109 protein-coding genes and 3 tRNA genes (1 of these 112 only partly in view) are annotated in these 112,338 nt (G+C 71.2%); 66 read left to right on the plus strand and 46 right to left on the minus strand.

Annotated features, from left to right (window positions below):
- Both AB4Y76_RS09165 and AB4Y76_RS09170 read right to left on the minus strand, forming a co-directional pair.
- Positions 1-359: hypothetical protein (locus AB4Y76_RS09165; RefSeq protein WP_441924397.1), on the minus strand; the 359-nt coding region annotated here is incomplete at its 3' end.
- Positions 360-581: 222 nt separating this feature from the next.
- Positions 582-1,574: a hypothetical protein gene (locus AB4Y76_RS09170; protein ID WP_441924399.1), complete on the minus strand. Its 993-nt coding sequence runs from the start codon at positions 1,572-1,574 to the stop codon at positions 582-584.
- 31 nt (positions 1,575-1,605) lie between these two features.
- Between AB4Y76_RS09170 and AB4Y76_RS09175 the strand changes: the two genes are divergently transcribed.
- Positions 1,606-2,328 (plus strand): SDR family NAD(P)-dependent oxidoreductase, encoded by a 723-nt coding sequence (locus AB4Y76_RS09175; RefSeq protein ID WP_441924401.1) that lies wholly within the window; start codon positions 1,606-1,608, stop codon positions 2,326-2,328.
- Positions 2,329-2,422: 94 nt separating this feature from the next.
- Positions 2,423-2,782: a hypothetical protein gene (locus AB4Y76_RS09180; protein WP_441924403.1), complete on the plus strand. Its 360-nt coding sequence runs from the start codon at positions 2,423-2,425 to the stop codon at positions 2,780-2,782.
- Positions 2,783-2,792: 10 nt separating this feature from the next.
- Here AB4Y76_RS09180 and AB4Y76_RS09185 read toward each other — a convergent pair whose 3' ends face one another.
- Positions 2,793-4,211: an aminopeptidase P family protein gene (locus tag AB4Y76_RS09185; protein WP_441924405.1), complete on the minus strand. Its 1,419-nt coding sequence runs from the start codon at positions 4,209-4,211 to the stop codon at positions 2,793-2,795.
- Between the two features lie 96 nt (positions 4,212-4,307).
- On the opposite strand from AB4Y76_RS09185, the gene AB4Y76_RS09190 reads away from it, so the two are divergent.
- The 5 genes from AB4Y76_RS09190 to ettA all read left to right on the plus strand — a co-directional run bounded on the left by AB4Y76_RS09190 (position 4,308) and on the right by ettA (position 11,199).
- The gene (locus AB4Y76_RS09190) at positions 4,308-5,441 is read left to right on the plus strand and encodes a PrsW family intramembrane metalloprotease (RefSeq protein WP_441924407.1); all 1,134 of its coding nucleotides are present in this window, start codon (positions 4,308-4,310) and stop codon (positions 5,439-5,441) included.
- Entirely contained in the window at positions 5,438-7,168 is a 1,731-nt protein-coding gene (locus tag AB4Y76_RS09195; protein ID WP_441924409.1) for a dynamin family protein, read from the plus strand. The genes AB4Y76_RS09190 and AB4Y76_RS09195 overlap by 4 nt, the downstream gene beginning before the upstream one ends.
- A 66-nt stretch (positions 7,169-7,234) precedes the next feature.
- Positions 7,235-8,890, plus strand: a complete 1,656-nt coding sequence (locus AB4Y76_RS09200; RefSeq protein ID WP_441924411.1) for a GTPase — start codon at positions 7,235-7,237, stop codon at positions 8,888-8,890.
- 114 nt (positions 8,891-9,004) lie between these two features.
- Positions 9,005-9,472, plus strand: a complete 468-nt coding sequence (locus AB4Y76_RS09205) for a single-stranded DNA-binding protein (RefSeq protein WP_441924413.1) — start codon at positions 9,005-9,007, stop codon at positions 9,470-9,472.
- A 44-nt stretch (positions 9,473-9,516) separates the two neighbouring features.
- Positions 9,517-11,199, plus strand: coding sequence for an energy-dependent translational throttle protein EttA (gene ettA, locus AB4Y76_RS09210; RefSeq protein WP_441924415.1), 1,683 nt, complete (start codon positions 9,517-9,519; stop codon positions 11,197-11,199).
- 85 nt (positions 11,200-11,284) lie between these two features.
- Here ettA and AB4Y76_RS09215 read toward each other — a convergent pair whose 3' ends face one another.
- Entirely contained in the window at positions 11,285-11,782 is a 498-nt protein-coding gene (locus AB4Y76_RS09215; protein ID WP_441924417.1) for a MarR family winged helix-turn-helix transcriptional regulator, read from the minus strand.
- A 130-nt stretch (positions 11,783-11,912) separates the two neighbouring features.
- Between AB4Y76_RS09215 and AB4Y76_RS09220 the strand changes: the two genes are divergently transcribed.
- A complete protein-coding gene (locus AB4Y76_RS09220; RefSeq protein WP_441924419.1) occupies positions 11,913-12,452 on the plus strand; it encodes a YceI family protein in 540 nt (179 codons plus the stop codon).
- A 106-nt stretch (positions 12,453-12,558) separates the two neighbouring features.
- Here the strand turns inward: AB4Y76_RS09220 and AB4Y76_RS09225 are convergent, their stop codons facing one another.
- Positions 12,559-13,770 carry an acetyl-CoA C-acetyltransferase gene (locus AB4Y76_RS09225; protein ID WP_441924421.1) on the minus strand — a complete coding sequence of 404 codons (1,212 nt, stop codon included), beginning with the start codon at positions 13,768-13,770 and terminating at the stop codon, positions 12,559-12,561.
- Positions 13,771-13,874: 104 nt separating this feature from the next.
- Here AB4Y76_RS09225 and AB4Y76_RS09230 point away from each other — a divergent pair, with 104 nt between their 5' ends.
- Positions 13,875-14,747, plus strand: coding sequence for an acyl-CoA thioesterase (locus tag AB4Y76_RS09230; protein WP_441924423.1), 873 nt, complete (start codon positions 13,875-13,877; stop codon positions 14,745-14,747).
- 14 nt (positions 14,748-14,761) lie between these two features.
- Here the strand turns inward: AB4Y76_RS09230 and AB4Y76_RS09235 are convergent, their stop codons facing one another.
- From AB4Y76_RS09235 to AB4Y76_RS09245, 3 genes are all read right to left on the minus strand, one after another.
- Entirely contained in the window at positions 14,762-15,154 is a 393-nt protein-coding gene (locus AB4Y76_RS09235; RefSeq protein WP_441924425.1) for a globin, read from the minus strand.
- 23 nt (positions 15,155-15,177) lie between these two features.
- Positions 15,178-17,619 carry an SCO7613 C-terminal domain-containing membrane protein gene (locus AB4Y76_RS09240; protein ID WP_441924427.1) on the minus strand — a complete coding sequence of 814 codons (2,442 nt, stop codon included), beginning with the start codon at positions 17,617-17,619 and terminating at the stop codon, positions 15,178-15,180.
- An 82-nt stretch (positions 17,620-17,701) separates the two neighbouring features.
- Positions 17,702-18,700 (minus strand): mechanosensitive ion channel family protein, encoded by a 999-nt coding sequence (locus AB4Y76_RS09245; protein WP_441924429.1) that lies wholly within the window; start codon positions 18,698-18,700, stop codon positions 17,702-17,704.
- A gap of 74 nt (positions 18,701-18,774) precedes the next feature.
- Here AB4Y76_RS09245 and AB4Y76_RS09250 point away from each other — a divergent pair, with 74 nt between their 5' ends.
- A complete protein-coding gene (locus AB4Y76_RS09250) occupies positions 18,775-19,161 on the plus strand; it encodes a hypothetical protein (RefSeq protein WP_441924431.1) in 387 nt (128 codons plus the stop codon).
- Positions 19,148-19,528 (plus strand): DUF5130 family protein, encoded by a 381-nt coding sequence (locus AB4Y76_RS09255; RefSeq protein ID WP_441924433.1) that lies wholly within the window; start codon positions 19,148-19,150, stop codon positions 19,526-19,528. The genes AB4Y76_RS09250 and AB4Y76_RS09255 overlap by 14 nt, the downstream gene beginning before the upstream one ends.
- Positions 19,529-19,562: 34 nt before the next feature.
- Here the strand turns inward: AB4Y76_RS09255 and pepN are convergent, their stop codons facing one another.
- A complete protein-coding gene (gene pepN, locus AB4Y76_RS09260) occupies positions 19,563-22,133 on the minus strand; it encodes an aminopeptidase N (RefSeq protein ID WP_441924435.1) in 2,571 nt (856 codons plus the stop codon).
- A gap of 144 nt (positions 22,134-22,277) precedes the next feature.
- Here pepN and AB4Y76_RS09265 point away from each other — a divergent pair, with 144 nt between their 5' ends.
- The 3 genes from AB4Y76_RS09265 to metG all read left to right on the plus strand — a co-directional run bounded on the left by AB4Y76_RS09265 (position 22,278) and on the right by metG (position 26,406).
- Positions 22,278-23,867 (plus strand): CHAP domain-containing protein, encoded by a 1,590-nt coding sequence (locus tag AB4Y76_RS09265; RefSeq protein WP_441924437.1) that lies wholly within the window; start codon positions 22,278-22,280, stop codon positions 23,865-23,867.
- A gap of 63 nt (positions 23,868-23,930) precedes the next feature.
- Positions 23,931-24,539 carry a mycothiol-dependent nitroreductase Rv2466c family protein gene (locus AB4Y76_RS09270; RefSeq protein WP_441924439.1) on the plus strand — a complete coding sequence of 203 codons (609 nt, stop codon included), beginning with the start codon at positions 23,931-23,933 and terminating at the stop codon, positions 24,537-24,539.
- Positions 24,540-24,597: 58 nt separating this feature from the next.
- Positions 24,598-26,406: a methionine--tRNA ligase gene (gene metG, locus AB4Y76_RS09275; RefSeq protein WP_441924441.1), complete on the plus strand. Its 1,809-nt coding sequence runs from the start codon at positions 24,598-24,600 to the stop codon at positions 26,404-26,406.
- Positions 26,407-26,420: 14 nt separating this feature from the next.
- Here metG and AB4Y76_RS09280 read toward each other — a convergent pair whose 3' ends face one another.
- A complete protein-coding gene (locus AB4Y76_RS09280) occupies positions 26,421-26,762 on the minus strand; it encodes a DUF2568 domain-containing protein (RefSeq protein WP_441924443.1) in 342 nt (113 codons plus the stop codon).
- Positions 26,763-26,819: 57 nt separating this feature from the next.
- On the opposite strand from AB4Y76_RS09280, the gene AB4Y76_RS09285 reads away from it, so the two are divergent.
- Positions 26,820-27,413, plus strand: a complete 594-nt coding sequence (locus tag AB4Y76_RS09285; protein WP_441924729.1) for a hypothetical protein — start codon at positions 26,820-26,822, stop codon at positions 27,411-27,413.
- A 1-nt stretch (position 27,414) separates the two neighbouring features.
- Positions 27,415-28,317 (plus strand): alpha/beta hydrolase, encoded by a 903-nt coding sequence (locus AB4Y76_RS09290; protein WP_441924445.1) that lies wholly within the window; start codon positions 27,415-27,417, stop codon positions 28,315-28,317.
- Positions 28,318-28,328: 11 nt separating this feature from the next.
- Here AB4Y76_RS09290 and cls read toward each other — a convergent pair whose 3' ends face one another.
- Complete coding sequence (gene cls, locus AB4Y76_RS09295) at positions 28,329-29,807, minus strand: cardiolipin synthase (protein ID WP_441924447.1); 1,479 nt, start codon at positions 29,805-29,807, stop codon at positions 28,329-28,331.
- 136 nt (positions 29,808-29,943) lie between these two features.
- On the opposite strand from cls, the gene AB4Y76_RS09300 reads away from it, so the two are divergent.
- The 3 genes from AB4Y76_RS09300 to AB4Y76_RS09310 are packed head-to-tail and all read left to right on the plus strand — an operon-like array spanning position 29,944 to position 32,234.
- Positions 29,944-30,873 carry an RDD family protein gene (locus tag AB4Y76_RS09300; RefSeq protein ID WP_441924449.1) on the plus strand — a complete coding sequence of 310 codons (930 nt, stop codon included), beginning with the start codon at positions 29,944-29,946 and terminating at the stop codon, positions 30,871-30,873.
- Between the two features lie 25 nt (positions 30,874-30,898).
- Entirely contained in the window at positions 30,899-31,396 is a 498-nt protein-coding gene (locus tag AB4Y76_RS09305; RefSeq protein WP_441924451.1) for a ribose-5-phosphate isomerase, read from the plus strand.
- Positions 31,389-32,234, plus strand: a complete 846-nt coding sequence (locus AB4Y76_RS09310; RefSeq protein WP_441924453.1) for an Fpg/Nei family DNA glycosylase — start codon at positions 31,389-31,391, stop codon at positions 32,232-32,234. The genes AB4Y76_RS09305 and AB4Y76_RS09310 overlap by 8 nt, the downstream gene beginning before the upstream one ends.
- On the opposite strand, the gene AB4Y76_RS09315 is transcribed toward AB4Y76_RS09310, so the two are convergent.
- Positions 32,231-32,857: a serine O-acetyltransferase gene (locus AB4Y76_RS09315; protein ID WP_441924455.1), complete on the minus strand. Its 627-nt coding sequence runs from the start codon at positions 32,855-32,857 to the stop codon at positions 32,231-32,233. The genes AB4Y76_RS09310 and AB4Y76_RS09315 overlap by 4 nt on opposite strands.
- Before the next feature lie 165 nt (positions 32,858-33,022).
- Here AB4Y76_RS09315 and AB4Y76_RS09320 point away from each other — a divergent pair, with 165 nt between their 5' ends.
- Together AB4Y76_RS09320 and AB4Y76_RS09325 are read left to right on the plus strand one after the other, a co-directional pair.
- Positions 33,023-34,144: a PP2C family protein-serine/threonine phosphatase gene (locus AB4Y76_RS09320; protein WP_441924457.1), complete on the plus strand. Its 1,122-nt coding sequence runs from the start codon at positions 33,023-33,025 to the stop codon at positions 34,142-34,144.
- A gap of 83 nt (positions 34,145-34,227) precedes the next feature.
- Positions 34,228-34,410 carry a hypothetical protein gene (locus AB4Y76_RS09325; protein ID WP_441924459.1) on the plus strand — a complete coding sequence of 61 codons (183 nt, stop codon included), beginning with the start codon at positions 34,228-34,230 and terminating at the stop codon, positions 34,408-34,410.
- A 59-nt stretch (positions 34,411-34,469) separates the two neighbouring features.
- Here the strand turns inward: AB4Y76_RS09325 and AB4Y76_RS09330 are convergent.
- Positions 34,470-34,543, minus strand: a tRNA-Gly gene (locus tag AB4Y76_RS09330).
- A gap of 114 nt (positions 34,544-34,657) precedes the next feature.
- Here AB4Y76_RS09330 and AB4Y76_RS09335 point away from each other — a divergent pair.
- The 9 genes from AB4Y76_RS09335 (at position 34,658) to AB4Y76_RS09375 (ending at position 42,175) form a co-directional block, all read left to right on the plus strand.
- Positions 34,658-34,730, plus strand: a tRNA-Pro gene (locus tag AB4Y76_RS09335).
- Positions 34,731-34,754: 24 nt separating this feature from the next.
- On the plus strand, positions 34,755-35,117 hold the full coding sequence (locus AB4Y76_RS09340; protein WP_441924461.1) for a GntR family transcriptional regulator: 363 nt from the start codon (positions 34,755-34,757) through the stop codon (positions 35,115-35,117).
- A 135-nt stretch (positions 35,118-35,252) separates the two neighbouring features.
- Complete coding sequence (gene tig, locus AB4Y76_RS09345; RefSeq protein WP_441924463.1) at positions 35,253-36,659, plus strand: trigger factor; 1,407 nt, start codon at positions 35,253-35,255, stop codon at positions 36,657-36,659.
- 122 nt (positions 36,660-36,781) lie between these two features.
- On the plus strand, positions 36,782-37,984 hold the full coding sequence (locus tag AB4Y76_RS09350) for an esterase/lipase family protein (RefSeq protein ID WP_441924465.1): 1,203 nt from the start codon (positions 36,782-36,784) through the stop codon (positions 37,982-37,984).
- Between the two features lie 25 nt (positions 37,985-38,009).
- The gene (locus AB4Y76_RS09355; RefSeq protein ID WP_441924467.1) at positions 38,010-38,477 is read left to right on the plus strand and encodes an SRPBCC family protein; all 468 of its coding nucleotides are present in this window, start codon (positions 38,010-38,012) and stop codon (positions 38,475-38,477) included.
- A gap of 141 nt (positions 38,478-38,618) precedes the next feature.
- Positions 38,619-39,224: an ATP-dependent Clp protease proteolytic subunit gene (locus tag AB4Y76_RS09360; RefSeq protein WP_441924731.1), complete on the plus strand. Its 606-nt coding sequence runs from the start codon at positions 38,619-38,621 to the stop codon at positions 39,222-39,224.
- A gap of 2 nt (positions 39,225-39,226) precedes the next feature.
- Positions 39,227-39,832: an ATP-dependent Clp protease proteolytic subunit gene (locus AB4Y76_RS09365; protein ID WP_441924469.1), complete on the plus strand. Its 606-nt coding sequence runs from the start codon at positions 39,227-39,229 to the stop codon at positions 39,830-39,832.
- 112 nt (positions 39,833-39,944) lie between these two features.
- Entirely contained in the window at positions 39,945-41,225 is a 1,281-nt protein-coding gene (clpX, locus tag AB4Y76_RS09370) for an ATP-dependent Clp protease ATP-binding subunit ClpX (protein ID WP_441924471.1), read from the plus strand.
- A 215-nt stretch (positions 41,226-41,440) separates the two neighbouring features.
- Positions 41,441-42,175 carry a hypothetical protein gene (locus AB4Y76_RS09375; RefSeq protein ID WP_441924473.1) on the plus strand — a complete coding sequence of 245 codons (735 nt, stop codon included), beginning with the start codon at positions 41,441-41,443 and terminating at the stop codon, positions 42,173-42,175.
- A 10-nt stretch (positions 42,176-42,185) separates the two neighbouring features.
- Here AB4Y76_RS09375 and valS read toward each other — a convergent pair whose 3' ends face one another.
- A complete protein-coding gene (valS, locus tag AB4Y76_RS09380) occupies positions 42,186-44,828 on the minus strand; it encodes a valine--tRNA ligase (protein WP_441924475.1) in 2,643 nt (880 codons plus the stop codon).
- Positions 44,829-44,906: 78 nt separating this feature from the next.
- Here valS and AB4Y76_RS09385 point away from each other — a divergent pair, with 78 nt between their 5' ends.
- On the plus strand, positions 44,907-45,800 hold the full coding sequence (locus AB4Y76_RS09385; RefSeq protein WP_441924477.1) for a GNAT family N-acetyltransferase: 894 nt from the start codon (positions 44,907-44,909) through the stop codon (positions 45,798-45,800).
- A gap of 28 nt (positions 45,801-45,828) precedes the next feature.
- Here the strand turns inward: AB4Y76_RS09385 and AB4Y76_RS09390 are convergent, their stop codons facing one another.
- The 6 genes from AB4Y76_RS09390 to AB4Y76_RS09415 are packed head-to-tail and all read right to left on the minus strand — an operon-like array spanning position 45,829 to position 51,554.
- On the minus strand, positions 45,829-46,896 hold the full coding sequence (locus AB4Y76_RS09390) for an acyl-CoA dehydrogenase family protein (protein ID WP_441924479.1): 1,068 nt from the start codon (positions 46,894-46,896) through the stop codon (positions 45,829-45,831).
- An 11-nt stretch (positions 46,897-46,907) separates the two neighbouring features.
- Entirely contained in the window at positions 46,908-48,056 is a 1,149-nt protein-coding gene (locus AB4Y76_RS09395) for an acyl-CoA dehydrogenase family protein (RefSeq protein ID WP_441924481.1), read from the minus strand.
- 32 nt (positions 48,057-48,088) lie between these two features.
- Positions 48,089-49,177 carry an NAD(P)-dependent alcohol dehydrogenase gene (locus tag AB4Y76_RS09400; RefSeq protein ID WP_441924483.1) on the minus strand — a complete coding sequence of 363 codons (1,089 nt, stop codon included), beginning with the start codon at positions 49,175-49,177 and terminating at the stop codon, positions 48,089-48,091.
- Entirely contained in the window at positions 49,174-49,656 is a 483-nt protein-coding gene (locus AB4Y76_RS09405; protein ID WP_441924485.1) for a DUF4334 domain-containing protein, read from the minus strand. The genes AB4Y76_RS09400 and AB4Y76_RS09405 overlap by 4 nt, the downstream gene beginning before the upstream one ends.
- 4 nt (positions 49,657-49,660) lie before the next feature.
- Positions 49,661-50,326: a class I SAM-dependent methyltransferase gene (locus AB4Y76_RS09410; protein WP_441924487.1), complete on the minus strand. Its 666-nt coding sequence runs from the start codon at positions 50,324-50,326 to the stop codon at positions 49,661-49,663.
- A gap of 55 nt (positions 50,327-50,381) precedes the next feature.
- Positions 50,382-51,554, minus strand: coding sequence for a glycosyltransferase (locus AB4Y76_RS09415; RefSeq protein ID WP_441924489.1), 1,173 nt, complete (start codon positions 51,552-51,554; stop codon positions 50,382-50,384).
- Positions 51,555-51,736: 182 nt separating this feature from the next.
- Here AB4Y76_RS09415 and AB4Y76_RS09420 point away from each other — a divergent pair, with 182 nt between their 5' ends.
- The 10 genes from AB4Y76_RS09420 to rodA all read left to right on the plus strand — a co-directional run bounded on the left by AB4Y76_RS09420 (position 51,737) and on the right by rodA (position 62,596).
- Complete coding sequence (locus AB4Y76_RS09420; RefSeq protein ID WP_441924491.1) at positions 51,737-53,110, plus strand: bifunctional folylpolyglutamate synthase/dihydrofolate synthase; 1,374 nt, start codon at positions 51,737-51,739, stop codon at positions 53,108-53,110.
- Positions 53,110-53,472: a DUF4233 domain-containing protein gene (locus AB4Y76_RS09425; protein ID WP_441924733.1), complete on the plus strand. Its 363-nt coding sequence runs from the start codon at positions 53,110-53,112 to the stop codon at positions 53,470-53,472. Before AB4Y76_RS09420 ends, AB4Y76_RS09425 begins: the two co-directional genes overlap by 1 nt.
- Positions 53,473-53,642: 170 nt before the next feature.
- Entirely contained in the window at positions 53,643-55,262 is a 1,620-nt protein-coding gene (locus tag AB4Y76_RS09430) for an AMP-binding protein (protein WP_441924493.1), read from the plus strand.
- Between the two features lie 19 nt (positions 55,263-55,281).
- Complete coding sequence (ndk, locus tag AB4Y76_RS09435; protein WP_441924495.1) at positions 55,282-55,689, plus strand: nucleoside-diphosphate kinase; 408 nt, start codon at positions 55,282-55,284, stop codon at positions 55,687-55,689.
- A gap of 13 nt (positions 55,690-55,702) precedes the next feature.
- Positions 55,703-56,665, plus strand: a complete 963-nt coding sequence (locus AB4Y76_RS09440) for a hypothetical protein (RefSeq protein WP_441924497.1) — start codon at positions 55,703-55,705, stop codon at positions 56,663-56,665.
- 148 nt (positions 56,666-56,813) lie between these two features.
- Complete coding sequence (locus AB4Y76_RS09445; RefSeq protein WP_441924499.1) at positions 56,814-57,845, plus strand: rod shape-determining protein; 1,032 nt, start codon at positions 56,814-56,816, stop codon at positions 57,843-57,845.
- Positions 57,842-58,744 carry a rod shape-determining protein MreC gene (mreC, locus tag AB4Y76_RS09450; protein WP_441924501.1) on the plus strand — a complete coding sequence of 301 codons (903 nt, stop codon included), beginning with the start codon at positions 57,842-57,844 and terminating at the stop codon, positions 58,742-58,744. Before AB4Y76_RS09445 ends, mreC begins: the two co-directional genes overlap by 4 nt.
- Complete coding sequence (gene mreD, locus AB4Y76_RS09455) at positions 58,741-59,250, plus strand: rod shape-determining protein MreD (protein ID WP_441924503.1); 510 nt, start codon at positions 58,741-58,743, stop codon at positions 59,248-59,250. Before mreC ends, mreD begins: the two co-directional genes overlap by 4 nt.
- A gap of 2 nt (positions 59,251-59,252) precedes the next feature.
- Positions 59,253-61,400 (plus strand): penicillin-binding protein 2, encoded by a 2,148-nt coding sequence (gene mrdA, locus AB4Y76_RS09460; protein ID WP_441924505.1) that lies wholly within the window; start codon positions 59,253-59,255, stop codon positions 61,398-61,400.
- Entirely contained in the window at positions 61,397-62,596 is a 1,200-nt protein-coding gene (gene rodA / locus AB4Y76_RS09465; protein ID WP_441924507.1) for a rod shape-determining protein RodA, read from the plus strand. Before mrdA ends, rodA begins: the two co-directional genes overlap by 4 nt.
- Before the next feature lie 7 nt (positions 62,597-62,603).
- On the opposite strand, the gene AB4Y76_RS09470 is transcribed toward rodA, so the two are convergent.
- Positions 62,604-63,695, minus strand: coding sequence for a calcium:proton antiporter (locus AB4Y76_RS09470; protein ID WP_441924509.1), 1,092 nt, complete (start codon positions 63,693-63,695; stop codon positions 62,604-62,606).
- A 60-nt stretch (positions 63,696-63,755) separates the two neighbouring features.
- Here AB4Y76_RS09470 and AB4Y76_RS09475 point away from each other — a divergent pair, with 60 nt between their 5' ends.
- Both AB4Y76_RS09475 and AB4Y76_RS09480 read left to right on the plus strand, forming a co-directional pair.
- On the plus strand, positions 63,756-64,787 hold the full coding sequence (locus AB4Y76_RS09475; protein ID WP_441924511.1) for a nitronate monooxygenase: 1,032 nt from the start codon (positions 63,756-63,758) through the stop codon (positions 64,785-64,787).
- Between the two features lie 70 nt (positions 64,788-64,857).
- The gene (locus tag AB4Y76_RS09480; protein ID WP_441924513.1) at positions 64,858-66,831 is read left to right on the plus strand and encodes a TIGR03960 family B12-binding radical SAM protein; all 1,974 of its coding nucleotides are present in this window, start codon (positions 64,858-64,860) and stop codon (positions 66,829-66,831) included.
- 59 nt (positions 66,832-66,890) lie between these two features.
- On the opposite strand, the gene AB4Y76_RS09485 is transcribed toward AB4Y76_RS09480, so the two are convergent.
- The 3 genes from AB4Y76_RS09485 to AB4Y76_RS09495 form a co-directional block, all read right to left on the minus strand.
- Positions 66,891-68,504 (minus strand): MFS transporter, encoded by a 1,614-nt coding sequence (locus AB4Y76_RS09485; protein WP_441924515.1) that lies wholly within the window; start codon positions 68,502-68,504, stop codon positions 66,891-66,893.
- Between the two features lie 75 nt (positions 68,505-68,579).
- A complete protein-coding gene (locus AB4Y76_RS09490) occupies positions 68,580-69,947 on the minus strand; it encodes a wax ester/triacylglycerol synthase family O-acyltransferase (RefSeq protein ID WP_441924517.1) in 1,368 nt (455 codons plus the stop codon).
- Positions 69,944-71,395 (minus strand): wax ester/triacylglycerol synthase family O-acyltransferase, encoded by a 1,452-nt coding sequence (locus AB4Y76_RS09495; RefSeq protein ID WP_441924519.1) that lies wholly within the window; start codon positions 71,393-71,395, stop codon positions 69,944-69,946. Before AB4Y76_RS09495 ends, AB4Y76_RS09490 begins: the two co-directional genes overlap by 4 nt.
- Before the next feature lie 154 nt (positions 71,396-71,549).
- Between AB4Y76_RS09495 and AB4Y76_RS09500 the strand changes: the two genes are divergently transcribed.
- Positions 71,550-72,152, plus strand: coding sequence for a DUF1326 domain-containing protein (locus tag AB4Y76_RS09500; protein ID WP_441924521.1), 603 nt, complete (start codon positions 71,550-71,552; stop codon positions 72,150-72,152).
- Positions 72,153-72,179: 27 nt separating this feature from the next.
- Positions 72,180-72,986 carry a DUF2182 domain-containing protein gene (locus tag AB4Y76_RS09505; RefSeq protein ID WP_441924523.1) on the plus strand — a complete coding sequence of 269 codons (807 nt, stop codon included), beginning with the start codon at positions 72,180-72,182 and terminating at the stop codon, positions 72,984-72,986.
- 16 nt (positions 72,987-73,002) lie between these two features.
- Here the strand turns inward: AB4Y76_RS09505 and AB4Y76_RS09510 are convergent, their stop codons facing one another.
- The 8 genes from AB4Y76_RS09510 to AB4Y76_RS09545 all read right to left on the minus strand — a co-directional run bounded on the left by AB4Y76_RS09510 (position 73,003) and on the right by AB4Y76_RS09545 (position 79,733).
- Entirely contained in the window at positions 73,003-73,515 is a 513-nt protein-coding gene (locus tag AB4Y76_RS09510; RefSeq protein ID WP_441924525.1) for a hypothetical protein, read from the minus strand.
- A 56-nt stretch (positions 73,516-73,571) separates the two neighbouring features.
- On the minus strand, positions 73,572-74,783 hold the full coding sequence (locus tag AB4Y76_RS09515; RefSeq protein ID WP_441924526.1) for a hypothetical protein: 1,212 nt from the start codon (positions 74,781-74,783) through the stop codon (positions 73,572-73,574).
- Positions 74,783-75,481, minus strand: a complete 699-nt coding sequence (locus tag AB4Y76_RS09520) for an ABC transporter ATP-binding protein (protein ID WP_441924528.1) — start codon at positions 75,479-75,481, stop codon at positions 74,783-74,785. The genes AB4Y76_RS09515 and AB4Y76_RS09520 overlap by 1 nt, the downstream gene beginning before the upstream one ends.
- Before the next feature lie 56 nt (positions 75,482-75,537).
- Positions 75,538-75,960: a hypothetical protein gene (locus AB4Y76_RS09525; RefSeq protein WP_441924530.1), complete on the minus strand. Its 423-nt coding sequence runs from the start codon at positions 75,958-75,960 to the stop codon at positions 75,538-75,540.
- Positions 75,961-76,066: 106 nt separating this feature from the next.
- A complete protein-coding gene (locus AB4Y76_RS09530) occupies positions 76,067-76,657 on the minus strand; it encodes a TetR/AcrR family transcriptional regulator (protein WP_441924532.1) in 591 nt (196 codons plus the stop codon).
- Between the two features lie 2 nt (positions 76,658-76,659).
- A complete protein-coding gene (locus tag AB4Y76_RS09535) occupies positions 76,660-77,331 on the minus strand; it encodes an ABC transporter ATP-binding protein (RefSeq protein ID WP_441924534.1) in 672 nt (223 codons plus the stop codon).
- Positions 77,332-77,344: 13 nt separating this feature from the next.
- Complete coding sequence (locus tag AB4Y76_RS09540) at positions 77,345-78,445, minus strand: ABC transporter permease (RefSeq protein WP_441924536.1); 1,101 nt, start codon at positions 78,443-78,445, stop codon at positions 77,345-77,347.
- 73 nt (positions 78,446-78,518) lie between these two features.
- Positions 78,519-79,733, minus strand: coding sequence for a CynX/NimT family MFS transporter (locus tag AB4Y76_RS09545; RefSeq protein WP_441924538.1), 1,215 nt, complete (start codon positions 79,731-79,733; stop codon positions 78,519-78,521).
- A 245-nt stretch (positions 79,734-79,978) separates the two neighbouring features.
- Between AB4Y76_RS09545 and AB4Y76_RS09550 the strand changes: the two genes are divergently transcribed.
- Positions 79,979-80,101 (plus strand): hypothetical protein, encoded by a 123-nt coding sequence (locus AB4Y76_RS09550; protein WP_441924540.1) that lies wholly within the window; start codon positions 79,979-79,981, stop codon positions 80,099-80,101.
- Positions 80,102-80,105: 4 nt separating this feature from the next.
- Here the strand turns inward: AB4Y76_RS09550 and AB4Y76_RS09555 are convergent, their stop codons facing one another.
- The 8 genes from AB4Y76_RS09555 to AB4Y76_RS09590 form a co-directional block, all read right to left on the minus strand.
- Complete coding sequence (locus AB4Y76_RS09555) at positions 80,106-80,837, minus strand: prepilin peptidase (RefSeq protein ID WP_441924542.1); 732 nt, start codon at positions 80,835-80,837, stop codon at positions 80,106-80,108.
- Between the two features lie 53 nt (positions 80,838-80,890).
- Positions 80,891-82,993, minus strand: coding sequence for a hypothetical protein (locus AB4Y76_RS09560; RefSeq protein WP_441924544.1), 2,103 nt, complete (start codon positions 82,991-82,993; stop codon positions 80,891-80,893).
- Entirely contained in the window at positions 82,990-83,661 is a 672-nt protein-coding gene (locus AB4Y76_RS09565) for a type II secretion system protein (RefSeq protein ID WP_441924546.1), read from the minus strand. The genes AB4Y76_RS09560 and AB4Y76_RS09565 overlap by 4 nt, the downstream gene beginning before the upstream one ends.
- On the minus strand, positions 83,652-84,131 hold the full coding sequence (locus AB4Y76_RS09570) for a type II secretion system protein (protein WP_441924548.1): 480 nt from the start codon (positions 84,129-84,131) through the stop codon (positions 83,652-83,654). The genes AB4Y76_RS09565 and AB4Y76_RS09570 overlap by 10 nt, the downstream gene beginning before the upstream one ends.
- Positions 84,131-85,336, minus strand: a complete 1,206-nt coding sequence (locus AB4Y76_RS09575) for a type II secretion system F family protein (RefSeq protein WP_441924550.1) — start codon at positions 85,334-85,336, stop codon at positions 84,131-84,133. Before AB4Y76_RS09575 ends, AB4Y76_RS09570 begins: the two co-directional genes overlap by 1 nt.
- 1 nt (position 85,337) lies before the next feature.
- Complete coding sequence (locus tag AB4Y76_RS09580) at positions 85,338-87,074, minus strand: GspE/PulE family protein (protein WP_441924552.1); 1,737 nt, start codon at positions 87,072-87,074, stop codon at positions 85,338-85,340.
- Between the two features lie 30 nt (positions 87,075-87,104).
- The gene (locus AB4Y76_RS09585; protein WP_441924554.1) at positions 87,105-88,205 is read right to left on the minus strand and encodes a type IV pilus twitching motility protein PilT; all 1,101 of its coding nucleotides are present in this window, start codon (positions 88,203-88,205) and stop codon (positions 87,105-87,107) included.
- An 80-nt stretch (positions 88,206-88,285) separates the two neighbouring features.
- Complete coding sequence (locus tag AB4Y76_RS09590; RefSeq protein ID WP_441924556.1) at positions 88,286-88,642, minus strand: competence type IV pilus major pilin ComGC; 357 nt, start codon at positions 88,640-88,642, stop codon at positions 88,286-88,288.
- Between the two features lie 227 nt (positions 88,643-88,869).
- Here AB4Y76_RS09590 and AB4Y76_RS09595 point away from each other — a divergent pair, with 227 nt between their 5' ends.
- The 3 genes from AB4Y76_RS09595 (at position 88,870) to AB4Y76_RS09605 (ending at position 94,002) form a co-directional block, all read left to right on the plus strand.
- Entirely contained in the window at positions 88,870-90,036 is a 1,167-nt protein-coding gene (locus tag AB4Y76_RS09595; RefSeq protein WP_441924735.1) for a winged helix DNA-binding domain-containing protein, read from the plus strand.
- A gap of 46 nt (positions 90,037-90,082) precedes the next feature.
- Positions 90,083-90,835 (plus strand): TIGR03936 family radical SAM-associated protein, encoded by a 753-nt coding sequence (locus AB4Y76_RS09600; RefSeq protein ID WP_441924558.1) that lies wholly within the window; start codon positions 90,083-90,085, stop codon positions 90,833-90,835.
- Between the two features lie 185 nt (positions 90,836-91,020).
- Complete coding sequence (locus AB4Y76_RS09605) at positions 91,021-94,002, plus strand: Rne/Rng family ribonuclease (protein ID WP_441924560.1); 2,982 nt, start codon at positions 91,021-91,023, stop codon at positions 94,000-94,002.
- Between the two features lie 13 nt (positions 94,003-94,015).
- Here the strand turns inward: AB4Y76_RS09605 and AB4Y76_RS09610 are convergent, their stop codons facing one another.
- The 3 genes from AB4Y76_RS09610 to AB4Y76_RS09620 are packed head-to-tail and all read right to left on the minus strand — an operon-like array spanning position 94,016 to position 96,718.
- Positions 94,016-94,522, minus strand: coding sequence for a hypothetical protein (locus AB4Y76_RS09610; protein ID WP_441924561.1), 507 nt, complete (start codon positions 94,520-94,522; stop codon positions 94,016-94,018).
- 22 nt (positions 94,523-94,544) lie between these two features.
- Entirely contained in the window at positions 94,545-94,979 is a 435-nt protein-coding gene (locus AB4Y76_RS09615; protein WP_441924562.1) for a MarR family winged helix-turn-helix transcriptional regulator, read from the minus strand.
- On the minus strand, positions 94,976-96,718 hold the full coding sequence (locus AB4Y76_RS09620; protein WP_441924564.1) for an MFS transporter: 1,743 nt from the start codon (positions 96,716-96,718) through the stop codon (positions 94,976-94,978). The genes AB4Y76_RS09615 and AB4Y76_RS09620 overlap by 4 nt, the downstream gene beginning before the upstream one ends.
- Before the next feature lie 234 nt (positions 96,719-96,952).
- Here AB4Y76_RS09620 and rplU point away from each other — a divergent pair, with 234 nt between their 5' ends.
- The 15 genes from rplU (at position 96,953) to nemA (ending at position 108,835) form a co-directional block, all read left to right on the plus strand.
- Positions 96,953-97,255: a 50S ribosomal protein L21 gene (gene rplU, locus AB4Y76_RS09625; RefSeq protein WP_441924566.1), complete on the plus strand. Its 303-nt coding sequence runs from the start codon at positions 96,953-96,955 to the stop codon at positions 97,253-97,255.
- A gap of 45 nt (positions 97,256-97,300) precedes the next feature.
- Complete coding sequence (gene rpmA / locus AB4Y76_RS09630; RefSeq protein WP_441924568.1) at positions 97,301-97,555, plus strand: 50S ribosomal protein L27; 255 nt, start codon at positions 97,301-97,303, stop codon at positions 97,553-97,555.
- A gap of 137 nt (positions 97,556-97,692) precedes the next feature.
- A complete protein-coding gene (gene obgE, locus AB4Y76_RS09635) occupies positions 97,693-99,225 on the plus strand; it encodes a GTPase ObgE (RefSeq protein ID WP_441924570.1) in 1,533 nt (510 codons plus the stop codon).
- On the plus strand, positions 99,222-100,352 hold the full coding sequence (proB, locus tag AB4Y76_RS09640) for a glutamate 5-kinase (protein ID WP_441924572.1): 1,131 nt from the start codon (positions 99,222-99,224) through the stop codon (positions 100,350-100,352). The genes obgE and proB overlap by 4 nt, the downstream gene beginning before the upstream one ends.
- 95 nt (positions 100,353-100,447) lie before the next feature.
- Positions 100,448-100,804, plus strand: coding sequence for a hypothetical protein (locus AB4Y76_RS09645; protein WP_441924574.1), 357 nt, complete (start codon positions 100,448-100,450; stop codon positions 100,802-100,804).
- A 26-nt stretch (positions 100,805-100,830) separates the two neighbouring features.
- Positions 100,831-102,075, plus strand: coding sequence for a glutamate-5-semialdehyde dehydrogenase (locus tag AB4Y76_RS09650; protein WP_441924576.1), 1,245 nt, complete (start codon positions 100,831-100,833; stop codon positions 102,073-102,075).
- On the plus strand, positions 102,065-102,775 hold the full coding sequence (locus tag AB4Y76_RS09655) for a CDP-alcohol phosphatidyltransferase family protein (protein ID WP_441924578.1): 711 nt from the start codon (positions 102,065-102,067) through the stop codon (positions 102,773-102,775). The genes AB4Y76_RS09650 and AB4Y76_RS09655 overlap by 11 nt, the downstream gene beginning before the upstream one ends.
- A gap of 12 nt (positions 102,776-102,787) precedes the next feature.
- Positions 102,788-103,258 carry a VTT domain-containing protein gene (locus tag AB4Y76_RS09660; RefSeq protein ID WP_441924580.1) on the plus strand — a complete coding sequence of 157 codons (471 nt, stop codon included), beginning with the start codon at positions 102,788-102,790 and terminating at the stop codon, positions 103,256-103,258.
- Between the two features lie 78 nt (positions 103,259-103,336).
- On the plus strand, positions 103,337-103,495 hold the full coding sequence (locus AB4Y76_RS09665) for a hypothetical protein (protein WP_441924582.1): 159 nt from the start codon (positions 103,337-103,339) through the stop codon (positions 103,493-103,495).
- A gap of 14 nt (positions 103,496-103,509) precedes the next feature.
- Positions 103,510-104,145, plus strand: a complete 636-nt coding sequence (gene nadD / locus AB4Y76_RS09670) for a nicotinate-nucleotide adenylyltransferase (RefSeq protein ID WP_441924584.1) — start codon at positions 103,510-103,512, stop codon at positions 104,143-104,145.
- 19 nt (positions 104,146-104,164) lie between these two features.
- Positions 104,165-104,539, plus strand: coding sequence for a ribosome silencing factor (gene rsfS, locus AB4Y76_RS09675; protein ID WP_441924586.1), 375 nt, complete (start codon positions 104,165-104,167; stop codon positions 104,537-104,539).
- Entirely contained in the window at positions 104,536-105,189 is a 654-nt protein-coding gene (locus AB4Y76_RS09680; RefSeq protein WP_441924588.1) for a histidine phosphatase family protein, read from the plus strand. Before rsfS ends, AB4Y76_RS09680 begins: the two co-directional genes overlap by 4 nt.
- Before the next feature lie 53 nt (positions 105,190-105,242).
- Positions 105,243-105,315: transfer RNA gene (locus AB4Y76_RS09685), tRNA-Ala, on the plus strand.
- 89 nt (positions 105,316-105,404) lie between these two features.
- On the plus strand, positions 105,405-107,690 hold the full coding sequence (locus AB4Y76_RS09690) for an FdhF/YdeP family oxidoreductase (protein ID WP_441924590.1): 2,286 nt from the start codon (positions 105,405-105,407) through the stop codon (positions 107,688-107,690).
- A 53-nt stretch (positions 107,691-107,743) separates the two neighbouring features.
- Positions 107,744-108,835, plus strand: a complete 1,092-nt coding sequence (gene nemA, locus AB4Y76_RS09695; RefSeq protein ID WP_441924592.1) for an N-ethylmaleimide reductase — start codon at positions 107,744-107,746, stop codon at positions 108,833-108,835.
- Here nemA and AB4Y76_RS09700 read toward each other — a convergent pair.
- Positions 108,814-109,914 (minus strand): oxygenase MpaB family protein, encoded by a 1,101-nt coding sequence (locus AB4Y76_RS09700; RefSeq protein ID WP_441924594.1) that lies wholly within the window; start codon positions 109,912-109,914, stop codon positions 108,814-108,816. The genes nemA and AB4Y76_RS09700 overlap by 22 nt on opposite strands.
- Before the next feature lie 13 nt (positions 109,915-109,927).
- Positions 109,928-110,545 (minus strand): TetR/AcrR family transcriptional regulator, encoded by a 618-nt coding sequence (locus tag AB4Y76_RS09705; protein WP_441924596.1) that lies wholly within the window; start codon positions 110,543-110,545, stop codon positions 109,928-109,930.
- A 104-nt stretch (positions 110,546-110,649) separates the two neighbouring features.
- Between AB4Y76_RS09705 and AB4Y76_RS09710 the strand changes: the two genes are divergently transcribed.
- A complete protein-coding gene (locus AB4Y76_RS09710; protein WP_441924598.1) occupies positions 110,650-111,531 on the plus strand; it encodes a TIGR03619 family F420-dependent LLM class oxidoreductase in 882 nt (293 codons plus the stop codon).
- Entirely contained in the window at positions 111,528-111,905 is a 378-nt protein-coding gene (locus tag AB4Y76_RS09715; protein ID WP_441924600.1) for a DUF2834 domain-containing protein, read from the plus strand. The genes AB4Y76_RS09710 and AB4Y76_RS09715 overlap by 4 nt, the downstream gene beginning before the upstream one ends.
- Here the strand turns inward: AB4Y76_RS09715 and AB4Y76_RS09720 are convergent, their stop codons facing one another.
- Positions 111,906-112,338 carry the 3' portion of a sugar O-acetyltransferase gene (locus AB4Y76_RS09720; RefSeq protein ID WP_441924602.1) on the minus strand. The gene runs 143 nt beyond the window's last position, so the window shows 433 of its 576 coding nt (coding positions 144-576); its start codon lies beyond the right edge, outside the window; the stop codon is at positions 111,906-111,908.

Consider the following 112,338-nt stretch of genomic DNA (forward strand, 5'->3'; position numbering starts at 1 on the left):
AGGGCGTCGGGACGCATCCAGTACTCCGCGGTCAGCACGCCGGTGTTGTCGACCTCGAAGGCCTTGTTGTCGGAGAACTGGGCGTACTGGCCGTTGCCGTTGAAGGCCAGCGCCGGGTCGCCGTTGGGCAGCTTGGTCGCGGTCGAGCCGCCGACCACGGTGCCGTTGGTGGTGTTGCCGGTCACGTCGTTGAGACCCTGCAGGAATGCCGACGGGCTGTCCTTCAGAACCGCGGCGCTGTAGGCCGAGTTCGTCGGGGTGGCGGTGGTGGCGGCGGTGGCCGAGGTGGCCAGGGCGGGGACGAGGGCAGCGGCACCGACGGTGGTGGCGGCCAGGGCGAATGCGACAGAGCGGCGCATGGGACTCCTCAAGGTTTTGGAACCGCGTCCGGGGAATGGGGTGTGGTGCGGTTCCTGCTTGGGTCCCGCCAAGTGCCGACGGGACCGTGCCTGCCGAATCAGGACTTATGGCTGGAACAGTACATAAAGGTTTATAACAGGTCAAATCGGACATTTAGGACATGAGACGGCGAGGCGGATCGCCCGGGGAAACGTGTGCCGGGAAACGCCGAGCCGGCCGGCTCAGCCGTCAGCGAGGCAGCGGTAGACGGTCCGGACCCCGACCGACCTGTGCAGCTGCTTCATCAGCGACCCGAAGAACTGGGTCCGGTAGGTCTCGTCGCTCACGGCGTACACGGTGAAGTAGAGGCCGGAGAACGCCGCCAGGAAGGTGGAGACCCGGACCAGCTCGTGGGTCAGCGCGGGGACGGCGTCGAGGAACGGGTGCGGGGGAGTGCCGAGCCAGGCCGTGACCACCTCGGCGTTGATCGCGACGCAGCCGAAGACCACGAAGAACAGGAACATCGCCACGCTGAGCAGGAGCACCTGCAGGGCCTGGGAGATCAGCAGCACCAGCACGAGGTTCGCCTTCGCGAGTCCCGAGACCTGGGCACGCGCGATCAGGACGGCGTCGTCGTACCGCGCCGCGCACTCGACCGCGTCCTCGGCCAGCGGGGTGCCCGCGCAGGCGGCGATCAGGCCCTCGCCGGTCATCCCGTCGTCGACCCGGTCCAGCTCCTCGGGCAGGCGGACCAGCAGGAACGCCACCGCCACCAGGGCGAACAGCAGCACCGCGACCCAGAGCACGCCGTCGTCGAGCGAGGAGGCGACCTGCCACACCTCGGTGTTGATGAACAGGAAGGTGACGAAGAGCAGCAGCAGCGGGAGCGCCCGGGTCACCAGCGGGAGCAGCAGGCCGAGCGAGGAGAAGGTGCGACCGACGGCCCAGCGGGCGACCGGACCGGCGTACAGGGCCCGCAGCGCGTAGGCGACCAGCGGGACCACCGAGGCCAGCATCGCCGCGAGCACGGCCACGCTCAGGTCGTCGTTCCAGTACGCCGTCGCTCCGCCCGCGACCGCGGCGAACACGGCAGCGACCCCGCCGAGGACGACGAGGCGACGGTGCCCCAGCCGGGTGCGGACCGTCGCACGGGTGCTGTCGACGAAGTACGGCAGGCCGCGGCTGTCGAACCAGTTCTCGGCCGCGGTACGACGGGTCTGCGGATTCGTGGCCATGGCCCCAGCACGGTACGACATCATCGGCCCCATGACTCGTGATCAGCGCTTCGCCGGCCGCCGTGTCCTCGTCACCGGAGCCTCCGGCGGTGTCGGGGGCCAGGTCTGCGAGCTCTTCCGCGCCGAGGGCGCGACGGTGCTCGGCATGGACGTCGTCCCGTCCGACGGCGTGATCCAGGGCGACCTCTCCGACCCCGCGTCGATCGCGGCGGTGGTGGCGCAGGTGAGTGCCGAGCTGGGCGGTCTCGACGTGCTCTGCAACGTCGCCGGCGTGCAGACCTTCGCCAAGCTCGAGGACCTCGACGCCGACCTGCTCCGCCGCCACCTCGACGTCAACGTCGTCGGGCCGGTGCTGCTCACGAAGGGCTTCGCCGGGGCTCTGGCCGAGTCCGGCGGCAACGTCGTCACCGTCGCGTCGATCTCCGCCCTGATGGGCCAGCCCTACAACGCCGCCTACTGCGCCAGCAAGGCCGGCGTGCTGCTGGCGATGCGGGCGCTCGCGGTCGAGCTCGCCGGCCGCGGCATCCGGGTCAACTGCGTCTCCCCGGGCGGCATCGACACCCCGATGATCGAGGGCGCGGCGCACAGCCTGCCCGCCGACGTCGACTGGAACCTCATCGCCAAGAGCCAGAGCGTGATCCCGGGCTTCATGCCGCCCTCCGACGTGGCCGAGTCGATCCTCTTCCTCGCCTCGGACGCCGCCCGCTCGATCACCGGCGCGAACCTCGTCGTCGACCGCGGCGTCATCTGGTAGCCGTTCGGACGCACAGCCGGACCACAGCCGTCGCACACCGGCGGCCGAGGCTGGCGGCGCAGGCTCGGTTCCGACCACGAACGGGAGGAACCCAGTGACCGAGAACAACGAGCACACGCCACCGCTGCCGCCGGCGCAGCCCGAGATCCAGCCCCAGGTCCAGCCCCAGGCCGCCCGGCCGTCCTGGCTCACCCGGAGCCGGCTGATCGCCGCGGGCGTGATCTGCGGCGTCTTCCTCGGCGGCGGCGCCGTCGGGTACGCCGTCGGCAGCGCGGGCGTGGACGACGGCGGCGGCCACGGGCGCTTCGCCGGCCCCGGCGGTCCGCCGGGGGACGGCCAGGGTGACTTCCGGGGCGACTTCCGGGGTGGCTCCCCAGGTGGGGACCAGGACGGGCAGGGCTTCAGCGGTCAGGCCCCGAGCGGCGAGGACGTACCCGGGGCCACCACCAGCTGAACGGGCCGGATCAGCCGCGCAGCGCGGCCATCCACTCCTCGATCGCGTCCGGGTCGCGAGGCAGCGCCTCGGAGAGGTTCCGCGACCCGGACGCGGTGACGACGATGTCGTCCTCGATCCGGATCCCGACGCCGCGCAGCTCCTCGGGAACCAGCAGGTCGTCCTCCTGGAAGTACAGACCGGGCTCGACGGTCAGCACCATGCCCTCGGCGAGGGTGCCCTCGGCGTAGGTCCCGGGCGCCGCGACCGCGCAGTCGTGCACGTCCATGCCGAGCATGTGGCTGGTGCTGTGCAGCGTCCAGCGGGCGTAGACCCGGCTGTCCGGCGCGAGTGCCTCCTCCGCCGAGCAGGGGAGCAGCTTCATCGACTCCAGCGCGTGCACGATCACGTCCATCGCCGCGTGGTGCGGGTCCTTGAAGTGCACGCCCGGGCGGATCGCGTCGATGCCGGCCTGCTGCGCCTCGAGCACCACCTGGTAGAGCTCGCGCTGGATCCCGGTCCAGCGGCCGTCGACCGGGATGGTCCGGGTGACGTCGGCGGTGTAGAGCGACGACGCCTCGGCGCCCATGTCCAGCAGCACCAGCTCGCCCGGCGTGATCGGCCCGGAGTTGTCGATCCAGTGCAGCGTCGTCGCGTGCCGGCCTCCGCCGACGATCGAGTCGTAGCCGATGTCGTTGCCCATCGCCCGGGCCCGGCGGAAGAAGGTGCCCTCGATCCAGCGCTCGCCGAACTGCAGGACCCGGTCCCACTCGCGGACGCTGTCCTCGAAGCCGAGCGTGGTGATGTCGCAGGCCTGCTGGAGCTCGCCGACCTCCCACTCGTCCTTGACCAGCCGGAGCTCGGAGAGCACCCGGGCGAAGTCGTCGTCCCGGGCCGGGTCGCTGCCGACGAGCTTGTCGACCTGCGCGTCGACGCCGCGCAGGACCCGCGTCTTCGCGGTGCCCTCGAGCACGCCGGGCAGGTCGTCGATGTGCCGGGTGGCGATGCCGAGGGAGTCGGAGATCTCGCCGAGGGAGGGCCGGCGCCCGGCCCAGAGCTCGCCGTACCGGCGGTCGCGGAAGAACTCGTCGGTCTCCCGCGACGCCCGCGGCCGCGCGTACAGGGTGGCCTCGCCGCCCTCGATGACCAGCACGGCGTCGGAGGTCTGGTTGCCGGTCAGGTGGGTGTGCGCGGTGTCGGAGCGGAACCGGTAGTCGGTGTCGTTGGCGCGGACCTTGAAGCCGCCCGACGGGACCACCAGGCGCTCGCCCGGGAACAGCTCGGCCAGGCGTGCCCGGCGCGCGGCCGCCCACGGGGTCACCGGGTGCGCGGGCAGGTCGAGCTCGCGGTCGCCCCACCCGGTGCGCATGAACGTCGCGTACTTCTCGGGCACCGGCTGGTCGTGGCTCTCGGTGCGGGGCTGGGTCTCGGACTCGTTCTTCTCCTGCATGCCGCCCACTGTACGACGACATATCAGGACGCTTCGCCCCACTTTCGGCGCCGGTCCGGGGCCGTTCTTCCCGCGCCCGCCCACTAGGCTTCCCCCATGCATCGCCGCCGGTCCGACGTCGCCTTCACCACCTGGGTGGGCATCGTCATGCTCGCCGGCGCCGCCGTGATGGCGATGGTGCTCTTCCTCGCCGGCGCCCCGCAGGCGATCGCCTTCGGCGTCGTGCTGGCAGCGATCCCGGCGGCGGCGCTGATCGCCGTCTACCTGTGGCTGGACCGCTACGAGCCCGAACCGAAGCAGCTGCTGCTGCTCGGGCTCGGCTGGGGTGCTTTCGTGGCCACCAGCGCCGCGCTCTTCCTGCAGGCGTTCGACGCCTTCGCGCTCGGCTCCAGCGAGGCGGTGCAGTCGGTCCTGGTCGCGCCGCTGACCGAGGAAGCGGTCAAGGGCTTGTTCATCCTGCTGCTGCTGGTCTACCGGCGTGCCGAGCTCGACGGCATCCTGGACGGCATCGTGTACGCAGGCATGGTCGGCATCGGCTTCGCCTTCACCGAGAACATCCTGTACCTGAGCCAGGCCTACATCGGGACCGACGACCACGTCGGCGGCATCGAGGGCGCCGTCTTCCTGTTCGTCGTCCGCGGTGTGTTCAGCCCGTTCGCGCACCCGTTCTTCACCGCGTTCTTCGGCATCGGGATCGGCGTCGCCGTCGGCAGCCGGTCCCGCGTCGTCCGGGTGGTCGCCCCGGTGCTCGGCTACCTGGTCGCCGTCGGCGCGCACGCGCTCTGGAACGCCTCGATGCTGCTGAACGGCGGGGACGGCGCGCTCGGCGTCTACCTGCTGCTGATGGTCCCGGCGTTCCTGGCGTTCGTGGCCTTCGCGGTCTGGTCGCGCCGCCGCGAGGGCGTGCTGCTCGCGACCTCGCTCACCGACTGCGCCCGGCGCGGGTTCCTGGAGCCGGCCGAGGTGCCGTGGCTCAGCCGGATCCCTGCACGCCGGGCCTGCCGCCGGCACGCGCGCGAGGCCGGCGGTCCGGGCGCCCTGGAGGCGATGCGCGCCTACCAGGGCGAGGCGATCGAGCTCGGCTTCCTGCACCACCGCTACCTGCGCGGCACCGCGCCGGCCGGCTACCAAGAACTAGGAGAGGCGCACGTGCGTCGCATGATCGAGCTTCGCCCGCGCCTGATCTGGCCCGGCAGCAGCACCCCGTCGATGGCGGAGGCGGTCCGATGAGCGAGTCGGCACTGAGCGGGCAGAACGCGGCCCGGCTGGTGACCACCCTGGTCCGGGTGCGCGAAGCGCTCCAGGACGCGAACCTGCCGCTGGAGATCCCGGACGTCGAGTCCGCCCGCAAGGACCGCCTCGAGCTGATCGACCAGCTCGAGGACTACGTGCTGCCGCGGCTGATCCAGATCGACGCACCGCTGCTCACCGTCGTCGGCGGCTCGACCGGCGCCGGCAAGTCCACCCTGGTCAACTCCCTGGTGGGGGAGCGGGTCACCGAGCCGGGGGTGCTCCGGCCGACCACGCGCTCGCCCGTCCTGGTGCACAACCCGGCCGACGCCGACTGGTTCGACAAGGCCCGGATCCTGCCGGACCTGGAGCGCACCACGAGCGCCGCGAACCACACCGGCGCCCTCCAGCTGGTCTCCTCCGAGGCGATCCCGCGCGGGCTCGCGGTCCTGGACGCCCCCGACATCGACTCGGTCGAGGAGCAGAACCGCGTCCTGGCCGCCCAGCTGCTCGGCGCCGCGGACCTCTGGCTCTTCGTGACCTCGGCCGCCCGGTACGCCGACCAGGTCCCGTGGGAGTTCCTCAAGCAGGCGGCGGCTCGGAGCGCCTCCGTCGCGATCGTGCTCGACCGGACCCAGCCGGAGGCGATCGCCGAGGTCAGCGGCCACCTGGCTCGGATGCTCACCGCGCGCGGCCTGCGCGACTCCCCGCTCTTCATCGTGCCCGAGGGCCAGGTCGACGATCAGGGCCTGCTCCCGTCGCGGTCGGTCCGCGAGATCCGCGGCTGGCTCAGCTCCCTGGCCGCCGACTCGACCGCGCGCGACTCCGTCGTGCGCCAGACGCTCGAGGGCGTGATTCGGACGTTGTCGACGCGGACCTCGTCGATCGCGGACGCGTGCCACGACCAGGTCGACATCGGTGCCCGGCTCCGGCAGGACGCCTCGCTGGCCTACGCCGCGGCGATCGACGAGATCGACCGCGCGTCCGCGGACGGCTCGCTGCTGCGCGGCGAAGTGCTCTCCCGCTGGCAGGAGTTCGTCGGGACCGGCGAGCTGCTGCAGTCGCTGGAGTCCAAGGTCAGCTGGCTGCGGGACCGCGTCTCCAACGCGGTGAAGGGCCAGCCGCAGCAGGCCACCAAGGTCACGGTCGCCGTCGAGTCCGGGCTGCAGACGCTGGTGCTCGAGCACGCGGAGGCGGCGGCCGAGCGCGCCGACGCCGCCTGGCGGGCGCTCGCGGCCGGACGGCAGCTGCTCGACGGCCACGACGTCGACCTCTCGCGCGCCTCCCGCGACTTCCGCTTCCAGGCCGAGCGCGCCGTGCGCGAGTGGCAGGCCGCGGTCGTCGAGATGGTCCGCACCGAGGGGGCCGACAAGCGGTCCACCGCCCGCTACCTGGCCTTCGGCGTCAACGGCCTCGCCGTCGCCCTGATGATCGTCGTGTTCGCCTCCACCGGTGGCGTCACCGGCGCCGAGGTCGGCATCGCCGGCGGCTCCGCCGTGCTCGGTCAGAAGCTGCTCGAGGCGGTCTTCGGCGACCAGGCCGTACGCCGGCTCGCGGCCGAGGCCCGGTCCGACCTGAACCGGCGGATGGAGTCGCTGCTCGACGGCGAGGTAAGACGCTTCACCGACCTGGTCGATGCGCTCGGGATCTCGGACACGGCCGAGGAGGAGCTCCGCGCCGGCGCCCGCCGGATCGACGATCTCCGCTTCGCCGGCCACACCGGCTGAGATCGGTACGCTGAACCCTGCCGGGTCGTACCCGGCCCTAGTCCACTGCGTCTGTTTGAGGGAGCCATGACGTCCTTGATCGAGGGTGCCAAGAAGTTGGTCACCCGCGGGTCCGACATCTCCGACCGCGTCCTGGCGCTGGGGTCGGCGGTGACGGCGGCACGAGGACACCTCGACGACGCCGTGCTGGACCAGGCCGAGCAGGTCGTCACCAAGGCCGGCGAGCGCCTCCGGCTCTCCGCCGACCACACCGTGGTCGCGCTGGGCGGTGCCACCGGCTCCGGCAAGTCCTCCACGTTCAACGCGCTCGCCGGGCTCGACCTGGCCTCGGTCGGCGTACGGCGCCCGACGACGTCGTGGGCGACCGCCTGCACCTGGGGCTCGACCGGTGCCGAGGAGCTGCTCGACTGGCTGGGCATCCCGCCGCGGCACCAGGTGGTCCGGGACTCGATGCTCGACACCGGGCGGGAGAAGAAGGACCTGGAGGGCCTGGTCCTGCTGGACCTGCCGGACCACGACTCGACGGAGGTCGCGCACCACCTCGAGGTGGACCGGCTGGTGAAGCTCGCCGACCTGCTGGTCTGGGTCCTGGACCCGCAGAAGTACGCCGACGCGGCCGTCCACGACCGGTACCTCAAGCCGCTCGCGTCGCACAAGGACTACATGCTCATCGTCCTCAACCACATCGACGAGGTGGCCGAGGACCGTCGCGCCGGGATGGTCGCGGACCTGCGCCGGCTGCTGGACCTCGACGGGCTCGAGGGCGTCACGCTGATCCCGATCTCGGCCCGGGAGGGCATCGGCGTCGACGAGCTGCGCCGCACGATCGTGTCGCGGGTCGCGGACAAGGCGGCGACGCGGGCGCGGATCTCCACGAACATCACCGAGGCGGCCGACGCGATCGCCGCGTACAGCGGGCTGGAGAAGGCGCCGCAGCTGACCGACGCCGACCAGCAGGAGCTGCGCGAGGCGGTGGCCGACGCCGCGGGCGTCCCGGTCGTCGTGGCCGCGGTCGAGAAGGCGGCGCTGGTGCGCACCAAGCGGGCGACCGGGTGGCCGGTCACCTCCTGGCTCTCCCGGTTCCGGCCGGACCCGCTGCGCCGTCTCGACCTGGACGTGCGCGAGACCGGGCGCGACGTGGTCGCGAAGGCGCGGACCGCGCTCCCGGACGCGCACCAGGTCCAGATCGCCCGGGTCGACTCGGCGGTGCGCGGCCTCTCCGACCAGCTGGCCGAGCACCTGACGCGGCCGTGGTCGATGTCGCTGCGCCGTGCCTCGATCGCGCGGCTGCCCGAGCTGGAGGTCCGTCTCGACCAGGCCGTCGCGGCGACCGACCTCGGGGTCGCGAAGGTGCCGCTCTGGACGCGTGCGGTCCGCGGGCTGCAGTGGCTGCTGCTGCTCGCCGCCCTGGTCGGCGGGCTGTGGCTCCTCGCCCTGGCGCTCGGCGACTTCCTCCGTCTCCCGGACATCTCCAGCCCGGAGTACGCCGGCGTCGCGCTGCCCACGATCCTGCTGGTCGGTGGGATCGGGCTCGGGCTGCTGCTCGCGCTGGTGTGCCGTCTGCTGGTGCGTCGCAGCGCGAAGCGCCGGGCCCGGAAGGCCGAGCAGCGCCTGCACGGCGCGATCGACGAGGTCACCGACGAGCTGGTGCTCGCCCCGCTGAGCCGGGTGCTCGACGCCTACCGGACGACCGCCGACGGCCTGCGCACCGCGCGCGGCTGACCGTCCCCAGGCCGCCCTGGGACGGACTCGTCCACAGGGCTGTCGTCCGCTGCTGCGGAGGCGCCGCCGGCCCGCACATCCTGCTGTCCTGACCAACGGACCAGGAGGAGTGAGATGAACGAGTCGTACATCACGTTGCAGGGCTGGGTGGGCAACGACGTCGACGTGCGCGAGGTCGGGGACACCACGTGCGCGTCGTTCCGGGTGGGCTGCACGCCGCGGTTCCAGCGCGGAGGCGTGTGGGTCAACGGCGACACGTCGTGGTTCACGGTGAACTGCTGGCGGTCGATGGCGCGCAACGTCGCCGAGTCGGTCCGCCGGGGTGACGCGGTGGTCGTGCACGGCCGCGTGAAGGTCGACGTGTGGGAGCGCGAGGGGATGCCGCCGTCGGTGGCGTGGATCGTCGACGCGACCTTCGTCGGCCACGACCTGACCAAGGGCACCAGCTTCTTCACCAAGGCGCAGCGGACCGCCGCGTCCGATCCCGGGGAGGCCGAGGCCCTCAAGGAGGTCATCCACTCCTACGACCCGGTCGGCCCGCGGCTGGACGACGACGGCCAGCAGGTCGCACCTGCGGCCTGACCCGATTCCGCGGTCCGGGCCTGCGGCCCGTAGGCTTCGGCACCATGGGTGAGTACGTCTACACGTTGCGCAACGTCCGCAAGGCTCACGGCGACAAGGTCGTGCTCGACAACGTCACGTTGTCGTTCCTGCACGGCGCCAAGATCGGCGTCGTCGGCCCGAACGGCACCGGCAAGTCGACCCTGCTGAAGATCATGGCCGGCCTGGAGAAGGCCAACAACGGCGACGCGATCCTCGACCCCGGGGCGACCGTCGGCATGCTCCAGCAGGAGCCGCCCCTGACCGAGGGCAAGACGGTCCTGGAGAACGTCCAGGAGGCCGTCGGCGAGATCAAGGGCAAGCTCGACCGGTACAACGAGATCTCCGAGGAGATGGCGAACCCGGACGCGGACTTCGACACCCTGCTCGCCGAGATGGGCGACCTGCAGACGGACCTGGACCACACCAACGCCTGGGACCTGGACAGCCGGCTCGACCAGGCGATGGACGCGCTGCGCTGCCCGCCGCCGGAGGCGATCGTCGACAACCTCTCCGGTGGTGAGCGCCGCCGGGTCGCGCTGTGCAAGCTGCTGCTCCAGCAGCCAGACCTGCTGCTGCTCGACGAGCCCACCAACCACCTCGACGCCGAGTCGGTCCAGTGGCTCGAGGGCCACCTGAAGACCTACCCGGGCGCCGTCCTCGCGATCACCCACGACCGGTACTTCCTGGACAACGTCGCCGAGTGGATCCTCGAGCTCGACCGCGGCAAGACGCACCCCTACGAGGGCAACTACTCCACCTACCTGGAGACCAAGAAGGACCGGCTCAAGATCGAGGGTCAGAAGGACGCCAAGCGCGCCAAGATGCTCGAGAAGGAGCTGGAGTGGGTCCGCTCCAACGCCAAGGCCCGCCAGACCAAGAGCAAGTCCCGTCTGGCCCGGTACGAGGAGCTCGCGGCCGAAGCCGACAAGGCCCGCAAGATCGACACCGCCGAGATCAACATCCCGCCGGGTCCGCGGCTGGGTGACGTCGTGCTCGAGGCACACGACCTGACCAAGGGCTTCGAGGACCGGACGCTGTGGAACGACATCTCGTTCACGCTGCCGCGCGCCGGCATCGTCGGCATCGTCGGTCCGAACGGCGTCGGCAAGACGACGCTCTTCCGGATGATCACCGGCAACGAGACCCCGGACTCGGGCTCGCTGAACGTCGGCCAGACGGTCAAGATCTCCTACGTCGACCAGAGCCGCGGCGGCATCGACCCGAACAAGAACGTCTGGGAGGTCGTCTCCGACGGCCTGGACTTCATCAAGGTCGCGAACTTCGAGATGAACTCGCGCGCCTACGTGGCCTCGTTCGGCTTCAAGGGACCCGACCAGCAGAAGAAGGCCGGAGTCCTCTCCGGCGGTGAGCGCAACCGCCTCAACCTGGCCCTGACGCTCAAGCAGGGCGGCAACCTGCTGCTCCTCGACGAGCCGACCAACGACCTCGACGTGGAGACGCTGTCGTCGCTCGAGGACGCGCTGCTCGACTACCCGGGCTGCGCGGTGGTCACCTCGCACGACCGGTGGTTCCTGGACCGCATCGCCACGCACATCCTGGCCTGGGAGGGCACCGAGGAGAACGAGGGCCACTGGTTCTGGTTCGAGGGCAACTTCGCGTCGTACGAGGAGAACAAGATCGAGCGCCTCGGCGTCGAGGCGGCGCGACCGCACCGGGTCACGCACCGGCGGCTCACGCGCGACTGAGCGCGCGCAGCGCGCTCAGTCGCGCGTGAGCCTGCTCGTCGAGCCTGTCGAGACGGCGTGACCGAGGCAGGGCCGCGCAGCGCGCTCAGTGCCCCGGGCGGATGTCCTCGAAGGCGGGGTTCTCGGCGACCAGCTGGTCGCTGACCGCGTTCATCACCCGGCCGAGGGCGGCGAAGTCCGTCGCGGAGGCGAGGTCGACGAAGTGCTCGCGCACGCCTGTCACGTGGGTGTGCGCGGCCTCGACGAGCAGGTCCCAGCCGGCCTGGGTCATGGTGGCGTCGACACCGCGCTTGTCGTCGGGCGAGGCTGTCCGCTCGACGAGGCCGACCTTCTCCATCCGGCTCACGGTGTGGGTGACGCGGCTGCGGGAGTGCTGCATCGACTCCGCGATCTGTGCCATCCGCAGGGTGCGGTCCGGAGACTCCGAGAGCCGCACCAGGATCTCGTACTCGCCCAGGGAGATGCCGTGGGCCTGACGGAGCTCGCGGTCGAGCGTGTCCATCAGCAGCGTCGTACCGACGATGTAGGCCCTCCAGTCGGCCTGCTGGCCCGGGTCCAGCCACCGCGTCTTCGCTGTGCTCATCTTCCGGAGTGTAGGGGGAGCGCGTCCGGGAATAGCCGATCGACAGTGTTAGTTGAAATTTCTACAAAGGCTTGCTAGAGTTCCTAACAAGTTGAGAGTTCAACTAAAACCCCGAGGAAGAGGCAGACACATGACCACCACCGCCCCCACCGGCATCGTCACCGGCACCTGGACCATCGACCCGAGCCACTCCGAGGTCGGCTTCACGGTCCGCCACCTGATGACCAAGGTCCGCGGTCAGTTCGAGAAGTTCGAGGGCAAGGTCACGACCGGCGAGACGCTGGATGCGACCACCACCGAGGCCACCATCGACCTCAACTCGGTCAACACCCGCGACGCCCAGCGTGACGGCCACCTGCGCTCGAGCGACTTCTTCGACGTCGAGAACAGCGGCCCGATGACCTTCGTCTCGACCGGCTTCGACGGCAGCACCGCCAAGGGCAACCTGACCATCAAGGGCATCACCCGTGAGGTCGAGCTCGACGTCGAGTTCCTCGGCATCGAGAACGACGCCTACGGCAACACCCGGATCGGCTTCGAGGCCGAGACCGTGATCGACCGCAAGGACTTCGGCGTCGACTTCGACATCCCGCTCGACGGCGGCAAGCTCCTCGTCGGCAGCAAGGTGAACATCACCCTGAGCATCCAGGCCGTGCTCGACCAGGCCTGATCCCGCCGAACCGCTTCGGCAGCACGAAGGCCCCGGACCTCACGGTCCGGGGCCTTCGTCGTCCTGCGCTGGTCGAGGAGGGCGCTCGGCGCCCGTCTCGAAACCGTCAGATGCGCTCGAGGATGAGCGCCATGCCCTGGCCGCCGCCGACGCACATGGTGATGAGGCCGGTGGTCTTGTCGTGCCAGTCCAGCGAGTTCAGCATCGTGTTCTGCAGGCGGGCACCCGTCATGCCGAACGGGTGGCCGACCGCGATCGCGCCGCCGTTGACGTTGACCTTGTCGAGGTCCAGGCCCAGGTCCTGGTACGACGGCACGACCTGCGCCGCGAACGCCTCGTTGATCTCGGCGAGGTCGATGTCGCCGATGGTCATGCCGGCGTGCTTCAGCGCCTGCTTGGTCGCCTCGACCGGGCCGAGGCCCATGATCTCGGGCGAGAGGCCGGAGACACCGGTGGAGACGATCCGGGCCAGCGGCTTGAGGCCGAGGTCCTTGGCCTTCGTGTCCGACATGATCACGACCGCGGCGGCGCCGTCGTTCAGCGGGCAGCAGTTGCCGGCCGTCACGACGCCGTCGGGGCGGAACACCGGCTGCAGCTGCGAGACGGCCTCGTAGGTGACGCCCGCACGCGGCCCGTCGTCGGCGGAGACGACGGTGCCGTCGGCCAGGGTGACCGGGGTGATCTCGCGGGCCCAGAAGCCGTCGTTGATCGCCTTCTCCGCCAGGTTCTGGCTGCGCACGCCGAACTCGTCGAGCTCCTCGCGCTTCAGGCCGCGCATCCGGGCGACGTTCTCCGCGGTCTGGCCCATCGCGATGTAGACGTCCGGGAGCAGGCCGTCCTCGCGCGGGTCGTGCCAGTCCTTGCCGCCGGCCGCGTACTCCTCGGTGCGCTTCTGCGCGTCCTCGAACTTCGGGTTCTTGGTGTTCGGGATGTGGTCCGACGTGCCGAACTGGTAGCGCGACACCATCTCGACGCCGGCGGAGATGTAGACGTCGCCCTCGCCGGCCTTGATCGCGTGGAACGCCGACCGGGTGGTCTGCACCGACGACGCGCAGTAGCGGGTCAGCGTGGTGCCGGGGATCTCGTAGCCCATCAGCGTGGTCACGATCCGGGCCATGTTGTTGCCCGCCTCGCCACCCGGGAGACCGCAACCGAGGATGAGGTCGTTGACCTCGTTCGGGTCGAGGCCGGGGATCTTGTCCAGCGCGGCCTGGGTGATGAAGGCGGTGAGGTCGTCCGCACGGAAGTCCTTGAGGGACCCCTTGTTCGCGCGGCCGATGGGGGTGCGGGCCGCGGAAACGATCACTGCCTCAGGCATCGTGGATTCTCCGATCTTCGTCAGGGTGAGGGTGGCGCGCCGATGGGGTCCACCGGGCTGCCTCCGTGCAGTGTAGAACCCGTTCTGGTGGAAGGATCAGGGACGTGCGTCACACCACCGAGCTCCCGATGCGCTGGGCCGACATGGATCTGCTCCAGCACGTCAACAACGTCACCTACGTGGACTACCTCCAGGAGGCGCGGATCGACATGTTCGCCGCGCACCCCGAGTTCCGGGGAGGGGAGGAGCTCGCCGAGGGCGTGGTCGTGGTCCGCCACGAGCTGGAGTTCGCGGCTCCGCTGAAGTTCCGCAAGCGCCCGATCCTGGTCGACTCCTGGATCACCGAGGTCCGGGCGAGCCGCTTCACCGCGGCGTACGAGGTGTACGACACGGTGCTCGACGAGAACGGGGCCGAAGACCGGGTCGTCTACCTCCGGGCGTCGACGGAGATGGCGCCCTTCGTGTTCGCCACCGAGCTGCCCCGCCGGATCGCGCCCGAGGAACGCGCCGTCCTGGAGCGGTACGCCGAGCCCGCCGAGCGGCGCGAGCGCCTGACCGCCGCGGGCTCGTCGCGGCACGTCTACCCGCTGCGGGTCCGCTGGTCCGACGTCGACGCCTACCGGCACGTCAACAACGTCAAGTACATCGAGTACCTCCAGGAAGCCCGGATCGCCTACATGATGTCGGTCCACCAGGAGGGGGACGAGTTCGGCCAGTTCGTCGTCGCCCGCGTCGACGTCGACTACCGGCGACCGATCATGTTCCGGCTGGCGCCGTACCAGGTGCACTCCTGGATCAGCCACGTCGGCCGCACGTCGTTCGTCTGCTCCCACGAGATCCGCGACGGTGACGAGGTGCTCGCGAGCGCCCAGGTCGTCGCCGTCGGCTTCGACACCACCGCGCAGCGGGCGGCTCCGCTCCCGCCGACCCACCTGGCCCGGCTGACCGAGCAGCTGGAGCTGTCCGGCCTCGCGTGAGCCCGAGGTTCGCCTCAGCCCTCGGGCGTGTTCACCATGAACTGCGCCGCGTGGGTGACGTAGTCCCAGAACTGGGCGTCCTGCTCGGGGGTCAGCGCGACCGCGTCGAGCGCCGCCCGGAAGTGCCGCAGCCAGTGCTGGGCCGCCGTCGGGGTGACCGGGAACGGGGCGTGCCGCATCCGCAGCCGCGGGTGGCCGCGGGTCTCGGAGTACGTCGTCGGCCCGCCCCAGTACTGCGCCAGGAACAAGGTGAACCGCTCGGCGGCGGGAGCCAGGTCTGCTTCCGGGTACATCGGCCGGAGCAGCTCGTCGCCGGCCACGCCCTCGTAGAACCGGGCGACGATCGCGGAGACGGTCTCCATGCCGCCGATCTCGTCGTAGAAGGTGGCCGCCGGTTCGCTGGTCATGCCGCCATTGTGCCGACCCGGTGTCAGCGGAGCGCGGCGAGGTAGCGCTCGGCGGTGCGCAGCTCGCGGCGTCGCGACTCCCAGGTGACCGCGACGGCGAGCAGGACCACCCCGACCGTGCCCAGCGAGATCCACCGGGGGAGTCCTTCGACGACCGGCCCGAGCTGCCGGACCGCCAGCACCGCGAGCGTGCCGGAGCCGGCCAGGAAGGGCGCCGCCCAGTGCCGGCCGATCCCTGCCGCCAGCGCGGCGACGGCTGCGCAGCCGAGCAGGGCGGCGCGGACCGAGACGGGCTCGTCGAGGACGATCAGCAGCGAGGGGAGCAGCGCCAGGGTGAGGCCGCTGCCGAGTGCCCGGATGCTGCTGACCTCGGTGTCGGCGAGCATGCGGCGGACGCCGGCGACGAGGAGAAGTGCGGCCGCGGGTGCGGTCGCGAGCTCGGGGAGCGCCAGGTCGGCGTCGACCCGCAGGAGCGCCGCGAGTCCGAGGACGGCCGCGCCGAACCAGGCGATCTGGTCGCGGTCCCGCTCCAGCACCGCCACCAGGGCGACCGCCGTCCCGACGATGGTGAGTACCACGGTGACCGTGGCGTCGTGGACCGGGAAGGTCGCCGCGGCGAAGCCGGTGACCAGTGCGGTGAGCTCGACGGTGATCCGTTCGGCCGCACCCCGGCAGACCCGGGCCGCGAGGACGCCGGCGACTGCCGCGACCAGGGCGAGCGCGACACCGGCCGCATCGCCCTGGCCGCCGAGCGGGTAGACGGCGTGCGTCGCGGCGAAGCCCGCGGTGAGGACGACGCCGGCGCTGAGGACCGCCCGTTCGACGGCCCCGCGGGTGCGTGCGGTCGCGAGGGCGAGGCCGGCGGCGACGGCCGCGGCCAGGAGCGCGGCGAGCAGGTGGGAGGGGACGGCCAGGCGCAGCCCGACGACGACGAGGTAGCCCGCCAGGGCGATCGCGGCCGGCGCCCAGGCGCCGCGCACCGTGGCGGCACCGAGCCCGAGGACCGCGAGGACGATCGCCCAGGCGCCGACGGCGACCGCGAGGATCGGTCCCGTCTCGAGCAGGGCCGTGACCACGCCGAGTGCCAGGACCGCGGGTCCGAGCACGGTCGCGGTGCGGAGTGCGGTGAGCCGGGCGTCGGGGTCGGGGAGGAGCGAGCCGAGGGCCAGGCCCGCGACGACCACCACGGCGGCGACGAGGATCGCGGTCCACGACGACGGCCCGGTGATCAGCAGCTCGGGCAGCCGGTAGCCGAGGTTCGCCGCGTCCGCGGGCGCTGTCGTGGGCAGGTCGGAGAGCAGGCCGAGGGGACGCGCGAGCAGGTAGCCGGTGGCGGCGACGAACCCCAGGACGGTCAGCACGGTGGCGGGCAATGACCAGGTGCGGGCCAGCAGGACGGCAGCAGCGGCGAGCGCGGTCACCACTCCGGCGGCGACCAGCAGCTCGGTGTCGGCGTTCGAGCCCGGCCCCAGCACGAAGAGGACCAGGGTGACCTCGGCCGCGCCGGCGGCGACCAGCCGGCCGACGTCCGGGACACGGGGGATGACGGTCGCTGTGCCCGCGAGCGCCGCGGCGGCGAGAAGGGGCCAGCCGTGCAGGTCGCCGTACCAGGTGGCGGGGGTGGTGCCGTCGAGCCGGTCGAGGCCGAGCACCAGCAGGACCGCCCAGCCGAGGACGGCGACGGCGCCGACGGTGACGGTGGTCCGGCGCAGGCCGAGCGCCGCGGCGGTCCCGGTGAGAGCGGCGAGCGCGACGACCGAGATCGTGGTGGGAAGGGCGGGGGAGGAAGCCGTCCAGGCCTCGGCGGCGCTGACCAGCAGGGTGCCGGCAGCGGTGGTCAGCGCCGGGACGACCAGCTCGCCGAGCTCCGTACGACGCCCCCAGGACGCCACCCCGAGACCGAGCGCGACCAGCGACCCGCCGAGCACGGCGGCGGCGTGCCGGGACTCCAGGGCGTCGTACCCGAGCAGTCCGGCGTTGTAGGCCGCGGTGAGGTCGACGGTCACGAGCGCCGCGACCAGCGCCCAGAGCGTCTCGGCCGCGCCGCGCAGGCCGCGCCGGGTCAGCCGGACCGCGACCGCGCCGACGCCGAGCGTGACCGCGCTCAGGATCGCGGCGCGGGTGCCGAGCCCGAACGAGCTCCACGCCACCGCGACGAAGACGACCGCGGCGACGAACAGGCAGAGGCCGCCCACGGTGAAGAGCACGACCGGGACCGAGGCCGAGGGAAGCGTGCGGGCCCGGGGCGGCGTGGGTGGCAGCGGAGGTGCCTTCGGGAGGGCCGCGGCCGGCGCCGGCTCCTGGACCCGCAACCTCTCGACGAGGCCGTCGGCGGCCAGCATGGTCTGCCAGAGCTCGGCGGCGAGCGGTCCGGTCAGGCGCAGGTCGCAACCGGTGCAGGTGCCGGTGCCGTCGAGGGCGGCACGGCAGTCCGGGCAGATGCTGGGATCGGCGAGGCGGCTCATGGGTCCATGCTGGCGTCCCGGCCGGTGCGGCGGTATCGGTTCGCGCACCCGTCTCCCGTGGGTACGGGTACTCAGGGCCGCCTCAGGACTGGCTGGGGTCGTTCCACACGGTGCGCTGCGGCATCGGCATCGCGATGCCCTCCTCGTCGAAGCGGATCTTCACCCGCTCGCGCATCTCGCGGGCGACCAGCCACTGCTTCTGCGGCAGCGTCTTGAGGGTGACCCGGACGACCACCGAGTCCGGGCCGAGCGACTGCACGCCCCAGACCTCGGGCTCCTCGATGATCTTGTCCCGGAAGCTCTCGTCGGTCCACAGGTCGTGCGCGATCTCCTTGAGCAGCCGGCGGACCCGGACGACGTCCTCCTTGTAGGAGACCGCCACGTCGAGCACCGTCCGGGACCAGTTCTGGCTCTGGTTGCCGACCTTGAGGATCTCGCCGTTGCGGAGGTACCAGACGGTGCCGTCGACGTCGCGCAGCCGGGTCACCCGCAGGCTCACGTCCTCGATGGTGCCGGAGACGTCCCCGAAGGTGACCGAGTCGCCGACGCCGTACTGGTCCTCGAAGATCATGAAGATGCCGGAGAGGAAATCCTTCACCAGGCTCTGCGCGCCGAAGCCGAGCGCGACGCCGATGATGCCCGCGCTCGCGATCAGCGGCGCGATGTTCACGCCGACCTCGGCGAGCACCATCATCGCCACCACGGCCGCGATCACGCCGGTGGTGATGCTCTTCAGCAGCCCGCCCATCGTCTTCGCGCGCTGCGCCCGGCGGTGCACGGCGTTCTCGCCGGAGGACTCCCCGAAGGGGCCGCGGGCGAGCCGGTCCGGGAGCACCCCGGCGGACGCGCGGTCGACGAGCCGGTCGATCACCTTGACCAGAACCCAGCGGCCGACGACGCCGAAGACGATCAGCCAGAAGATGGTCAGCGGCTTGCCGATCACCCAGGCCGCCGCGTGCGCGAGGGCGGCGTTGTCGGTCCAGTCGTAGACCACCGCACACGTCCAGCTCTCGTCGCGGCCGCGGACGCAGGTCGGGGGCATCTCGAGCATGCTGGTCAGCAGGGGAGGAGCGGGGAGCATGTGACGGAGGCTACGCGAGGATCCCGGCTGCCGAGGTGCTCGACCACGCTCACCGTGAGTATCCTGCACGTGTGATGACTCACCCGGCCCCGCAGAAGTCCCGCGCCGTCGCCCGGCGTCTCGTCGCCGCACTCTCGGTCGGGATCCTGGCCTCGGTGCTGGTGCCTGCAGCTGCGATCGCGGACACCCCGGAGTCCTGGCCGATCGCCCCGCCCGTCTCGGGCCTGCAGTTCCTGGTCGTGCTCTTCCTGATCCCGGCCGCGCTGTTCATCGTGATCACGCTGCTCGCGTCGCTGCCGTCGATGATCAGCGACAAGGGTTACGAGCCGGGTCAGTCCTGGCGTTCGGAGGCCGAGTGGTTCGGCGGTCCGAGCAAGGGCGTCGAGGGAGCCGAGACGGCCACGCCGGCCGAGATCGAGGCCGCCGACGCCGAACGGGGTGGCACCAGTGGCACGTGGTGACGGGTTCTCCGACGACCAGCGCTACGAGATCGATCGCGCCATCCGCGCGGCGGAGACCGTGTGCCGCTACGAGTTCTCGGTCTACGTCGGCGCGTCCGACGGCGAGGGCGGCCCGTTCGCCCAGCGCCTGCACGCGTCGCTGATCGCGCCCTCGCGCAGCATCCTGATCATGGTCGACCCGGCCGCGCGGCTGCTCGAGATCGTCACCGGCTCCGTCGTACGACGCGAGCTCTCGGACGACTCGGTGCGCCTCGCCGCGGTCGCGATGCAGTCCGCCTTCGCCCAGGGCGACCTGCTCGGCGGCATCACCCGCGGCGTCGCCCAGCTCGCCGACGCGGCCCGCAAGCCCGTCACCCTGCACGCCTGAGCCTGGTCGTTCCGGGTCCCGGCCGCCGAGGCGATCAGCTGGCGCTGATCCCCTCGGCGTCCTTCGCCTGGCCCTTGAGGTACCGGGCGACGTCGGCGCGTCCCTCGGCGACGTAGCGCGTCGCGGCCGGGTTGGCCGAGGTGGTCTCCAGCCAGGCGTCGACCTGTGCGAGCAGTGCCTCGGAGGCGAGCGGCCGCGGGAACAGCCCGGCGAGCGCGGTGGCGGCCTTGTGCGTCCCGAGGTGCTCCCACATGTTCTCGGCGGCCTCGAGGTACTTGGCCACGTACGGCTCCAGCACCTCGTCCTGGCCGCCTGCCTGGAAGGCGAGCACGATCGAGCGGTGGGTCTCGTTCGGCGTGTCCGCGTTCACCACGGTGGCGTCCCACGCGGCCGCCTTCGCCTCGGCGGTCGGCTGTGCGGCACGGGCGGCGGCCGCGTGCTCCTGGCCCGAGATCGTGCTGTCCGAGACGAGCTCGCTCTCGATCCGGTCACCGACGCGGCCGCGGCGGGCGAGCGCGGTGATCAGCACCCAGCGCAGGTCCTGGTCCACCGCCAGTCCGTCGAAGGTCAGCCCGCCGTCGAGCAGCGCCTCGAGGTCGGCCAACGCGCTCTCGCTGCGCGCGGCACCGGCGAAGGACCGGGCGAAGGTGAGCTGCTGGTCGCTGCCGGGGGCGGCATCGGCGAGCAACGAGCGCAGGCCCTGCTCCCACTGCGCCTGGAGCGCCGGCCGGGTCGCGGGCGCGGAGAACGAGTTCACCGCCTGGGCCGCGTAGTCCGGGATCCGGCTGATGCCCCAGGGGTCGGTCTCGTTGCCGATGTTGGCGAGCACCAGGTGCACGAAGTCGGTGGCGCTCATCTCGGCGTCGCGGGTCATGTCCCAGGCCGCGCCCCAGAGCAGCGCACGGGTGAGCGAGTCGTCGAACAGGGAGAGGTCGGCGATCGCGGTGCCGAGCGAGCGCTCGTCGAGCCGGATCTTCGCGTAGGTCAGGTCGTCGTCGTTGAGCAGCAGCAGCTCGGGCTGCTTGGTCCCCACCAGCTCCGGGACCTCGGTGCGCTCACCGGCGACGTCGATCTCGATCGAGGAGCTGCGCATCAGGTGACCGCGCATGTCCTCGTCGGCGAACTCCTCGTACAGGCCGATCGCGATGCGGTGCCGGCGCAGCGTGGGCCACGCCGGGTCCGCGGTCTGCACGACCGCGAAGGAGGCGTAGTTGCCGTCGGCGTCCAGGGTGAATTCCGGCGTCAGGGTGTTGACGCCCGCGGTCTGCAGCCACTCCTTGGCCCAGCCGTCGAGCTCGCGGCCGGAGGCCTTCTCCAGCGCGACGAGCAGGTCGGAGAACTCCGAGTTCGCGTACGCGTGGTCCTTGAAGTACTGCCGCAGGCCGGCGAGGAACGGCTCCAGGCCGACCCAGGCGACGAGCTGCTTGAGCACCGAGGCGCCCTTGGCGTAGGTGATCATGTCGAAGTTGACCTCGACCGCCTGCAGGTCGTAGTTGTCCGCGGCGATCGGGTGCGTGCTCGGCATCTGGTCCTGCCGGTAGCCGGTCTGCTTGCGCGCGTTGGCGAAGCCGGTCCAGGAGTCGGTGTACTCGGTGGCCTCGACCTCGGCGTGGTAGCAGGCCCACTCGGCGAAGGACTCGTTGAGCCAGAGGTCGTCCCACCACTTCATGGTGACGAGGTCGCCGAACCACATGTGCGCCATCTCGTGCAGGATCACGCTGCAGCGGAACTCGTAGAACGAGCGCGGCTGGCGGCTGCGGGGGAGGTACTCGTCGCGCAGCGTCACGCAGCCGGCGTTCTCCATCGCGCCCATGTTGTACTCGGGGACGTAGAGCTGGTCGTACTTCTCGAACGGGTACGGGAAGTCGAAGGCCTCCTCGAAGAACTCGAAGCCCTGCTTGGTGAGCTTGACGAGCTCGTCGCGGTCGAGGAACTCCACCAGCGACTGACGGCAGTAGTGACCGAGCGGGATGGTGCCGTTCTTGCCCTCGTAGACGTCCTGGACCTCGTGGTACTCACCGGCGACGAGCGCGGTGATGTAGGTCGACATCTTCTTGGTCGTGGGGAATCGCCAGACGGCCGTGCCGGCGCCGAGCGCCTCGGGCTGCGGGGTCGGCGCGTTGGAGACGACCTTCCAGTGCTCCGGTGCGGTGACGTGGAAGGTGAAGACGCTCTTCAGGTCGGGCTGCTCGAAGGTGGTGTAGACGCGGCGGGCGTCCGGGACCTCGAACTGGCTGTAGAGGTAGACGCGGTCGTCGACCGGGTCGACGAAGCGGTGCAGGCCCTCGCCGCTGTGGCTGTAGGCGCAGTCGGCGCGGACGACGAGCACGTTCTCGGCCCGGAGGTCGTCGAGCTGGATCCGGCTGTCCGCGTACGCCGTCGCGGGGTCGAGCGCGACGCCGTTGAGCGTGATCTCGTGGATCTCGGCGCCGACCAGGTCGGCGAAAGTGCTCGCGCCGGGCTCGGTGCAGGTGAAGTCGATCGTCGTCGTGGAGGCAAAGGTCTTGTCGCTGGTCGTGAGGTCGAGCTCCACGGTGTAGGAGCGGACTTCGAGCAACCGGGCGCGGGTCTGCGCCTCTTCGCGAGTGAGATTGGTACCAGGCATGCGAGGATCATGTCACCCGCGCGGAAGTCCGTTTTCAGCGCATCGGCGCCGCCGGAAAACTACATCGTTGTAACGGCGTGTCGCACCGTTGTAGTTCGTGACTTCTGGTAGTCAGAGTGACAGGAGTTGCTCTAGCGTGCGGGTGTGCACACCCGTCGAACGACTCTGCCTGCGCTCTTCGTGGCGCTCCTGGCCGCCCTGTTCTCGGTGGTCGTGCACGTCCCGAGCGCCCAGGCGAGCTCGACGATCCTCTGCCGCGGGTTCACCGGGTGCGCGAACGCCGGCTACTCGAGCTTCGGCTACGCCCCGGTCTACCGGCAGATGTGGTGGCGGATGTACGCCGGCCACAACTGCACCAACTACGTCGCCTACCGGATGGTCAGCCGCGGGATGTCCGCGACCCGGCCCTGGTCCGGCAGCGGCGACGCCCGCAACTGGGGCGTGGTCTTCAGCTCCAAGGTCAGCCAGACCCCGGCGATCGGCTCGGTGGCCTGGTGGAGCTCGAACCACGTGGCCTACGTGCAGCAGATCATCGACGCGAACACGATCGTGATCTCCGAGGACCACTACGGCGGCGACTTCGACTGGCGCCGGATCACCCGCGCCGGCGGCGGCTGGCCGACCGGGTTCATCCACCTCAACGACGAGGTCCTGTCCGCCACGACCGCGCCCACCTGGGCCGCGGGCCTGGTCGGGGGCGCCCCGAAGGTCGGCCTGACGATGAAGGTCAACGCCGGCACGTGGGTGAAGGCCACCTCGGTGGCGGTGCAGTGGCTCGCCAACGGCGCCGCGATCCCCGCCGCGACCGCCCTCAGCTACGTCCCGACCGCGGACGTGCTCGGCAAGCAGATCGCGGTCCGGGTGACCGCGAGCGCGCCCGGCTACCAGGCCGGGACCGCGACCACGACGCTCACCAAGGCGACCAACCCGGGCACGTTCACCGCCGCGGCGCCGCCGGCGATCACCGGGATCGCGAAGGTCGCCGGGACGCTCTCGGCGTCGACCGGGAGCTTCGCGCCCGCCCCGGCGTCGTACACGTACTCGTGGGCGGCCGACGGTGTGGCCATCCCGGGCGCGACCGCCCCGACGCTGGTGCTGCCGGCGAGCGCCCTCGGCAAGACGATCACGGTCACGACGACCGCCCGGCGACCCGGCTACCTCGACCGTGCCGGTGTCTCCACCGCGACCGCGAAGGTCGGCCCCGAGAAGATCACGCTGGGCCGCGAGCCGCAGCTGACCGGCTCGGAGTTCGTCGGCCGTCGGCTGACGGTCAACCCCGGCGTGTCGACCCCGGCCGACGTCGCGGCCGGCTACGTGTGGATGCGCGACGGCGTGGTCGTGCCGGGGCAGGTGCAGAACAGCTACCCGCTCGGCTCCGCCGACGTCGGTGCCCGGATCTCGGCCCGGGTCACCTACGCCAAGCCCGGCTACACCACGGTCGTCCGGACGCTCGCCGCGCGCGGCCCGGTGCGGTCCTTCCCGCGGATCTCGGTGGTCTCGCGCGGCCACCGCAGCCTGACCGTGTCGGTCAAGGCGCTGGGCGTGGACACCGTCCGCGGCCAGGTGGTCGTCCGGACCCCGTCGGGATCCCGGCGGACGCTCACGCTCGTCCGGGGCACAGTGACCTTCACGGCCCCCTGGATCTACGCCGGTACCCGGGGCTTCGCCGTCGACTACCTCGGCTCCTACCTGGTGACGACGGGCACCGCGGCCAAGCAGGTCGTCGTCAGGTGAGCCGTTCCGGACTTTGGTCCGGTTCTGCGGAATAACCCGCCGGGGACGGTCGGTTCACCCTTCATGACTGCTTCCGGCACGGCCGATTTCTGGTTCGACCCGCTCTGCCCGTTCGCGTGGATCACCTCCCGCTGGATCCTGGAGGTCGAGCAGGTGCGCGACATCGACGTCCAGTGGCACGTGATGAGCCTGGCGTACCTGAACCAGGACAAGGACATCCCGGAGAGCTACCGCGAGCTGCTCGCGCCGGCCTGGGGCCCGGTCCGGGTGCTGATCGCCGCCTCGCAGCGCCACGGCGACGACGTCCTGTTCCCGATGTACAACGCCTTCGGCACCCGCATCCACCACGACAAGCGGGCCATCGACCGGGCGCTGGTCGAGGAGGTGCTCGCCGAGGTCGGGCTCGAGCCCGAGCTGGCCGACGCGATGGACGACAGCTCTTACGACGAGGACGTCGCCAAGTCGCACCACGCCGGCATGGACCGGGTCGGCGACGAGGTCGGCACCCCGACGATCGCGGTCAACGGCACCGCGTTCTTCGGCCCGGTGCTCACCCGGATCCCGCGCGGCGAGGAGGCCGGGAAGCTCTGGGACGCGGCCGTCACGCTCGCGGCGTACCCGCACTTCTTCGAGCTCAAGCGCAGCCGCACCGGCGACCTCAGCTTCGACTGAGACCCCGGTACCCGCCGCGGTGCGGGCCCGGCGCTCGCGCCTCACTAGGATTCCCGACATGACCCGAGTCCTCTCCGCCGTCGCCTGGCCCTACGCCAACGGTCCGCGCCACATCGGCCACGTCGCCGGTTTCGGCGTGCCCTCGGACGTGTTCAGCCGGTACATGCGGATGGCCGGCCACGATGTCCTGATGGTGTCGGGCACCGACGAGCACGGCACGCCGATCCTGATCGCCGCCGACGAGGCCGGCGTGACGCCGCAGGAGCTCGCCGACGAGAACCACCGGCTGATCGCCGAGGACCTGGCCGCGCTCGGGGTCTCCTACGACCTCTACACCCGCACCACGACCCGGAACCACACCGCGGTCGTGCAGGAGCTCTTCACCGGCGTCTTCAACAACGGCTACTTCCTCGAGCAGACCACGCACGGCGCCATCTCGCCGTCGACCGGCCGCACCCTGCCGGACCGCTACATCGAGGGCACCTGCCCGATCTGCGGGTACGACGGCGCGCGCGGCGACCAGTGCGACAACTGCGGCAACCAGCTCGACCCGGCCGACCTGAAGAACCCGCGCTCGAAGATCAACGGCGAGACCCCCGAGTTCATCGAGACCCAGCACTTCTTCCTCGACCTGCCGGCCCTGGCCGCGGCGCTCACCGTCTGGCTCGACGAGCGCGAGGCGAGCGGAACCTGGCGCCCGAACGTCATCAAGTTCAGCCAGAACATCCTCGAGGACATCCGTCCCCGGGCGATGACCCGCGACATCGACTGGGGCATCCCGATCCCGCTCGACGGGTGGCGGGAGAACCCCACCAAGCGGCTCTACGTCTGGTTCGACGCGGTGATCGGCTACCTGTCCGCGAGCATCGAGTGGGCCCGCCGCAGCGCCGCCTCCGGGGGCGACCCCGAGGCCTGGCGGCAGTGGTGGAACGACCCGGAGGCCCTGTCCTACTACTTCATGGGCAAGGACAACATCACCTTCCACAGCCAGATCTGGCCCGCCGAGCTGCTCGCGTACGCCGGCAAGGGCGACAAGGGCGGCGAGCCCGGCCCGTACGGCGTCCTGAACCTGCCGACCGAGGTCGTCTCCAGCGAGTTCCTGACCATGGAGGGGAAGAAGTTCTCCTCCTCCAAGCGCGTCGTGATCTACGTGCGCGACCTGCTCAGCCGCTACCAGCCGGACGCGTTCCGCTACTTCGTCGCGGCCGCGGGCCCGGAGAACCAGGACTCCGACTTCACCTGGGCCGAGTTCGTGCGCCGCACCAACGACGAGCTCGTCGCCGGCTGGGGCAACCTGGTCAACCGGACCGCGACCCTGATCAGCAAGAACTTCGAGGCGATCCCGCCCGCCGGCGACCTGACCGCCGAGGACCAGGCGCTCCTCGACGCGGTCGAGGCCGGCTTCGGCGCCGTCGGTGACCTGATCGCCAAGCACCGGCAGAAGGCGGCGATCGGCGAGGCGATGCGCCTGGTCGGCGAGGTCAACAAGTACGTCTCCGACACCGAGCCGTGGAAGCTCAAGGGCGAGGACCAGCGCGACCGGCTCGGCACCGTGCTGCACGTGGTAGCCCAGTGCGTCGCCGACCTCAACCTGATCCTGTCGCCGTTCCTGCCGTTCTCGGCGAACGCGGTGGACGCCGTCCTGGGCGGCTCGGGCGCGGTCCAGCCGATGCCCGGGATCGTCGAGGCCGACGACCTGGACGGCGGCGCGGGCTACCCGATCCTCACCGGCGACTACAGCGGTGTCCCGGCCTGGCAGCGCCACCCGGTCGTCGTCGGTACGCCGGTCGCCAAGCCGACCCCGGTGTTCACCAAGCTCGACCCGTCGGTGGTCGACGAGGAGCTCGACCGGCTGGGATCCCGGTAGGGGTCCCGACGGTCTCAGTAGTCGGTGACGAGCGCCTTGATCGACGGCAGCTGCGCGAGCGCGTTGACGGCCACCGAGAACGCGAAGTAGGCGACCGCCAGCGTCTCGTGGCCGCTGACCCAGAGGCCGGCCGAGGCGAGGGTGAAGACGAGCACCTTCACCACGGGCCGGACCCAGCGGCCGCCGTACCGGGCCTTGGGCGAGGCGAAGAGGAACCAGACCACCACCGTGACCAGCGCCGCCAGGACGGCGAGCCACGTCCCGCCCTTCCACTCGCCCCACGTCGCCGCCGCCGCGATGGCCAGCAGCTCGTCGACGAAGACGAGGAACAGCACGGCCCAACCGAAGATCGCCATGCCCAGACACTAGGGGTGTCCCCAGGGGCACGCACTAACCTTTCCCGGGTGTCCGCGATGCAGTTCCAGCCACCGATGCCGAAGCACGATCCGCCGATGCACCTGCCCGGCTTCTACGTGCGGCGCCGGTTCACGCTGTTCACCCACCGGTACGAGATCCGGGCCGTCGGCCCGGACGGCGGCCAGGGGGAGCTCATCGCGATCGGGCAGCGGAAGCGGCTCAGGCTCAAGGAGCAGGTGACGTTCTACGCCGACGAGGCGCGCACCCGGCGGGTGTTCTCGTTCAAGGCGCGCCAGGTGGTCGACGTGGCCGTCGGCTACGACGTCTTCGACGAGCGCGGTGACGCGATCGGCTACTTCCAGAAGGACTTCGGCCGGAGCCTGCTGCGCCCGACCTTCCGGTTGAGCGCGCCGTCCCTGAACGCGGTCGGCCAGGAGCGCAACGAGGTCGTCGCGCTGGCGCGCCGTTTCCTCTTCCTCCCGTTGGCCTACTTCATCGACTTCGGCGAGCGTGGCTTCCCCACGATGACCGTCGAACGCGAGTTCGCCCTGCTCGACCACTACACGGTCACCGTTCCGGACCGCCGCCTCGACTTCCGGGTCGCGGCCTCGATGACGGTGGCGCTGCGCCACCTGATGCGGTGGTGGTGACGTGGTGCTCCACCCGCAGGCGCGTGCCGCCGTCGCCGCTGCCGCCGACGACCTCCCGGTCACCGACCCGGCCTTCGACATCGCTGCCTCCCGCGCCGAGGCCCGGGCCGCGGCCGCCGCGGCCCCGCGCGAGGACGTCGCCGAGGTCCGCGACCTCGACGCCGGCGGCGTCCGCTGCCGGCTCTACCGCCCGGCCGGTGCGGACGCGCTGATCGTGCACCTGCACGGCGGCGGGTTCGTCTTCCACGACATCGACGTCCACGACGCCGCCGCCCGCCGGCTCGCCAACCGGTCCGGCCTGGCCGTGCTCAGCGTCGACTACCGCCGCCCGCCCGAGCACCGGTTCCCGGCGGCGCCGGACGACGTCGACACGGTGCTGGCGTGGCTCGCCGCCGAGGGTGCCGCGCACGACCTCGACCTGCCTCTCCTCGTCCACGGCGACAGCGCCGGCGGCAACCTGGCGCTGGTCGCGGCGCTGCGGAACCCGGGCCGGTTCGCCGGGGTCGCCCTGCTCTACCCGTTCCTCGACCCGGCGGCCGGGTTCGACTCCTACCGGACGGCCGCCGACGGCTTCGCCCCCGAGGAGGCGGCCTGGTACTGGGAGCAGTACGCCGCCCGCCCCGAGGACCTCACCGATCCCGACCTCGCACCACTGCTCAGCGACCGGCTCGGCACCCTGCCGCCGACGCTGGTGATGACCTCCGAGCACGACCCGCTGCGCGACGAGGGCGAGGAGCTGGCCCGGCTGCTCGCCGAGGCCGGCGTGACCGTGGTCGGCACCCGCTACCTCGGCCAGGTGCACGGCTTCTGGCGGCACCCGGACGTCTTCGACGCGGCCGAGCCGCTGACCCGGCAGGTGGCGGCCTTCTTCCAGCAGCACCGCCTGCGCCAGCGGCACGGCTGACCGGCCGGCGGCTACTGCAGTGCCGAGGTCAGCCGCATCACGTTGTCGACGTACCGGGTGCGGAACGGCCGCTGCTCCCACTCGGCCAGGGTCAGCTCGCGGGAGAGCTCCCGGTAGTGGTCCTCGACCGCGCGCATCCGCTCGACCACCGCGGTGCCGGTCATCATCATCGACACCTCGTAGTTGAGCGCGAAGGACCGCATGTCCATGTTGCTCGACCCGATCACCGCGACGTTGTCGTCGACGGTGAAGTGCTTGGAGTGCAGCACCAGCGGTGCCGGGTACATGTAGATCCGCACCCCGGCCTCCAGCAGCGCCCGGTAGTACGACGCCTGCGCGTGGCCGACCATGAACTGGTCGGACTCCTCGCTGACGAACAGCTCGATGTCGATCCCGCGCTGCGCGGCCGTGGTGACGGCGTACAGCAGCGACTCGTCGGGCACGAAGTACGGACTGGTGATCGAGACCCGCTCGTCGGCCGCGTAGATCAGCGTGTTGAACATCCGCAGGTTGTTCTCGGTGGAGAACCCGGGACCGCTCGGGACCACCTGGGCGCCGACGCCCGGCACCGGGTCCGGGAGCGGAGCCTCACCACCGGTGACCGGCTGCACGCCGAGCTGCTCGTCGGTCTCGAAGTACCAGTCCGAGGCGAAGGTGGCGTTGAGCTCGGCGACGACCGGTCCCTGCACCTCGACCATCAGCTCGACCCACTTCCGGCCGGCCTCGTGGTTCTTCGGCTTGTTGTAGCCGGGCTCGGTCATGTTCTGCGAGCCCATGAACGCGGTGCGCCCGTCGACGACCAGGATCTTGCGGTGGTTGCGCAGGTCGGGTCGCCGGAACCGGCGCTGCAGCGGCTTGATCGGCAGCATCGGGTGGAACTGGATCCTCGTGGCCTCCAGGCGCTTGACGAAGTCCTTGTAGCCGGGGATGCCGCGCGAGCCGAGGTGGTCGAAGAGGTAGCGGACCGCGACGCCGCGTTCGGTGGCCGCGACCAGCGAGCGGAACACGGGGTCGGTCATCTCGTCCCAGGCGCTGATGTAGAACTCGACGTTCACGTAGTCGGTCGCGGTGTCGATCGCCGCCGCCATCGCCCGCAGCGACTGCTCGTAGTCCTCGATCACCGCGACGGTGTTGTCCGACGTCATCGGCATCGTCCCGAGCTTCCGGTTCAGCACCGCGACGGTCCGCACCGACGGCGAGAGGCCGGCGAGGTCCTCGGGCATCGACTTCGTGGCCTCGGCGATCCGGTCGTTCACCGCCTGCTGCCGGGCGTGCCGCTTGCGGCCGACGGCGGTCGAGCCGAAGAAGAAGAAGAACACGATGCCGAGCAGCGGTGCCAGCAGGACCACCAGCAGCCACGCCATCCCGGAGGAGGGGCGCCGGTTGCCCGGGATGACACCGAGGGCGGCCACCTTCGCGGTGAAGCTGGCCAGGAGGATCAGCGCGCCCAGCAAGGTGAAGTCGGTGGTGGTGTCGCCGGTGATGCTCACGGGCTGCTGCCTTTCGCCGGCTCTCCGGAGGAGAGGTCCTGCGATCGTAGGGCGCGCCGTCCTCCGTAAGCGAGGGTCCACGCGGGTGGTGCTGCGATGATGGCCGGATCCGGCTAGTGCTGAGGAGGTGGGTCCGATGACGCGGGAACGCCACGGCATCGCCAAGATCACGGGCGTGGTGACCGAGAAGGTCATCGAGACGATCGACCCGGACACCATCCTCGAGCAGATCGACATCAACGCGCTCCTCGAACGCGTCGACATCAACGCGCTGCTCGACCGGATCGACGTCGACGACCTGCTCGGCCGGATCGACATCGACCAGCTGCTCGGCCGTGCCGACATCGAAGGCCTGGTCAAGCGCTCCGGCATCCCGGACATCGTCGCGGCGAGCACCGGCCGGTTCGCGGGGTCCGCGATCGACCTCGCCCGGCGCCAGCTCGTCGTGATCGACCTGCTGCTCGGGAAGGTCGTCGACGGCGTCTTCGGCCGGCACCCGCGGGTCTGGTCGCACGCCCCGGCGCGCTACCGCCACGAGGAGCCGTCGTTCTCCTCCGAGGGCCGGCTCCAGGTCACCGGCCGGTACGCCGGCCCGGTCAGCCGGCTCCTCGCCGTGGTCGTGGACGTCTGGCTGATGATCGCGGCGGCGACGGTCTTCCTGGCCGGGCTGGACTACCTGCTGAGCACCCTCTTCGACTACCACCTGAACGTCCAGGCGAGCAACCCGTGGTGGATCGCGCTGGGCGTGGTGAGCGCGTTCTCCTACGTCTTCCTCTGCGTCGAGATCGCCGGCCGCACGCCCGGCAAGGCGCTGGTCGGCCTCCGGGTGGTCTCCTGGGACGGCTCGCCGATCGGAATCCAGTCCGCGTTCTGGCGGACGCTGATCCTGCCGTTCAGCATCCTGCTGCTCGGGCTCGGCTGCCTGCTGATCATCGTGCAGAAGGACCGCCGCGCCCTGCACGACCTGATCGCCCGGACCGCGGTCGTCTACGACTGGCCGCCGCGGCAGGTCGACCTGCCGCCGGGGTTGTCCAAGTCGCTCGTCGAGGCCGCGTCCAAGCCGTAGGCCCAGCCTCGATATCCTCGGCGCCATGCGCGTCCACCTGGGTTCCGACCACGCCGGCCTCGAGCTGAAGGACCACCTCCTCGGGTGGCTCCGGGAGAACGGGCACGAGCCCGTCGACCACGGCCCGTTCGTCTACGACGCGCTCGACGACTACCCGGTGTTCTGCCTCCGGGCCGCCGAGGGCGTCGTGAAGGACCCCGGCAGCGCCGGCATCGTGATCGGTGGCTCCGGCAACGGCGAGCAGATGGCGGCCAACAAGGTCGCGGGCATCCGCGCCGCGCTCGTGTGGAGCAAGGAGACCGCGTCGCTGGCCCGCGAGCACAACGACGCGAACGTGATCTCGCTCGGGGGCCGGATGCACACCATCGAGGAGCTCACCGGCTTCATCGAGGTGTTCCTGGGCACCCCGTTCACGCACGACGAGCGCCACGTGCGCCGGATCGGGATGATGTCGTCGTACGAGACGACCGGGGCCCTGCCGCCGCTGCCCGAGTCCGCGCAGGGGCTCGGCCCGGATGCCTGAGGGGCACACCCTCTTCCGCCTGGCCCGTGACCTCGACGCCGCCTTCGTGGGCGGCCCGGTGCGGGTGAGCTCACCGCACGGCCGGTTCGCCGGCGACGCCGCGGTCGTCGACGGCCACGTGCTGCTCGGGGCCGAGTCGGCCGGCAAGCACCTGTTCCTCGAGTTCGAGGGCGACTGGTTCATCCACGTGCACCTCGGACTGATCGGGAAGTTCGACCTGTACCCGGCGCCGCCGCCGGCGGAGACGGTCGGACAGGTCCGGCTGCGGCTCCTCGACGCGACCACGTACGCCGACCTGCGCGGCGCCACCCAGTGCGACCTGATCGGCGTCGAGCGGCGCGACGCCATCCTCGGGCAGCTGGGTGCGGACCCGCTGCGGCCCGCCGACGTACCGGCCGGCGACCCGGAGCGTGCCTGGGGGCGGATCTCGCGGAGCCACCGCCCGATCGGGGACCTGCTGATGGACCAGGCGGTCGTCGCCGGCGTCGGCAACGTGTACCGCGCCGAGATCCTCTTCCGGCACCGGATCCACCCGCTGCGCCCCGGGCGGACGCTGCGCCGGGCGCAGTTCCAGGCGATGTGGGACGACCTCCGCGAGCTGATGGAGTACGGCGTCGAGACCGGCCGGATCGACACGGTCCGTGCGGAGCACACCCCGGAGGCGATGGGCCGGGAGCCGCGCAAGGACGACCACGGCGGCGAGGTGTACGTCTACCGCCGGACGGCGCAGCCGTGCCTGGTCTGCGGGGCGAAGGTCCGCACCGAGGTGCTGGTCGGGCGCAACCTCTTCTGGTGCCCGCGCTGCCAGCCGGTGTTCCGATCGCGGGCGGCCGGCTAGAGCCCCGTCGGCTCGTCGGTGGTGAAGTCGCGCACGCCGATCTTGCGCGCGGGGATCCCGAACATCACGGCGCTCTCGGGGACGTCCTTGGTGACGAGCGTGTGCGCGCCGACCAGGGCGTTGTCGCCGATGTGGACCTCGCCGACGATGACCGCGTGCGCACCGATGGTGACGTTGTCGCCGATCCGCGCGAACTTCTGGTCCGGGGTGAACCCGGCCATCCGGGGGTCGGGGTAGCGGGCGCCGCAGGTGACGCCGCCGGCGAAGGTCACGTTGGACCCGATCACCAGGTCGAAGCCGATGCAGACCCCCGAGGGGTGCGGCATCATGAATCCGGGCCCGATCCGGGGACCCGGCGACAGGTCCGCGCCGAGCATGATCGTCGCCACCGTGCGCAGCATCCGGGCCAGGCGGCTGGGGCCGCGGCGGCTGAGCGCCTGCTGTGCCCGGATGATGACCGACGCGATCATGCCGGGGTCGGTGGAGCACACGGCCAGCACCCGCAGCCACCCGCGGGCGCCCTCGCCGCGGTAGCGGGCGAGGTCGGAGAAGACCAGCTCGCGGAACGGCGAGTCGGCGTCCAGGGGAGCGGCCGACTTCGACGACCGGGCGTTCGTGAGCATGCGGAAGAAGATAGACCACCGGTCGTGCCGCCGGTCCGAAACGGCCAGGTCGCCCGCACGATGGGCAGCGGGAGGGCGACGGTCCAGTGCATGATGTTCCCGTGGTGGGACATCGGGAACGCGCCTGCGGGGCCTCTGCCTGCACTCCGGCGGGGAGCGGGTCGCGTGGCTGAGACGTCCTGGTCCGCGGTACGGCGACCGCTGGACCGGTTCTCGGAGTGGCGGATGCGCCTGCGCCGACGCATGGTCGATTCCGACCGCCCGGCACTGGTGGCGCTGGTGCTGCTCGCCATCGCGATCACCATCGGCGGCATCCTCAACGTCGACGTGGTGCCGCAGGTCGCGATGCTGGTCCCGATCTTCCTGGCGACCCTCTGGCTCGGCCCGCGGACGCTGCCGTGGTTCGTCGTGTTCTGCCTGGCCTGCGTCGTGGTGCTGCTGGCGGCCCAGCCGACGATCAGCACCCGCACCATCTCCCGGGTGGTGATCACTTTCGGGATCGCCTTCCTGGTGATGGTCACGTCCTTCCGCCGTGCCCGCCTCGGCGTCGCCGGACCGCGTGGTGAGTCGATGTTCGTCGACCTGCGCGACCGGATCGCCAACCAGGGCACGATCCCGGCGCTGCCGTCGGAGTGGCTGGTCGAGTCGGCCACCCGGTCCGCCGGCGGAACCTCCTTCGGCGGCGACTTCCTCGTCGCCAGCCGGGCCACCGACGGGTCGACCGTGGAGCTGATCGTGGTCGACGTCTCCGGCAAGGGCATCGAGGCCGGTACCCGCTCCCTGCTGCTCTCCGGCGCCTTCGGCGGGCTGGCCTCGGCGGTCCCGCCGGCCGAGTTCCTGACCGCCGCGAACGAGTACCTGCTCCGCCAGGACTGGGACGAAGGGTTCGCGAGCGCCGTACACCTGCACCTGCGGCTGTGCACCGGGGAGTTCGAGCTCCGGAAGGCCGGTCACCCGCCGGCGATCTGGCTGCACGCCGGCTCCGGGCGCTGGACCACGCTGGACTCCGACGGCCCCGTGCTCGGCCTGATCCCGGACACCGATTTCGAGGTCGTGACCGGCACGCTGATGCCGGGTGACGCGCTGCTGATGTACACCGACGGCCTGGTCGAGACGTCCAGCCGCGACATCGGCAGCGGCATCGACAAGCTGGCCGGGCTCGGCCAGGTGCTCTTCGCCCAGGGCTTCGAGGGTTCCGCCCAGCACCTCATCGACCGCCTCGCCACCGGCAACGACGACGGCGCGGTGGTGATGGTCCACCGGCGCACGCTGGTGGGGGAGGCGTGAGCCTGGGCGACGCGCCCGTCTCGGTCGTCGCTTCCTCCCAGCGACCGTAGGACAGTGGTCCTACCTGACGAGAGGGGACCGCGATGGGATCGAACGCAGGCAACGCCGGTGCGAGCGGCGCGCTCTACGGCCTCGGCATCTTCGGCGCACTGTTCTGGTTCTGGGGCCAGGCGGACGGCTTCTGGGAGCACATCTGGTCGATCTTCCAGGCGTTCTTCTGGCCGGCCTGGATGGTCTACCAGGCGTTCGAGGCGCTGTACCGCTGAGGCAAGTCGTGTGCCCGACGACGCGGTCGGGCGCGTCCTGAGGCACACGACCCGAAGTGTGGAGGGGATGACGGGAATCGAACCCGCGTAATCAGTTTGGAAGACTGGGGCTCTACCATTGAGCTACATCCCCGTGGTCACGTCGAGGCTTCTCCGTGGCCGGCACACAGGATGCCACAGCTTCCAACCGCACTGCATGTCGGCATTCCTCTAGACTGCGTTTCCGGCCCGCAGGGCGGGCCGGAAACGGGGCGTAGCGTAGTGGCTAGCGCGCCTGCTTTGGGAGCAGGAGACCGCAGGTTCGAGTCCTGTCGCCCCGACCGAACGGACGAGGGAGTCGCCGCATGATCACGGTCGACCCCGACACCCAGACGCCGCCGTACGAGCAGATCCGGGCTCAGGTCGTCGCGCACGTCGATTCCGGGGAGCTGCAGCCGGGGGACCGGCTGCCGACGGTGCGCCGGCTGGCCGAGGACCTCGGGGTCGCGGCGAACACGGTGGCGCGGGCGTACCGGGAGCTGGAGCAGTCCGGCGTCATCGAGACCCGCGGGCGGGCCGGCAGCTTCGTGACCGGGGACCAGGTCGAGCGGAAGGCGAAAGAGGCGGCGGCGACGTACCTGGCGCAGGTGACCGCGCTCGGGCTGACTCCCGCCGACGCGGTCGCGCTGGTGCGGCACCTGGAGCAGCATCCCGTCCGCTCCTCCTGATTTCGGGTGGGTGTGCCGGAGGAAGTAGGCTGACACGTCGGTGACGCGCGCCCTCGTGGCTTCGAGTGAGCCCGAGAGTGAACGCAGAGTGAGCGCGCCGACCGCACCGAGACAACCGCACCAAGGAGAACACCTGTGAAGAGCGCCGTCGAGACGCTGAACCCGACCCGGGCCAAGATCACCGTCGAGGTTCCGTTCGAAGAGCTGAAGCCCAGCCTGGACGCGGCCTACCAGCGGATCGCCAAGCAGGTGAACATCCCCGGGTTCCGCAAGGGCAAGGTCCCGCCGCCGGTCATCGACCGCCAGGTCGGCCGTGGCGCCGTCCTCGACGAGGCGATCAACGACGCGCTGCCGAAGCTCTACGTCCAGGCGCTGCAGGACAACGACCTGACGCCGCTGGCGCAGCCGGAGATCGACATCACCAAGTTCGAGGACAACGAGACCCTCGAGTTCACCGCCGAGGTCGACATCCGCCCGGAGATCACCGTCCCGGCGTACGACGACCTCGCGGTCACCGTCGACGACATCAAGGTCACCGACGAGGACATCACCGAGCAGGTCGAGGCCCTCCGCGAGCGCTTCGCCACCCTGAACGACGTCGAGCGCGCCGCGCAGGACGGCGACATCGTCTCGATCGACCTCAAGGCCACCAAGGACGGCGAGGACGTCGAGGGCGGCGAGGTCAACGGGTACTCGTACAAGGTCGGTTCCGGCGACATGCTCGAGGGCGTCGACGAGGCGCTCCGCGGCCTGTCCGCCGGCGAGGAGAAGTCCTTCGTCAGCCAGCTGCTCGGCGGCGACCTGGCCGGCCAGGACGTCGACGTCCTGGTGAAGGTCAACAACGTCAAGGAGCAGGAGCTCCCGGCGTTCGACGACGAGTTCGCCCAGACCGCCTCGGAGTTCGACACCGCCGACGAGCTGCGCGAGGACGTCGCGACCCGCCTGGAGCGCGGCAAGCGCCTCGAGCAGGCCGCCGCCGCCCGTGACGCCGTCCTGGAGAAGCTGCTCGACGCCGCCGAGATCCCGCTCCCGGAGGCGACCGTCACCAGTGAGCTCGCCCAGCGCAAGTCCGAGGTCGAGCAGCAGCTGCTCTACTCGGGCATGACGATGGAGCAGTACCTCGACAACGAGAAGCAGACCGTCGACGAGTTCGAGGCCGACCTGGAGAAGCGGGTCCGCGACGCGATGGCCGCGCAGTTCCTGCTCGACGAGGTCGCCAAGACCGAGGAGCTCGGTGTCGAGCAGCAGGAGCTCTCCCAGCACCTGTTCCGCCGTGCGCAGCAGTCGGGCCAGAACCCCGACGAGTTCATGAAGCACATGGTGGAGCACAACCACATCCCGGAGATGGTGGCCGAGGTCGTGCGCGGCAAGGCGCTGGCCCTGATCGTCGAGTCCGCGAAGGTCACCGACGAGTCCGGCAACCACGTCGAGCTCAAGCTCCTCCGCCCGGACGGCACCATCGGCGAGCTCGAGGCCGAGGTCGTCGAGGAGGCCACCGAGGGCCCCGAGGCCCCCGAGGCCACCGAGGGCGACGAGGCCTGAGCCCAGCAGCACCCGGAACGCCCGGCCACCGCGAGGTGGCCGGGCGTTCTGCCTTCTCCGGTGTGGGGGAGCGCACGCCAAGTGAGTGCACACTCGTTCACTGAATGTGGTTGACTGCCGCCATGACGCGACGGGCCACCCCCGCAGGCGCCGGGGTCCTCGAGGCCGCGGCCCTGGCGACCGAGCACCTCGACCACCTCGTCCTCGGAGCCGTCCGCGACGTGCACGTCTCCGTCTCCGACCGGGTCCACGCCGTCCTCGACCGCGTCACCGGCCGGCCGACGGTCCCGCACCGGATCCACGACGGCATCGCCGCCGGGGTGTACGCCGGCCTCGGGATCGGCATGCGCGCCGCGGCGCGGGGCCTCCGGCACGCCGACCGGCTCGGCGTCGGCCCCGCGATCGAGGACGGTCCGCGCGGCCGGTTCGTCGTCTCGGCGGTCAACGGGCTGATCGGCGACCGGCTGGTCGCGGACGGCTCGGCGCTCGCCATCGAGATCGGCGTACGCCGCGACGGACGGGACGTCCCGCTGACCCCGGACGGCCTCGCCGCCGCCTACCCGGACGCGAGCGACGCGCTCGTCGTCTTCCTGCACGGGCTCTGTGAGACCGAGGCCTACTGGGACCGCCGCAGCCGGCCCCGGCGGGAGGACGGGACCGGGGCCGCGCCGTACGGCGCCCGGCTCGCCGAGGACGAGGGCTGGACGCCGGTCTACGTCCGCGCCAACACCGGGCTGACGGTCGCCGAGACCGGGGTCGCGCTCAGCGCGCTGCTGCGGAGCCTGGTCGACGGCTGGCCGACCGAGGTGCGCCGGATCGCCCTGGTCGGGCACTCGATGGGCGGCCTGATCGCGCGAGCCGCGCTGGCCGTCACCCTGGACGACGACCAGCCGTGGACCGCGCTGGTCACCGACGTGGTCACGCTGGGCACCCCGCACACCGGGTCGCCGGTCGAGCGCGGCATCGCCCGCGGGGTCCGGCTCGCCGGGCGCGTCCCGGAGACGGCCCCGTTCGCCCGGATCTTCGAGCAGCGCTCCGCCGGCGTCCTCGACCTGCACGACGGGATGCCCGACGACGTGCAGGCGGTCCCGCACGCGCGCTACCGCCTGGTCGCGGCGACGCTGTCGCGCTCCGCGCGGCACCCGGTCGCGGCCACGGTCGGGGACTACCTGGTCCAGTACCGCTCGGCCGCCGGTCTGCTGCCGAACGGCGAGGAGCTGTTCCCGGGCGCCGACGTGCTCCACATCCCGAACGCCCACCACTTCGACCTGCTGAACCACGAAGATGTGTACCGGGCGCTCCGCACCTGGCTCGCGCGCCCCTAGATCCCCCGACCCGACGGAGACCAGCATGACCGAGACCGCAGCCCGGGAGCTCCGGGCCGAGACCACCATCGCGGCGCCCCCGGCGGAGGTCTGGGCCGCGCTCAGCGACTTCAGCCGGATGCCCGAGTGGAGCCCCGAGCTGGTCCGGATGCTGCCGCTCAAGCGCGGCGGGCTGAAGGTCGGCCAGCAGTACCTCGGCATCAACCGCCGCAAGGCAGTGGTCTGGCCCACCCGCAGCGTCGTCGCCGTCCTCGAGCCGGGGGAGGCGCTGGCCTGGGACACCCGGTCCAGCGGCGCCCGGTGGATCTACGAGCTGGCCGCCGACGGCGACGGCACCCGGGTGGTCCACCGCCGCCCGGTCCCGGGGGACCTGACCGTGATGAGCAAGCTGTTCGCGCCGCTGTTCCTCGGCGGGAACGACGACCACGCCGACGAGCTCGAGGCCGGGATGGCGCAGACGCTCGCGCGGCTCAAGGCGAGCCTCGAAGGCTGACCGGCCGCACCGCCGAGTCCGCCCTGGGTGCGCTCTGGGTCCGCTCTGAGTCCGCTCTGGGCGAACACGGCCGGTTTGCCCGTGGAATTGGCGGGACCGCCGTCTAGGGTCTTGGACGTGAACGAGATTCCCGGTCCCCAGATGAACGGTGGCGGCGCGTCCTACGGACTCGACGACCACATCTACCAGCGGCTGCTCCGTGAACGGATCGTCTTCCTCGGCTCCGAGGTGCGTGACCAGAACGCCAACGCGATCTGCGCGCAGCTCCTGCTCCTCTCCGCGGAGGACCCGGAGGCCGACATCTTCCTGCACATCAACAGCCCGGGTGGCTCGGTGGACGCGGGCATGGCGATCTACGACACCATGAACTACATCCCCAACGACGTCGCGACCGTCGGCATGGGCCTGGCCGCCTCGATGGGCCAGTTCCTGCTCTGCGCCGGCGCGAAGGGCAAGCGCTACGCGCTCCCGCACGCGCGGATCATGATGCACCAGCCGTCCGGCGGCATGGGCGGCTCGGCCTCGGACATCAAGATCCAGGCGCAGCAGTCGCTGCACATCAAGAAGGTGCTCCTCGACCTGATCGCGCACCACACCGGTCAGGCGATCGACCAGGTCGAGCAGGACGCCGACCGCGACCGCTGGTTCACCGCTCCGGAGGCCAAGGACTACGGCTTCATCGACCAGGTGATCACCAGCGCCCGCGAAGCCGCCGACGAGGGCCGTCCGGCCCGGAACAAGGACTGAGCATGAACTACTACATCCCTCAGTGGGAGGAGCGGACGTCGTACGGCTTCCGCCGGATCGACCCGTACGCGAAGCTCTTCGAGGACCGGATCATCTTCCTCGGCACGCCGATCAGCGACGACATCGCCAACGCGGTGATGGCCCAGCTGCTGTGCCTGGAGTCGATGGACCCGCAGCGCGACATCTCGATCTACATCAACTCGCCCGGCGGCTCGTTCACCGCGATGACGGCGATCTACGACACGATGAAGTTCATCCAGCCGGACGTCCAGACGGTCTGCCTGGGCCAGGCGGCCTCGGCCGCGGCGATCCTGCTCGCGGCCGGTACGCCGGGCAAGCGGATGGCGCTGCCGAACAGCCGGATCCTGATCCACCAGCCCTACACCGAGGGCACCTACGGGCAGTCCTCGGACATCGAGATCCAGGCCAACGAGATCCTCCGGATGCGCGAGCTGCTGGAGATCATGATCGCCGAGCACAGCGGCAAGACGGTCGAGGAGGTCAGCCGCGACATCGAGCGCGACAAGATCCTCACGGCCGACGGCGCGGTGGAGTACGGACTGATCGACGCGATCCTGGAGTCGCGCAAGGCGGCCGCGCTCGTCTGAGCGCGGCCTCGGAAATCTGGCCGTGTCCCGCCGCAAAGATCCACGCGGCGAGGTACCGTCGGAACGAGCGATGCCGATCATTCGTCGGCACTGATGAGGGGAGACGTCGCCCGTGGCACGCATTGGGGACGGGGGTGACCTGCTGAAGTGCTCTTTCTGCGGGAAGAGCCAGAAGCAGGTCAAGAAGCTGATCGCCGGACCCGGCGTGTACATCTGCGACGAGTGCATCGACCTCTGCAACGAGATCATCGAGGAAGAGCTCAACGAGACCAACGAGGTCGGCCTCGAGGAGCTGCCGAAGCCCCGTGAGATCTTCGAGTTCCTGAACTCCTACGTCATCGGCCAGGAGCAGGCGAAGAAGTCGCTCGCGGTCGCGGTCTACAACCACTACAAGCGGGTGCAGGCCGGCGTCACCGCGGGCGCCTCGAAGAGCAAGGACGAAGCCGTCGAGGTGGCGAAGTCCAACATCCTCGTCATGGGCCCGACGGGCTGCGGCAAGACCTACCTCGCCCAGACCCTCGCCCGGATGCTCAACGTCCCCTTCGCGATCGCCGACGCGACCGCGCTCACCGAGGCCGGCTACGTCGGCGAGGACGTCGAGAACATCCTGCTCAAGCTGATCCAGGCCGCCGACTACGACGTCAAGAAGGCCGAGACCGGCATCATCTACATCGACGAGATCGACAAGGTGGCCCGGAAGGCCGAGAACCCGTCGATCACGCGCGACGTGTCCGGCGAGGGCGTCCAGCAGGCGCTGCTCAAGATCCTCGAGGGCACCACCGCCTCGGTCCCGCCGCAGGGCGGCCGCAAGCACCCGCACCAGGAGTTCATCCAGATCGACACGACGAACATCCTGTTCATCGTGGGCGGCGCGTTCGCCGGCCTGGAGCACATCGTGGAGCAGCGGGTCGGCAAGAAGACGCTCGGGTTCACCGCCGAGATGCGCGCTTCCAAGGAGGCCGAGGCGGACGAGATGTTCGCCCAGGTGCGTCCCGAGGACCTGGTGAAGTTCGGGCTGATCCCCGAGTTCATCGGCCGGCTGCCGCTGATCGCGAGCGTCAACAAGCTCGACAACCCGGCCCTGGTGCAGATCCTGACCGAACCGCGCAACGCGCTCATCAAGCAGTACCAGAAGCTGTTCGAGCTCGACGGTGTCGAGCTGGAGTTCACCGAGGACGCCATCACCGCGATCGCCGACAAGGCGATGGAGCGGGGGACCGGTGCCCGTGGCCTGCGCGCCATCATCGAGGAGGTCCTCCTCAACGTGATGTACGAGGTCCCGTCCCGCGAGGACATCGCGAAGGTCGTCGTGACCGGCGAGGTCGTCGCCGACAACGTGAACCCGACCCTGGTGGTCCGGGAGCCCGAGGCGAAGAAGAAGAAGTCCGCCTGACGAAGGCCTGGTGGGGCACCCGGCGGAAGTTCGGGAACCCGTCCGTGTCGAAAGGCACGTTCGGGTACGGACGAATAGTTCCAAAGGGCCATGTCGGACACCCGGAGTTCCGTTAGGGTCTCCGTGGACGCCCAGGAACGGGTGTCCACCAGGAGGCTGCACCTCGCAGCCGGAGCTCGGGAGCAGGGTTGCAGATCAACCGGACCAGGCCGATCATGGCCTTCATCCTCGTAGCCGTCGTGTGCGGCTTCGTGATCGCTGCAGGCCTGCGCGCGAGTGCTCTCACCGTCGTGGTCAGCGGTCGCTCACCCGCGTCCTTCGGGGCGTCCTCCGGCGCCGTTCTCGGTCCGGTCCTGCGTCTGCGCGAGGACGGCTCCACGACCATCGAGACGGTCCCGCTGCTGAGCGGCGACCAGGGCCGGTCGACGACCAGCCGCCCGGTGTCGGACGCGGACACCGCCACTGGCGGTCAGCACACCGCGACCGTCGCGGTGCATCACGCCAGCGCGACGAGCAAGCCGACCACCGCTGCCGGCGCGACTGTCGCGAAGCCGGTCGTCCCGGCGACGCCCCCCACCCCGACCCCGACCACCAGCACCCCGCGCCCCGGCAGCGGCGGCACGAGCAGCCCGACGGTCGCCAAGCCGACCACCGGTTCCGGTAGCGGCAGCGACGTGACGCCTGGCACTGACGGCCGGGGCCGCCACGGCCACGGCCACGGCGGGGGCCAGGGCAAGGGGCACGGCGCGGACAAGGCCCGCGCCCGCGACCAGGTCGCCACGCCGAGCAGCAGCCCGGCCGCGAGCGGCTCTGACGACTCGCGCGGCAACGGCAACGGCAAGGGTCCTGAGAAGGGTCAGGACAAGGCTCAGAACAAGGCCGACCAGGGCAAGGGCCACGGCAACGGCCACGGCCACGGCAAGGGCAACGCCCGCCACCGCCACCGCTGAGCCGAACCGCTCAGGCCTCCTCGACCGGAGCCAGCTCGGCGGTCACCGTCAGCTCGGTCGCCGCGTCGTCCGCGACGAGCACCAGCTCGCCGACGACCTTGCCGACCTTCCGCAGGTCCTCGGCCGCGGCACCCGCCGCCTCGACGAGCGCCGCGGGGCCGGAGATCTCGACCCGGGACAGCTCGGCGCGCATCGACACCTTCGCCTGCGACTTCGCGCCGCGGATCCCGCCGAGCGCGGTCGCGACGGCGGTGAGCACGGCAGGGTCGCCCTCGCCGGCGGCCGAGAGCTCCGCCGGGGTCGGCCAGGTCGCGTGGTGGACCGAACCGCCACCGGCGGACGGCCACCAGGACCAGACCTCCTCGGTCACGTACGGCAGGAACGGGGCCAGCAGCCGGAGCTGGGCGTGCAGTGCGGTCGCGAGGGTGGCCTTCGCCGACTCGGTGGCCGGACCGCCCTCCTCGGCGTACGCGCGCTCCTTGACCAGCTCCAGGTAGTCGTCGCAGAACTCCCAGAAGAACTTCTCGATGACCTCGAGCGCCGTGGTGTAGTCGTAGTCGTCGAACGCCTGCGTCGCCCGGGTGATCGTGCCGGCCAGCCCGGCCAGCAGCGCCCGGTCGACCGGCTCGGTGACCGCGGCCGCGTCGACCGTGGTCGCGCCGACGCCGCCGAGGACGAACTTCGAGGCGTTCAGGACCTTCATCGCCAGCCGGCGGCCGACCTTCATCTGCGCCTCGTCGAACGGCGAGTCCAGACCCGGGCGGGCCATCGCCGCGCGCCAGCGGACCGCGTCGGCGCCGAACTTGTCCAGGATCTCGGTCGGGACGACCACGTTGCCCTTGGACTTCGACATCTTCTTGCGGTCCGGGTCCATCACGAAGCCGGACAGCATCGCGTGCGTCCACGGAAGCACGTGGTTCTCGTGGTGCGCCCGGACGACACGGCTGAACAGCCAGGTCCGGATGATGTCGTGGGCCTGCGTGCACAGGTCCATCGGGAAGGTGCGCGCGAACAGGTCCGGGTCCGACTCCCAGCCGCAGGCCAGCTGCGGGGTGAGCGAGGAGGTGGCCCAGGTGTCCATCACGTCGGGGTCGCCGATGAAGCCGCCGGCCCGACCGCGCTGCGCCTCGTCGTACCCGGCCGGGGCGTCGGTCGACGGGTCGACCGGCAGGGCGTCCTCGGTGGGGATCAACGGGTGCTCGTAGTCCGGCTCTCCGTCGGCGTCGAGCGGGTACCAGACCGGGAACGGGATGCCGAAGAAGCGCTGCCGCGAGACCAGCCAGTCGCCGTTCAGGCCGCCGACCCAGTTGTCGTACCGGTGCTTCATGTGGGCCGGGATCCAGGTGATCCCCGCGCCGTCCTCGATCAGGTCGGCCCGGAGCTCGGCGTCGCGGCCGCCGTTGCGGATGTACCACTGCCGGGTCGCGACGATCTCCAGCGGCTTGTCGCCCTTCTCGAAGAAGTTCGTCATCCGCTGGGTCGGCTTCGGCTCGCCGTCGAGGTCGCCGGACTCGCGCAGCTTGGCCACCATCTCCTCGCGCGCGCTGAAGGTGGTCTTGCCGGCCAGGTCGGCGTACGCGGAGGCGGCGGGCTCGGAGGCCAGCCACTCCGGGGTCTCCCGGTGCAGCCGGCCGTCACGGCCGATCACGGTCCGGACCGGGAGCTGGAGCTCGCGCCACCACTGGACGTCGGTGAGGTCGCCGAAGGTGCAGCACATCGCGATGCCGGCGCCCTTGTCCGGCTCGGCCGCCTCGTGCGCGAGGACCGGGATCTCGACGCCGAAGACCGGCGAGGTGACGGTCTTGCCGAAGAGCGGCTGGTAGCGCTCGTCGTCCGGGTGGGCGATCAGCGCGACCACGGCCGGGATCAGCTCGGGTCGGGTCGTCTCGATGTGGATCGGGGTGCCGTCGCCGCCGTCGGTCGGCACCGTGTGGAAGGCGACCCGGTGGTAGGCGCCCGGGTACTCGCGCGCCTCGAGCTCGGCCTGCGCGACCGCGGTCTGGAAGGTCACGTCCCACAGCGTCGGCGCTTCCTGCAGGTACGCCTCGCCGCGCGCGAAGTTGCGCAGGAACGCCCGCTGGCTGACGGTCTGGGCGTCCTTGCCGATCGTGGTGTACGTCGTCGACCAGTCCACCGACAGGCCGAGGGTGCGCCACAGCGACTCGAAGACCTTCTCGTCCTCCTCGACGAGCTCCTCGCACAGGGCGATGAAGTTCGGCCGCGAGATCGGGACCTGCTTCTTCGGGTCAGGCTTCGCCGGCGGGGTGAAGTCGGGGTCGAACGGCAGCGACGGGTCGCAGCGGACGCCGTAGTAGTTCTGCACCCGGCGCTCGGTCGGCAGGCCGTTGTCGTCCCAGCCCATCGGGTAGAAGACCGACTTCCCGCGCATCCGCTGGTAGCGGGCGATCAGGTCGGTGTGGGTGTAGGAGAAGACGTGGCCGACGTGCAGGCTGCCGGAGACGGTCGGCGGGGGAGTGTCGATCGAGTAGACGTTCTCGCGCGGCTGGGTGCGGTCGAACTTGTAGGTCTCCTCGCTCTTCCAGCGCTCCGCCCAGGTGCCCTCCAGGCCCTCCAGCGCGGGCTTGTCCGGTACGACGACCGCCGCGGGCGCTGCGGTCGTCGGGGCGTCGGACAGGTGCTGGGTGTCGGTCATGGGCGCAATGCTACGGAAGTGCTCGGGGACCTCGAAAACCAGTTCTGACCTGCGAACCCCGTCTCCTAGGCTCGCGGGGTGGATCACCTGCTCGAGTTCTTCGACGACCCGCACGACTTCCTCGCCGCGGCCGAGCCGTTGCTCGCCGCGGAGCCGGTCCGGTGCACGGTGGTCGCCTCGGTCACGGCCCGGTTCGCGCGCGGGGACGACACCCGGCCGGACGGCGCCCCGGCGCCCTGGTGGGTCGTCGTCCGGGACCAGGACGGCCAGCCGGTCGGGGCCGCGATGCGGACGGCACCGCTGCCCCCGCACCCGCCGTACCTGCTCGCGATGCCGGACGGGGCCGCGCGCCTCCTGGCGCGCACGCTGCACGACCGGGGCGAGAGCGTGGCCGTGGTGAACGGTTACGTGCCGACGATCGACGTCTTCGCCGCGGAGACGATCAGGCTGTCCGGCGGCACCGCCTCCGAGACCGAGCGCACCAGCCTCTACGAGGTGACCGACCTGGTCGAGCCGCCCACCGTGGCCGGACGGCTGCGGATCGCCCGCGAGGACGAGGTGGACCTCGTCCAGGGCTGGTTCGACGCCTTCGGCCCGGACGCCTCGGAGCAGGCCGGCCGGGTGGACCCGCACCCGCAGATCGAGACCCGGGAGAGCACCCGGGCCCGGATCCTCGCGGGCGACGTGTGGCTCTGGGACGACGAGGACGGCGTGCCGGTCGCGGTGACGGCGTACAACCCGCCAAGCTTCGGGGTAGCCCGGGTGGGGCCGGTCTACACGCCCCAGGAGCACCGCGGCCGTGGATACGCGGCCGCCGGGGTGGCCGCGATCACGCGACGCCTCCTCGACGAGGGCGCCCGCGTGTGCCTCTTCGCCGACGAGCAGAATCCCACGTCCACCGGGGTGTACCGCCGGCTCGGCTACCGCCCGCTGGCGGTCACCGGCGGCGTGCAGATCGGATCCGGAGGGTGAGGAGGTCGCGCAGCGACCGTCTCGAAACCTAGACCTCGAGCGGGTCCAGCACCGCGTGGTCGCCGAGCGTCCCGCTCAGGGCTCGCACCTGGTCGTCGGCGTCGCCGAGCCAGCGGGCCAGCAGCGTCAGCCGGGAGGTGTACCAGCCGACCGCGTACTCGGCCGTGACGCCGATGCCGCCGTGCAGCTGGATCGCTTCCTGCCCGATCCTGCGCGCGGCGCGGGCGGTCTGGAGCTTCGCCCGGACGGCCGCGTCGGTCAGCGCCGCGAGGTCGTCGGTCGCGGCGGCGACCATCGTCGCCCAGGTGACCAGCGAGCGGGTCAGCTCCAGGTCGGTATACATGTCGGCGGCACGGAAGGTGAGCGCCTGGAAGCGGTTCAGCGTGACCCCGAACTGCTGCCGGGTGGTCAGGTAGGCGGTGGTCATCGCCAGCGCGGTGTCCATCGCGCCGAGAGCCTCGTGGCACGCGGCGATCCGCGCCAGGGCGGTCGCGCGGGCGATCGCCTCGGACGCGTCCCCACCGGCGCCCAGGGGCGTCGCCGCGGCACGGTCGAAGACGAGCCGGGCGGCCCGGCCGCCGTCGTTCGTGGCGAACGCGACCGCGTCCGCCGGCCGCGGCGCCACGAACAGCTCGTCGCCGACGTGCCAGATGATCGTGTCCGCCTGCGCGCCCTGGAGGACCACCTCGTCGACGCCTTCCTCGCCGTGCGCGTGGGCGTAGGCGAGCAGGTGCTCGCCGGAGGAAAGCCCACCGAGCAGCTCCGCCCGCTGGTCGTCACTGCCGGCCGCGGCCACCAGGCCGCCGGCGAGCGCGACCGCGGCGACGTACGGCTCGGGTGCCAGCACCCGGCCGATCTCCTCGGCGACGAGAGCCACCTCGACGGGCCCGGCGCCCATGCCGCCGTCGGCCTCGGCGAACGGCAGGCCGAGCAGGCCCATCTCGGCCAGCCGGCCCCACAGCGCGGTGTCGAAGCCCGGGTCGGTCGCAGTGACCTGCCGGCGCCGCTCGGCGTCGACGCTCGGGTCGTAGCCCTTGAGCAGCCCGCGGACCGCGTCCCGCAGCGCGGCCTGCTCCTCGTCCAGCGTGAAGTCCATGTGCTCTGCTCCTAGAGTCCGAGGATCGTGCCGGCGATGATCTGGCGCTGGATCTCGTTGGACCCGCCGTAGATCGACGCCTTCCGGAGGTTCAGGTACGTCGGGGTGGCCAGCGTCGCCCACCCGGGCGCCGTCTCCGAGCCGACGGCGAAGGACAGCTCGCCGGCCAGGTCGACCTGGAGCTCGGAGACCGCCTGCTGCAGCTCGGTGCCCTTGAGCTTGAGGATCGAGGACGCCGGGTGCGGCTTGCCGTCCGAGGAGTTCGCGACCACCCGCAGGGCGGTCAGCTCCAGGGCGAGGAGCTCGTTCTCGAGCTCGACGAACCGGGCCGCCAGCAGCGGGTCCTCCAGCCGTCCCTGCTCGCGGGCGATCTCCTTGACCGAGGCCAGCACCCGCTTGGTGGCCCCGACCGGAGCGACGCCGACCCGCTCGTTGCCGAGCAGGAACTTCGCCTGCGTCCAGCCCTGGTTGACCTCGCCGACCAGGTTCTCGCCCGGGACCCGGACGTTGTCGAAGAAGACCTCGTTGACCTCGTAGCCGCCGTCGATCATCTGGATCGGGCGCAGCGTCACGCCGGGGGAGTCCATCGGGAAGAGCAGCATCGAGATGCCGGCCTGCTTCTTCACCTCGGGGTCGGTCCGGGCCAGGCAGAAGATCCAGTCGGCGTGCTGGCCGAGCGTCGTCCAGGTCTTCTGCCCGTTCACGATCCAGTCGTCGCCGTCACGCTCGGCGCGGGTGGAGAGCGAAGCCAGGTCGGAGCCGGAGTTCGGCTCCGAGAAGCCCTGGCACCACCAGATGTCCAGGTTCGCGGTCGCCGGCAGGAACCGCTCCTTCATCTCTTGGGAGCCGAAGTGCGCGATCACCGGGCCGATCATGCTGGCGTTGAACGCCAGCGGCGGCGGGACGCAGGCCAGCTGCATCTCCTCGTGCCACAGGTGCTTCTGCAGCGGGGTCCAGTCGCGTCCGCCCCACTCCACCGGCCAGTTCGGGACGGCGAGGCCGGCCGCGTTCATGACCCGCATGCAGGTCACGTAGTCGTCCTTGCCGATGTGCCGGCCCGCGGCGATCGTGTCGCGGACGTGCTGGGGGATCTCGGTGGTGAAGAAGGTCCGCATCTCCTCGCGGAACGCGGTCTCCTCCTCGGTGAGTCGAAGCCTCATGCGGCGAGGCTAGCCGCACCGGGGCGCGGCAGTCACCAGACGAGGACGGGCTTCACGACTTTTCCGGCGAGCACGTCGGCCACGGCCTGGTTGATCTCGCTGAACGGGTACGTCGCGATCAGGTCGTCGACGTCGAACTCGCCGGCGGCGTTGAGCGCGATCAGCCGCGGGACCATCTCCTGCGGGTCCGAGTCGCCCTCGATGGAGGCCTTGATGACCTTGCCGGTCTGGAGCAGGTCGATCGCGTCGATCGCGTACTCCTCGGCGCCGAGGCCCAGGGCCACCAGGGTGCCGCGCACCTTCAGCGCCTGCTGGGCCTGCTTCACCACGGCCGAGATCGCCGTCGTGTCGATCGCGTACGACGCCCCGCCGCCGGTGAGCTCCTTGATCTTCTCGACGACGTCCTCGGCCGTCGGGTCGACCCCGATCGCGCCGAACTTCGCGGCCGCGTCCCGGCGGCTGGCCATCGGGTCGACCGCGACGACCGTGCCGACGCCGAGGTGCTGGGCGGCGGCCAGGGCGGCGAGCCCGACGGCGCCGACGCCGAAGACGACCAGGCTGTCCCCGGCCTCCGGCTTCAGCACGTTGAGCACGGTGCCGGCGCCGGTCTGGAAGCCGCAGCCGTAGGGGGCGACCTTGGTCAGGTCGACGGACTTGTCGACCACGACCACGTTGTCGGCGTACGCGATGGCGTGCTGGGACAGGCTGGACTGGCCGAAGAAGTTGCCGAAGACACCGGCGCCGTCCTTGGAGTAGGTCTGCGATCCGTCCATCCGCATGCCCATGTAGTTCAGCAGCAGCGAGGAGTCGCAGTAGCCGACCAGGCCGTTCGTGCAGTTCTCGCAGGCACGGCACGACCGGAAGCTGAGCACGACGTGGTCGCCGACCTCGATGCCGGTGACGTCGTCACCGATCGCCTCCACGACGCCGGCGCCCTCGTGGCCGAAGACGTTGGGGAACATCTCCTCGGGCAGGAAGCCCTTGAGGTGGATGTCGGTGTGGCACAGGCCGGTCGCGACGATCCGGACCAGGACCTCGTCGGCCCGCGGTCCGTCGAGCTCGACCTCCTCGAGGGAGAAGTCCGCGCCCTGGGAATTCACGACGGCGACAGTGGTCTTCATGCGTGCTCACGCTCCAGCCAGAAGTAGTAGTGGTCGGCGGTCCCGAAGACCGCTTCGAGCTTGCCGTTCATGATCCCCATGACGGTGTCGTCGTCGACCTTCTTGAAGTGGTCGAAGACGGGCATGGCGTCGTACACCATCGTCGCGGTGGTCTCGCCGCGGAAGCCGACCTCCCAGAGGGAGGCGTGGCCGCCGCCGGCCGCCGCCGCGTTCGAGTAGAGGTTGCCGTCGGCGTCGCGGCAGATCAGCGGATGTCCCTCGAGCGCGGAGTCGAACCGCTTGCCGTGCCAGCCGATCTTGGTGAGCAACCCGTTGGCCGGGTGCCCGGTCGCGCCCTCCCCTTTGAGCAGGGCTCCGCCGCGCCAGGAACCGAGCATCTCCTCGACCCGCACGGTGGCCAGGTCGGCCCAGAGCGCGTCGAGCTCCGCGGGCGACGGGCTCGGGGCGGCGACGAGCGTGTCGAATCGGGCGCGGCTCATCGGGTCAGCGGGTCGCCTCGACCGACATCTGGGTGCCTTCCTCGCCCTCGCGGAGGTCGAGGCCGGAGAGGCCGTCGACGTCGCTGAAGCCGAGCTCCTTCTCGACCACCGAGTGGAAGCCGATCGCCTCCAGCTCCTGCTTCAGGGTCTCGAAGTCGAACATGTAGCCCATCCAGTGCTCGAACGAGGCCACCGGGATCCGGAGCAGGTCGACAGGGTGCTCGACGGTCAGGCCGATGCCCTTGTAGAAGCCGGCCTCGGGTCCGTCCAGGCTCTCGCGGCCCTTCAGGTACAGGTCGACGTGCTTGCGCATGTCCGGGGTGCAGAGCCGGACGGTGCCGCCCGGCTGCAGGCAGCGGTAGGCCTCGCGCAGCATCGCGCGGACGCCCTCGAGCGGGATGTGCTCGACCACGTTGTCCGCGAAGACCAGCTCGACCGAGCCGTCCTCGAGCGGCCACGCCGCGGTCGCGTCCAGGTAGTTGCGGGCGAACGGGCCCACGTTGGTGACGACCCAGCCCTCACGCGGGTCGTTGCCGCCGATCTCCAGGCGCACCGGCCGGGCCGCGGACTTCAGCGCCGCGTTGGCGCGACGGGTGGCGAAGGGCTTGTTGGCGGCGACGACGATCGGGCGAGCGACGGGCCGCACGGCGGCGCGGAGACGGGAATTCACCGGGCGAACGCTACCCGAATCGGGTGGGACCGGTGGGGTTGTTCAGAACTCGGTGTCAGGGCCGGTCCGAGGGCGCGGCCGAACGTGCGACCGGCCGCGGCACCGGGCCCCTGAAGACCCGTCCGTCGGCGTCGATACCGAGCAGGGCGCTGGCGAATTCCTCGGCCGTGGCCGGCGGCACCCGCCGGGTGGGGGCGGCGTCCGGGGCGCGGTCCAGCATCGCCCGGATCCCGTCGGCCAGACCGGTCGCGGTCAGCTCGACGGCCACCCCGCCGCCGGTCGCGGCGATCTCCTTCGCGCGGACGGTGGACCCCGCGGTGACCACCGGGACGCCGGCCGCCGTCGCCTTGCCCATGATGCCGCTGGGGCCGTTGTTGCTCAGCGGGATCGGGGCCACGTCGACCGCGGCGACCAGCTTGTCGAGCAGGTCGTTGGGGTGGAAGCCGTCCCGGACCTCGACCCGCGCCCGGCGGTCGGCCGGCAGCTCCTCGACCCACTCCAGCACCTCGGGCGAGACCGGGCCGGCGAGCAGCAGGTCGGCGTCGATCGCGCCCTGCTCGATCGCCTCGAAGATCAGGTGCGCGTTGCGGCGCTGGCTGATCAGCCCGAAGACGCCGACGATCTTCCGGTCCTGGGGCAGCCCGAGCTCGGCGCGCAGCGCCACCCGGTCGCGCGAGTGCGCCGAGCAGATCTCGGGGTCGCGGGCCCGCTTCACGATCCAGCCGGTGGTCATGTCGTCGCGGCCGGCGAACCCGGCCACCCGGTCGGCGACGCCGCGGGTGCGGGCCACCGCCGCGAGCACCGCCTTGGGGGCCTTGAGCTTCCAGCTGATCGGCTTCAGGCCCGCGCGGGCCGGGTAGCGGGTCAGCATCAGCACGAACCGCGGCTTGCGGGCGATCCCGCGGAAGGCCCGCGGAGCGTGCCGCCACCAGGACTTGAGGGCGACGTCGGCGTCCATCAGCACGACGGTGTCGACGTCGCGGGTCCGGCACACGTCCGCGACGGCGGCCGCGATCTCGGCGGTCGGCGGGATCGGTGAGGTGAACGGTTCGGCGACCTCGATCCGGACGTCGCCGAGGTACTCGGCGTACTCCGTGCAGTCGGTGCCGCCGGCCTGGGTGAGCAGGAGCACGTCGTGCCCGGCGCCCTGGAGGAACAGGGTCAGGTTGGCCACCGCCTGCGGGTGGTGGCCGTTCATGACCGGGTCGACCAGGACGGTCAGCGGCACGCGGGCCTCCCTGCTGGGGACGCGCTGCCGGCGGAGCGGCGCGGCGTCGTACGGACGTGGGGGAACCGGCCCCCGGGACGCGGGCACGGCGATGGCCGGAAGGGTAGCGCGGGGGAGCCCACCGCTCACCGGGATCCGGAGTTCCTGTCCCCGACGCGCGCAGGCCTAGGATGAGCCCCGAGATGTCTGACCTCCCCGCTGATCCCCGTCCCGCCGAGACCTACGCCGAGGTCGAGGACGCCCTCCTCTCCCGCTGGCCCGAGTCCCGGCTCGAACCCAGCCTGGACCGGATCGCCGCGTTCACCGAGCTCCTCGGCGAACCGCAGCGCGGCTACCCGGTGATCCAGCTGACCGGTACCAACGGCAAGACCTCGACGGCGCGGATGGTCGAGACGCTGATCCGCGGCCTCGGGCTGCGCACCGGCCGGTTCACCAGTCCGCACCTGGAGTCGATGACCGAGCGGATCGTCGTCGACGGCGCGCCGCTGTCCGACGAGGCGTTCGTGGCCGCGTTCAACGACGTCGCGCCGTACACGCACCTGGTCGACGCCGACCAGGCGCACCCGCTGTCCTTCTTCGAGACCGTCGTCGGGATGGCGTACGCCGCCTTCGCGGACGCCCCTGTCGACGTCGCCGTCGTCGAGGTCGGGATGGGCGGCACCTGGGACGCCACCAACGTCGCCGACGCCGCCGTCGCCGTGCTCACCCCGATCGCGGTCGACCACACCCAGTACCTCGGCGGGAGCGTCGCCGAGATCGCCCGCGAGAAGGTCGGCATCATCAAGCCGGGCGCCACCGTGATCACCGCGGTGCAGGAGCCCGACGCCGCTGCCCAGATCGTCGCCCGCGCGGCCGAGGTCGGGGCGACCGTCGCCCGGGAGGGCCTCGAGTTCGGGATCCGCTCCCGGGTGCCCGCGGTCGGCGGCCAGATGCTCGCGATCCAGGGCCTGCGCGGCACCTACGAGGACGTCTTCCTTCCGCTCTACGGGGCGCACCAGGCTCAGAACGCCGCACTCGCGCTCGCCGCGGTGGAGGCGTTCGTCGGCGGTGACGAGCCGCTGTCGGAGGAGGTCGTCCGGGACGCGTTCGCCGAGGTGACCTCGCCGGGCCGGCTCGAGATCGTCCGCCGCTCGCCGACGATCGTGCTCGACGCCGCCCACAACCCGCACGGTGCCCGTGCGGTCGTCGACGCGCTGGAGGACTCTTTCACGTTCAGCCCGCTGATCGGCGTCGTCGGCGTGATGGCCGACAAGGACTACGAGGGCCTGCTGGAGACGCTGGAGCCGGTGCTCGCGCACATCGTCTGCACCCAGAACTCGACCGCGCGCGCGATGCCGGCGCACGAGCTCGCCGAGGTCGCCCGCGGCATCTTCGGCCAGGACCGGGTCAGCGAGGCCCCCTCGCTGGTCAACGCCATCGACGAGGCGGCCGCCCTCGCCGAGGTCGGCGGCGTCTTCGGCGAGGGCCTCGGCTCCGGCGGCGTCCTGGTCACCGGCTCGGTCATCACCGTCGGCGAGGCCCGCGCCCTGATCGCCCCCCGGGAGGATCCGTCGTGATGCAGCGGCGGCTCTGCTCCGCGATCCTCCTGCTGGAGGCGGTCGTCCTCGGCCTGACCACTCCGGTGCTGATCTCGGTGGAGTCGGTCGACACCTCGACCGCCCTCTGGATCGGCCTCGGGCTCACCGTCGCCTGTCTGCTGGCCGCGGGGATGCTGCGCAGCCCGTGGGGCTACCGCCTCGGCTGGGCGATCCAGGTCGCGGCGGTCGCGCTCGGCACGCTGGTCACGGCGATGTACGTGCTCGGGGCGCTCTTCCTGCTGCTCTGGTTCACCGCCGTCCGGCTCGGCCGGATGATCGACACCGACCGGGCCGCGGCGTACGCGGCGTACGAGCAGGAGCAGGCGGCCGACCAGGGCTAGGGCACGTCTGACCGCTCCTGCCGGCTGCGCGCCGCCATGCACGGCACCTGGCGGCGTTCTCGTCGCTCGACGTGCCGCTGGCACGCCTTCGCTCCTCGGCCTTGCCAGCCACCGCGCCTGACGACGCTCGCTTCGGCAGCGAGCGGTCAGACGTGCCCTAGTTTGGCTCCATGGAGTCCTACGCCGCCGGCGAGACCAGCCCCGCCCTGCTCGAGGAGACGATCGGCGCCGCGCTCGCGCGGGTGGCCGCCGCCCACGCCGACCGCGAGGCGCTGGTCGAGGTGGCCAGCGGCCGGCGGTGGACCTACGCCGAGCTCGACGCCGACGTCGACGCGCTCGCGGTCGGACTGCTCCGGGCCGGCATCACCCGGGGCGACCGGGTGGCGATCTGGGCGCCGAACTGCGCCGAGTGGACGATCACCCAGTTCGCGACCGCGCGGATCGGGGCCGTCCTGGTGACCGTGAACCCGGCCTACCGGACCCACGAGCTGGCGTACGTGCTCAACCAGTCGGGCGCGCGGATGCTGGTCGCGGCCACGTCGTACAGGACCAGCGACTACCGCGCGATGATCGACGAGATCGTCGACCGGACGCCGGTCCAGCGGGTCGTCTACCTCGACACCCCGGACTGGACCGAGCACAACGTGAGCGACCCCGGGATCACCCTGCTCGAGCTGTCCGCCTACCTGGCCGAGAACGTGCTGACGCCGGACGACCCGATCAACATCCAGTACACGAGCGGCACCACCGGGTTCCCCAAGGGCGCCACGCTGAGCCACCGCAACATCCTGAACAACGGCTACTTCACCACCGAGACGATCAACTTCACCGAGCACGACCGGCTCTGCATCCCGGTGCCCTTCTACCACTGCTTCGGGATGGTGATGGGCAACCTCGGCTGCGTCACCCACGGCGCCGCGATGGTGATCCCGGCGCCCGGGTTCGACCCGGAGATCACGCTCCGCACGATCGCCGAGGAACGCTGCACCGGCGTGTACGGCGTCCCGACGATGTTCATCGCGATGCAGAGCTCGCCGAGCTTCGCCGAGCACGACCTGTCCTCGTTGCGCACCGGGGTGATGGCCGGTTCGCCGTGCCCGGTCGAGGTGATGAAGCGCTGCATCGACGACATGCACATGTCGGAGGTGTCGATCGCCTACGGGATGACCGAGACCTCGCCGGTCTCGACGCAGACCCGTTCCGACGACGACCTGGACCGGCGTACCGCGACCATCGGCCGGGTGCACCCGCACGTCGAGGTCAAGGTCGTCGACCCCGGCACCGGCCGCACCCTGGAGCGCGGCGAGCCCGGCGAGCTCTGCACCCGCGGCTACTCGGTGATGCTCGGCTACTGGGACGACCCGGAGAAGACGGCCGAGGCGATCGACGCCGACGGCTGGATGCACACCGGCGACCTCGCGGTGATGCGGGAGGACGGCTACTGCACCATCGTCGGACGGATCAAGGACATGGTGATCCGCGGCGGGGAGAACATCTACCCGCGCGAGATCGAGGAGTTCCTGTACACCCATCCCGATGTCGAGGACGTCCAGGTGATCGGGGTCCCCGACGAGCGGTACGGCGAGGAGCTCTGCGCCTGGATCCGGATGCGCGAGGGCCGCGACCCGCTCGACGCCGACGCGGTCCGGGCGTTCGCGACCGGACGGCTGGCGCACTACAAGATCCCGCGGTACGTGCTCGTGGTCGACGAATTCCCGATGACGGTGACCGGGAAGGTCCGCAAGGTCGAGATGCGCGCGGAGACGGCCCGACGCCTGGGACTGGACTGAACGCCTCTAGGGTGGCTCCATGACTCAGCGCACCCTGGTCCTGCTCAAGCCCGACACGGTCCGGCGCGGCCTCGTCGGAGAGGTCCTGTCCCGGTTCGAGGCCAAGGGCCTGGCGATCGTCGCGATGGAGCACCGCACCATCGACGCCGAGCTGGCCGACCAGCACTACGCCGAGCACGTCGAGCGCGACTTCTACCCGCCGCTGCGGGCCTTCGTGACCAGCGGGCCGCTGGTGGCCCTGGTCCTCGAGGGCGACGAGGCCATCGAGGTGGTCCGGCTCGTCAACGGCGCCACCGACGGCCGCAAGGCCGCTCCGGGCACGATCCGCGGCGACCTGTCGCTGTCGAACCGCGAGAACCTGGTCCACGGCTCGGACTCCGAGGAGTCGGCCGCGCGCGAGATCAAGATCTGGTTCCCCGAGCTCTGAGCCCTGAGTCCCGGTGCGGCAGCTGATCGCGCTCGTCGCCGCGGCCGCCCTGCTGACGGGGTGCGCGGCCGGCGACGGCAGCGTCCGGTCGGCGCCTGCCTCGGACCGGTGCGACGGGGTCTCCTTCGCGGACGTCCGCGGACCGGCCCCGGCGCTGGCGCACCCGCCGCTCGAGGGCTACCCGGCAGCGCCGGCCGTCTGCGCGGCGTACTGGGTACCGCAGGTGGACCGGTGGTTCACGCCACAGTCCCTGGAGGTCCGCGGCACCACGGCGTACGTCGGCGGCTACCGCTGGCGCCGCGCGCTCGGGCCGCGCCCGTGCCAGATCGCCGTCGTCGACACCCGGACCGGGCGGACGACGGCGTTCGTGCGGAAGTTCGAGGCGCCCGTGTACGGCCCGGAGCCGACGTACTGCCGGCACGCCGGCGGCATGGAGCTGACCCGGCACGGGCTGTGGGTGGCCGAGTTCGAGCGGCTCTGGCTCCTCGACCCGGCACGGCTCGGGAGGGGCGACCCGGTGATCCGGGTGTGGCGGCTGGCCGCGCCGGTGCGCGCCGGGACGATGCTCGTCTCCGGGAACCGGCTCGGACTGGCCTCCTACGTACCGAACCGGCCCGGGAGGCTCTGGTGGTTCGATCTGGACCACGTGCTGGCGCCCGGGACGACCCTGCTCGACCGCCCGGTCGCGGTCCGGAAGGTGCCGGCGCGGTTGCAGGGGGTCACCTCGGGCCAGGGCGGCGGGCTCTGGTCCAGCTCCTCGCGGACGCACTGCGGCGCGCTGAAGGCTCCCGGCCGGGCGCCGGTCTCGTTCGTCCCGGGCGGCGAGGACATCGAGCTGGTCGGTCCGGACATCTGGACGGTCAGCGAGGCCGGCACCCGTCCGTACCTGGACGACGGCGAGCGCGTCGTACCGGCGCTGCTCCGGCTGGACCGGCGCAGCGTGCTGGCGGGGCCGCGGGCGCACTGCGCCTGGTGACGGGGCGGCGAGCCGCCCGCGTGTCCTCCCGGGGATCCTCGCCGGGCCAACTTAGTCTCGTTACTGGTGGGACACGTGGTTTCCGTGTTGCTGACGGTGGCTGTGTGTCTCGCTCCTTCCCCACTTGATGCTCCTGCGAGGCGACGACATGGCGAACAACCTGATCGGCCGTGACCTGGCGGTGGACCTCGGCACCGCCAACACGCTGGTCTACGTCCGCGGCAAGGGCGTGCTCCTCGACGAGCCGTCCGTGGTCGCGATGCACGCGAACACCCACGAGATCCTGGCCGTCGGCAGCGACGCCAAGCGGATGATCGGCCGTACGCCGGAAGGCATCACCGCGATCCGGCCGCTGCGCGACGGCGTCATCGCCGACTTCGACGCCACCGAGCAGATGCTGCGCCACTTCATCGCCCAGGTGCACCGCCGCCGCTACTTCACCAAGCCGCGGCTGGTGATCTGCGTGCCGAGCGGCGTCACCCCGGTCGAGCAGCGCGCCGTGAAGGAGGCCGGCTACCAGGCCGGCGCCCGCAAGGTCTACATCATCGAGGAGCCGATGGCCGCCGCCATCGGTGCCGGGCTGCCCGTCCACGAGGCCACCGGCAACATGGTCGTCGACATCGGCGGCGGCACCACCGAGGTCGCCGTGATCTCCCTCGGCGGGCTGGTCACCACCCTCTCGGTGCGCACCGCCGGCGACGAGCTCGACCAGGCGATCATCGCGTACATGAAGAAGGAGCACTCCCTGATGCTGGGGGAGGGCACCGCCGAGGAGATCAAGATGACCCTCGGATCCGCGTTCCCGCTGGCCGAGGAGCCGAGCGCCGAGATCCGCGGCCGCGACATGGTCTCCGGCCTGCCGCGCACGGTCACCGTGGGCGCCCCCGAGATCCGCAGGGCGATCGAGGAGCAGCTGCACGCGATCATCGACGCCGTCCGCGCCACCCTCGACCAGACGCCGCCCGAGCTGGCCGGCGACATCATGGACCGCGGCATCGTGCTCACCGGCGGCGGTGCGCTGCTGCGCGGCCTCGACGAGCGGCTGCGCCACGAGACCGGGATGCCGGTGCACGTGGCCGCGGACCCGTTGAGCTGCGTCGCGCTCGGTGCCGGCAAGTGCGTCGAGGAGTTCGAGGCGCTCCAGCAGGTCCTGGTCGCGGAGACACGGCGCGCCGGATGAAGCGGTTCGACTCGGGACGCCGACCCGGCCGGGACAGCCCGGGCCGGGTGCTCGCGCTGCTCGTGCTCGCCTCCGTGACCGTGATGACGCTCGACGCCAAGGCCGGGGACGCCTCCCCGGTCGACGGCCTGCGCAGCGCCGTCGGCAACGTCGTCGGGCCGGTGGAGACCGCCGCCGACGGGGTCGCCCGGCCGTTCACCTCGGTGAAGGCGTTCTTCCGCACCAACGACTCGCTGCGCGCGGACGTCTCCCGCCTCGAGGCCGACAACGCCCGGCTGCGTTCCGCCCGGGCGACCGACCCGCTGGACCGCAAGCGCCTGGCCGCGCTCGACGGCCTGACCCGCACCGTGGCCGAGACCGGCTACTCGCTGGTCGCGGCCCGGGTCGTCGCGATGGGACCGCTGCAGTCGTTCTCCCGCACCGTGACCATCGACGCGGGCACCTCGGCGGGGGTGCGCAAGGACATGACCGTGCTGAACAACGACGGGCTCGTCGGCCGCGTCGTCCGGGCCACCCGCAGCACCGCGACCGTGCTGCTCGTCGTCGACCGCGACTCCGTGGTCGGCGGCCGGCTCGGTTCCAACCTCGAGATCGGCTTCCTGCGCGGCCGCGGGTCGGTCGGTGACGGCGGCCGGCTCGAGCTCGACCTCGTCGACAACGCTGTGATGCCCGCGAAGGACGACGTCGTGGTGACCTGGGGGTCGGAGAACGGCGTCCCGTACGTCGCCGGGATCCCGATCGGCACCGTCACCTCGGTGGTCTCCTCGCCGCGGCAGAGCTCGCGCCGCGCGGTGATCAAGCCGTTCGTGAACTTCTCCGCGCTCGACGTCGTCGGCGTCGTCGTCCCGAAGGGCACCCGGGGCGACCGCCCGGTCGTGGCCGCGGGAGGCGTCCGGTGACCGCCGCCCGCGCCGCGCTGCTCGGCGCCCTGGTCTGCCTCGCGGTGGTCTGCCAGGCCGTCGTCTTCCGGTACGTCGCCGTCGACGGCGTGGTGCCCAACCTCGCGCTGATCCTCGTCGTCGCCGCCGCGATCGCCCGCGGCCCGAAGTTCGCCATGCTGCTCGGCTTCGGCGCCGGCCTCCTCCTCGACCTCGCCCCGCCCGCCGACCACGTCGCCGGACGCTGGGCGCTCGCCCTCGTCGTGGTCGGTTACCTGGCCGGCCGGGTCCAGCGCGACGCCCGGAGCTCCACGGTCACCGCGGTCCTGGTCGTCGGCGCCGCCTCGTTCGTGGGTACCTCCGTCTACGCGCTCACCGGCGTGCTGCTCGACGACGCGGCGCTGCCGATGGACGAGATGCTCCAGGTGATCGTGATCAGCGTGCTCTGGGACCTGTTGCTGGCACCGCTGCTGATCCCGCTGCTGCTCTGGCTGATGGATCTGGCTCGTCCGCTGAGGACCGCCTAGGCATGGCCGCGGTCCTGATCCGCCCGGACCGGCAGAGAGGCCGGGCGCGGCTGTTCGTGATGCAGGTCGGGATGCTCTCCCTCTTCCTCACCCTGCTCGCCCGGCTCTGGTTCCTCCAGGTCTCCACCGGCGAGGAGTACCAGGCCAAGGCCGCCGAGCAGTCGGTCCGCGACGTCGTCGTGCAGCCCGCCCGCGGCCTCGTCGTGGACGCGATGGGCCGGCCCCTGGTCGCCAACCGGACCAGCTGGGAGGTCAGCGTCGACCGGACCGTGCTCGGCCGGCTCGACGCCGGCGAGCGCGAGGCGCTGCTGCGCAAGGTGGCCACCACCGTCGCCGAGCCGTACGCCGACGTGCTCGCCCGCACCCGGCTCTGCGGGACGCCGGACGCGGTGAAGGAAACGTGCTGGAACGGCTCGCCCTTCCAGCCGATCCCGGTCGCCCACGACGTGCCGCAGGAGGTCGCGGTCCGGATCTCCGAGCAGGCCGAGGACTTCCCGGGCGTGCTCGCCGAGGCCCGCAGTGTGCGCGCCTACCCGTCGCCGTACGGGATCAACGCCGCCGGCGTTCTCGGCTACCTCAGCCCGATCACCGCCGACGAGCTCGACGAGGCCGGCCGCGAGGACGACGCTTCGCTCAACGGCGCCTCGGTGGTGGGCCGCGCCGGGCTGGAGAAGTCCTACGACCGCTGGCTGCGCGGGATGCCCGGCTACAAGAAGGTCGCGGTCGACTCGATGGGTCGCGTCCTCGACGACAGCGCCGAGGTGAAGTCGACCCCCGGCGACACCCTGGTCACCTCGATCGACGCGAAGGTCCAGGGCATCGTCGAGAAGGAGCTGCACGAGGCGATCACCACCGCGCGCAAGACCTACGACAAGGTGACCCACAAGAACTACGTCGCCGACTCCGGCGCGGTCGTGGTGCTGGAGGCGAAGACCGGCCGGGTCGTCGCGATGGCCAGCCAGCCGACGTACGACCCGTCGATCTGGGTCAACGGGATCACCTCGAAGCAGCTGAAGAAGCTCTACTCGAAGAAGAACGGCGTGCCGCTGGTCTCCCGGGCCACCCAGGGCCAGTTCGCCCCCGGCTCCACCTGGAAGCCGATCATGACGGTCGGCGCGCTCAACAACGGCTACTCGCCGGACAGCCGGCTGGACTGCTCCAGCGGCCTCCAGGTCGGCAACCGCTGGTTCAAGAACTACGAGTCGGCGTCCTACGGCAGCATCGACTTCGCCCGCGCGCTGCAGATCTCCTGCGACACCTTCTTCTACCGGGTCGGCCTCGGGTTCTGGAACAAGTACGGCTCCGACCCGAGCAACGTGAAGGCCAAGGATCCGCTGGTCACCGAGGCGAAGTCGTTCGGCTTCGGCCGCAAGACCGGGCTCGACATCCCCGGCGAGGCCGGCGGCCGGATCGCCGACCGGCACTGGAAGCTCGACTACTGGAACGCGATGAAGGGCTACTACTGCAAGGTCGACAAGCAGAACAAGACCGGCAAGCGCGACTTCCTGCACGTCTTCGCCCACGAGTTCTGCCTGGAGGGCAACCAGTACCGTGCCGGCGACTCGGTCAACTTCGCCATCGGCCAGGGCGACACGATGGTCACGCCGGTCCAGCTGGCCCGCGCGTACGCCGCCCTCTCCAACGGCGGCACCCTCTACGCCCCGCGGATCGCGAAGGCGATCGTCGACCCGTCCGGCAAGGTCGTGAAGACCGTCAAGCCGGTCGTCGAGGGCCGGGTGAAGTCGAAGAAGTCGGCGCTGAAGTACGTCGACGAGGCGCTCCAGGGCACCCCGAAGACCGGCACGCTCGCCTGGAAGTTCGGCGGCTTCCCGCTCGACAAGGTCAAGATCCGCGGCAAGACCGGCTCGGCCGAGGTCTACGGCAAGCAGAGCACCTCGTGGGTCGCGACGTACACGAAGGACTACGTGGTCGTGATGATGGTGACCCAGGCCGGTACCGGCTCCGGCACCTCCGGACCGGCGGTCCGCAAGATCTGGGAAGCCCTCTACGGCATCGCCGGCGAGGACGTGAACCCGGCGCGGTCGGCGATCCCCGGCACCACACCGCCGAAGCGGCTGCCGACCTTCGCCGCGGACGGGTCGATCCTGCCCCCGGCCGCCCGCCCGAAGAGCAACCAGGAGGACCGATGAGCATCGTCGCCTCGTCCCGGGTCCGCGGCGCCGAGCTGCGCCGCAGTGCGACCAGCAACGCCCGCAGCGTGGTCGCCGCGCCCCGGATCGACTGGATCCTGGTCCTCGCCACCGCGGCGATCCTGGTCACCGGGACCCTGCTGGTCTGGTCGTCGACGTCGACCAACGAGGCCCTCACCGGCGGCAACCCGACGGCGTACCTGACCAAGCACCTGGTCAACATCGTGATCGGCCTCGGTCTGGGCGCCTCGGTGCTGCTCACCGACCAGCGCTGGGTGCGGATCCTCACCCCGCTCGTGTACGTCGGCTCGGTGATCGGCCTGCTGCTGGTGCTGGTGATGGGCTCGACCATCAACGGGTCCCGTTCCTGGCTGCTGATCGGCGGGATGTCGATCCAGCCGGCCGAGTTCGCCAAGCTGGCCGTCGTGGTCGGGATGGCGCTGCTGGTCGCCGAGCGCACCGAGAGCTCGACGCGGCGCCGGGTCGGCGACCTCGATGTCGTCCTGATGCTGCTCATCGCCGGGCTGCCGGCGGCGCTGATCCTGCTGCAGCCCGACCTCGGCACGATGCTGGTGCTCTCCGCGACCGTCTTCGGCGTGCTGGCCGCGGCCGGGGCGCCGCGGCGCTGGCTGGTCGGGCTCTTCGGTGCGGGCGTCCTCGGCGCCGTCGTCGTGGTCCAGGCGGGCGTCCTCAAGGCCTACCAGATCAACCGGTTCATGGCGTTCACGAACCCGGACCTCGACCCGCGCGGTGCCGGCTACAACACCACCCAGGCCCGGATCGCGATCGGCAACGGCGGGCTCTTCGGCCGCGGTCTCTTCGACGGCTCCCAGACCAGGTCCGGCTTCGTGCCCGAGCAGCACACCGACTTCGTCTTCACCGTCGCCGGCGAGGAGCTCGGCCTGATCGGCGCCGGCCTCCTGATCGTCCTGTTCGCGGTGCTGCTGTGGCGGGCGCTGCGGATCGCGCTCGCCGCCGACGACCTCTTCGGCCGGGTCGCCGCGGCGGGCATCGCCTGCTGGTTCGGCTTCCAGACCTTCCAGAACATCGGGATGTGCCTGGGGATCATGCCGGTCACCGGCGTCCCGCTCCCGCTCGTCTCGTACGGCGGCTCGTCGATGTTCGCCTCGCTGATGGCGATCGGGCTGCTGCTCAACATCGGCCGCCGCCCCCCGCAGAACCGGCTGGTGCGCTAGAAGATCGCTAGGGCGCGATCGACAGGAAGACGAACGCGGCCAGGATCGCCAGGTGCACGCCGCCCTGGAGGGTCTGCGCGCGTCCCGGGACGATCGTCAGGATGCCCACGAAGCACGACATCACCAGCAGCACGATCTGCGTGGGCGCGAGGCCGAGGGTGAGCGGCCCGTCCAGCCAGATCATCGCGACCGCGATCGCCGGGATGGTCAGGCCGATCGAGGCCATCGCGGAGCCGTAGGCGAGGTTGAGCCCGTTCTGGACCCGGTCGGTGCTGGCTGCCCGGACCGCGGCGATCGACTCGGGCGCGAGCACCATCAGCGCGATCACCACGCCGACGACGGCCTGCGGCAGCCCGGCCGCCTGGACCAGGTGCTCGATGCCGCCGGACTCCAGCTTGGCCAGGCCGACCACGGCGACGAGCGAGACGAGCAGCAGGCCGAGGCTCCACCAGGCGTCGGCGGCGACGACCTCGTGCCCGTCGTCGCTGTCCGCCTCGCCCTCGGAGAGGTAGAACTCCCGGTGCCGCACGGTCTGGGTGAAGACGAACAGCCCGTAGAGGGCCAGTGAGGCCGTGGCGGCGAAGGCGAGCTGGGCGGCGGTGAACTCCGGGCCGGGCGCGCTGGTCGAGAACCGGGGGAGCACCAGGGTCACGAACGCGAGCGTGATGACCGTGGCGAACGCGGCCCCGGTGCCCTCGGGGTTGAAGTTCGCGTGGTGGCGCTTGAGGGCGCCGACGAGCAGCACCAGGCCGACGATGCCGTTGAGGCAGATCATCACCGCGGCGAAGACGGTGTCGCGGGCCAGCGTCGAGGTGTCCTTGTCCGAGGTCATCAGCATCACGATCAGGCCGACCTCGATCACGGTGACCGCGACCGCGAGCAGCAGCGACCCGAACGGCTCGCCGATCTTGTGCGCCACCACCTCGGCGTGGTGCACGGCCGCGAAGACCGCGCCGGCCAGCAGCGGCACCATCGCGATCAGGACGCCGTCCCCGGGGTGCTTCCCCCAGGCGATCGCGAGCACGACGGCGGCGAGGAGCGGGACCCACGACGTCCAGCGCCGGAGCAGGTCGACACGACGGGCGGGGGTGACGGCCATGCCCGGAGTCTAGGAGACCGGGGGAGCTCTCTTTCTCGGGCGACCCGGCAGGATGGGGCCGTGGCCCGTCCCGACCTGCGCTCCCTGCTCGGCCTCGACCTGCCCGTCGTGGCGGCGCCGATGGCCGGCGGTCCGACGACCCCGGGACTGGTGACCGCGGCGGCCGGCGCCGGCTCGCTCGGGTTCCTCGCCGCCGGCTACCGCACCGCGGCGGATCTCGCGGACCAGGTCGCGGCGGTGCGCGGCACCACCGGGCGGTTCGGGGTGAACCTGTTCGCACCGCCCGCGGTGCGGGTCGACCCGGCCGCGTACCGCGCCTACCGCGAACGGCTGCTGCCGTGGGCCGACCGGCTCGGCGTCGAGCTGCCGTCCGTCCCGGTCGAGGACGACGACGGCTGGCAGGACAAGGTCGCCGTGCTCGAGGACGCCGCTCCGCCGGTGGTGTCCTTCACCTTCGGGCTCCCCGACCACGGCACCGTCCGGAGGCTGCGCCGGGCCGGCAGCCTGCTCGCCCAGACGGTCACCTCCGCCGCCGAGGCGCGGGCCGCCGACGGTGTGGCCGACCTGCTGGTGGTGCAGAGCGGCGCCGCCGGCGGCCACCACGGCACCTTCACTCCGGCCGCGCCCGAGCCGACCCGGCCGCTGCCCGAGCTCGTCGCCGCGGTCCGCGCGGTCACCGATCTGCCCGTGATCGCCGGCGGTGGCGTCGGGGGAGCCGAGGACGTGGTGGCGGCACTGGCTGCCGGGGCCGATCTCGTCGCGATCGGCACGCTCCTGCTCCTCGCCGACGAGGCGGGCACCTCGGCGGCGTACCGGGCCGGGCTGGCGGACCCGGAGCGCGCCGACCCGGTCGTCACCCGCGCCTTCTCCGGGCGCCCGGCCCGTGGCCTGCCGAACGCGTTCCTGCGGGCGCACGACGCCGCGGCTCCGCTCGGCTACCCCGCGGTGCACCACCTCACCTCGCCGATCCGGCGGGCCGCGGCGGCGAACGAGGACCCGAGCCTGGTGAACCTGTGGGCCGGCGCCGGGCACCGCGGCGTACGGGCGGCGCCGGCGGCGCACATCCTGGGCGCGCTCGCCGGCCGCGCCTGACCGACTCGATCGCGGTGGGGGTTCCGCGTACCCTGGGACGGTTCCCCCGCCTTCCCCGAAGAGGTTCGCTGTGCCCGTCACCACCGATCGATCCCGGACTCCCGAGTCGGTCTTCCCCCGGCTGGAGCCGCACCTGCCGCGGGTCCAGAAGCCGATCCAGTACGTCGGCGGCGAGCTCAACTCGGTGACCAAGGAGTGGGGCGAGGACGCGACCACGGTCCGGTGGGCGCTGATGTACCCCGACGCCTACGAGGTCGGCCTGCCCAACCAGGGCGTCCAGATCCTCTACGAAGTGCTCAACGAGGCCGAGGACACCCTCGCCGAGCGCACCTACGCCGTCTGGCCGGACCTCGAGGCCGTGATGCGTGCCGAGGGCATCCCGCAGTTCACCGTCGACAGCCACCGGCCGGTGCGCGCCTTCGACGTGCTCGGGCTGTCGTTCTCCACCGAGCTCGGCTACACGAACATGCTCACCGCGCTCGACCTGGCGGGCATCCCGCTGCACGCGGTCGACCGCACCGAGGACGACCCGGTCGTGCTGGCCGGCGGCCACTCGGCGTTCAACCCCGAGCCGATCGCCGACTTCATCGACGCCGCCGTGCTCGGCGACGGCGAGGAGGTCGTCCTCAAGATCAGCGCCGTCATCCGCGAGTGGAAGGCCGAGGGCTGCCCCGCGGGCGCGATGGCCACCCCGCGCGACGAGCTGCTCCGCCGGCTCGCCGTCAGCGGCGGCGTCTACGTGCCGAAGTTCTACGACGTCGGCTACGGCGAGGACGGCGCGCTGCAGCCCGCGGTCCCGAACGTGCCCGGCGTGCCGGCCCGGGTCGCGAAGCACACCCTGATGGACCTGGACTCCTGGCCGTACCCGCGCAACCCGCTGGTGCCGCTGGCCGAGACCGTGCACGAGCGCTTCTCGGTGGAGATCTTCCGCGGCTGCACCCGCGGCTGCCGCTTCTGCCAGGCCGGCATGATCACCCGCCCGGTGCGGGAGCGCTCGATCACCACGATCGGCGAGATGGTCGAGAACGGGATCCGGAAGTCCGGCTTCGACGAGGTCGGGCTGCTCTCCCTCTCCAGCGCGGACCACACCGAGATCGCCGAGGTCGCCACCGGCCTCGCCGACCGGTACGACGGCACCAACGTGTCGCTGTCGCTGCCGAGCACGCGGGTCGACGCCTTCAACATCACCCTGGCCAACGAGTTCTCCCGCAACGGCCGCCGGTCCGGTCTGACCTTCGCCCCCGAGGGCGGCTCGGAGCGGATGCGCAAGGTGATCAACAAGATGGTCACCGAGGAGGACCTGATCGCCACGGTCGCGGCGGCGTACTCGCACGGCTGGCGACAGGTGAAGCTCTACTTCATGGTCGGGCTGCCCACCGAGACCGACGAGGACGTGCTGGAGATCGCCGACCTGGCGCGCAAGGTCATCCAGAAGGGCCGCGAGGTCTCGGGCCACAACGACATCCGCTGCACCGTCTCGATCGGCGGGTTCGTGCCGAAGCCGCACACCCCGTTCCAGTGGGCCGCGCACCTCGACCACGAGACCACCGACGCGCGGCTGTACAAGCTCCGCGAGGCGGTGCGCAACGACAAGAAGTACGGCCGCGCGATCGGGTTCCGCTACCACGACGGCAAGCCGGGCATCGTCGAAGGCCTGCTGTCCCGGGGCGACCGCCGGGTCGGGAAGGTCATCGAGCAGGCCTGGCGCGACGGCGGCCGCTTCGACGGCTGGAGCGAGCACTTCTCCTACGACCGCTGGATGGCCGCGGCCGAGACCGGCCTGGCCGGGACCGGCGTCGACGTCGACTGGTTCACCACCCGCGAGCGCACCTACGCCGAGGTGCTGCCCTGGGACCACCTGGACTCCGGCCTGGACAAGGACTGGCTCTGGGAGGACTGGGAGGACGCCCTGGACGCCGACTCGATCGACGTCGAGGACTGCCGCTGGACCCCCTGCTACGACTGCGGCGTCTGCCCCGAGATGGGCACCGACATCCAGATCGGCCCGACGGGACAGAAGCTTCTCCCGCTCAGCGTGGTGTAGCCGAGTCGTGTGCCCCACGACGCGCTCCGGCGCGTCCTCAGGCACACGACCGCGCTCGCTCAGACTTCCCGGGGCAGGTCCCGGGTGAACGCCAGGCAGATGACCGACAGGAAGCCCGCTGCCAGGAGCCCGGTCTTGAGTGCCTGGAGCTGCGCGTCGAGGTAGTCCTCCACGATCGCGTCGGTGGTGGCCTCGTCGAGGCCGGCGTCCTGGGCGGCGGTCTCGATCTGGGAGCGGTGCACGAAGTCGACCCCGGATCCGGTGGCGACGCCGACCTGGTCGGCGACCTCGCTGCTGATCCGGTCGTCGGAGGAGACGTTGTCGACGAAGGCCGAGGTGAGGCCGGACAGCACGATCGCGCCGAGCAGGGCGACGCCGAGCGAGGACCCGAGCTGCTGCCCGGTGAACTGCAGGCCGCCTGCCTCGCCGCGTCCGGAGACCTCCACCGAGGACTGCACGACGTTGCCGAGCTGGGAGGCGATCAGGCCCATCCCGATGCCGAGCACCGCCATCGACCAGGCGAACCCGCCATGGTCGAGCTCGGGGTCGATGGTGGCCAGCAGCAGGACCGTCGCGACGGTGGTCGTGGCCAGACCGGCGCGGACGATGGTCCGGACCGGGAAACGCCCCGACAACCGTGATCCCGCCGCGGACGCCAGGAACATCGTGATCGAGACCGGGAGCATCTTCACGCCGGTCTCCAGCGCGTCGAGCCCGATCACCAGCTGCAGGTACAGCGGGATGGTGAAGAAGACGCCCATCAGGATGAGGTTCTGGCTGAACAGGCCGATCAGTCCGGCGCGCAGAGGAGCGATCTTCAGCAGGGCCAGGTGCACCAGCGGGTCGCGTCCGGTCTCCTCGCGGCGGGCCTGCCACGCGGTGAACGCCCACAGCAGGCCGGCACCCAGGGCGATGACGAACGGCGTCAGGGAGAAGCCGAAGGGCGTGATCGGCGAGTCCTCCTTCGGCTTCACCCAGCCCCAGGCGCTGGACTGGAGCACGCCGAGGACGACGAGACCGAGGCCCGCGGCGGACAGCACAGTGCCGACGGCGTCGAGCCGCGGTGCCCGACCGGTCGGGGCGGCGTCGACCACCTTCGGGGTCATCGCCAGGATGATTCCGACCAGCACCACCTCGCCGGCGAAGATGATCCGCCACGAGTACTCGGTGGTGGCCCAGCCGCCGAGGATCGGCCCCACGGCGATCCCGGCGCCCGCGACGCCGCCGATCACGGCGTACGCGACCTTGCGGGACGGGCCCTCGAAGTTGCCGGCGATCAGCGCCACCATCGCCGGCAGGACCAGGGCCGCGCCGAGACCTTCGAGGATCGACCAGCCCAGGGTCAGCACCGCCACGGTCGGGGCCAGCGCTGTGATCGCCGAGCCGACCGCGTAGATGACCAGGCCGATCACGAACGTGCGCCGCCGCCCGAGGATGTCCCCGATCTTGCCGCCGGTCAGCATGAACATCGCCATCACCAGGCAGTAGAGCGTGATCACCGCCTGGATCGTGGTGACGGTGGTGTCGAAGTCGTCCACCAGCGTGCTGATCGAGACGTTCATCGCCGACTGGTCCAGGACCATCACGAACTGGGCGAGCGCGAGGGCGACGAGCGGCAGCCAGTTCGTCGAGGTGCGGGTGCCCGTTGCTTCCGGAGGCGCACTTGGCGGCATGGTGGTCGTCCCTTCAGTGCGCGTGACGTTCCGGGGTCGGTTCGGGACCAACATGGCAGCAAGTGGCCGTCCTTGTCATGCCCCGGCAACCGGCTCGGCGGCGAGCAGGGCGTCCAGCTCGGCGAGGATGTCGCTCAGCAGGACGTCCGGCTCCGGGACCAGACCCTCGTCGACGCACAGGCCGACGACCACGGATCCGGCGTAGCTGAAGAGTGCGACCCCGAGGCCGAGCTCGCCGGAGGTCGGGCCCCAGCCGATGCTCCCGGCCAGCGGCGTCCCGGCGAGGGTGACCGGGCGGCGTGGTCCGGGCACGTTGGTCATCACGCCGGTCCCCTTGGCGGTGAAGACGTCGATCGCGACCTGCTCGACCGCCCGCGGCGTGCGACCGATGACCTCGAGGATCCCGTACGACACCAGCCCCTGCGCGGAGTGCTTGATCCGGCGGGTCCGGCTCGCCAGCGCGCGGAGCCGGTCGTCACGCCGGGCGACCGTCAACGGCAGCTGCAGGTAGACCAGGCCGAACCTGTTGCCCAGCTCCGCGGGCAGCGGCTGCTCGAGGGAGCGCAGGTTGAACGGGACGATCGCGCGGACGTCGTGGACCGGGCTGCGCCGGCGCACCAGGTGGGTGCGGAGCGCTCCGGCGACGGCGGTCAGGAGCAGGTCGTTGACGGTGGTCCCGGTGCGGTGGCCGGCCTCGCGGACCTCGGCGAGCGGCAGCGGGTCGGACCACAGCACCCTCTTGCTCACGCCGGCCGTGCCCCGCAGGGCGGTCTCCCGGTCGGCGGGCAGGAGCGTGAGCTCGGCGAGGGCCACGCCCTGCGCGGCGAGCGTCCTGGTCAGGTCGACCAGATTCCCGGGGCGGAGCTGCGCGGTCAGCCGGAGGGGGTGCGCCGCCAGGTCGGCGAGGGCGTGAACGGCGCTCCCGGTGATCGAGCCGACGGTCTCGGCGGCGCCGCTCACCGGGGCCGACACCGGTACCGCTCCGGCCTCGGGGTCGTCGGTCAGGGAGAGCAGCAACCGGGTCAGCGCGATGCCGTCCGCGATCGCGTGGTGCATCCGGAACACGGCGGCGCAGCCAGTCCCGTACTCCGCGACGAGGTGGAGGTCCCACAAGGGTCGGCCGGGCTCCGGCGGGACGCTGACCAGCCCGCTGGCGAAGTCCTCGAGCTCGGCGCGCCCCGCGGGTGCGGGGAGCCGGACGTCGTGGAGGTGGTCGTCGAGATCGAAGTCCTCGACGTCCTCCCAGAACAGGCCGCCGTCCTCGACGACGCGCTGCCGGAAGCGCGGGAAGCGTGCCACCAGACGTTCGTCGATCAGGGCCCGGAGCCTCGGCCGGTCGACCGGCTCGTCGAACCACATCACCGTCGTGACCACCATCAGGTTCGTCGGGCGGTCCATCCGCAGCCAGGCGGCGTCGACCGGCGTCATCGGGTGGCGGCTCATCGGCGTGCCTTCCGTGGGCGGGCGAGCTCTTCCAGCTCGGCGAACCCGGCCTCGATACCGGACACGAGGACGGCGGCATCCGGGGTCGAGGCCCGGTCGGCCGTGATGCCGAAGAGCAGCCGGCCGTCGTACGACGTCACCGCGACGCCGGTGCGGAGCCGGTCGGCGATCGGGACATAGGGGTAGGTCGCGGTCATCCGCCGGCCGGCGAGGTAGAGCGTCGTGCTCGGTCCCGGCACGTTCGTGACCACGGTGGTGAGCGCCCGCTGCGGCAGCCGGAACGCCACGTGCAGGAAGCCCGCCAGCGCCGTCGGGGGCAACGCGCCGGCCACCGAGGTCGCCCAGGTCCCGGCCACGGCCTCGTGGGACGCCTTGGCCCGACGCATCCGGATCGAGACCTCGTTGAGCCGGTCCCGGGGATCCTCCAGCTCGACCGGAAGCGTGACGAGCAAGGCCGAGACCTCGTTGTCCAGGGTCGCGCTCCCCGGCGCCCGGACCGAGACCGGCACCAGGCACCGCACGCTCCGCGGGGACGTGTGCTCGCCGCGGAAGCGCTCGAGGTCGCGGAAGCCGCGGGTGACGATCGTGAGCACCACGTCGTTCAGGGTGCCGCCGAGCTCGTGGCGCACGGCGAGGGCCGCGGTGAGGTCGATCTCGGTCCACAGGAAGCGACGCTCCCGGTCCAGCGGACCGACCAGGCTGCTCACGGTGGTCGGGACCAGCGCCCGCGAGAACTCGGCCAGCCCGCGGGCGACGTCGTAGCTGGTGCGAGCGGCTGCGACGGGGTGCTCCACGGTGGCGCGGAGTCGTCCGGCCAGGCGGCGTACCTCGGCGCCTCGCAGCCGGGCCTGGTCGGCGACCGCGTCGGCGACCAGTTCCGTCGGCGTCCCGGAAGCCGGGCCGGAAACCGGGCCGGAAGCCGGGGCGGAAACCGGGGCGGTGCGCGGCGGGGGGATCCGTGCGCTCTCGGTCTCCGGACCGCCCGGTCCGGAGTCGAGCATGGCGGTGAGCAGGTCGGTCCCCGCGATGCCGTCTGCCATCGAGTGGTGCACCCGGGTGATCAGCGCCCAGCGGCCGTCGGCCAGTCCTTCGACCAGGAGGTCGTCCCACAGCGGGCGGTCGTGCGGCAGCAGCTCTGCCATCGCGGCGTCCACCACTTCGTGGAGCTCCGCCGTCCCGCCGGGCTCGGGTGCGGCGAGCCGACGCACGTGGTCGCCCAGGCGGAAGTACGGGTCGTCGACCCAGGCCGGGCGTCCCACGGAGAGCGGCACGTGGTGGGGGCGCTGCCGCAGGCGGGGGATCGCGCTGATGCGCCGGTCGAGGGCGCCGAGGATCTGTTCCTGCGGCGGCGTCGGCCCCTCGAACAGGGCGAGGCTCCCGATGTGCAGGGAGGAGTGCCCGTCCTCGAGGTGGAGGAACGCTGAGTCCAGCGCGCTCATGCGGTCCATGGCTCCAGTACCCCCTGCCTGCTCCCTTCCCGCACGGGCCGAAGGTCACGGATCAGGGGGCCGGCGGCCCCTGGGTCGCGAATGACCCGGATGCTCCATTGACCTCACGAAACCCCGGTCGGAGACTGAAAAGGTCGAGTGGAAGGGGACTGCGATGTCCTGGAACCTGACCGGCAGCTACGTGGAGACCTGCTCGTGCGAGCTGATGTGTCCGTGCAACCTCTCGTTCGACCACGGCGCCACCTACGACTACTGCCGGGTGACGCTCGCGTTCGACATCCGTGCGGGGGACGTGGACGGGACCGACATCTCCGGGCGCAAGGTGGTGATCATCGCGGACACCCCGAAGGTGATGACGGACGGCAACTGGCGGCTCGGCCTGTACATCGACGAGGGCGCGGACCAGGACCAGTTCGACAAGCTCGCCGGCGTCTTCTCGGGGCAGCTCGGCGGACCGATGGCAGCGTTGGCCCCGCTCGTCGGCGAGATCCTCGGGGTGGAGCGCGCGACGATCGAGGTCGGCGAGGACGGCCTGCGGCACACCCTGAAGGTCGGGGACGTGATCGACTTCGAGATCGAGGACATCGTCCCGTTCGGCGTCGAGACCGGGGAGCCGATCCGCTTCCAGGGCATGTTCCACCCGGTCGGCGACGACCTGACGATGGCGGAGGCGAAGCGCACCTCGATCAACGCCTACGGGATCGCCTACGAGGGCAGGACCGGCCTGTCGAAGTCGTCGTTCTCCTGGGCCGCCTGAGGTCTGCCCCAGATCCCGCACCGTGTCATGACGACCACCGGTGGGCCCGCCGCGGACACCGGACTGGCACCGGCGTACGCCGCCGCGCGGGCGCGCTGGGGGCTGGTCCTCGCCCTGGTCGCGATCGCCGTCGTCGGGTGGATCTGGACGATCCACGAGATGGACGGCATGGATGCGGGGCCGTGGACCAGCCTGGGCGGCCTGGCCTGGTTCCTCGGCGTCTGGGTCGTGATGATGGTCGCGATGATGTTCCCGTCGGTCGCACCGACCGTCGCGCTCTACACGAAGATGACCCGGACCCGGTCGCCGGCGTCGCCGTGGATCTTCGTCGGCGGGTACCTGCTGGTGTGGGCGGCCGCCGGCCTGGTCGCGTACGCCGTCGGGGCGGTCGTGAGCGCCGTCTTCGGCGACCGGCTCACCTGGCCGAACGCGGGCCACGTCCTGGCGGGGCTCACGCTGCTCGTCGCCGCCGGCTACGAGCTGACCCCGCTGAAACGGGTGTGCCTGGCCAAGTGCCGCAGTCCGCTCGGCTCGCTCCTCGGCTCCTGGCGCGACGGGCCCGGGGGAGCGCTCCGGATGGGGATCCGCAACGGTGCCTGGTGCCTCGGCTGCTGCTGGGCGCTGATGGCGTCCCTGTTCGCGCTCGGGGTGATGAGCGTGTCCTGGATGGCGCTGGTGGCGGCGATCATCGCGGCGGAGAAGCTGTTCGCCTGGCGGCACGTCCCGGTCGTGACCGCGGCGCTGCTGGTGGGCCTCGGCGTCATCGTCCTGGTCGCGCCCGACCTGCTGCCGGGGCTGACCATCCCGACGGACGGCATGATGCCGATGGGCTGAAGAACCCTTCCGCGGGTCAGCCGCTCGTCCGGATCTCCCGCGCCCCGAACCGCCAGTAGAGGACCGCGGAGGCTGCGATCCCCACAACGATCAGAGGCCAGGGGACGTGGCTGCTCAACTGCGCCGCGGCGTAGCCGTGACCGACAAGCAGCGAGCAGAACCCCAGAAGCATCGGCACGATCCACGCGAGCTCACCCATCCCCACGACGGCAACCGGCCCAGACGTGACCAGGAGGAATGCGACCTTCAGCGGGAGATCGGTTCCGTGGTCGTGGAACCCGGAGAGCACGAGGAGGGCGATCGCGGTTCCTGTCAGCGTCAGGGTGACAGTGGCGGCGCGGACTGCCGCGGACCGCGGCAGGGTCGCTTCGACCCAGGGAAACGCCGCGTAGAGCGGAACGACCACCAGGGACGGGATTGCCACTGCGACGAGGAAGGGCAGGGGAAGTGGCTGGCCGACGAGCGGAAGGGCGACTTCAACTGCCGGCCGCAAGGCACCGAGCACGACCATCGCCACCAGCGTCGTCACGACGAACGGCCAGCGTCCGGTTCGGACGATCGCCGTGGTGAGGTCCCCTCGCCGGTTCACGGTGCTCCCTCGTACGGTGCGCAGTCGCGCAGCGTGTCGTACGCCGTGCGGACCTCAGGGGTCACCGGACGAACCGTCTCCTTGCTGTGCAGCGTGGCGCTCAGCCAACGGGTGACGAGTGCCTGGGCGTCGATCAGGTCGCGGGGAGGCAGCGCCTCGCCCGCGAGGTCGCGGCAGTACGTCGGGCTCGCCAAGGTGAGAACCGCGCTGTCGAGGTCGTACCGTCCGCCCTCGAACTGTTCCGGTTGCAGGTTGAGGATCCCGGTGTCGGCCGGGAACCTGTGGCTGGGCAGTCCCCGCGGCATCGCGTACCGGTCGCGGAGGTCGAGGCCAGAGGCCGAGAGCCGACCATATTCCCGGGCCAGACCGTGCTGGGCCACAGCCAGGAGGTGGGACGCCTCCGGAGGGCCGCAGACGCGGGGGGCGCTGCCGAGACAGGTCTGCGGCGATCCGGAGACGGTCCGTAGCGGACTCGCTCCGGCCGACAGGGTCGCGAAGGCGACGAGAGCGGCAAGGGCGACAACGAGTGCGGGGACGGTCGCGACGAGGACGGACCTACCGCGCGCGCGGAGGTAGACGACCGCGGCCGCCGCGAGCCCGAGCCCGCCGTGAGCCGCCAGCAGCCCGGCGGTCCAGCGCGGATCGTGCTCGAGGCCCACCATCGTCCCGGTCGAGCGTCCGCCCAGGAAGAGCCCGTCGACCTCGAACAGGTAGCCGAAGGAGCCGGCGAGGTAGACGAGCACGGCGGCTACCGGCCCCGCGGCCCGGTTCGCGAGGGTGCACCCGATCGCTGCACCGATCAGCGCCGCAGCGACGAGCACGACGAACACCTGGATCGGCGACACGAGCGACGGCGTGCCGACAGGATGGTGGAACAGCACCCGGACGGTCGCGGCCAGCAGGACGAGCAGCCATGCTCCGCACGCCAGCACGATCGCGGCGACCGGGAGCACGAGCGCAGCAGCGGCGGCGCGCACGCTCCCGATCTCGACGGCGCTCACGAACGGCCCGATCCGGTTGGCACGGTCGTGCGCGACGATCCCGGCGACGAACGGCGCCAGCAACATCGTGCACGACCCGACGATGTCGAAGGACCAGTCCCACTCGTACTGCCAGCCGTTGCGGCTGAAGGTCACGATGAGCGCCAGGGCGACCATCCCCGGAAACGCGCACGCGGCCAGCGAGCGGCGGAGCCAGAGCGACACCATCAGCGGTCGACTCGGGTCGTGGCGAGGATCGAGAGGAAGCCCGCCTCGGGGGCACGCTCTGGTGCGGTGCCGTCGGGCGCGTGCGCGGCCAGACCACTGATCGAGCCGTCGTACCGGAGTCGGCCCTCGTCCAGGACGAGGACCCGCGCGGCGACTTCGGCGACGTCCTCCATCAGGTGACTGCTGACCAGGGTGGTCGCCCGCAGGCCCCGGAGCAGCTCGACCATCTGGCGGCGCTGCTCGGGATCGAGCCCGGTGCTCGGTTCGTCGAGCAGGAGCACCTCCGGTTCGCTCGCCAGGGCCTGGGCCAGTGCCACCCGTCGCTTCATCCCTCCGGAGAGTGCACCGAGCCTGTCGTGCTCGCGGTCCTCCAGCCGGACCTGCGCGAGGCAGTCGCGTGCCCGGGACTCGGCACGACTGCGCGACAGCCCGCGCATCCAAGCCAGGTACGTGACCGCCTCCAAGGCCGTCAGGTTCGGTGGGAACGTCATCGTCTGCGGCATGAACGCCACCCCGCGCAGGGCTTCATTGCGCTCGCGTCGACGGTAGGGAGAGGAACCGACGACCTCGACGCTGCCGCGCTGCGGGCGCAAGCACCCGGACAGGACCGAGAGCAGCGTCGACTTGCCGGCCCCGTTCACCCCGATCAGCGCAGTCGTCTCCTCGGGGGCGAGATCGAAGGTGACCCCGTCGAGCACCTTCCTGTCGCCGTAGGAGTGCGAGACGCCGGCGACGCGCAGGTGCGGTGCGGCGTTCAGAAGACACCCTTGGTCTGGCCGGAACAGGGATCCTTGGCCCAGGAGCGGTCGAGGCAGACCTTCGCGTAGCCGACCCAGCCTGCGGTCCCACTCGCCGCCGTGGTCGACTTGGTGGCCATCGTGGCGAAGGTCGATCCGCCGTCGGCCCGCCGGGACGACTGGACCTTGACGTAGTCGTTGTTCCCGCTGGCGTTGCCCTCGGCGTAGATCTGCCCATCGCCGGTTCGGGTGTCACGCAGCGTCGATGCGAGCTTCGCGCCGTTCCACCCAGAGCCGTAGAAGCTCCCGTATCCCTGACCGGCGGTGTGGCCGTCGTACGACACCGACAACGTGCCGTACGAGAACGCCTGTGCTGCTCCGGCACACCCGAGCACGATCAACAAGCTTGCGGCCCCGGTGCCGAGATGCCTCTTCTTCATTCCTACCTCCGAAATGCTGGAATCAGCGGACGAAAGGTAGACGTGGTGGCGGGCAGCGCGATTACGCGCCTCGGCGGGTGGATGCGAGGTGGAACGACCTGATGCGTCAGCCCGCGGTCACCGCCGCCGCGGTCCGGCTCAGCTCGGCGCGTACGACGTCCCGGTCGGCGCCCGCGCGGACCAGGTCGGCCGAGGAGCGCACCAGGCCGGCGACGAGGTTGGCCCGCACCCGCATGACGACGTGGTCGCCGCCGGCCGGTTCGCGCAGCAGCGGGGCCAGCGTCGCGTAGAGCTCGCGGTGGCGGGCGCCGATCTGCTCGCGCACCTCCGCGGGGAGGTCCTCGGACTCCAGCGACGCGGACACCAGCGCCGCGTGCTCGTCGTCGAGGAGGAAGTCCAGCTGGACGTCGAGCCAGCGGTCGAGCCGCTCGCGCGCGGCTCCGGGCGCGTCGATCGCCGCCCGGCTGGCCTCGACCAGCGGGGTCATCGTCGCCTCGAACCAGCCGGGGAGCAGGTGCGCCTTGGTGGGGAAGTAGCGGTACAGCGAGGTCCGCCGCAGGCCGGCCTCCTCGGCGATGTCGCCGAGGGTGACGTGCCGGTAGCCGCGGGCGTCGAAGAGCCGGCGCGCGGCCGCGATCACCGCGGCCTCCTGCTGGGCCACGTGCTCGGAGATGGTCGCTGCGTTGATCCGGGGCATGGTCAGCCCACGGTACTGGCCGCACGCTCCAACCGGACCTCGCGACCTGCCCCGGCGGCCTGGTCGCCGTCGTGGGTGACCAGCAGGGTCGCGGCTCCGAGCCGGGTCGTCTCCTCCAGCAGCAGCCGCATCACCTCGGCCCCGCGCACCGGGTCCAGGGAAGCCGTCGGCTCGTCGGCGAGCAGCACCGCCGGCTCCATCATCAGCGCCCGTGCCAGCGCCACCCGCTGGCGCTCACCGCCGGAGAGCTGGCCGGGCTGCGCGGACAGCCGGTCGGCGAGCCCGACCCGGACCAACAGCTCCTCGGCGCGGTCGCGCGCGGCCCGGTCGAGCCGGCCGTTGGCGTGCGCCACCACCTCGACCTGCTCGCGCGCGGTGAGCGAGGGGAGCAGGTTGGCGGACTGGTAGACGATGCCGATCGTCCCGCCGCGCAGCCGGGTGCGCTCCCGGTCCGGGAGCGCACCCGCCTCCACCCCGGCGACGTGCACGCGGCCAGACCCCGGTCGGAGCAGCAGGCCGGCGACGGCGAGCAGGGTCGACTTGCCGGAGCCGGACGGGCCGGTGAGGGCGACGGTCTCGCCGGCCGCGACCTCGAGGTCGACGGCGTCGAGGATGGTCAGGGTGTCGCGGCCGTCCGGGACGGTCACGGTGATGTTCTCGAGGACGAGGGACACGTGCGTTCCTTTCTCAGTCCACCTGGCGCAGCGCGCCGGCGGGGTCGACCCGGGTGATGCGGCGTACGGCGACCAGGCAGCCGGCCAGCCCGAGGGCGACCAGCAGGCCGACGGCGCCGAGCACGGATCCGGGTTCGAGCCGGAACGGCACGTCGGTGCCGGCGATCGCGAACCCGAGGAGGGCGGCGAGCCCGGCCCCGAGGGTGGTCGCGGCGAGCAGGACCAGCGCCATCTGGCCGAGCGCGTCGCGCAGCACGTACGTCGTCGAGGCGCCGAGCGCCTTGAGCAGGGCGATCTGGCGGGTCCGCTGGATCGTCCAGACGGTGAAGAAGGCGCCGACGATGAGCGCGGAGATGACCAGCAGGAAGCCACGGATCAGCGTCATCGTCTGGGTCTCTCCGGAGTAGCCGGGCGACCCGGCGTACGAGGCGGTCTTGGTGAGCGTCTCGGTCCCGGCGGCACGGTTCGCGTCGGCGAACGCGGCGGAGTCCGCCGCCGGGCCGCCGGCCCGCAGCGCGACGGCGGAGAACCGGCCGTGGGCGCTCTCGCCGTAGAAGAGCTTCTGCCAGGTGGCGAGCTGGGTGAACGCGATGTCCACGTGGCCGTAGGACCCGGTGTAGGTGAAACCGAGGACGGGCAGCCGGACGTCGCTACCGGCCACGGTGAGCTCGTCGCCCACCTCGATGCCCTGGTCCTTCAGGTCGTGGCTGAGCACCAGCCCGGGCGGTCCGTCGAGAGCGGCGCGGGCCTCGGCGCGCGGGGCGAGGAAGCTGTCGTGGGCGACGCCGAAGAGCGCCAGGCTGACCTTCTGCCCGTCGGGGCCCTGGGCGTTCGCGAAGGAGACGCCGACGGGGGAGGCGTCGACGCCGTCGACCTGCTGCCAGGGGGCGAGGTTCTTCTCGGTGAGCACCGATCGGCTGAAGGTGCCGCCCGAGTCCGGTTCCATCGCGAGGTGGGTGAGGGGGAGGCGGCGCAGGCCGGAGATACCGTCGTCGACCAGGCCGGCGGCGAGGCCGCTCAGCAGCGTGGTCATCAGTGCGACGAGCGCGATCACCACCCCGACGAGTGCGAATCTCCCGCGCGCGGCCCGCAGGTCCCGCAGAGCGACGTACATCCTGACCTCCCAGTCTTGGCGACACTACGTCGACATCTTATCGACAGGGTGTCGAGACCCAAGGTGAGGTGAGTCACCGTCGTGCCAGCTGGTCCTCCACGTACGCCGGCCGCGAGGCGACCAGGCCGACGGCGTACTGGGGGATGCAGAGCAGCAGGAGCACCGTGAGCGGCACCGTCCAGCCGCCGGTCGCCGCGTGCAGCGCCCCGACCCCGAAAGGCCCGACGACCGCGATCAGGTAGCCGACCGACTGCGTGAAGGCCGAGAGCGCGGCCGTGCCCGCGGGCGTGCGCGCCCGCAGGCCGATCAGCGTGAGGATGAACGGGAAGGTGCACGTGCCGGTGCCGATCGCCAGCGCCCAGATCAGCGCACCGCCCGTCGGCGCGACCAGCAGGCCGAGGTAGCCGATCGGGTAGAACGCCATGATCACGGTCAGAAGCACCCGCTGGTCCGGGACCCGGGCGGTCAGCCACGGGATCAGGAAGGACAGCGGGATGCTGATCCCGGTGATGACCCCGAGCAGCAGCCCGGCGTCGTGAGCGCTGAACCCGGCGTCGCGGTAGACCTTCGCCATCCAGCCGAAGATCGAGTACGCCTGTAGCGACTGCAGACCGAAGAAGACCGCCATCACCCAGCCGATCCGGGTCCGGGCGACGTCGGCGGTGCCGATGGTGCGTTCGGGGGTCTCCATCCGGGAGTCGTGCCGGACCAGTGCGATCCACGGGATCGCGGCGATCGCCGCGGTGAACGCCCAGGTGACCAGGCCGCGTCGCCAGTCGAGCTCGCCGCCGCCGTGCTCGGAGATCGGCACGGTGAGCACCGAGGCGCTGGTCAGGCCGATCGCCAGCGCCGTCGAGTACAGCGAAGTCATCAGCCCGATGCGGTTCGGGAAGTGCAGCTTCACCAGGGAGGGGAGCAGCACGTTCGCCACCGCCATTCCGGCGAGCGCGACGAACGACAGCACCAGGAACGCCGCCGAGCCGTCGACCTGGGCCCGCGCCCACAGCCCGACGACGACCAGCAGCAGCGAGAACAGGGTGCTGCGGTGCAGGCCGAGGGTGCGCGCCACCCGGGGCGCCAGCGCACCCACCGTCGCGAAGCTCAGAACCGGCAGCGAGGTGAGCAGGCTGGTCGCGGCCGCGCTCATCCCGAGCCCGGCGGAGACCTCGTCCAGGATCGGTCCGACGCTGACCGCGGCCGGGCGGAGGTTGAAGGCGAGGACGACGATCCCGACGACCACCAGGATCCGCTCGAAGCGGGTGTCCTGGTGCGCAGGTTCGGAGCTCACCTGCCGATCCAACCACCGAGGGGACCGGTACGCCGACCTCGGGGCGTTCGGGGGAGAGAACGTCCGTCGGGCAGCCCGCCAGAAACCTGAGGTGTTTGATCTATACCCTTTGTCCGTTTTATGCCACACTGGAGGAGCGCAGTCAGGACGACACGGCGCACCTGAGTTCGGCCAAAGCGGGAGGGAACCCGATGAGCGCAGTAGCACGATCCATCAGCCAGTCGCAGAGCGAGGCTCCGGCCGCTATGACCGCCATCGCCCGCGCCGAACGCGAGCTCGCGGACCTGTTCGGCTACGCCGGCCGCCTGCACCAGGCCAACATCGAGCACAACCCGCACTCCTGCGTGCTCTGCTTCGAGCAGCGCTGAAGCGCTACACCCCGATCGACCGCAGGTAGGCCTCGCCGAGACCGCCTGCCCCGAGGATCGAGATCCACGCGCCCAGCAGCATGAACGGGCCGAACGGCACTGCGGTCTTCCGGTCGGCCTGGGTGCCGATCAGGAGCACGACGCCGACCAGGGCGCCGAGCAGGAACCCGCCGAAGGCGCCGGTCAGCAGCACGCCCCACGACAGGTACCCGAGCACCATCCCGATCACTCCGGAGAGCTTCACGTCGCCGAAGCCCATGCTGCGCGGCGAGATCATCGCGATCACGAAGTAGAAGGCGAACAGCACCGCTGCGGCGATCAGCCCCCGGACGAACGCGTGCAGGTCCCAGTCGATCAGCAGCAGCGCCGCCAGCACCGGGTACGCCGGCAGCACGATCACGTCCGGCAGCCGGCGTACGTCGAGGTCGATCAACGCGAGCGCGATCGCGATCGCCACGAACGTCAGGTACGCCGGCAGCAGCGCCGGGTGGTCGGCGAACCGGAGCCCGGTCAACGCGAACGCGACCCCGGTCCCCGCCTCGACCACCGGGTACCGCAGGCTGATCGGCTCCGCGCAGTCGAAGCACTTCCCGCGCAGCAGCAGCCACCCGAGGACCGGGATGTTGTGCCGCTTGCGGATGGGGGAGTCGCAAGCAGGGCAGTGCGACGGCGGGCTTACGACGGACTCGCCGCGTGGGACACGGTGGACGACGACGTTGAGGAAGGAGCCGACCATCAGGCCGAGCAGGCCGGCATAGGCGGTCGTGAGGACCGCCTGGACGTGCTCGCTCAGCGGTTGTGGCTCCAGCTCAGGATGCTGACCTGGCGACCGGGCGGAGCGGGCGCCCCGCTCGGGTCCCAGATCTGCACGCGGGAAGTCAGCGCCGTGGCGGCACTGGTGCTGCAGGTCGCCTGTCCGGGGCAGAGATGGACCTTGAGGTCGACGCTCGAGTTCGAGTACCCGTAGCCCGGCGAATTGTCGGGGATCTCGAAGATCGGGCCGGTCCAGCTCGGGTTGCCGTTCGTGATCGCGAACTCCACCTGGCGCGCGACGATGCCGAACTTGGCCACTTCGGCGCTGAAGTTGCCGAGCTGGACGTCGACGTCGGCGAGCGGCACGTAGGTCGTGCCTTGCAGGTAGAGCAGGATCTTGTTGTTGCCGCCGGGCATCGACAAGAACTTGCAGCTCGGCGCGGTGCCGTCGACACAGGTCCCGGTCTCGCCACGCAGGACCGGGACGTAATAGGTCAGGTCGAGCGTGATCATGTCGACGGTGGTCGTCGCGTTGTTCTTCTTCGCGTTCGCGGTGTAGGCGACCGAGGCACTGGTGTACCCGTTGTCGTGCACGGCCGTCTGCAGAGTGTTGAGGTTGGCGCCGGTGATCGCCAGATCGGTCGTCACCATGGATGCCGAGGCGGTCAGGGGAAGGGCCGCGGTCGTGGCGGTCCCGATGGTCACCTTCGCGGACGCGTTCGAGTTCGAGGTCGCATCGGCATCCTGGTGGCGCACGTGCAGCGTGGCCGCAGTGAGGACCGCGCCCTGGGGCACTGTGGCGCTGGGTGCGAAGCCCTGGGCGGTCAGCGACGTGCTCTGCGCACTCGCCGAGGTCGTCGTCCAGGTCGCGACCTTCGGCGCTCCGTCAGCAGCGGCCAGATTCGCCGTCGTCGCCCCGGTGAAGAGGCCGGGGGCAGGGACCGAGGAGGCGGTCCGCGCGGTGTCGGTCGTCGCTGTCGGCGTGTTCCCGGTCTTCAGTCCGTAGACAACGATCGGCGGCCGGTTCGAGTGGTAGCTCCCGCAGAGCTCGACCTGAGCGTTCTTGTCGACGTACATCTGGCTGCTGCCGCCGAAGACGAACTGCACGCCGACAGCGCTCGTGTCCGTGATCGGGCTCTGGCACGAACCCGGGAGCGTGGGGTTGCTCGAAGGTTGCGAGATCACGGTCCCACTGGCGTTCACGGGAGTCCCGCCGATGATCGCGTTGCCGCCCGTGCGCCACACGTTCCCGCTCGTCCCGTAGAGGTTGCTGGGGCAGACGTTCGCGCAGCTGTCGTTGTGGAAGTCGAAGTAGTACGTACCGGGCTTGAACCAGGCGACCGAGCACAGGCTGGTCGCGGCGGACAATGTGGAGGCGTTGTCGTAGTAGCCCGGCTGGAAGATCGCGATGCCGCCGGTGCAAGAGGTCGGGGGCGTCTGGAGTGTCGGGACCGTGCCACCGAGATCGTCGCTGTAGTTCGGGTCGCTGATCTTGACGCCCGCGTTGCAGTGCTTGGTCGCCGGTGCCGTCACCGTCGTGTTCGTGCAGGCGCCGTAGGCCCACGCATCACCGGCGTCCAGGGTCACCTGCCCGGCGATGGTGCTGTTGGAGTAGATGCCGCCGTGGACCTTCAGGTTGTCCGAGGTGGTGAGCGGGCCGTTGAGCGTGATGATGGCGTAGCCCGGCTTGTTGCTGTTGTTGATCGGGACCGGCGAGCCCTGCTGGCCGGTCCCACTGACCCCGGTGCACTCGACGACCGCCGAGGTCGGGTTCTGCTGCGATCCGGTGGCCGGGTAGAAGTTGTTCAGCGCCAGGGTGTCGGTGCCGTTGTTGCCGACGGTGTTGCCGAAGCACCCGACTCCGTCGAGGCTGTTGTTGAAGCCGCTCTCGTTCGGGTTCGAGGCGAAGCCGGCACCGGTGCGGAGGTTGTTGATGGCGATCTTGGCCGCAGCATCGGCGGCATAGGACGTTCCTGCGGCCGACCGCAGCTCCACGGTCGCGCGCAGGCTCCCGTTGCCGCGGGTGAGTAGTGCCGTGACCACCAGGGCGATCGTGGTGGTGATGAGCAGAGCGAAGATCAGGACCGCGCCGTCGTCGCCGCGGGCTGCGGCGATCCGCTGCCTGAGGAGCCTGGTCATGTGTTCCTCCGCTCACCCGTGAGGGTTGCGCTGTAGTTCACCGCGCCCGGGTCGTCCGGGTCGTTGGTGGTGATGGTCATGGTCACGATGTCTGGGACGGAGGAGGCGGAGCCGTTGCAGCCGCCCGGGCACGACACCGTCGGTGTACCGGTGAGGTTCCTCGCCACGGTGACCACCGAGTCCTGCGCCGATCCCGTGCAGCGGACGCGGACGAGCTCGTACCGGGTTCCGGACGGCTTGGTCGCGTAGGCGACCGTCACGGTCGTCGGGGTGTCGGTCGCCGAGCTCGTGGTGTAGTTGCTCCAGCCCAGGGTCACGAACGTCGTGGTGCCCGCCGGCATCGAGCAACCCGGCGTGATCCCGGTGTTCCCGTTGGCCGCGACGGACTGCTGCAGCGGGTACATGTGCACCGAGGGGCTGCTGTCGTAGGTCGTGGAGCGGATCCCGGTGCTGGCGACGTCGCGCTGCCAGTACGCCGCGGCGAACTGCACGTCGTGGGATTCGGTGATCCGGGAGGCGGTGGCGGTACTCGTCTTGAGGAAGCCGACGATGACCCCGGTGAGGGCGGCCACGATGATGCCGACGATCGCGACCGTGATCACCAGCTCGACCAGGGTCACCCCCTCGTCGCCGCGCTCTTGCGTGAGCTTCCGCGTGTTCACGTGCATGCGGCCACACTCGGATCGCACGGCTTGCGGAGGATGACGACCAGCTTCTCCGTGGCCCGTGAGTCGGAGCTCGCGATCCGGAGCGTGACCTGCTGGACGCCCGTGTCGCTGTTGCAGGTGGACGCTGCGCCCGCTGTGTTCACGCTCTTGGCCGCGTCCTGGGTCGCGGTGTAGCCGGACGGCAGGTCGAGCGTGCTCGTCACCGAACCGACCAGGTAGGCGTTGGCCGCGGCGCACGGCTTGTAGTTCGTCGTTCCCGTCTTGCCGACGTACTGCTCGATCGCTTCGGCGAGGCTGCGGACGTAGGCGCCGCCGGTGGTCTCCTTGCGGTGGATGTCCGATGCCTTGACCGAGAGCTGCAACCCCGCCATCACGGCGGCCCCGGCGATTCCGAGGATGACGACCGCGACGAGGACCTCGACCAGGGTCTCGCCCCGGTCGCCCCGTGCAGCGGCTCTGGGATCCTGCATCAGACGTCCACCTGGTTGAAGATGCCGTACATCGCGGAGACGAGCGCGATCGCCACGAAACCGACGATCACCCCCATGAAGATGATGATCATCGGCTCGAAGAGCGCGGTCAGCTTGTTGATCTTGTACTCGAGCTCGGCCTCGTAGTACTCGGCGGTGACTTGGAGCTGGGTGTCCAGCGAGCCGGTCTCCTCGCCGACGCGCAGCATCTGCGTCGCCGCTCCGGGGAACAGTTGGGTGCGCGCCAGCGGGGTGGCGATGCCCTGACCCTCCAGCATCGACTCGCGGACCTCGCCGAGCCGGCGCAGGAACACCCGGTTGCGCAGCGACTCCGTCGCCACGGACAGAGCCTCCGGCAGGTTTACGCCGGCACCCACCATCGAAGAGAGGACCCGGCAGAACCGCTCGACCAGCGCGTACTGGATCGTCTCGCCCACGACCGGGATCTTGAGGAAGAACGCGTCGCGTGCGTAGCGGCCACCCTCGAAGCGCAGGATGATCCAGCCGATCAGCGCGAGCAGCGCCGCGCCGCCGAGCAGTGCCCACCAGTACTCCTGGAGGAAGTCGGTGACCGCCAGCAGCATCCTCGTCGGCAGCGGCAAGGTCGCGTCGAGGCTGGAGAAGAACTCCTTGAACTTCGGCAGAACGTAGATCGCGAGCACGCCGACCGTGACGACCGACATCAGGGCGATCACGGCCGGGTAGATCGTGGCGGATTTGATCTTGCGGCTCGCCTCGAGATCGCGCTCCAGGTAGCGAGCAAGTTGGGCGAGCACGACGTCGAGCTCACCGGTGAGCTCGGCCGAGCGGACGATGCCGCGGTAGAAGCTCGGGAAGACCTTCGCGTGCCGTTCCAGGCAGTCGGAGAACTTCTCACCGGTGCGCAGACCGTCCTCGATGTCCTGCATCATCCGGCGGACCGAGGAGTTCTCGGCCTCGGCCCCGATCGAGTGCACCGCGTCCAGGATCGGCAGGCCGGCTCGGAGGAACGCCGCCATCTGGCGCGACATGTGCATGACCTCGGCCTTGGTGATGCGCGGCCCGGTGATCTCGAACTGCAGGATGCTGGTCTTCTCGGTGACCTTGAGGTCGCGCAGCTCCCGCTCGTAGAGCGCGAGCTCGGCATCGGTCCGGCTGGGGGCCTTCTCGGTGCCCTTGACCTGGGCGCCGGTGACGTCAGTTCCGACGTAGGCGTACTTCGGCATCTCAGACTCCTGCCACGTAGATGGAACGCATGGCCTCGGAGGCCGTGGTGGTGCCGTCCATGACCAGGCGGACGGCCTGCTCCTGCAAGGTGGTCATGCCCTGGCTGACCGCGAGCTTGCGCATCTCGTCGTGCGGCGCCCGGTTCACGACCATCTCGCGGACCTCGTCGGTGACGGTGAGAAGCTCGTAGACGCCGATCCGCTCCAGGTAGCCGGTGTGCGCGCAGAAGTTGCAGCCGGCGCCGTGCTGGAACCCTCCGGCCGGCTCGCGCCCTCCGAAGGTGCGCAGGAAGTCCATCTCGTCCGGCGAGGGGTGGTAGGGCTCCAGGCAGGACGTGCAGCTGCGCCGGACCAGGCGCTGGGCGACGACCGCGGTGACCGACGAGGCGATCAGGAACGGCTCGATCCCCATGTCCAGCAGCCGGTAGAGCGCCGAGACCGCCTCGGTGGCGTGCAGCGAGGAGAGCACGAAGTGGCCGGTGAGCGCGGACTGCACCGCGATCCGGGCGGTGTCGACGTCGCGGACCTCGCCGACCAGGATGACGTCCGGGTCCTGGCGCAGGATCGCCTTGAGTCCGTCGGCGAAGGTGACGCCGGCCTGCTCGTTGATCTGGATCTGGTTGATCGAGTCGAAGGTGTACTCGACCGGGTCCTCGATCGTCATGATGTTGCGGTCGACGTTGTTGAGCTCACCGAGCGAGGCGTACAGCGTCGTTGTCTTGCCGCCACCGGTCGGGCCGGCGCAGATGACCATCCCGTAGGGGGAGCGGATCAGCGCGCTGTAGCGCTCGGCGGTCTCGGCCGGCATGCCGAGCTGGGCGAGCTTGAAGAGGGGCCGGCTCTTGTCGAGCAGCCGCAGCACGACCTTCTCGCCGCCGACCACCGCGGTGGTCGCGACCCGGATGTCGACGGCGCGGCCCTCGACCTCCATGGAGATCTGGCCGTCCTGGGACCGCCGCCGCTCGACGATGTTGAGCTCGGCGAGGATCTTCACGCGGCTGACCAGAGCCGGACCGATCGAGCCGGGCAGGTCGAGCACCTCGCTCAGGGCGCCGTCGATCCGGTAGCGCACGCGGACTCGCTCGCCGTACGGCTCGATGTGGATGTCCGAGGCGCGGTCGCGCAGGCCCTGGGTGATGATCATCTGCACGACGCGGACGACCGGGGCTTCCTCGTTGACACCGGCGCTCTCCAGGCGGGAGGCCTCCAACCGCAGCGCGTCACGGGCCTCGAACTCCTGGATCTGGGAGCCGACCTCCTTGGTCGCGCTGTAGGCCGTCCCCAGGATTCGCCGCAGGTCGCGCCGCGTCGCGGCGACGGCCTGCACCGGAGTGCCCATCGCCGAGGAGATCGCGTCGAGGTGTTCAGGGGACGGATCCAGGACCGCGACCGTGACGGTCTCGCCGTCGACCGAGACCGGCAGCGCGTCCAGGGCGCGGGCCCGGTCCGCGGGCAGCTTCGCGAGCGCAACCGGATCCGGTGTCAGCTCCCGGAAGTCGAGGACCTGCACGCCGTAGTGGTGCGCGACGGTCGCGGTGAGGTCGGCGTCGGTGATCGTGCCGCGCGCGATCAACGACTCGGCCAGACCGCCCGCCCCGGCCTCGGCCTGGGCGGCGTCGATCTGCTCCTGATCGATCTTGTCGCTCAGGACCAGCGCCCGTGCGAGGCGCTCGTCGGTCTCGGCCCGGGTCGGGCCGGTGGGTACTGCTTCGACGCGCTTGCGTCGGCCCATCTTCATCGGATGCCGTCCTGGCTCATCGGTTCACGGTCAACGGCTCAAGCCGGCGGTCAGGCGCGGTCGGGTCTCGATGTCCTTGGGGTACAGGCTTCGCGCGGCGGCGTCCTCCTCGGAGACGACACCGGCCTGGATCAGCGCCGACAACGACTGCTCCAGGGTCACCATGCCCTCCCGGGCGCCGGTGATCAGCGAGTTGCGCAGCTGATGGGTCTTGCCTTCCTTGATCAGGTTGCGGACGGCCGAATTGGCCACCAGCACCTCGTACGCCGCGGTCATGCCGCCGCCGGTCTTCGGGACCAGCCGCTGGTAGACCACGCAGCTCAGCGCGGTCGCGAGCTGGACCCGGATCTGCGCCTGCTGCTCGGCCGGGAAGACGTCGATCATCCGGCCGATGGACTGCGCGGTGTCGTTGGTGTGCAGGGTGGCGAAGACCAGGTGGCCGGTCTCGGCGACGGTGAGGGCGAACTGGATCGACTCCAGGTCACGCATCTCACCGACGAGCAGGACGTCGGGGTCCTCGCGCAGGACCGAGCGCAGCGCCTGCTTGAAGGAGCCGGTGTCGGTGCCCACCTCGCGCTGGTTGACCGCGGACTGCTTGTGGTCGTGGACGTACTCGATCGGGTCCTCGACGGTGATGATGTGGCAGGCGCGGTTGGTGTTGATGAGGTCGACCAGCGACGCCAGCGTCGTCGACTTGCCGGACCCGGTCGGCCCGGTCATCAGGATCAGTCCCTGGTGCTTCATCGCGAGCTCGCGGAGCACGGCGGGTAGCCCGAGGTCGTCCGGGCTCGGGATCTCCCGCGGGATCATCCGGAACGCGACGGCGGTCTGGCCACGCTGGGTGAACGCGTTGCCGCGGATCCGGGCCTCGTCGCGCCAGCTGAAGGAGAAGTCGTACTCGTGTTCCGAGGCCCAGGCGTCGGCCTGCTCCGGGGTGAGGACCTCGGCGAGCAGCGCGTTGGTGTCGGCTGCGGTCAGCGGGACCTCGCCGGGGACCGGCCAGAGGGCGCCGTCGACCCGGGTCATCGGCGGCAGGCCGACGGTCAGGAGCAGGTCGGTGCCCCGGATGTTCCACAGGACTTCGAGCAGGCGGTCGATGCGGGCACCGATGCGGTGCGGGTGGTGGAACACGGGATCCCCCAGGTTGTGGTGCCGGTAGAGGACGGGAGAGGGCCGCCGCCGGAGCGACGGCCCTCCCGCGAACTAGTCGATCAGCAGGAGGTGCCGCCGGTGATGGTCGGCGGGGTGCCCGTGGTGTAGGTGACCTTGGTCTTGGCGTCGGTGAGCGCGGTCGGGTCGCTCTGCAGGAACCCGCCCGACACGAGGGCGGCGCCGTCGGCCGCGTACGAGCCGTTCTTCGCGTAGTACGCCTCGGAGGCGGTCTGCACCGTCTTCAGGTTCGCGTTGCACGCGCTCTTCTCACCGCGGTCGGTGATACCGCGGACCGAGAACACGACGATGCCGGCGAGGATGCCGAGGATCACGATGACGATCAGGAGCTCGATGAGCGTGAAGCCAGACTCGTTCTTGCGGGCCCCCCGGGCCCGGTTCATAGCGCTGCTAAGCATGTGTCTATCTCCCCAAAATAGGACCGATGCAGCTAGAGCGCTGCGTTAGGTGGTGCCAGAAGTTAAGGGCGATCCGGTGGATCGCGGTTCCGCTATCCGACATTTCGGATTGATTGGTCTAGCCCGCGGATCCCGGTCGCAGGCGGGGGAGACGCACCTCACGGTCGGGTGGCGTCACGTCCGGTCCTGTCGGTCGTTTCCGGTGGAATGGGCTCATGGCTCGCCCGATGATCACCGACGCTCAGCGCCGTGCCCGCCTCGCCCTCCGGCACGGCCTCGAAAAGCCTTGCGGGGATGTCGAATCCGCCACCAGGGCGATGACGTGCTGGCACGCCACCGAGCCGGCGTCGGTCCACCTGGCCGTGTTCGCCCGGACCGGTGCGTCTCGCGACGAGATCGACGCGGCGCTCTATCAGGAACGTTCGGTTGTCAAGCAGCTCGCGATGCGCCGTACGGTCTTCGCCTTCCCCGCCGACCAGCTGCCCGCGGTGTGGGGGAGTGCGGCCGCACGGGTGGCGACGCAGCAGCGCGGCCAGCTCGCCCGCGACGTGGTCAAGGGCGGGATCGCCGCCGACGGGCCTGCGTGGGTGGAGGAACAGACCGCGGCGGTCCACGACCTGCTCCGCGAGCGCGGCCCGATGACGACGATGCAGCTCCGGGCGACTCTTCCGGCCCTGGAGGCGCGGCTCCGGTACGCCGAGGGCAAGGCGTACGGGGGCGAGCTGCCGATCGCGCCGCGGGTGCTCACCACGCTGGCCGCCTCCGGGGTGATCGTCCGGGGCGAGAACGACGGTGGCTGGAAGACCTCCCGACCGCGCTGGACCGCGACCGAGGACTGGCTCCCCGACGCCGCTCCGGCCCTGCCGGAGGCGGAGGGCTACCGCGCGTTGGTCTCGTCCTGGCTGCGCACTTTCGGCCCGGGCACCGAGGCCGACCTGGTCTGGTGGCTCGGCGCCACCAAGGCCGCCGTACGCCGCGCGCTCGGCGAGCTCGACCTGGTCGAGGTCGACCTGGAGTCGGGTGCCGTCGGGTTCGTGCACGCCGACGACGTCGCGCCGGTCGAGGAGCCGGCACCGTGGGCCGCGCTGCTGCCGGCGCTCGACCCGACCACGATGGGCTGGAAGGATCGGTCCTTCCACCTCGGACCGCACGCGGAGGCGATCTTCGACCGCAACGGCAACGGCGGCCCGACGGCGTGGTGGGAGGGCAGGATCGTGGGCGGCTGGCGCCAGACCGACGACGGGACCGTGGTCGTCGTCCCGGCCGAGCCCCTGGGTCGCGACGCCACGCGGGCGCTCGCGAAGAAGGCCGCCGAGCTGACCGCCTGGCTGGACGGTGACGTGGTCCGGTCGATCTACCAGTCGCCGCTGGCCCGGGCCGCGACCGCTGGTTGAGGAGGTCGCGCGGCGACCGTCCCGAAACCCCGGATAGCCTTCACGGGTGCGTGAACAGCCCGAGCAGCAGGCCCCTCCGGTCCAGCGACTGAGGATCCGGTACGCCAAGCGCGGCCGGCTCCGCTTCACCAGTCACCGCGACTTCAGCCGCGCCTTCGAGCGCGCGGTGTTCCGGGCCGGCATCCCGATGGCCTACTCCTCGGGGTTCAACCCGCACCCGCGGATCTCGTACGCCGGCGCCAGCCCGACCGGCGCGGCCAGCGAGGCCGAGTTCCTCGAGATCGGCCTCGCCGACGTGCAGGACCCGGCCGCCGTCGCCGCGGCGCTCGACTCCTCGCTGCCGGACGGGCTCGACGTGCTCGAGGTCGTGGTCAGCGCGGGCGGCTCGCTCGCCGACCGGCTGGGGGCCTCGGAGTGGGAGATCACCGTCCAGGACGTCACGGTCGAGGAGCTGGCGGCCGGCGTGGAACGCCTGCTCGCGACCGAGGAGGTGATGGTCGAGCGGATGACGAAGAAGGGGTTGCGCACCTTCGACGCGCGTGCCGCGATCGTCTCCCTCGACGCGCGGGCGTGTGACACGAAGCACGACCTGCAGGGTTCGTGTGCGATACTCCGAGTGGTCTTGCGACACGGAACCCCGTCCGTGAGACCCGACGACGTTCTCGCCGCACTCCGCGAGATCTCGGGAACCGGTTCCGGTTCTGCTGCCCTGGCGCAGCGGCTGGCGCAGGGCCCCCTGGATCCCGCGAACGGCACGGTGGGGGACCCGTTGGCACCCGACCGCGACGCGGCCGGCTGAGGAGCAGGTGACAGCTCTCCTTTCCCGGCGAGCGACCGCGGCTGGCGCGAGCGGCTCTTCCTGGCGACGTGAAAACGGAGATCGCCGTCGCCGACTGAAGGCTTTTGCCGCGGCGCTCGTCTCCGCGGCGTGACCCGCACGGTCACACAGCGCACCGCGCCGTGGTCGTGCACGAGGAGAGCACCTTGCTCGACACAGACATCCCGACCAGCAACGAAGAGAACAACGAGGCAGCACCGGTTCCGGCCGAGAGCGCCTCCGACGCCGCCGCCGAGAGCGCGCCGGCTCCCGCCAAGAAGACGGCGAAGAAGGCCACCAAGAAGGCGGCCGCGAAGAAGACCACGAAGGCGGCCGCGAAGAAGACGGCCAAGGCCGCCGCGAGCGAGCCCGCCGCCGACGAGGCGCCCGCCGCTGCCGACGAGGCCCCGGCCCCGAAGCGCCGGGCGACCAAGAAGGCCGCCGCGAAGCCGAAGAAGCAGGCCGAGAGCGCGGAGCCGGCCGGGAGCGCGGAGAGCGCCGAGGCCAGCGAGGCTGCTGAGGCAGCCGCCAGCGGTGCCCCGATGGTGCTGTTCCAGGCGCCGGAGAAGACCGCCGCGCCGCGCAAGCGCACCACGAAGAAGGCCGCCAAGGCGGTCGAGGCACCGGTCGAGGGCGAGCCCGCCGCTGAGGCCGACGCCGTTGCCGACGCTGCCGAAGCTGCCGAGGAAGCCCCCGCGAAGCCGGCGAAGAAGACCGCCAAGCGCGCCGCCAAGAAGACCACCAAGAAGACCGCCGAGGCCCCGGCCGAGGACGAGGAGACCCCCGACGAGGAGGCCGCCGAGGCCACCGAGGGCGCCGAGTCCGACGAGACCGCCGATTCCGAGGGCGAAGGTGGCCCCAAGCGCCGTCGCCGTCGTGGCGGCCGCCGTCGCCGCCGGGGCGCCGGGGGCGACGACAGTGCCGAGTCCGAGGAGGCCGGCGATTCCGCCGAGGCCACCGAGGGTGACGCCGGCGACTCCGACGACGAGTCCACCACCTCGCGCCGCCGTCGTACCCGGGTGCGCCAGCCGCGCAACCCCGAGGACGAGATCACCAGCATCGGCGGCTCGACCCGCCTCGAGGCCAAGAAGCAGCGCCGCCGCGAGGGCCGTGAAGCCGGCCGCCGCCGCGCCCCGATCGTCAGCGAGGCCGAGTTCCTGGCCCGCCGCGAGGCGGTCGACCGCGTCATGGTGATCCGCCAGCGCGACGAGCTGACCCAGATCGGCGTCATCGAGGACAAGGTCCTCGTCGAGCACTACGTCGCGCGCGAGTCCCAGACCTCGTTGATCGGGAACATCTACCTGGGCCGGGTCCAGAACGTGCTGCCCTCGATGGAGGCGGCGTTCATCGACATCGGCAAGGGCCGCAACGCGGTCCTGTACGCCGGCGAGATCAACTGGTCCGCGCTCGGCCACAAGGACGGCCAGCAGCGCAAGGTCGAGTCCGTGCTGAAGTCCGGCCAGACCATCCTGGTGCAGGTCACCAAGGACCCTGTCGGGCACAAGGGCGCCCGCCTCACCGGCCAGATCAGCCTGCCGGGCCGGTTCCTGGTGTACGTGCCGGACGGCAACACCAGCGGCATCTCCCGCAAGCTCCCGGACACCGAGCGCAACCGCCTCAAGACGCTGCTCAAGGAGATCGTCCCGGACACCGCCGGCGTGATCGTCCGCACCGCGGCCGAGGGTGCCAGCGAGGAGGAGCTCACCCAGGACGTCGAGCGCCTCACCGCGCGCTGGGCCGACATCGAGAGCAAGGTCAAGATCGGCCGGTCGCCCGAGCTGCTGTACGGCGAGCCCGACCTCACCCTCAAGGTCGTCCGTGACCTGTTCACCGAGGACTTCTCCAAGCTGGTCGTCGACGGCGACCAGGCCTGGGACCTGGTGGAGGGCTACGTCTCGCACGTGGCGCCCGATCTCCACGAGCGCCTCGAGCGCTACGACGCCGGCAAGAACAACGGCAAGGACGTCTTCGCGGCGTACCGGGTCGACGAGCAGATCGCCAAGGGCCTGGACCGGAAGGTCTGGCTGCCCTCCGGCGGCTCGCTGATCATCGACCGCACCGAGGCGATGACGGTCGTCGACGTCAACACCGGCAAGTTCACCGGGTCCGGCGGCAACCTCGAGGAGACCGTCACCAAGAACAACCTGGAGGCGGCCGAGGAGATGGTCCGCCAGCTCCGGCTGCGCGACATCGGCGGCATCATCGTCATCGACTTCATCGACATGGTGCTCGAGTCGAACCGTGACCTGGTGCTGCGTCGCCTGGTCGAGTGCCTCGGCCGCGACCGGACCCGCCACCAGGTCGCCGAGGTCACCTCGCTCGGCCTGGTCCAGATGACCCGCAAGCGGATCGGCACCGGCCTGCTGGAGGCGTTCAGCGAGGACTGCGACCACTGCAAGGGCCGCGGCGTGATCGTCCACGAGCACCCGGTCGAGCCGAGCTCCAAGAGCGTCGGCATGGGCGGGGGCGTCGGCGAGGAGTCGCGCGCCGGCCGCCGCAGCCGGAGCGGTCGTGGCCGTGGCCGCGCCGACAACGCGGCGCCTGCCGAGGCGGCGTCCGATTCCAAGCCGTCGCCGATGGCGCTGGCCGGGACCAAGCCGCACCCCTCGACCGACGACGTCGAGGGCGGCGAGGTCGCCGAGGCCCCGGAGAGCGTCACCGAGACCACCGGGACCGTCACCGAGGCGCCGGAGACCACCGAGACCACTGAGACCGTCGAGGCCCCGGCCGCGCCGGTCGTTGTGACCAGCACCCGTCGCCGTCGTGCCGCCCGGCCCGCCGGCAGTGCCAAGGCAGCGGAGGAGCAGGCGCCCGAGACGGCCCCCGAGACGGCCCCTGAGACGGCCCCGGAGACGGCCCCGGAGGTCGTCGAGGAGCCGGAGATCCCTGCCGCCGAGCCCGAGCAGGTCATCGAGGCCCCCGCGCCGGTCGTGGTGACCACCACGCGCCGTCGCCGCGCCGGTCGTGCGGCCGGTCCCGCGGCCGCCCCGGCGGTGGAGGCGACCGCGCCTGAGGCGACGGACGAGGCTCAGGCGGAGGTCCCCGGGGTTTCCGAGACCGACGTCGAGGCCGGCGAGGGCGCCGTGGGCGAGGACGGGGCTTCCGTCTTCCACGTGCCGGTCAAGAAGAAGGGCTCGCGCAAGCGTTGAGGAGGAGTGGAGGTCAGTGACCGGCGAGCCGGTTCTTGACCTCCACCACCACCACGGCGACGGCCAGCACGACCAGCGCGTAGAACAGCGCCGAGCCGCGCGTGGAACCGCCGCTGCGCTTGGCGACGTACGCGACGCCGCCGACGAACAGGGCGAGCAGCAGGCCGGCCGCCTCGAACTCGTACGACTCGGGGCAGAGCAGGACCGGGATCGTCGCGAGCACCGCGACCGCGATCGCGCCGCCGAGCTGGGCCCCGCCGAGCTCCAGGTCGCTGCGGTCGACGGCGCCTGATCCGACCAGCCGGGTCGAGACCCGGAACGCGAACCAGTGCGCGAGCGCGAGCCCGAGGGTGACGCCCCAGATGATCCCGAGCGTCTGCGGGGGATGGTCCTCGGGTGCCGCCGCTCCTGCTGCGAGCAGGCAGATCGCGACGTAGAGCGCCATCGTGTAGCCCTCGCGGCGGAGCTCGACGATCCGCTCCTCGTGCCGCTCGGGCTTCTCGACGGGTGCCGGGGTCATGCCCGCATCATGGCACCGGATCTCAGGCCGGGTTGGGCCCCTCGGTGAGCTGCTCGAACGCGTCGAGCGCCGCCAGCAGGGTGGTGCGGTCGGCGTCGGGCAGTCGGTCCAACCGCTCCTGCAGGGCACCCAGTCGCGCCGCCCGGCCGTGCCGGACCAGCTCCTCGCCCTCGGCGGTGGCGGCGACCAGACTGGCGCGTCCGTCGGCCGGGTCGGGACGGCGTTCGACGTACCCGAGTCCCTCCAGGGAGTTCACGATCCGGGTCATCGCCGGGGCGCTGACGCCCTCGGTCTCGGCCAGCGTCCCCGCCCGCTGCGGGCCGTCCTGGAGCAGCGTGGCCAGGGCGCTCAGGCCGCCGTGGCCGATCGCGGCCTCGCGGGCGTCGCGGCGCAGCGCCCGGTTGAGCCGGCCGACGGCCAGGTAGAGGCGGGAGGTGTCCGCGTTCGTCGCGCTCACTCCTCCCTCCCGAGAGCCTCGCCCGACGAGTCGTCGTGGACGTACTTGCCGCCCGCGGCCCAGGAGGCGACCGCCGCGACGACCATCATCCCGGCGGCGGCGAGGAAGACGACGACGAGACCGTCGTGGAAGGGCCCGGACATCAGGTGCGGGAAGAACTCCTTGCCGGTCAGGGTGTCGGCGTTCCCGGCGGGGAGCTTCTCCAGCTCGCCGGTCGGGCCGAGCAGGGACTCGATCGGGTTGTAGCCGAGGAACGAGGCGAACAGCGACCCGACCGGCGGCAGGTTGCCGATCTCGGCCGCCACCCGGTGCGAGACGCCCTGGCCGGTGAGCCCGTCGGTGAGCGTCCGAGGGAGCACGTTGGCCAGGCCGACGACCATCAGCGAGAAGAAGACACCGATCGAGAGCGAGTTCCCGGAGTTGAAGACGGTGCCGCGGATGCCGGACGCGGCACCGCGCTCGTGCGCCGGGACCGAGTTCATCACCGCGGTCGTGTTCGGGGCGGTGAACAGGCCCGAGCCGATGCCGTTGAGCAGCAGGATCGTCGCGAACGCCCAGTAGCTGAAGTTGACCGGGATGACGAGCAGCAGCACGAAGGTGACAGCCACCAGCAGCGAGCCGCCGGTGGCGAAGTAGCGGGCGCCGTACCGGTCGGAGAGGTAGCCGGAGACCGGTCCGGCGACGAGGAAGCCGACGGTCAGCGGCAGCATGTAGATGCCGGCCCACAGGGGAGTGGACTCGTAGCTGAAGCCGTGCAGCGGGAGCCAGATGCCCTGCAGCCAGATGATCAGCATGAACTGCAGCCCGCCGCGGCCGATCGCGGCCATCAGCCCGGCCAGGTTGGCCAGCGCGAAGGTGCGGATCCGGAACAGGCCGATCGAGACCATCGGGTGCTCGACCCGCTGCTCGACGATCACGAACGCCGCGAGCAGGAAGATGCCGAGCAGGATGCCGCCGAGGACCCAGGGGCTGCTCCAGCCGGTGGAGTGGTCGCCGTACGGCTGGATCCCGTAGGTGATCGCGACGAGCAGCGAGGTCAGGCCGAGACCGAAGGTGAGGTTGCCGGGAACGTCCAGCCTCGCCTTGCGGCGTTCGCCGAGCTCGACCAGCGAGCGGTAGCCCCAGACGGTGCCGATGATGCCGATCGGGACGCTGACCCAGAAGACCGCGCGCCAGTGCCACTCCGAGAGCACGCCGCCGATCACCAGACCGAGGAACGAACCGGCGATCGCCGAGACCTGGTTGATGCCGAGGGCCATGCCGCGCTGGTGGGCGGGGAACGCGTCGGTGAGGATCGCGGTCGAGTTCGCGAACAGCATCGCGCCACCGACCCCCTGTCCGACGCGCATCAGGATCAGCCACCAGGCGCCGGCGCCGCCCTGGAACGGGTCCACCGACAGCAGCACCGAGAAGACCGAGAAGACGGCGAAGCCGAGGTTGTAGATCTTCACGCGGCCGTAGATGTCGCCGAGCCTGCCGAGCGTGACCACGAGCACGGCGGAGACCACCAGGAAGCTCATGATGATCCAGAGCAGGTAGCCGACGTTCCCGGGCTCGAGCGGGTCGAGGCCGATCCCGCGGAAGATCGCCGGGAGGGAGATGATCACGATCGAGGAGTTGATCGTCGCCATCAGCATGCCGAGCGTGGTGTTCGACAGCGCCACCCAGCGGTAGTGCGGGTGGTCCTTGTCGAAGCGCGGGCGGCGTACGGCGGGGTCTCGGGTCGTGGACTCTGTCACCCCGCCGACAATAGTTCACATCGGGTAAGTAAATCGGGGGCGAGGATGTGACCTGCGTCGCTCGGAGCCTTCCCCGGGCCGCTCGTTTTGCCCTCTGGACGGCGAACCCGTAATGTTGTCCCTCGGTGTGCTCGTGCGCACCCTTTCCGTGTGGCACTCCTCCCTGCGAAATCGCTGGGACGTGGTGTGCCGCCGGAACCCGAGATGTGAACCGACGAGGAGAGTGAGTCCGCCGTGTACGCGATCGTGCGCAGTGGCAGCAAGCAGCAGAAGGTTGCTGTGGGCGATGTCATCGAGATCGACAAGACCAACGACGCCGTGGGCGCTTCCCTGAGCCTGCCGGTCCTCATGGTCGTCGACGGCGAGAAGGTCACCGCCTCCGGGCTGGACAAGGCCGCCGTGACCGTGGAGGTCCTCGGCGCCACCAAGGGCCCGAAGATCATCATCCAGAAGTACAAGAACAAGACCGGCTACAAGAAGCGCCAGGGTCACCGCCAGAAGTACACCCAGGTCAAGGTCACCGACATCAAGCTCTGACCCCCGGTCAGCGCTCTGTCACCAACACACTTCAAGGACTGAAACATGGCACACAAGAAGGGCGCGGCGTCCACCAAGAACGGCCGCGACTCCAACGCCCAGCGCCTCGGCGTGAAGCGCTTCGGCGGTCAGCTCGTCAACGCCGGCGAGATCATCGTCCGCCAGCGTGGCACCCACTTCCACCCGGGCACCGGTGTGGGCCGTGGTGGCGACGACACCCTGTTCGCGCTCACCGCGGGCAACGTCGAGTTCGGCACGCGGCGTGGTCGTCGCGTGGTGAACATCGTCCCGTCGGAGTGACCGGGCGAGCGACCACTCTCCAGCTTTCCGCGTTGGGCGTCCCTGATCTGCCAGGGGCGCCCTTCGCCGTTCCCAGCGAGTTCCGCGCCTGCGAGACTCGCCCCTAGCGGTGTTCCGCCGCAGACCAAGGAGAACCGATGGCCGTCCCCACCTTCGTGGACCGCGTGACGCTGCACGTCAGTGCCGGGCGCGGCGGCAACGGTGTCGCCTCGGTGCACCGCGAGAAGTTCAAGCCGCTCGGCGGTCCTGACGGCGGCAACGGCGGTCCCGGCGGATCCGTGATCCTGCGGGTGGACCCGGACGTCACCACGCTCATCGACTACCACCACAGCGCCAGGCGCCAGGCCGGCCACGGCGGTCACGGTGCGGGCGCGCACCGCAACGGCGGGCACGGCGAGGACCTGGTCCTCGGCGTCCCGGACGGGACCGTCGTCACCGAGGACGGCGAGGTGATCGCGGACCTGGTCGGTGCCGGCGCCGAGCTGGTCATCGCCGAGGGCGGCCGCGGCGGCCTCGGCAACGCGGCGCTCGCCTCGGCCAAGCGGAAGGCGCCCGGCTTCGCCCTCCTCGGCGAGCCCGGCGAGGAGCGCCAGATCGGCCTCGAGCTCAAGGTCGTCGCCGACGTCGGCCTGGTCGGCTTCCCGAGCGCCGGCAAGTCCAGCCTGATCGCGGCGATCAGCCGCGCCCGGCCGAAGATCGCCGACTACCCGTTCACCACGCTGGTCCCGAACCTGGGCGTGGTGAAGGCCGGCGACACCATCTTCACCGTGGCCGACGTGCCCGGCCTGATCGAGGGCGCCAGCGAGGGCCGCGGCCTGGGTCACGACTTCCTGCGGCACATCGAGCGGTGCGCGGCGCTGCTCCACGTCGTCGACCTGGCGACGCTGGAGCCCGGCCGGAACCCGGTCGAGGATCTGGACACCATGGAGCGCGAGCTCGCCAAGTACGGCGGCCTGGAGGACCGGCCGCGGCTGGTCGCGCTCAACAAGGCCGACCTGCCCGACGGTCGCGACATGGCCGACATGGTCACCGAGGAGATCAAGCAGCGCGGCTGGCCGGTCTTCGCGATCAGCGCGGTCACCCACGCGGGGCTCCGCGAGCTCACCTTCGCGATGGCCGAGGTGGTCCAGCAGGCGCGCCGCGAGCGGGTCGTGGAGACGGCGGAGCGGATCGTGCTGCGCCCGAAGCCCAAGGACTCCGGTGCCGAGTTCACCGTCAAGGAGACCGGCGAGGGCTGGCGCGTGCGAGGCGTGAAGCCCGAGCGCTGGATCCGGCAGACCGACTTCAGCAACGACGAGGCGGTGGGCTTCCTCGCCGACCGGCTCAACCGGCTCGGCGTCGAGGCCCGGCTCGTCCAGCTCGGCGCGGTCGAGGGCGACACCGTGCTCATCGGCCACCCCGACAACGCGGTCGTCTTCGACTTCAAGCCCGGTCTGGACGCGGGTGCCGAGATGCTCGGTCGCCGTGGCGAGGACCAGCGGTTCAACGAGTCCCGTCCCGCCGCCGGCCGCCGTCGCGCCATCGACGAGGCCTACGACGAGCGCGGCGAGACCGAGGCCCGCGCCGACGTGGCCCGCCGGGTGGACGGGTTCGCCGAGGACGACGAGACCGCGGCGCCCGCCTTCGAGAACGACTCCTTCGACGAGCGCTACGCGGAGGACGAGGAGTGACCACGCGGCAGGCGGTGCTCGACGCCCGCCGCATCGTCGTGAAGGTCGGCTCCTCCTCCCTGACCACCGCCGAGGGCGGGATCGACCCGGAGCGGGTCTCGTCGCTGGTGGACACGCTTGCCGACGCGCACGCCCGCGGCACCGAGGTGGTGCTGGTCTCCTCCGGCGCGATCGCCGCCGGGCTGGCCCCGCTCGCGCTCAAGCGGCGCCCGCGCGACCTCGCCCGCCAGCAGGCCGCGGCGTCGGTGGGTCAGGGCATCCTCGTGCACCGCTACACCGAGGAGTTCGCCCGGCACGGCCAGGTGGTCGGCCAGGTCCTCCTCACCCTCGACGACGTGACCCGGCGCGGCCACTACCGCAACGCCCAGCGGACCTTCGCCTCGCTGCTGGAGATGGGTGTCGTCCCGATCGTCAACGAGAACGACACCGTGGCCACCAGCGAGATCCGCTTCGGCGACAACGACCGGCTGGCGGCGCTCGTCGCGCACCTGGTCCACGCCGACCTGCTGGTGCTGCTCTCCGACGTCGACGGCCTGTACGACGGCCCGCCGACGGCCGAGGGAACCCGGCTGCTGACCGAGGTGCGCGGCGAGGACGACCTCGACGGCGTCAGGATCGGCAAGGCCGGCGCCGCGGGTGTCGGTACCGGCGGCATGCAGACCAAGCTGGAGGCGGCCCGGATCGCGACCGGCGCCGGGATCCCGGTCGTGCTCACCAGTGCCGACAGGGCCGCGGAGGCGGTCTCCGGCCACCCGGTCGGCACGCTGTTCCACGCCACCGGCCGCCGGCGGCCCACCCGGCTCCTCTGGCTCGCGCACGCGACCGAGGGCAAGGGCACCATCACGCTCGACGCGGGCGCGGTCAAGGCGCTCACCGAGCGCCGGGCGTCGCTGCTGCCCGCCGGGATCACCGCGGTCGGCGGGTCCTTCGCCGACGGCGACCCGGTGGACCTGGTCGGTCCCGACGGGCTGATCGTCGCGCGCGGCCTGGTGAACTACGACTCGGGCGAATTGCCCGCTTTGATGGGCCGTTCCACGCGGGAATTGGCCCACGAGCTCGGGGCGTCGTACGAGCGGGAGGTCGTGCACCGCGACGACCTGACGCTGATCTCCGCACGCACCGACTGACCGGCAGTTCCGCGATTCTCCCCGCGCGCGGGCCGTCGTTCCAGCACACTGGAACCTCCCGAGCGGGCCTCGGGAGAGAGCGGGGGAGGTAGGACGTGCGCCCAGAGATTGGCGGACGGCTCTGGTACGTGGCCGTCACGGTCGCCGGCGACGAGGTGGAGCCTCTCCTGGTGCGGTCGGCGCTCGCGCGCCTGTCCGAGGAACGGCCGTTCATCGACTCGGTCGAGTTCACCCACACCAGCGCCGAGCTCTCGTACTGGGACGAGGGCAGCTCGGTGCTCGACGTGGCCTCGCTGGCGCTCCGGCTCTGGGCCGAGCACCGCGAGTCGGCCGGCCTCCCGTCGTGGGAGGTCGTCGGCCTGGAGGTCGTCGAGAAGAGCGTCCACGACGCCCGTGCGCACGGCCGTGGGGGCGGCCCGTCCTCCTCGACCGCACACCCGTTCCCGCTCTGAGCGGGACCCGTCCCTAAACTGAATGCATGTCTGACCAGATCGCCGCTGCCGCGCGCCGTGCGCGCGTCGCGGCCAGCGAGCTCGCGGTCGCGAGCCGGGCCGTCAAGGACGCCGCCCTCGAGGCGATGGCCCAGGCGCTCCTCGACCACACCGACCAGGTTCTCGCGGCGAACGCCGAGGACGTGGCGGCGGCCGAGTCCGCCGGGACGCCCACCCACATGATCGACCGGCTGCGGCTCGACGCGGCGCGGGTCGCCGGGATGGCGCAGGGTCTGCGCGACGTCGCCGGCCTGCCCGACCCGGTGGGCGAGGTGCACCGCGGCTCGACGCTGGCGAACGGGCTGGAGCTGCGCCAGGTCGCGGTGCCGTTCGGCGTGGTCGGCGTGATCTACGAGGCCCGTCCCAACGTGACCGCCGACGCGGCCGGCATCTGCCTCAAGAGTGGCAACGCCGTCCTGCTCCGCGGCTCCTCGAGCGCCCTGCGCTCCAACACCGCCGTGGTCGCGGTCCTGCGCGACGCGGTCGCGGCCGCCGGGCTGCCCGCCGACGTGGTCCAGCTCGCCCCGGGCGAGGGCCACGACGCCGTCAAGGAGCTGATGCGCGCCCGCGGCCTGGTCGACCTGCTCATCCCGCGCGGGGGAGCGAACCTGATCCGCACCGTGGTCGAGGAGTCCACCGTGCCGGTGATCGAGACCGGCGTCGGCAACTGCCACGTGTACGTCGACGCCGCCGCCGACCTCGACATGGCGCTGCGGATCGTCCTCAACTCCAAGACCCACCGCACCTCGGTCTGCAACTCCGCCGAGTCCCTGCTGGTGCACGCCGACGTCGCCGGTGAGTTCCTGCCCCGGGTCGTCTCGGCCCTCCAGGACGCCGGCGTCACGATCCACGGCGACGCGGCCTTCGCCGCGTACGACGGGGTGCTCCCGGCCACCGACGAGGACTGGGACACCGAGTACCTCTCCCTCGACATCTCGGCCGCGGTCGTCCCCGACCTCGAGGCGGCCATCGACCACATCCGGGCGCACTCCTCGGGCCACACCGAGGCGATCGTGACCGGGGCCGTCGCCGCGGCCCGCCGGTTCACCGCCGCCGTCGACTCGGCCGCGGTGATGGTGAACGCCTCCACCCGGTTCACCGACGGCGGCGAGTTCGGCTTCGGCGCGGAGATCGGCATCTCCACCCAGAAGCTGCACGCCCGCGGTCCGCTCGGTCTGCCCGAGATGACCTCCACCAAGTACGTCGTGACTGGGGACGGTCATGTCCGCTGACGCCGACGCGCTCCGCGACGGGAAGGTCACCGCCGCCGAGCTGGACGTGTGGGCCGACCCGTCCACCGAGCGCTTCCTGACCCCGGCCACGATCATCACGTTCGTCCGGACCATCGCGACCGTGGTGATCATCGGCTTCGCGATCAGCAAGGGCGTCCCGGACTCCGACGAGTTCTGGAGCCCGGCCCTCAAGCTCCTCACCGTCGCCCTCGTCGTCTACTGGGCCGGGGACAGCCTCGACGGTCAGGTGGCACGGCGGATGCACCACGAGACCCGGATCGGCGCCGTCCTCGACATCATGAGCGACCGGATGTGCGCGGCCGCCTTCTACTTCGGGCTCGCCTGGCTGCACCCGGTCTTCGTCCTGCCGGTGCTGCTCTACCTGGCCGAGTTCATGGTGATCGACTGCTTCCTGTCGATCGCGTTCCTGCACTGGAAGGTCCGCAGCCCGAACTACTTCTACGTGATCGACCAGACGATCTACCGGCTCAACTGGTCGCACCCCGCGAAGGCCGTCAACTCGGCGCTCTTCGCGGTGATGCTGCTCGTCACCCAGGCCTGGTGGCTCGGCGCGGTCATCGCCGCCGGTCTGCTGGTCTTCAAGACGGTGATGCTGGTGCGCCTGGCGCGGATCGGCCTGCCGATCCCGGACGCCACCGGGCCCAAGCCCCCCTCGCAGCAGCGCAGCGTCGAGGCGTAGGGCCGACCGCGCGTGGGGCTGATCCTCGGCACGTTCCTGTTCTCGTTCGGGTCCGCGCTCATCCCCGTGCTCAACGTCGAGGCCTACCTCGCCGTCGTCGCCGCCAAGGCCGACACCCTCCCGCACTTCTGGCTGGCGCTGATCGCCGCGCTCGGGCAGGGCCTGGGCAAGGTGGTCTGGTACTACGCAGGCGTCCACTCGCTGAAGATGGCGTGGATGCAGAAGAAGATGGAGACCGAGAAGTGGCAGGCCTCCTACGAGAAGTGGCACGAGCGGATCGTCGGCCGCCCGGTCACCGCGGGCCTGATCAGCTTCGCCTCCGCGGTGACCGGCTTCCCGCCGCTCGCGGTGATCTCGGTGCTGGCCGGGGCGCTGCGGATGAACTTCGTCGTCTTCTTCACCACCGTGCTGGCCGGCCGCACGATCCGCTTCTGGCTGGTCCTCGAAGGGGTCGGCGCCGTGGAGTGGGTCTTCCACCGCTGAGCCCGGGCCGGACCGCCGTGGGCGCCGTCACCCGGACCTGCGGCCGCGCCCGGCTGAGCGGCCGGTAAGGTACCGCCCATGACGCTTCTGTTCGCCCTGCTGCACTCCGGCGGCTCCGAGGTTGCCAACGAGGGCACGTTCACCGAGCCGTACTGGATCGGCGGGGGCATCCTGCTCCTGCTCCTGGCGATGCTCGCCCTGCTCCTCGCCTTCGGCAAGGGCCGCGAGCACTCCTGAGCACGCCCACGGCCGTGGCGGGACCCACCGCGTCGACCAGCCCCGGAAGTACCCGGCGCCGGGTCGGGGTGATGGGCGGGACGTTCGATCCCGTGCACCACGGCCACCTCGTCGCCGCGAGCGAGGTCCAGGCGTGGTTCGGCCTCGACGAGGTCGTCTTCGTCCCGACCGGCCAGCCCTGGCAGAAGTCCGAGCGCGAGGTCACCTCCGCCGAGCACCGCTACCTGATGACGGTGATCGCCACGGCGTCCAACCCGCGCTTCTGGGTGTCGCGGGTCGACATCGACCGGGAAGGTCCGACGTACACGATCGACACGCTGCGCGACCTGTCCGCGCAGATGCCCGACGCGGACCTCTACTTCATCACCGGCGCGGACGCGCTCGCCGAGATCTTCACCTGGCGCGACGCCGCCGAGCTCTTCGCGAGGGCGCACTTCGTCGGGTGCACCCGGCCCGGCTACGACATGGACGCCTCCACGCTGGAGGGGATCCCCGCGGACCGGGTCACCATCCTGGAGATCCCGGCGCTGGCGATCTCCTCCACCGACTGCCGCGCCCGCACGGCCGCCGGGCAGCCGGTCTGGTACCTGGTGCCGGACGGCGTCGTCCAGTACATCGCCAAGCACGACCTCTACCGAGACCGCACCTGAGGACCCAGGAGTCCAACCCATGACCGCCACCCCGCACGCCCTCGAGCTCATCCGCGAGGCGGCCACGGCCGCCTCCGACAAGCTCGCCACCGACATCGTCGCCTTCGACGTCTCCGACCAGCTCGTCATCACCGACGCCTTCCTGCTGGCCTCCGCGTCCAACGAGCGCCAGGTCAAGGCCGTCGTCGACGAGATCGAGGACCGGCTGCGGGTCCTGGGCGCCAAGCCGGTACGCCGCGAGGGCGAGCGGGACGGCCGCTGGGTGCTCCTGGACTACGCCGAGATCGTCGTGCACGTCCAGCACAGCGAGGAGCGCTCGTTCTACGCCCTGGAGCGGCTCTGGCGCGACTGCCCGTCCATCGACCTCCCGGACTTCTCCCCGCCGGCGTCGTGACCCGGCTGGTCCTGCTCCGCCACGGGCAGACGGCCTGGAACCTCGAGGGCCGCGCCCAGGGCCACACCGACGTCGGCCTCGACGACACCGGGCGCGCCCAGGCCGCCGCGGCGGCCCCCTACATCGCCGCGTTCGCGCCGACGGCGCTCTGGAGCAGCGACCTGGCCCGGGCGCGGCAGACGGCCGAGATCGTCGCCCCGGCGGGCCTGGAGATCGCCTACGACGCCCGTCTGCGCGAGTTCGACGTGGGGGAGCGGGCCGGACTCGACGTCGCCGAATTCGCGGCCCGGTTCCCCGTCGAGCACGCCGCCTGGCGCGACGGCCACGTGACCGGCCACGTCCCCGGCGCCGAGACCGTCGCGCAGGTGACCGGACGGGTCGTCCCGGCGCTCCGCGAGATCCTCGCCGCCACCCCGGCCGGCGAGACCACCGTCGTGGTCTCCCACGGCGCCTGCCTGAAGGTCTCGCTGGTCGAATTCCTCGGCTGGCCCGAGGAGACTTCGGCCACGTTGCGGGGCCTCGACAACTGCGGCTGGGTCGTCCTGGAGGCGGATCCGCACGGGCGCGGCCTGCGGCTGGCGTCGTACAACGAGACGGCGCACCCGGACTTCCACGGACCCGATTTCGCATCCGAGGCACCCTTTGGCTAACATTCTCCGAGTTGCCTGACAGTGACGCCCGCGAGGGAGTCCGAGACGGCAGCGGGGCTGTGGCGCAGCTGGTAGCGCACCTGCATGGCATGCAGGGGGTCAGGGGTTCGAGTCCCCTCAGCTCCACCGAACGACGAAGGCCGCCCTCCGGGCGGCCTTCGTCGTTCGTGTGATCATGGCGCACAGCGGGGCCGGGTCGGTGGTTTGCTGGACCCATGGCCGACAAGTCCCGGGACTACGACGAGTCCGCGCTCGAGGTGCACCCGCAGAAGGAGTTCGCGGCCGGGCCCAAGGCGGTCGCGATCTCGATGAAGCGGGCCCTCGACAGCATGGGCCCGGCCCGGACGGCGAAGACCCTGGCCCGGCTCAACCAGGCCGACGGATTCGACTGCATGTCGTGCGCCTGGCCCGACCCGTCGCACCGGCACACCGCCGAGTTCTGCGAGAACGGCGCGAAGGCGGTCGCGGAGGAGGCCACCCGGGAGCGCGCGACGCCCGAGTTCTTCGCGGCGTACAGCATCGCGGACCTCGACGGTCACAGCGAGCACTGGCTCGGCCAGCAGGGCCGGATCACCGAGCCGATGGTGAAGTGGCCCGGCGGCACCCACTACGAGCCGATCACCTGGGAGGACGCCTTCTCCGTGATCGCCGCCGAGCTCGACGCGCTCGACAGCCCGGACGAGGCCACGTTCTACACCTCCGGACGCACCTCCAACGAGGCCGCGTTCGCCTACCAGCTCTTCGTGCGCGCCTTCGGCACCAACAACCTGCCGGACTGCTCGAACATGTGCCACGAGTCGACCAGCGTCGCGCTCCAGGAGTCCATCGGGATCGGGAAGGCCAGCGTCACCCTGCCCGACGTGTACGACGCCGACCTGATCGTCGTCGCCGGGCAGAACCCGGGCACCAACCACCCCCGGATGCTCTCCGCGCTGGAGATCGCCAAGCGCAACGGCGCCACCATCCTGACGATCAACCCGCTCCGCGAAGCCGGCATGGTCCGGTTCAAGAACCCGCAGGTGCCGCGCGGTGTCGTCGGCACGGGGACCGTCCTCTCCGACCTGCACCTGCCGGTCCGCAACAACGGCGACCTGGCGCTGTTCCAGGCGTTCGGCCACCTCCTCGTCGGGTGGGACGCGCTCGACCACGACTTCATCGCCGAGCACACCACCGGCTTCGACGCCTGGCGGGCGCACGTGGAGGCGCTGGACTGGGACGTCGTCACCACGGCGACCGGCCTGACCCGGGAGCAGATCACCGAGGCCGCGGCCCTGCTGCGCGACTCGACCAGGACCGTGTTCTGCTGGGCGATGGGCCTGACCCAGCACCGCAACGGGGTCGCGACGATCAAGGAGCTGGTCAACCTCGCCCTGGCCCAGGGCAACATCGGCCGCCGCGGCGCCGGCCTGCTCCCGGTCCGCGGGCACTCCAACGTCCAGGGGGACCGGTCGATGGGGATCTGGGAGCGCCCGCCCGCCTGGTTCCTCGACGCGCTCGGCGAGGAGTTCGGGTTCGAGCCGCCGCGGGAGCACGGGTTCGACGTCGTCGACTCGATCCGGGCGATGCGCGACGGCCGGGTGAAGGTCTTCGTCGGGCTCGGCGGCAACTTCGTGCAGGCCTCTCCGGACACCGAGGTGACCGCCGCGGCGCTGCGGCGTACCCGGCTGACCGTGCAGGTCTCGACGAAGCTCAACCGCTCGCACCTGGTCTGCGGCGGGACCGCGCTGATCCTGCCCACGCTCGGCCGGACCGAGCAGGACGTCCAGGAGACCGGCCCGCAGTCGGTGACGGTCGAGGACTCGGTCTGCGCGGTGCACGCCTCGCGCGGCCCGCTGGAGCCGGCCGGCGAGCACCTGCGCTCGGAGGTCGCGATCGTGACCGGCATCGCCGAGGCGACCCTGGGCGAGCGCCACGGCATCGCCTGGGCGGCGATGCGCGGCGACTACGCCCGGATCCGGATGCACATCTCCCGGGTGGTGCCCGGCTGCCACGACTACGACGCCCGGGCGCACCAGCGCGACGGGTTCCTGATGCCGCACCCGCCCCGCGACACCCGGACCTTCCCGACGCTCTCGGGCCTGGCCGAGTTCGTGGTGTCGCCGATCGAGGTCCTGCAGGTGCCGCCGGGCCACCTGCTGCTGCAGACGTTGCGCAGCCACGACCAGTTCAACACCACGATCTACGGGCTCTCCGACCGGTACCGGGGGATCGAGGGCGGTCGGCGGGTGGTGTTCGCGCACAAGGAGGACATCGACACCTTCGGGCTCCGCGACGGCGACCTCGTCGACCTGGTCGCCTCCTGGCCGGACGGCGAGTCCGGCGACGGCGTCGAGAGGATCGCTCGGTCGTTCCGTGTCGTCGAGTACGACACCCCGCGGGGGACCGCGGCGGCGTACTACCCGGAGACGAACGCGCTGGTGCCGCTGGACGCGACCGCGGCCGGCAGCAACACCCCGGCGTACAAGTCGGTCGTGGTGCGACTGGTCCCGGCGGCGTCCTGAGTCGGGAAGATCACGTTCGGAAATATCGGGCGGAACCGGGTGTTGCAGAACCCGTGAGCACTCTCTTCGAGCCCCTGACCGTCGGCGGCACCACGCTGAGCAACCGCGTCCTGATGGCGCCGCTGACCCGGATGCGGGCGACCGCGCCCGGCGACGTCCCGAACGACCTGATGGTCGACTACTACCGGCAGCGCGCCGGGGCCGGCCTGATCATCTCCGAGGGCACCCAGGTCTCGCCGATCGGCAAGGGCTACATGGACACCCCGGGCATCTACAGCGACGAGCAGGTCGAGGGCTGGCGCCGGGTCACCGACGCGGTGCACGCCGAGGGCGGGAAGATCGCCGCTCAGCTGTGGCACGTCGGCCGGGTCTCGCACGACTCCCTGCACGACGGCGCGCTGCCGGTCTCGGCCTCCGCGCTGCCGTACCGCAACCGCACCACCGTGCGCGGCGGGGACGGCCGGCCGACCCGGGTCGACTGCCCGACCCCCCGGGCGCTGACCGTCGAGGAGATCGCCGCGACCGTCGAGGACTACGCCACCGCGACCGCGAACGCACGCGCGGCCGGGTTCGACCTCGTCGAGATCCACGGCGCCCACGGCTACCTGATCCACCAGTTCCTCAGCGCCGAGAGCAACCACCGCACCGACGAGTACGGCGGGTCGCTGGAGAACCGCGCCCGGCTGGCCCTCGAGGTCGTCGACGCCGTGGTCGCCGCCTCCGACCCCCGGTACGTCGGCATCCGGATCTCGCCGCTCGGCTCGTTCAACGGCCTCGAAGACGCCGCCGGCCAGCCGATGGGCCTGCACCTGGCCGCCGAGCTCGCGAAGCGGGACCTGGCGTTCCTGCACCTCTCCGAGCCGGACTGGGCCGGGGGACCGGCGCTCGACGACGAGTTCCGCAAGGCGCTGCGGGCGGCGTTCGCAGGCCCGATCGTCGGCGCCGGCAACTACACCGTCGAGAAGGCCGTCCGGCTGCTCGAGGCCGACCTGATCGACGCTGCGGCGTTCGGCCGGGCGTTCATCGCGAACCCGGACCTGCCGCAGCGGCTGCGGACCGGCGCGGAGCTCAACGACCCGGTGCCGGCGACCTTCTACGGCGGCGGCGCCGAGGGCTACACCGACTACCCGGCCCTGGTCGGCTGAGCCAGGCTGCCGAGAAGAGCCTGGGACTCGACCAGGCCGTCGTCGCTCGGCGCCTCGCCGCGTCCGAAGACCCGGTCGTGCTGCCGGGCGCGCAGCTCCAGGTGCGCCTCGGACGGCTTCGCGAACCCGTAGCGCTCGCGGGCCTCGGCGGGGGTGAGCACCTCGGGGTGCTCGGGCGTCACCCCGAGCAGGTACGGCGTCACCATCGGCTCGATGCCCGGCGTCAGGAAACGCGTCAGGGCGAGCTTGAGCCGGGGGTTGTGCTCGACCACGCCGAACGCGGCCCGGAGGAACGGGCGGACGAACAGGTCGACGGCACGGGGCTGGTCGAAGCCGCTGAGCCGGCGCATCCAGCGCGGCATCGTCGCGATGGTCCCGGCCCGCAGGAACCAGTTGACGACCTCGAGGCCCGGGCGCAGAAAGAACGGCGGGTCGGGAAGGATGACCTTGGCGTTCAGCAGGTGGTCCATCATCGCGATCGCGGCCTCGCTGACCGCGAGGTGCGGACGCATCTCCTCGAAGTAGGCGCGGATCCCGTCGCGGGTGAGCGGGACGTCGGCGGCGTCGCAGGTCTGGAGCTCCGCCGCGATCGAGCACTCCTCCCAGTAGCGGCGCTCCTCGGCCTCGGTGAGCCGGGCGCCGCCGTAGAGCTCGTAGACCTTGAGGACCGAGTGCCAGCCGGTCAGCAGGATCCAGAGCTGCGACTGCGGGTCGTTGGCGTCGTACCTGTTGCCGGAGAGCGGCTCGGTCCCGATCGCCTTGGAGTGCACCTTCACGAGCACGTCGGCGGCCTTCGAGACGGTCCTGCTGTCGCCGATCGCGACGGTGGCGAAGTAACGGACGGTCCGGTCGTAGCGGGTCGCCGGCCTGGCGTAGTTGGCGCCGGTCGCGTCGACCGCGGCGATCAGGGCGGGGTCCAGCTCCTCGACCACGACGGCGCGCTGGAGCCCGAGGACGGGGGTGGCGACGTGGCCCCAGACCTTCCAGGTGACCGAGTCCGGCCCGAAGAACCCGTAGTCCTCCAGCGGCTCGACGTCGCCGGCGTCGGGGACGGTGAACAGGCGGGTCAGCTTCGACATGTGATTCCTTCTCTCAGGCGTCCCGCATCGCGCGGTGCACGGCCTTGCCGACGAATTCGCCGAGCGTCTCGGGGGTCCAGGTGGACCCGCCGGCGAGGAGCGACCGGACGGCCGCCTCGCCGGAGGACATGAACAGCTCCACCAGGACGGGGAGCTTGGCCTCGACGTCGGTGGTGCCCCAGGCCCGCAGGGTGGGGACGATCAGGCGCTCGAACTGCGCTGCGACCAGGCGCCGGGCCTGGGCGAAGTACGCCGCGACGGCGGCGTCGGGCGCCGAGTCGAAGACGACCCGCCAGGTCGTCGGGTGCGCCGCGACGGTCGTGAGCAGGGCCTGGAAGCCGGCCACGAAGACCGCTTCGGGCGCGGTCACGTCGCGCGGGGGGAGCGCGGCGAGGGTGCCCGTCAGCATCCGGTCCTGCTCGCGGTCGACGAGCGCCCGGATCATCGCGACCCGGTCGGGGTAGCAGGCGTAGACCACCGGCCGGGTCACCCCGAGCCGCTGGGCGACGGCGGCGACCGAGATCGCACCGACGCCCTCGGCGGCCGCGATGTCGAGCGCGGCGTCGAGCACCTGGGGCCGGCGGCGCTCGGGCCCGAGGTGGGCGGCGCGGGCGTGGGTCGCGGTGGTCACCCGGTCAGTTTGCTACATCACTGCAGGAAATTGCTACACATGCGAAGGAAATCCAGGAGGCCGATCATCCCCACTCGGATAGAACGTGTTCTAGTCTGCTCGGCATGCGGTTCTCCATCAGCGTCGCGTTCCAGCCGGTCGACCAGCTCACCGCCATCGCCAAGGCGGCCGACGCCTGCGGGTACGACGCCCTCTCGATCCCCGACCACGTCGTCGACCTCGAGCGGCTCGCGACGCCGTACCCGTACACGCCGGACGGCCAGCGCCGCTGGGACCATGCTGCCGAGTGGCCGGACCCGTGGGTGCTCGCCGGGGCGCTCTCCGCGGTCACCACGAACCTGCACTTCTACACCTCCGTCTACGTGGCCGCGCTGCGCAGCCCGTACCAGGTCGCCAAGTCCGTCGGCACCGCCGCCGTGCTCTCCGGCAACCGGGTCGCGCTCGGAGTCGGGGTCGGCTGGTGCCGCGAGGAGTTCGAGCTGATGGGGGAGGACTTCGGCACCCGCGGCAAGCGCACCGACGAGGCCCTCGACCTGCTCGCCGAGCTCTGGACCCCGGGCTGGAACTCTCACGAGGGCGCGTTCTACCCGACGCCGCGGCTGGTGATGGAGCCGACGCCGACCGCGCGGATCCCGATCTACGTCGGCGGGCTCTCCGAGGTCGGGATGCGGCGCGCCGCCCGCCACGACGGCTGGATCGGCGACCTGTACACGACCGAGGAGGCCGGCAAGCACGCCCGCCGGCTCGCCGAGATCCGCGAGGAGATCGGCGCCGAGGGGGACTTCCGGATGATCACCGCACTCACCGACGCTTTCCTGCCCGAGCAGTTCTCCGAGGCCGAGGAGGCCGGCGTCACCGACGTCTGGACGATGCCCTGGGCGTACTACCACGGGCTCGAGTGCAGCCTGGAGCAGAAGATCGACGGCATCGAGCGGTTCGCCGCCGACGTGCTGGAGCCCCTGGAGAAGGAGAACGCGGACCGATGACCCGCACCGAGAAGACCCTCTGCGTCGTCTACGCCCTGATCGCCGTGGTGGCCCTGGTCGGCACCCAGTGGGTCCTGGCCGACTACCTGGCCGGCAGCGGCACGATGCAGGACTTCCTCGACGCCACCGTCGAGAGCCACGCCGCCACCTTCCTCAGCATCGACCTGCTCGCCCTCGCGCTCGCGGCGACGATCTTCATCGTGGTCGAGGGCCGACGCGTCGGCGTGCGCTTCCTCTGGGCCTACGTGCTGATCGTCTTCCTGATCGCCGCCAGCGTCGCCTTCCCGCTCTTCCTGATCGCCCGGACGCGGGCGATGGCCGCGCAACGCGGCTGGTTCGCCTACGAGCCCGCGGAGACCGCGCTCGACGGCTGACTAGAGCTGCCGGATGACCCGCGCCGGGTTGCCGACCGCGACCACGTTCGCCGGGATGTCGCGGACGACGACCGAGCCGGCGCCGATGACCGCGTTGTCGCCGATGGTGACACCGGCGAGCACGATGACGCCGCCGCCGAGCCAGACGTTCGAGCCGATGGCGATCGGGGCGGCGGCCTCGACCTTCGAGCGGCGCTCGTCGGCGTCGAGCGGGTGGGTCGGGGTGAGGAGCTGGACGTGCGGGCCGATCTGGGTGTCGGCGCCGATGGTGATCGGCGCGCAGTCGAGCGCGGTCAGGCCGTAGTTCGCGAAGACCCGGTCGCCGATCGTGATGTTGCTGCCGTAGTCGACGTACAGCGGCGGGCGGACCGAGGCGTCGTCGCCGACCGAGCCGATCAGCTGCCGGAGCACGTACTGGGCGTCCTCGACGGAG

The organism is Marmoricola sp. RAF53 (assembly GCF_052114005.1).
Classification (GTDB): Bacteria; Actinomycetota; Actinomycetes; order Propionibacteriales; family Nocardioidaceae; genus Marmoricola.

Coding starts and splice junctions, on each gene's coding strand:
- AB4Y76_RS09170 (WP_441924399.1), bottom strand. CDS start 1,574: ATGGCCACGAATCCGCAGACCCGTCGTACCGCGGCCGAGAACTGGTTC.
- AB4Y76_RS09175 (WP_441924401.1), top strand. CDS start 1,606: ATGACTCGTGATCAGCGCTTCGCCGGCCGCCGTGTCCTCGTCACCGGA.
- AB4Y76_RS09185 (WP_441924405.1), bottom strand. CDS start 4,211: ATGCAGGAGAAGAACGAGTCCGAGACCCAGCCCCGCACCGAGAGCCAC.
- AB4Y76_RS09190 (WP_441924407.1), top strand. CDS start 4,308: ATGCATCGCCGCCGGTCCGACGTCGCCTTCACCACCTGGGTGGGCATC.
- AB4Y76_RS09195 (WP_441924409.1), top strand. CDS start 5,438: ATGAGCGAGTCGGCACTGAGCGGGCAGAACGCGGCCCGGCTGGTGACC.
- AB4Y76_RS09200 (WP_441924411.1), top strand. CDS start 7,235: ATGACGTCCTTGATCGAGGGTGCCAAGAAGTTGGTCACCCGCGGGTCC.
- AB4Y76_RS09205 (WP_441924413.1), top strand. CDS start 9,005: ATGAACGAGTCGTACATCACGTTGCAGGGCTGGGTGGGCAACGACGTC.
- ettA (WP_441924415.1), top strand. CDS start 9,517: ATGGGTGAGTACGTCTACACGTTGCGCAACGTCCGCAAGGCTCACGGC.
- AB4Y76_RS09215 (WP_441924417.1), bottom strand. CDS start 11,782: ATGAGCACAGCGAAGACGCGGTGGCTGGACCCGGGCCAGCAGGCCGAC.
- AB4Y76_RS09220 (WP_441924419.1), top strand. CDS start 11,913: ATGACCACCACCGCCCCCACCGGCATCGTCACCGGCACCTGGACCATC.
- AB4Y76_RS09225 (WP_441924421.1), bottom strand. CDS start 13,770: ATGCCTGAGGCAGTGATCGTTTCCGCGGCCCGCACCCCCATCGGCCGC.
- AB4Y76_RS09235 (WP_441924425.1), bottom strand. CDS start 15,154: ATGACCAGCGAACCGGCGGCCACCTTCTACGACGAGATCGGCGGCATG.
- AB4Y76_RS09240 (WP_441924427.1), bottom strand. CDS start 17,619: ATGAGCCGCCTCGCCGATCCCAGCATCTGCCCGGACTGCCGTGCCGCC.
- AB4Y76_RS09245 (WP_441924429.1), bottom strand. CDS start 18,700: ATGCTCCCCGCTCCTCCCCTGCTGACCAGCATGCTCGAGATGCCCCCG.
- AB4Y76_RS09250 (WP_441924431.1), top strand. CDS start 18,775: ATGACTCACCCGGCCCCGCAGAAGTCCCGCGCCGTCGCCCGGCGTCTC.
- pepN (WP_441924435.1), bottom strand. CDS start 22,133: ATGCCTGGTACCAATCTCACTCGCGAAGAGGCGCAGACCCGCGCCCGG.
- AB4Y76_RS09270 (WP_441924439.1), top strand. CDS start 23,931: ATGACTGCTTCCGGCACGGCCGATTTCTGGTTCGACCCGCTCTGCCCG.
- metG (WP_441924441.1), top strand. CDS start 24,598: ATGACCCGAGTCCTCTCCGCCGTCGCCTGGCCCTACGCCAACGGTCCG.
- AB4Y76_RS09280 (WP_441924443.1), bottom strand. CDS start 26,762: ATGGCGATCTTCGGTTGGGCCGTGCTGTTCCTCGTCTTCGTCGACGAG.
- AB4Y76_RS09285 (WP_441924729.1), top strand. CDS start 26,820: ATGCAGTTCCAGCCACCGATGCCGAAGCACGATCCGCCGATGCACCTG.
- AB4Y76_RS09300 (WP_441924449.1), top strand. CDS start 29,944: ATGACGCGGGAACGCCACGGCATCGCCAAGATCACGGGCGTGGTGACC.
- AB4Y76_RS09305 (WP_441924451.1), top strand. CDS start 30,899: ATGCGCGTCCACCTGGGTTCCGACCACGCCGGCCTCGAGCTGAAGGAC.
- AB4Y76_RS09310 (WP_441924453.1), top strand. CDS start 31,389: ATGCCTGAGGGGCACACCCTCTTCCGCCTGGCCCGTGACCTCGACGCC.
- AB4Y76_RS09315 (WP_441924455.1), bottom strand. CDS start 32,857: ATGCTCACGAACGCCCGGTCGTCGAAGTCGGCCGCTCCCCTGGACGCC.
- AB4Y76_RS09325 (WP_441924459.1), top strand. CDS start 34,228: ATGGGATCGAACGCAGGCAACGCCGGTGCGAGCGGCGCGCTCTACGGC.
- AB4Y76_RS09340 (WP_441924461.1), top strand. CDS start 34,755: ATGATCACGGTCGACCCCGACACCCAGACGCCGCCGTACGAGCAGATC.
- AB4Y76_RS09350 (WP_441924465.1), top strand. CDS start 36,782: ATGACGCGACGGGCCACCCCCGCAGGCGCCGGGGTCCTCGAGGCCGCG.
- AB4Y76_RS09355 (WP_441924467.1), top strand. CDS start 38,010: ATGACCGAGACCGCAGCCCGGGAGCTCCGGGCCGAGACCACCATCGCG.
- AB4Y76_RS09360 (WP_441924731.1), top strand. CDS start 38,619: ATGAACGGTGGCGGCGCGTCCTACGGACTCGACGACCACATCTACCAG.
- AB4Y76_RS09365 (WP_441924469.1), top strand. CDS start 39,227: ATGAACTACTACATCCCTCAGTGGGAGGAGCGGACGTCGTACGGCTTC.
- AB4Y76_RS09375 (WP_441924473.1), top strand. CDS start 41,441: ATGGCCTTCATCCTCGTAGCCGTCGTGTGCGGCTTCGTGATCGCTGCA.
- valS (WP_441924475.1), bottom strand. CDS start 44,828: ATGACCGACACCCAGCACCTGTCCGACGCCCCGACGACCGCAGCGCCC.
- AB4Y76_RS09390 (WP_441924479.1), bottom strand. CDS start 46,896: ATGGACTTCACGCTGGACGAGGAGCAGGCCGCGCTGCGGGACGCGGTC.
- AB4Y76_RS09395 (WP_441924481.1), bottom strand. CDS start 48,056: ATGAGGCTTCGACTCACCGAGGAGGAGACCGCGTTCCGCGAGGAGATG.
- AB4Y76_RS09400 (WP_441924483.1), bottom strand. CDS start 49,177: ATGAAGACCACTGTCGCCGTCGTGAATTCCCAGGGCGCGGACTTCTCC.
- AB4Y76_RS09405 (WP_441924485.1), bottom strand. CDS start 49,656: ATGAGCCGCGCCCGATTCGACACGCTCGTCGCCGCCCCGAGCCCGTCG.
- AB4Y76_RS09420 (WP_441924491.1), top strand. CDS start 51,737: ATGTCTGACCTCCCCGCTGATCCCCGTCCCGCCGAGACCTACGCCGAG.
- AB4Y76_RS09425 (WP_441924733.1), top strand. CDS start 53,110: ATGCAGCGGCGGCTCTGCTCCGCGATCCTCCTGCTGGAGGCGGTCGTC.
- AB4Y76_RS09430 (WP_441924493.1), top strand. CDS start 53,643: ATGGAGTCCTACGCCGCCGGCGAGACCAGCCCCGCCCTGCTCGAGGAG.
- ndk (WP_441924495.1), top strand. CDS start 55,282: ATGACTCAGCGCACCCTGGTCCTGCTCAAGCCCGACACGGTCCGGCGC.
- AB4Y76_RS09445 (WP_441924499.1), top strand. CDS start 56,814: ATGGCGAACAACCTGATCGGCCGTGACCTGGCGGTGGACCTCGGCACC.
- mreC (WP_441924501.1), top strand. CDS start 57,842: ATGAAGCGGTTCGACTCGGGACGCCGACCCGGCCGGGACAGCCCGGGC.
- mrdA (WP_441924505.1), top strand. CDS start 59,253: ATGGCCGCGGTCCTGATCCGCCCGGACCGGCAGAGAGGCCGGGCGCGG.
- rodA (WP_441924507.1), top strand. CDS start 61,397: ATGAGCATCGTCGCCTCGTCCCGGGTCCGCGGCGCCGAGCTGCGCCGC.
- AB4Y76_RS09470 (WP_441924509.1), bottom strand. CDS start 63,695: ATGGCCGTCACCCCCGCCCGTCGTGTCGACCTGCTCCGGCGCTGGACG.
- AB4Y76_RS09485 (WP_441924515.1), bottom strand. CDS start 68,504: ATGCCGCCAAGTGCGCCTCCGGAAGCAACGGGCACCCGCACCTCGACG.
- AB4Y76_RS09490 (WP_441924517.1), bottom strand. CDS start 69,947: ATGAGCCGCCACCCGATGACGCCGGTCGACGCCGCCTGGCTGCGGATG.
- AB4Y76_RS09495 (WP_441924519.1), bottom strand. CDS start 71,395: ATGGACCGCATGAGCGCGCTGGACTCAGCGTTCCTCCACCTCGAGGAC.
- AB4Y76_RS09500 (WP_441924521.1), top strand. CDS start 71,550: ATGTCCTGGAACCTGACCGGCAGCTACGTGGAGACCTGCTCGTGCGAG.
- AB4Y76_RS09505 (WP_441924523.1), top strand. CDS start 72,180: ATGACGACCACCGGTGGGCCCGCCGCGGACACCGGACTGGCACCGGCG.
- AB4Y76_RS09515 (WP_441924526.1), bottom strand. CDS start 74,783: ATGGTGTCGCTCTGGCTCCGCCGCTCGCTGGCCGCGTGCGCGTTTCCG.
- AB4Y76_RS09525 (WP_441924530.1), bottom strand. CDS start 75,960: ATGAAGAAGAGGCATCTCGGCACCGGGGCCGCAAGCTTGTTGATCGTG.
- AB4Y76_RS09530 (WP_441924532.1), bottom strand. CDS start 76,657: ATGCCCCGGATCAACGCAGCGACCATCTCCGAGCACGTGGCCCAGCAG.
- AB4Y76_RS09540 (WP_441924536.1), bottom strand. CDS start 78,445: ATGTACGTCGCTCTGCGGGACCTGCGGGCCGCGCGCGGGAGATTCGCA.
- AB4Y76_RS09550 (WP_441924540.1), top strand. CDS start 79,979: ATGACCGCCATCGCCCGCGCCGAACGCGAGCTCGCGGACCTGTTCGGC.
- AB4Y76_RS09555 (WP_441924542.1), bottom strand. CDS start 80,837: ATGGTCGGCTCCTTCCTCAACGTCGTCGTCCACCGTGTCCCACGCGGC.
- AB4Y76_RS09560 (WP_441924544.1), bottom strand. CDS start 82,993: ATGACCAGGCTCCTCAGGCAGCGGATCGCCGCAGCCCGCGGCGACGAC.
- AB4Y76_RS09565 (WP_441924546.1), bottom strand. CDS start 83,661: ATGCACGTGAACACGCGGAAGCTCACGCAAGAGCGCGGCGACGAGGGG.
- AB4Y76_RS09570 (WP_441924548.1), bottom strand. CDS start 84,131: ATGCAGGATCCCAGAGCCGCTGCACGGGGCGACCGGGGCGAGACCCTG.
- AB4Y76_RS09575 (WP_441924550.1), bottom strand. CDS start 85,336: ATGCCGAAGTACGCCTACGTCGGAACTGACGTCACCGGCGCCCAGGTC.
- AB4Y76_RS09580 (WP_441924552.1), bottom strand. CDS start 87,074: ATGAAGATGGGCCGACGCAAGCGCGTCGAAGCAGTACCCACCGGCCCG.
- AB4Y76_RS09590 (WP_441924556.1), bottom strand. CDS start 88,642: ATGCTTAGCAGCGCTATGAACCGGGCCCGGGGGGCCCGCAAGAACGAG.
- AB4Y76_RS09595 (WP_441924735.1), top strand. CDS start 88,870: ATGATCACCGACGCTCAGCGCCGTGCCCGCCTCGCCCTCCGGCACGGC.
- AB4Y76_RS09610 (WP_441924561.1), bottom strand. CDS start 94,522: ATGACCCCGGCACCCGTCGAGAAGCCCGAGCGGCACGAGGAGCGGATC.
- rpmA (WP_441924568.1), top strand. CDS start 97,301: ATGGCACACAAGAAGGGCGCGGCGTCCACCAAGAACGGCCGCGACTCC.
- obgE (WP_441924570.1), top strand. CDS start 97,693: ATGGCCGTCCCCACCTTCGTGGACCGCGTGACGCTGCACGTCAGTGCC.
- AB4Y76_RS09650 (WP_441924576.1), top strand. CDS start 100,831: ATGTCTGACCAGATCGCCGCTGCCGCGCGCCGTGCGCGCGTCGCGGCC.
- AB4Y76_RS09655 (WP_441924578.1), top strand. CDS start 102,065: ATGTCCGCTGACGCCGACGCGCTCCGCGACGGGAAGGTCACCGCCGCC.
- AB4Y76_RS09665 (WP_441924582.1), top strand. CDS start 103,337: ATGACGCTTCTGTTCGCCCTGCTGCACTCCGGCGGCTCCGAGGTTGCC.
- rsfS (WP_441924586.1), top strand. CDS start 104,165: ATGACCGCCACCCCGCACGCCCTCGAGCTCATCCGCGAGGCGGCCACG.
- AB4Y76_RS09690 (WP_441924590.1), top strand. CDS start 105,405: ATGGCCGACAAGTCCCGGGACTACGACGAGTCCGCGCTCGAGGTGCAC.
- AB4Y76_RS09700 (WP_441924594.1), bottom strand. CDS start 109,914: ATGTCGAAGCTGACCCGCCTGTTCACCGTCCCCGACGCCGGCGACGTC.
- AB4Y76_RS09710 (WP_441924598.1), top strand. CDS start 110,650: ATGCGGTTCTCCATCAGCGTCGCGTTCCAGCCGGTCGACCAGCTCACC.
- AB4Y76_RS09715 (WP_441924600.1), top strand. CDS start 111,528: ATGACCCGCACCGAGAAGACCCTCTGCGTCGTCTACGCCCTGATCGCC.